The following is a 113,936-nucleotide window of genomic DNA, read 5'->3' as shown; positions in this document are numbered from 1 at the left end:
CAAAGGGGCCGAGGATCGCGTGCTCGCGCTGGCGCTCGACGTCACCGACCAGGCGCAGATCGAGGCCGCGGTGGCAGCGGCGATCGCGCGCTTCGGGGCGATCGACGTGCTCGTCAACAATGCCGGCTATGGGTACCAAGCGTCGATCGAGGAGGGCGTCGAGGCCGAGATCCGCGCGCAGTTCGACACCAACGTGTTCGGCCTGTTCGCACTGACCCGCGCCGTGCTGCCGGGGATGCGCGAACGCCGCGCGGGGCACGTGCTCAACCTCAGCTCGGTCGCGGGCTTCGTCGGTTTTCCGGGATCGGGCTATTATGCCGCGAGCAAGCATGCCGTCGAAGGCTTCAGCGACGCGCTGCGCGCCGAGGGAGCGCCGATCGGGATCAAGGTGACCTGCATCGAGCCCGGGCCGTTCCGCACCGACTGGGCCGGGCGCTCGCTCAAGCAGACCCCGGTGGCGATCGACGCCTATGCCGCGACGGCGGGCAAGCGGCTCGACGGCACCGCAGCGGTGAGCGGGACGCAGGCGGGGGATCCGGTGCGCGCCGCCAAGGCGATGATCGCGCTGACCGAGCAGGCCGAGCCGCCGCGCCACCTCGTGCTCGGCCGGTTCGGGATCGATGCGGTCACCAAGCAACTGCGCGACACGCTCGCCGAGGTCGAGGCATGGCGCGAGACGAGCCTGGCGACCGACTTTCCGGGGTGAGGGGCTAGCAAGCGCCACTCCCAAGCGTCTCCCCGGCCTTCGCCGTGGAAGCGGTCATTTGTTTCAGTTGCACTCGCTACGGCGTGGCTCAGGCCGGCTGCGTCTCGAGCGCCGGGTAATCGGTATAGCCCTTCGCGCCGCCGCCATAGAGCGTGTCCTGGTCGATCGTGTTGAGCGGAGCGTGCGCCTTGAAACGCGCGACCAGATCGGGATTGGCGATGAACGGCTGGCCGAACGCGACCAGATCGGCGGTAGCGTCCTCGACCGCGCGGGTGGCGAGCTCGTACGTGTAGCCGTTATTCGCCATATAGGTGTTGGCGAAGCGGCGGCGCAGCGACGCGTAATCGAACGGCGCGGCATCGCGCGGGCCGCCGGTCGCGCCTTCGATGACATGGAGATAGACCAGGTCGAGCGCGCTCAGCGCGTCGACGATATGGTCGAACAGCGGCTGCGGGTTGCTGTCCGAAATGCCGTTGGCGGGCGACACCGGCGAGATGCGGATGCCGGTGCGCTCGGCGCCGACTTCGGCGACGACCGCCTTGGTCACCTCGAGCATCAGCCGCGCGCGATTCTCGATGCTGCCGCCATACGCATCGGTGCGGATGTTGGCGCCGTCCTTGGCGAACTGGTCGAGCAGATAGCCGTTGGCGCCGTGCACCTCGACCCCGTCGAACCCCGCGCGGATCGCATTGGCGGCACCCCGGCGGAAATCCTCGATAATCGCGGCAATCTCGTCGAGCTCGAGCGCGCGCGGCACCGAGGTGTCGACGAAGCTGCCGCCGACGAAGGTCTTGGTCTCGGCGCGGATCGCCGAGGGTGCGACAGGCGCGCCGCCGCCGGCCTGGAGATCGACATGCGACACGCGGCCGACATGCCACAGCTGGAGGAAGATCTTGCCGCCGGCGGCATGGACGCGATCGGTCACCGTGCGCCAGCCTGCCACCTGCGCATCGGTGTAGATGCCGGGCGTGTCCTGATAGCCCTGGCCCTGCTGCGAAACCTGCGTCGCCTCGGCGATCAGCAGGCCGGCGGTGGCGCGCTGCGCATAATATTCGGCCGCGAACGGCCCCGGCACGAAGCCGGCGGCGGCGCGGTTGCGGGTGAGCGGCGCCATCACGATGCGATTGGCGAGCGGGATCGATCCCAGCGTGTAGCTGTCGAACAGGGTGGCCATGGGAAAACTTTCTGTCGGATGAAACGGGGGGATCAGGCGGCGGCGATTTCGCGCAGCGCTCGCTCGAACAGTTCGGGCGGCTGTCCGCCCGAGATGAGGTGGCGGTCGTTGATCACGATCGCCGGGACCGAGTTGATGCCGCGCGACTGCCAGAGCTGCTCGGCGGCGCGAACCTCGCGCGCATAGTCGTCGCTCGCCAGGATCGCGCTGGCACGTGCCGGGTCGAGCCCGACCGTCCCGGCGATCGCGACGAGGGTGGGATGGTCCGACGGATCCTGCTGGTGGGTGAAATAGGCATCGAACAAAGCGTGCTTGAGCGCCGCCTGCTTGCCCTCGAGCTCGGCCCAGTGGAGCAGGCGGTGCGCGTCGAACGTGTTGTAGATGCGGCTGGCGTCGGTCATCGCCATCGTGAAGCCGAGATCGGCCGCGCGCTCGCGGATCGTCGCGCGGTTGGCGGCGGACTGTTCGGGCGTCGCGCCATATTTCTCGGCGATATGCTCGACGATATTCTGCCCGTCGGCGCCCATCCGCGGGTTGAGCTCGAACGGCTGGAAGGTGATCTCGGCGTCGACCACGTCGCGCGTCCGCTCGAGCGCTTCCTCGAGCCCGCGCAGCCCGATGATGCACCACGGGCAGGACACGTCGGAAACGAAATCGATCTTCATCGGCTGCTTGGTCGGCTGGGACATGCGGCACCATCTGCGGTTGGAGGAGAAGCAGACCGCGATGTGGGGGCTTGGCGCCATAAAAACAGATGCGGAGACATCTTGTCATCAATTAAATTGCGCACAATATAAAGCGTCCAACCCAGTCTCAGTCAGGAGATCCTCATGAGCACGCTCTACAGCACCAAGGTTACCGCCGTCGGCGGGCGCAGCGGCACGATCCGCAGCGACGACGGCCTGCTCGACCTGCAGCTCGCCATGCCGACCGCGCTCGGTGGCAAGGGCGGTGCGACCAACCCCGAGCAGCTGTTCGCCGCGGGCTATGCCGCCTGCTTCGAGAATGCCGTTATCCATGTCGGCCGCAGCAAACCGCAGAAGGTCAAGGATGACGACATCCTCGTCGTCGCCGAGGTCGGCCTGTCGCCCAATGCAGCCGGCGGCTTCGTTCTCTCGGTCGCGCTCGACGTGACGATCACCGGGCTCGACCAGGCCGCGGCCGAGGCGCTCGTCGCCGAAGCGCATGCGGTGTGCCCCTATTCGAACGCGGTAAAGGGCAATATCGACGTCAAGATCAGCGTCACCACCAAGTGAGCGGACAGGAGGCGGCGATGCGCGACGATGACGATTTTCTGCGGCTAGATCTGCAGGTCTGCTTCCCGCTCTACGCCGCCTCCAACCTGTTCGGTCGGCTCTATCGCCCGGTGCTCGCGCAGCTCGGGCTCACCTATCCGCAATATCTGGTGATGCTCGTTCTGTGGGAGCAGGCGCCGCAAAGCGTCGGCGCGCTCGGCGAGCGGCTGCATCTCGACAGCGGGACGCTGACGCCGCTGCTCAAGCGGATGGAGGCGGCCGGGCTTGTCACGCGCCAGCGCGACGCCGCCGACGAACGCCGCGTGCTGGTCGGCGTGACCGAACGCGGCGCCGCGTTGCGCGATACGGCACGCGACGTGCCGCGCACGCTGGCGAGCGGGCTAGCGCTTTCGCCCGACGAGCTCGCCGATCTGCGCGCGACGGTGCAGCATCTCGTCGGCGTGCTCGCCGCGGCCGAGGCCGACGTCACGCCAGGCTGACTTGCGCGCTCGGGCTCGCGGTTCCAAGGCGGCACCATGCGCACCACCTCCTCGACCGCAACCGTCCGGCTCTACTATCTCGACGAGAGCGACCCGGTCGCGCAGACGCTCTTCTATGGTCCGCTGTCCGAGGCGATGCTGATCGCCCAGCAGCAGTCCGACGAGGTCCAGGCCGGCCTGTGGTTCGCGACCGACAACGACGTCGTGCCGTTCCTCGACCTCGACGAGCAGTAAGCGGCAGGGGGGTTACTCCGCCGGCCCCAGCGCCGGATGTGCGACGACGCGTCCCGGCAGCGCCGCATCGCCCGGGCGATAGGTCAGCAACCGCCGCCCCATCCGCGGGCCGATCCAGCGCTCGATCCCCATCGCCAGGCTGAAGCTCGCCGGCACGATCACCAGCGTCAGCACGGTCGACAACAGCAAGCCGCCGATCACCGTGATCCCCATCGGCGCGCGCCACGATCCGTCGCCGCTCAGCGACAGCGCGGTCGGTATCATCCCGGCGACCATCGCCACCGTCGTCATCACGATCGGCTGCGCGCGCTTGTGCCCGGCATCGAGGATCGCCGCGATCGGCTCGACGCCCTTGGCGATTTCCTCGAGCGCGAAGTCGATCAGCAGGATCGAATTCTTGGCGACGATGCCGAGCAGCATCAGCATCCCGATCAGCACCGGCATCGAGATCGGATTGCCGGTGATCAGCAAGGCGATCAGCCCGCCGAGCGGCGCGAGCATCAGCGACCCGAGATTGACGAACGGCGCGAGGAAGCGGCGGTACAGCAGCACCAGCACCGCGAACACCAACAGGATGCCGGCCACCACCGCGGCGACGAAATTATTGATCATCTCGGTCTCGAACTTCTGCTGGCCGAGCGTCAGCTTGGCAACGCCGAGCGGCAGCGCCTTCATGACCGGCAGCGCGTCGATCTGGTCCATCGCGGTGCTGCTGACCACGCCCGGCGCGCGATCGGCGCCGACGGTGATCTGCCGCTGCTGCGCGACGCGCTCGATCTTGGTCGGGCCGGCGCCGAAGCTGATGTCGGCGACCAGGCTGAGCGGCACCGAGCCACCGCTCGCGGTGCGGATCGGAAGGTTGCGGATCGTCGACAGGCGCGTCCGCGCATTTTCGTCGAGCGCGACGCGGATCGGCACCTGGCGGTCGCTCAGCGAGAATTTCGCGCTGTTCTGGTCGATGTCCCCGAGCGTGGCGACGCGGATCGCGTTCGACAGCGCTGCCGTCGTCACGCCCATGCTTGCGGCGAGATCCATGCGCGGCTTGATCACGATCTCGGGACGCTGCAGGTCGCCGACGATGCGCGGCGCGGTCACGGTCGATAGGTGCGACATCTGCTCGGCCAGCGTGATCGCGGTCCGGCGTAGCAGCTCGGGGTCCGATCCGGCGAGCGTGATCGACAGATCGCGCCCGCTGTTGCCGCCATTGCTCGAGCGGAACGAGACGCGCGCATCGGCGATCTGCGCGAGTTGCGGTGCCAGCGCGCGCTGGAATTCGCTGCTCGTCTGCGTCTTGTGGTGCTTGAAGATCGCGGTGACGCGGCCACTGCCGACTGCCGCACGCTGATAGGTCGTCTCGACATCGGGCTGCCGCTTGAGCAGCGCAGCGACCTGATTCACCACGGCCTCGGTCTGCGCGAGCGTCGTACCCGGCACCATTTCGATCGTCGCGCGCGCCGAATCCTCGTCCTGATCGGGCTGGAACGTCATCGGCAGCGCGCCGGCGCACAGCACGGTCAGCGCGAGCGCACCCATCCCGCCGACCACCGCCGACCAGCGGTGCAGCAGCGTCCAGCGCAGCACCGCCATATAGACGTTCATGATCGGCCCTTCGCCGTGCGAGCGATGCCCCTCGGCCTTGAGGAAATAGGCCGCGATCATCGGCGTGATGAGGCGCGCGACGGCGAGGCTCATCAGCACCGCGACGACGACGGTCAGGCCGAAATTCTTGAAGAACTGCCCCGAAATGCCCGGCATCAGCCCGACCGGCAGGAACACCGCGACGATCGCCATAGTGGTGGCAAGCACCGCGAGGCCAATCTCGTCGGCGGCGTCGATCGAGGCCTGATAGGCCGATTTGCCCATCCGCATGTGCCGCACGATATTCTCGATCTCGACGATCGCATCGTCGACCAGCACGCCCGCGACGAGGCTCAGCGCCAGCAGGCTGATGCCATTGAGCGTGAAGCCCATCAGGTCCATAAACCAGAAGGTCGGGATCGCCGAGAGCGGGATGGCGAGCGCCGAGATGACGGTCGAGCGCCAGTCGCGCAGGAAGATGAAGACGACGACGACCGCGAGCACGGCGCCCTCGATCATCGTGTCGATCGCCGAATGATATTGCAGCTCGGTATATTTGACCTGGTTGAAGATCTGCTGGAAATGCACCTTGGGATTGCGCTTCTCGAGCGCGGCGAGCTTGGCCTCGGCACCGTGGAAAACGCTGACGTCCGAGCCACCCTTGGCACGCTGGAAATCGAAGCTCAGCACCTGGCGGCCGTCGAGCGCCGAAGCGGTGCGCTGTTCGGCGTAGAGATCGCGGATCTGCGCGATGTCGGCGAGCTTGACGGTTCGCCCGGTGCCGAGCGAGATCTGCGTCTGGCCGAGATCGTAAGCGGTGTGGGCGTTGCCGAGCACGCGGACCGCCTGCTCCGAGCCCGCAATCTGCGCTCGGCCGCCGGCGGCGTTGAGATTGACCTGGCGCAGCTGCTGGTTGACCTCGCTCGCGGTGATGCCCTGCGCCTGCAGCTTGAGCGGGTCGAGGATCACGCGGATCTCGCGATTGACCCCGCCGTTGCGATCGACGTTCGCCATACCGGGGACCGACAGCAGTTCCTTCGCGACGGTATTGTCGATGTACCAGCTGAGCTCCTCCATCGTCATGTCGGTGCCGATCGCGGCATAGCTCGCCAGATCGTTGCCGGTGGTGTCAGCGCGCGAGATTTGCGGCTCGAGGATGCCGTCGGGCAGGTCGCTGCGCACTTGCTGGACCGCGCTGCGCACGTCTTCCACCGCGCGGTCGATCGGCGTGCCGATGGCGAGCTGGATGACGGTAGTCGACTGTCCCTCGGAGACGGTCGAGTTGATCTCGTCGATCCCGGCGAGGCTGCGCACCGCGGATTCGATCTTGAGCGTGACCTGATTCTCCAGCTCGCTCGGTGCGGCGCCGGGTTGGCTGACCGAAACGATGACGACCGGGAAGTCGATGTCGGGATTGTCGTTGACCTGCATCCGCGCGAAGCTGACCATTCCCGCGACGGTGAGCATCACGAACAGGACGAGCGGGGGGATCGGGTTGCGGATCGCCCAGGCCGAGATGTTGCGAAAGCTCACGCGCGCACCAGCGTCGCGCTGCGGCCCGACGGCCGGTTCCCAGACAGTAAGACGCGGGGCATTGCACCTCTTTCGACAGCTTCTCGCTATCTGGTGCTATAGTGCACTATGTCGGTAACACATAGCGAATTTTTCGAATAGGACGGCGGTGGACCCGCGTGGCTTCACGATATGGGCAGAATCGCCTCAGCGGCGTTTGGTCGAGACTTCGGTACCGAACAGGCGATCCCAGAAGATCGCGGTGATCGCGAAATTGCCTTCCTCCTGGGCATAATGGTGCCGGATATGGTGGCGCCGCAGGCGCCCCAGCACGCCGTGGCGCATCGGGAACTGGTGGCAGGCGTAGTGGATGCTGTCATACGTCACGTAGCCGATCCCGAAGCCGATGAAGATCACCGACCCGGCATCGCCGGCGACGAGGCAGAGGATCGCCCACACCATGCTCGAGATGCCGATGCTGACGACCGGCGGCATGATGTTGCGCATCGCATCGTTGGGCTGCGCATGGTGGTTGCCGTGCGTCAGGAAGACGAAGGCGCGGCCCAGATCCGACGTCAGCTTCATGTGGAACAGGAACCGGTGCATGCCATATTCGAAGAGCGACCAAATCAGCAGGCCGATCATCACCAGCCCAACCGACGCGACGAAACTCGCCACGCCCCAGCTCGCATACACCGCGAGCGCGAGCATGACCGACCAGGTCACCACGAAGGCGATCGGCGAAACCATCGTCGTACGTTCAAGAAAGTCGTTACGGAACAACCGGATACGCTCTTCGGGAACTTTGCCTTTCGTCACTGGCGCTGTCTCTCTTCGCGGATCAATGGCAGGCATAAAATCCTAGGATTAGGGCCGCTCGGTTCATTTTTTTACTGCGGCGCAGCATAACTCGTACACCGGGCACCGATCGTGATCAATTCGCAATAGCGTATTTCACCGCAATAACGAGGGATTTTGGCGAAATCCCCGATACCTGTGGCGATAGCTCGTTCCACGTTAATCAATGATGAGTGTCTGCCGCAGAACGCCGTTCGCTGCCAGCGGCACGCCACTCAATTCGAGACCGGCGCGCGAAATGCGCTCTGCGCCCGATGCCAAATCCGTCACCTTGTGAAGACGATATGGGCGCTTTCGATCCAAAGCTCACGACGTCGGCCAGAGTTTTCGCAGACCGGCGAAGCGCGCTGCCCGAGCCGCCTCGGCCGCCGCGTGGGCCGCTTCCAGAGCGGCGAGCGCTGCCGCGACGCTGTCGCGCTCGGCCCGCAGCGCGGTGACCTGATCGTCTGAGGCCGTGCGCGCCGCCTCCGATTCCGCCAGGCTGGCGGCGATCGCGGTACGATCCGTCTGCAAGGCCGTGAGCGCCTCGTCGGCTGCGGCACGGGCCGACTCCGTGCTCGACAACAGCTCCGCGATCCGCACCCGCTCCGCCTCGAGTCCGACGCCACGACCCTCGGCGTCGGCCAGATTGGCGGCGATGCCATCGCATTCCATCCGTAGCGCGGCGAACGCTGCATCGACCGTCGTACGCGCGGTTGCCGCTTCGTCGAGGGCAGCCGCCAGCCGGTCGCGCTCGGTTTCGAGGCGGGCGATGTAGTCCACCGCCGCCGTATGGCCGGCCTGTGTTTCAGTCAGGCGAGTCGCCAGACCGTCATAGTCGGCCTGCAGCGCGGCGAATCCCGCCTCGGCCGCCTCACGCGCGGCCTGCGCTTCCGACAGGCTGAGGGCGAGGCGGTCCCGGTCGGCGGTCAGCGCGTCCACCGTATCTTGCGCTGCGGTCACCATCGCCCGTGTCGCGTTCAGATCGGCGGCGATTCCGTCGCGCTCGTTGGTCAGGGTGACGACGGCCTGTTCTGCGGCGTCGCGCCCCGCCTGAATTTCCGCGAGACTGGCCGCGAGATGGTCGCGCTCGGCCGCGATCGCGGCTACGATCTCGTCAGCGGTTTCCCGCGCCGACACGGTCTGGGCCAGGCTGTCGGCTGTTCGCGCAAGCTCTTCCTTGGACAAAGCGAGATCGTTCGCGATGTCGTCGCGTGCTCCATTAAGCGTGGCAATCTCCGCTTCTGACGCCACGACAGTCGCCGCGAGCGTGTCGCGCTCGGCTGTCAGCGCAGCGATCCTGCCCTCTGCCGCCGTTTTCAAAGAGATCGTTTCCGCAAGCGCGGCGGCGAGCCCGTCGCGCTCGGCTTCGGCGGCCGCGTTGGCTGCCTCCGCTGCTTCTCGCTCTGTCCGCATCTGCGCAAGCGCAGCATCGGCGTGATCGCGCTCAACTTTCAGCGCGGCAAACGCCCCGTCCGCTGCGGAGCAGGACGCCTCGGCTCCCGCAAGCCGCGCCTCGAGGGCGTCGCGCTCGCGTTCGAGCGCGACGGCCCAATCGCGTGCCGCGTCGTGGTCGGCTTGCTTTCGGCGAAGCGCGTCAGCGAGCCGGTAGCGTTCGGCTTCGAGGGATGCGACCGCCTGTTCGGCGACGTTTCGGGTTTCCCCCATATCGGCGAGGGCTGCCGCAAGACGGTGACGCTCGAGCTCGTGCGCAGCGGCGTCAGCCGTTGCCGACGCTGCTTCGGCCGCGCCCCGAGCGGCCTGCGCTTCGGCGAGGGCAGCCGCGAGATGATCACGCTCGCCCTGCAATGCGACGACCATATTATGCGCCGCAGCGTGGGCCGCCGCCGTCTCGGCCAGAGTGGCAGCAAGTGTGTCGCGTTCGCTTGCGACCTCGCCGCGCGCGATCTCCGCCGCGCGCCGTGCCGAGTCGATCTCGGCGACACTCCCCGAGATGCCATCGCGCTCGCCTTCAATCGCCTTCAGCGCGGTTTCCGTTGCCGCGCTGGCGAGCGACTGGTCGTCGATCTTTTGCTGTAGCGCGGTGGACGATCGTTCGTACCACGAGATCGAGTTCCGCATCAGCGTATCGTGCAGATCCCACTGCGCGAGCGTATCGTCCTTGAGCTTGAAGGCAAAAGCCGCAGATCGCTCGGTCGGGCAGGTCGATGCGATAATCTTGACGAATTGCTCGATGGTGTCGACGAACTGCTTCCGGTCGCGAACGAGGAGGATCGAAGCATCGAAAGATGGCGTGGCGTCGGAAAGGTCGATGGGCGCGAACACCAGTTTCGACAGCTCGCCTTCCATCGCATAGCGCTGCTCCGGGTCGGTCGCCACGGCACTGGTGTCGACGACAAGATCCGCTGATTCAACGCCTTGAGCATACAGATAGATATGCATCAGGATGAACAGCAAGAATGTCTGTTCGTCCTTTGGCGAGGCACTGCTGCCCGAAAAGACGTCCCGAAGACCACCGAGAAAGGCATCGTGCCCGAACGACACCGCGGTCCGCGATATCGTCTCCAAGAAAAACGCATTGCCCCGCAGGAACTGCCCCGAATAAGACGACCATTGATCGAATATATTGCGGTGCAGCAAGATATTCTTCACCGGCATGAAGCGTTTGATGGCGGCCATCCGCCCGACGCTGCGGGTGCAACTTAGCAATGGGATCTGACGACTGCGATAGGCGTGATCAACCAGTGTGGTAAGATACGCCTGTTCCTCGAGGGACAACATCCCGTTCAGTCCGCCGTCCGGGATAAAGCGCTCGAGCGCCATGCTGGCGTCAAACCCCACGACCCCGCCGCCGCGCTTCAGCAGAGGCAAAAACTCCAGAAAGTAGGGCGCCTGAGCTGGGTGATGCGACTCCCAGGTCGAATAATTTGAAGCATTTATCGCATTGCCCTCAAGACCGGCCAAAATATCATTGAAGATTTCGTAATATGCCAGGACGTTGGGAAGCCCGCGAAATTTTGACCAGAGCCAGGTGCTCGACGTTCGAAAACTCGAATGTAGAAATATCGGTGTTGGAAGTGAACCCCTGTCGCCACCGGCCAAAACCCAAGATGGCGCCGATTCGAGAAGCGCGTTCGCTGGTCGAGATTCCACTAAGGTCGCGTTGCGCGTCTTGCGCCTCTCCGGGAGACCTGCTTTTGCGCTGGCATGGGGCGACTTTGAAACCAATTTGGATAACCTTGTCTGCTCATACATGGCGAGATATCTTGCGACGGACGTCTCCAGTAGTGGACTATACTACCGCAGACGGGCGTAGCTTACATCGGCGTATCTGCCGGGACCATACGCCAATAGGAAAAAGCGCTCGCGGCTCAAAAGGTTGCGTCCATTCTATCGACAAACGTGCGCGGGCTTCGTCGACCGGCCCTTGGGGCACCGCGGCGCGCCGCGCGGTACAATTGACTTGCCAAATCCGTTTGGGTCGGGCGAAGGCGAGACGTGGCAATTGCCGGCCTTTCGCTCCTCGATGTCAGAGACTCTCGCATGAAAAAATTGGTTGCCTTCGACCTTGATGGAACGCTCGCCGAGAGCAAGCAGCCGCTGCAGGCGGCTATGCAGCAGGCGTTGACCGACCTGCTCGGCGTCGCGCATGTCGCGGTGATCTCGGGCGGCGACTGGCCGCAGTTCGAAAAGCAGGTCGCCTCGCGGCTGCCAGACTCTGCCGATCGCAGCAAATTGTGGCTGATGCCGACCACCGGCACCAAGCTCTACACCTTCAAGGACGGCGCCTGGTCGCCGGTCTTTGCCGAGCTGTTCGACGATGCCACCAAGGCCAAGATCCTGACCGAATTCGATGCCGCGCTGGTCGCGACGGGCTTCGTTCCCGAGCAGACCTGGGGCGAGCGGATCGAGGATCGCGGCAGCCAGATCACCTTCTCGGCACTTGGCCAGCAGGCGCCGCTCGATGCCAAGGAGCATTGGGATCCGGATTTCGCCAAGCGCAAGATCATCCAGGCTGAGCTGCGCACGCGGCTGCCCGGCCTGTCGATCAACATGGGCGGCGCGACCTCGATCGACATCACCCGCGAAGGCGTCGACAAGGCATACGGCCTCAAGAAGCTGCGCGACGCGAGCGGCATCGCGCTCGACGAGATGATGTTCATCGGCGACGCGATCTTCCCGGGCGGCAACGACTATCCGGCGAAGGAGCTCGGGCTCGACACGGTCCGCGTGCGCGACCCTAAGGAAACCGTCGCGGTGATCGAAGGCATCGTCGCCTGCCTTAAGTAAGCGGTCGATCAGACGCTGGCCCGCACGCCGGGCCGGCGTCGCCGCACGCGGCCAGGGCCTGCGCTAGATGTCCGATGCTGTGGCGGCATCCGGCCATACGCAGCCGAGCATCGCATGATGCAGTTCGGCCGGCGACAGATCGACGCGGCCCTTGCCGGGGATCGCGTTGCCGGCCCCGTCGAAGCGCAGCATCACATACGGCGTGTGTCGTGCGCCGCCCGGTTCGATGATGCCGGGAATGCTCGGCCGGTGATCGCCGAAGAAGATGAGCAAGGCGGGTCGCGCGTCAAGCGCCACGCGCTCGCACAGCGCGCTCAGCATCGCGTCGCTGCTTTGCAAATGACGCAAATAGGCGTCGAGACCGATCGCTGCCCCAGGCTCGCGATTCTTGTCCCAAGGCCCGTGATTCTCCATCGTCACCGCATAGAAGAATGCCGGGCCGGATGTTTCATCGACCAGAGCGGAGAGCGTGGCGCCAAGCGCCCGGTCGTTGACATAGCGTCCGCCATCGTCCGGTACCGGCGCGAAATCGTCCGCGCCGATCAGCCGATCGAACCCGATCGCCGGCATCAGGCGATCGCGGCCGTAGAATCGCAGGTCGTGCGGATGGACGAAGCTGCATCGATAGCCGGCGTGCTGGAGCTGCGCCGATACAGCGTAGGTCGTCTCGCTATGCGCAGTCAAAAACGGATCGTAGCGTCGGAAACCCAATGCCTCCTCGGTGCGACCGAACAGCACGCCATATTCGGTCCGCATCGTGTAGGCGCCGAAACCACTCACCTCGAGCTGGCCATATTGCCACGCGGCCGCGCGGGCGGCGTCCAACCCAGGAAGTGCGCGCGCCGGATCGCCCGTCAGCGCGACGGGATCGGCGAATGATTCGCACTGAACGGCAATGATCAGCTGCGGCGGCTCGGCGCCCGCGTGCGCTGCGCCGGGTGGCGGCTGGCGGGGCGAAAGGCGCACGGGGGGCGCCGTCTCGCGCCACCGCTGCCAGTATAGCAGCAGCGTTGCGATCAGGCCGTAGCGCAGCAAATCCTCCTCAAGCGCAGGGCGTTGCGCCAATCCCGCGAAAGCCTTGCCTCGCATCAGCAGGAGCACGCCACTCCCAGCCCCGAGCAGGAGCAGCAGGCCGAACAGGTGCGGCGCAGGGGCCGGCGTGAACAACGCCACCAGCGTCAGCGCGGCAACGGTCGCCGCGACCGCCGCCAGCCAGCGTTGCTGCAGCGGGATCGCGGTAAAATAGAATCGCGGATGGCGCACCACGGCGAGCAGCAGCGCCAGATCCGAGAAGATCAGCGGCTCGCCGAGCATCGGAAATTTCGCGTTGGAAGCGACCACGAGCAGGGCCAGCAGCGCGAAAGCCAACAATGCCGACACGGGCGCGTTGCCCGATCCGGCGAGCGCGAGCCCGAAGACCGCGGTCATCGTCAACAGGTGGAGCACCAGCCCAGGCAGTCGGCGGTAGCGCGCGGGATGCGGCCGGACACCCGCGTCAAGCAGCACCGACGCGACCAGCATGATGATAAAGGAAATCACATCTTCCGCCACAAATGCGCGCCTCGCAATTGGCGCGTCGCCAGTCTCGAATCGAACCTTGCCTGCCGAAATGCTGGAAGGAGAAGCGGTTGCCCCTATAGCGTCGGCGGCGCTGGCTGTCACGATCGGGGGCGGGCATTCGCCTTGGAATAGTCGGAACCACGCCCTATGAGCGCAACCTTGGTGAATATGGTTCGCGGGGCAGGACCATGATTGGGTAACGATAAGGACGAGCAGATGCCCGAACATTTGGCTGACAGGCCAGTCCTCATGCCGCAGGTAGCGGCGCCGGGCGCGCCGCCAGCCCTCGAACAGCGCAACATTCTGCTACTCCAGGGGCTGATGGGGCCGCTGTTCCGCAAGGTCGGCCAGGCGCTCCGGCGCGATGGCTATTGCGTGCACAAGGTGAATTTCAACGGCGGCGACCGGTTTTTCTGGCGTCTGCCGAACGGCATCGACTATCGTGGGACTCCGGCGCAATGGCCGGACGCGCTGAAGCGGATCATCGCCGATCGGGGAATTACCGACGTCGTCCTGTTCGGCGATTGTCGGCCGATGCATATCGCCGCGATCTCCATCTGCCGCGACCTGCACATCCCCGTCCATGTGTTCGAGGAGGGATACATCCGGCCTGACTGGGTGACGCTCGAACTGGGCGGAGTGAACGGCCATTCGACGCTGCCCCGCGATGGGGCTTGGTACCGCGCCGAGGCGGCGACGTTGCCGCCGGTCCCCGAAAATCATCCGCTTCCCGCGTCGTTTCGACGCCGTGCGACCGAAGGCGTACTCTACAATTTCGCCGACGTGTTGACCCGGTGGCACTATCCATTCTGGGAAAATCACCGTCCGTGGCACCCGATCGTCGAAGGGATCGGCTGGATGCGCAAATTGATGCGACGCAAGGAAGCGCGCGCCCGCGCGGACGCGACGATTGCCGCGCTGGCGGAGCAAGCGGCGCCGTACGTGGTCTTTCCGCTTCAGCTCGATTCGGATGCGCAAATCCGGTTCCATTCGTCGTTCGCCGGCATTGCTGACGCACTGCTGATGGTGATCTCGTCGTTTGCGCGGCACGCGCCAAAGACCATGCGTCTGGTCGTCAAGGAGCATCCGCTCGACAACGGCGTGCGGGACTGGCGCAACGAAACCGCGATCGTGGCCGCGTTGCACGGCGTTTCCGAGCGTGTCGACTATCTCGAAATGGGCGATATCGTCCCGCTCGCGCAACGGTCCGCTGGGATGGTGACGATCAACAGCACGAGCGGAACGCTGGCGGTGGCACTCGACGTGCCGGTCATCGCATTGGGTCAGGCCGTGTACGATATCGAGGGCATAACCTTCCAGGGCCGCCTCGATGACTTCTGGTGCGCTCCGGTAAAGCCCGATCCCGAGACGTTCGCGGCGTTTCGGCGTGTCCTGATCGATCGATGCCTCGTGCCGGGCGGTTTCTTCTCGGACGAAGCGCTCGACAAGGTGATCATGGGCGTGGTCGCACGGCTCGAGGCGGCCAGTCCGCTCAAGGTGGCGGCTACTGCCGCTAAGCCACCGGTCTTGCCCGCTAAAGAAGGCGCGACGCCGAAAGCGATCGGGCCGGACCCCTCGCGGTAACGAAGCACGCCGGCGGCAGGGCGCATACGGCGGGGTCGCATCCTGCCGGAGCCCAAATTTGCACTGTACCCCCACAAAAACCCTGCTAATGGCCGACGGGCACTTGTGAGCAACGAAGAGGCATCCAGCTGCGTGCCGGCACGCTCTTTATCGCGGCGCGTATTGTCTGGGGGGCGTGCGTCCCAGACCTGCTCTGAAGCAATCACCATTTGAGAGGCGATTAATGAAAACTGTTGTGATAACAGGGATTTCGGGCCAGGACGGCGCGTATCTCGCGCAGTTGCTGCTCGCCAAGAACTATCGGGTTTACGGTACGTATCGTCGCACGAGCTCGGTCAATTTCTGGCGCATCGAAGAACTTGGCATTCTCAACGATCCGAATCTGCATCTCGTCGAGCACGACCTGACCGATCTCTCCTCGTCGATCCGCCTCCTGCAGACGTCCGAGGCGACCGAGGTCTATAACCTCGCGGCGCAGAGCTTCGTCGGGGTGTCGTTCGACCAGCCCGCGACGACCGCGGAGATCACCGGCATCGGCGCGCTCAACATGCTCGAGGCGATTCGCTGCGTGAACCCGAAGATCCGCTTCTACCAGGCGAGCACGTCGGAGATGTTCGGCAAGGTGCAGGCCGTGCCGCAGAAGGAAGATACGCCCTTCTGGCCGCGCAGCCCGTACGGCGTCGCCAAGCTCTATGCCCACTGGATCACGATCAACTATCGCGAGAGCTACGGCATTTTCGGCAGCAGCGGCATCCTGTTCAACCATGAGAGCCCGCTGCGCGGTCGCGAGTTCGTCACGCGCAAGATCACCGACACCGTCGCCAAGATCAAGCTCGGCAAGGCCGAGGTGCTCGAGCTCGGCAACATGGACGCCAAGCGCGACTGGGGCTTCGCCAAGGAATATGTCGAAGGCATGTATGCGATGCTGCAGGCCGACGAGCCCGATACGTTCGTGCTCGCGACCAATCGCACCGAGACCGTCCGTGATTTCGTGCGGATGGCGTTCAAGGCGGCGGACATCGATCTCGAGTTCCGTGGTGCCGACGATCACGAGACGGCAGTTGATGTCGCGACCGGCAAGGAACTCGTCCGCGTCAATCCGCGCTTCCATCGTCCGGCCGAAGTCGATCTGCTGATCGGTGATGCGAGCAAGGCCGAGCGGGTTCTCGGCTGGAAGCCCAAGACGACGCTCGAAGAACTCTGCCGCCTGATGGTGGCGGCGGATCTGCGTCGCAATCAGCAAGGCGTGTCCTTTTGAGCATGGAGCAGGCGACTGGTCGCGCTGCCTTCGTGCTGCGGCCGACCCGTTTGGCGGCACCATCTGAGGGGCTCGACGTCCGGGGCCTGCGTCTGTGACCAGAACGCTCGTTACCGGCGTCAATGGCTTCACCGGGCGCTACATGGCGAAGCGCCTGAGTGACGCCGGACACGAGGTCCATGGCCTGGCCCGGGAGGCCGCGCGGGTAGGGCAGGACGCGATCGGCGTCCTGCATTCCGGCGATTTGCTCGATCAGGACGGTATATCGGCGCTCATCGCCGAGGTCCGTCCCGACTATATCGTGCATCTCGCTGGGATAGCGTTCGTTGCGCACGGCGACCTGGGCGAGATGTACCGAACCAACATCTTGGGCACGCGAGCGCTCCTCGAGGCCAGCGCGACCGCTTCGACTCCGCCACGCGCGGTACTCGTAGCGAGCAGCGCCAACGTGTACGGCAATGCCAGCGCGGGTACGCTGACCGAGGCCACGCCGATCCGGCCAGCCAACGACTATGCCATCACAAAGGCTGCGGTCGAGAATCTGGCGGCTATCTATGCGTCGCGCCTGCCGGTGATCGTCGCACGACCGTTCAATTATACCGGTGTCGGACAGAGCGACGCGTTCCTGATCCCGAAGATCGTCAGCTACATCAAGCAGAAGGCGCCGGTGATCGAGCTTGGCAACCTCGACGTGGCGCGCGACTTTTCGGACGTTCGTGCGGTCGTGGACGCCTATCTGCGGTTGATCGAGGCGCCGGAAGCCGTCGGCGGGACTTTCAACGTCTGCTCGGGCGAGGCAGCATCGCTGCGCGAAGTCGTTGCGCTGGCATGCCGGATTGCCGGGCACGAGATTGACGTGCGCGTAAACCCCGCGTTCGTCCGCGCCAATGAGGTAAAGCTGCTACAGGGATCGCGCGCGGCGCTCGAGCGCGTCATCGGCCCCTTGGCGATGCCGCCACTCGAAGACACCCTGCGATGGATGATCGAGTCATAGGCATGCGCGTCGGGATTACGGTCGATTCGCTCTCCACGAATCTCACGGGAATTGGCCGCTATACCTGGGAGCTGTGCCAAGGCTTGGCCCAGAACCGCGCGATCGACGACCTTTCCTATTTCCTCGTCGACCATTGGCGTTCCGATCCCGCCGCCCTGCTGACCGGGCAGACGCGGCGGCGGTCGCGCTTGCCCAAGGCAATTCGGCGCTGGCGGACACGGGCCGGCTTCGACCGGCGTTTGATCCACGGGACGAATTACTTCCTGCCGCGCCAGGCCGAGACGGGTGTCGTTACCGTTCACGATCTGTCGATCTACCTCCATCCCGAAACGCATCCGATCGAACGGATCCGTGATTTCGAGAAGCAGTTCGCGAGCTCGCTCGACCGGGCGCTCCACGTCATCACCGATTCCGAGGCGACCCGCCGTGACCTGATCTCGCATCTGTCTTACCCCGCCGAAAAGGTCACCACGGTGCACCTCGGCGTGTCGGACCGTTTTCGGCCCGAGGAACGGGCGACGCTCGCGCCGCGCCTGTCCCGGCTCCTCGGCGGGCCGATCGGCGACTATATTCTGTCGGTTGCGACGTTCGAGCCGCGCAAGCGGATCGAAGCGGCGATCGTCGCCCATGCACGCTTTTGTGACCGGACGGGGCGGGATGTCCCGCTGGTCCTGGTTGGAGCAAAGGGCTGGGGGAATGCCAGCCTACACGCGTTGATCGAGGGCGAGCAGCGCAAGGGGCGGCTGATCATGCTCGGCTTCGTGCCGGAGGAAGAACTGCCCACGCTCTATGCGGGCGCGCGGCTCTTCCTGTACCCGTCGGTCTATGAAGGTTTCGGGCTTCCGCCGATCGAGGCGATGGCGTGCGGCGTTCCGACGATCGTATCGGATCGCTCCTGCCTCCCCGAAGTTACCCGCGGCGCGGCGATGATGATCGATCCCGACGATATCGATGCCCTCAGCCTGGCGATCGAACGGGGTTTGGATGATGACATCTGGCGCAAGGGCGCTATATGGGCCGGCCTGAACGTCGCGGCCCACTATAGCTGGAGCCGATGTATTGAGAAAACGGTCGATATCTACCGTGCATGCAGCGACAGGGTCGGTTAAAGGAACGTGATGACGACTTCTCGGCTGGGCCAGTTTTCCGGTATGTTCGGCAGAGCAGCGGCAGCGTGTGCCGTTGTACTCCCCTTGTCGGCATGTGCGATCATGTCGGCGGCTGGGCCGTCATCCCGCGCGGTAAACCGCGCCGACGGCGCTGTGATGACCAACAACGCGTCGATCAAGATCATCGATGTTTCGGACGCGGTGGCGCGTCGGGTCATTGCCAGCCAGCACGACCGGCTCTTTTCGGAATCGCTGGGTGACGGCTATGCCGCCGGGTCCATTATCGGACGCGGCGACGTGCTGGACATCGCAATCTGGGAGGCGCCTCCCGCGGCGCTCTTCGGCGCTGCCGGGGGGGATGCACGCCTCGTCTCGTCCAGCTCGACGGCGCGCGGCACGACGCTGCCCGAACAGATGGTCAGCAGCGACGGGCGTATCAACATTCCCTTCGTCGGGTCCGTCGTGGCAGCGGGACGAACCGCCTCGCAGATTGAACGCGAGATTGCCAATCGGCTCTCCGGCAAGGCGCATTTGCCGCAGGTCATCGTTCGCATGGTGCGTAATGCCAGTTCGAACGTCACGGTCGTCGGCGATGTGACCTCGAGCGCGCGGGTCCCGGTGACCGCGAAGGGCGAGCGGTTGCTCGACGTCCTGGCGGCCGTCGGAGGGGTACGCCAGCCGATCGGCAAGATGACGATCCAGATCACCCGCGGGCAGCGCATCGCATCGATGCCGCTTGCCTCGGTCATCCGCGACCCACGTCAGAATATCCGGCTGCAGCCCGACGATGTCGTCACCGCCTTGTTCCAGCCTTTCAGCTTCACGGCGCTGGGCGCCACCGGGCGCAACGAAGAGCTGGCGTTCGAGGGGACGGGGGTCACGCTCATCCAGGCGCTGGGTCGCGTTTCCGGCATTCAGGACCAGCGTGCCGACGTGAAGGGCGTGTTCCTGTTCCGGTTCGAGGATCCGGCGACGCTCGATCCGGCCTTGCGGGAAGGGGCGCAGCTGACCCCCGACGGCAAGGTCGCGGTGATCTATCGTGTCAATCTCAAGGATCCCGCGACCTTCTTCGTCGCGCAGAGCTTTCCGATTCGCGACAAGGACGTGCTCTACGTGTCGAACGCGCCGTTGGCCGATATCCAGAAATTCGTCAGCGTCATTTCGTCGACGGTGTTTCCGATCGCAACGCTTTCCACCGCAGTCCCCTGATCTCGTTGATGTCTCTCCTGGGCTAGGATATCTGCCAAGCCTATCATGCGTGCCCGATGACACCCTTTGGCGCGGGCGATCCAGGGGGGCGGGGGCTTTGCAGTTGCAAAACTGGCGCCTCGTGCGCAATTGACTATAAAACCGATCGTATCTCGATCGACACGGAATGCTGAACACTATGCAAAACACGATGTTTGAGCGAATTGCAAAAATCGATCGGGTTTTGCTATTTAGCGTAGTAATTCCTACGATTATTTCGATTTTTTACTTCTTTTTCCTCGCATCCGATGTTTACATTTCGGAGTCCAGGTTCGTTGTGCGGAGTCCGGACAAGCCCGCAACTTCTGGATTGGGCGTGCTTCTGAAGTCGACCGGGTTCACCAATGGCGGGGATGAGGTCTACGCGGCGGAAAGCTTCATTCAGTCGCGCGATGCGCTGGTCGCTCTCAACAAGGGTGACGCTTTCCGGAAGGCCTATGGCGATTCGCATATCTCCTTCATCGATCGCTTCAACGGCAACGGGTTCAACAATAGCTTCGAGGCCCTGTACCGATTTTACAAGGGCAAGGTCGCGATCGACCATGAAAGCGCCGCATCGATCACGACGCTGACGGTTCGCGCTTTTTCCGCGCAGGAAGCCTACCGCGTCAATTCGCAGCTCCTCGGGATGGCCGAAACGACCGTCAACCATTTGAACGAGCGCGGCCGGCAGGACCTGATCCACTTCGCTTCGGTGGAAGTCGACGAAGCCAAGGACAAGGCCCGCGCAGCCGCGCTTGCGCTTTCGGCGTTTCGCAACCGCGAAGGTGTCGTCGATCCCGAGAAGCAGGCGACCGCACAGCTGCAGATGGTTTCCAAACTCCAGGACGAGATCATCGCGGCGCGTTCGGAACTGCTCCAGCTCCGCTCCTATACGCCGCAAAATCCGCAGATCGAAGTGCTCGCGACGCGACTGCAGGGTCTCGAGCGCGAGATGCAGAATCAGGTGTCGATGGTCGCGGGCGGTCGCAAGTCGCTGTCGTCGACCGCGGCACAGTATCAGCGCCTGGCCCTCGAGAGCCAGTTCTCGGACAAGCAATTGGCGGCGGCGATGGCCTCGCTGCAGGATGCGTCGAACGAGGCGCGGCGCAAGCAAGCCTATCTCGAACGGATCGTCGAGCCGAGCCTGCCGGACGAAGCGCTTGAGCCGCGCCGGATCCGGGGAGTCCTGTCGACGCTGCTGCTCGGCTTGGTCGCGTGGGGAATCATGACCATGCTGCTTGCCGGTGTCCAAGAGCATAAGAATTAAGACGATGGCTACGAGCAGTTCCCTGCAGACTTTGTCATCGTCGTTCGCGATACAAAGGCGGGTCGTGTGGGCGTTGCTCCTGCGCGAGATGCTGACGCGCTATGGGCGGCATAACATCGGCTTCTTGTGGCTCTTCGTCGAACCGATGTTGTTCACGCTGGGTGTTACGGCATTGTGGACCTTGACCAAGTCGGTTCACGGCGTTGGTCTGCCGATTATCGCCTTCGCGCTGACCGGCTATTCGAGCGTGCTGTTGTGGCGCAACATGCCGGCGCGATCGATCGGAGCGATAAAGCCTAACCTTTCGCTGATGTATCACCGGCAGGTGAAGGTCATGGACGTGCTATTCGCGCGTCTGCTGCTCGAGGCGGCCGGCGCCACGATTTCCTTCGTGGTCCTGTCTGTTATCTTCATATCGGTCGGCTGGCTCAATCCGCCCGAGGATGTGCTTCAGGTGATCGGCGGTTGGGTCGTGCTCGCGTGGTTCGGCATGGCCAGCGCCTTGCTCCTGACCGCCTGGGCCGAGCAGTCCGAATTGGTCGAGAAGCTCTGGCATCCGGCTTCCTATCTGCTTTTCCCGCTTTCCGGGGCAGCTTTCCTGGTCGATATTCTGCCTGTCGAGGCGCAGAAGATCGTTCTCTATCTGCCGATGGTGAACTGTACCGAATATATTCGAGACGGGTTTTTCGGAACCAAGTTCCACGCGCATTATGACATGGCCTATGCGATGATCGTCTGTGCGGTCTTCACTCTGCTTGCGCTTGCCCAGTTGCGAAAAGTCAGCCGCGAAGTGATCCCGGAATGATCGCGCTCACGAACGTCGACAAATTCTATCATACGCGGCGGGGGCCGCGGCAGATCCTGAATGACGTCAACCTGTCGATCGCGCCGGGGGAACGGATTGGGATCCTTGGTAGGAACGGCGCCGGCAAGTCGACATTGATCCGGATCATCAGCGGTGCCGAACAGCCTTCGTCCGGGGTCGTCACGCGGGAGATGAGTGCGTCTTGGCCGCTCGCCTATACCGGCGCGTTCCAGTCTGCCCTTACCGGTATCGACAATATCCGGTTCATCTGCCGGATCTACGGTGTCGAAGTCGAGGAGCGCATCGCGTTCATCCAGCAGTTCTCCGATCTCGGGGACTATCTTTTCGAGCCGATCAATACCTATTCCGCGGGTATGCGTGCTCGTCTGGCTTTTGCCGTTTCGATGAGCATCGAATTCGATTGTTTCCTAATCGACGAGGTGATCTCGGTTGGCGATTCGCGTTTCCACGAAAAATGCCGGATTGAGCTGTTTGAGAAGCGGGCCGATCGGGCGCTCGTGATTGTCTCCCACGATGCAAATTACATCATGCAGCATTGTACCAGGGCTGCGGTCCTTGTTCGGGGGCAGCTGCACAATTTTGAAAATACCGCCGAAGCCTTCGAATTCTATACCGACTCCCTGCACGCGGTCTGAGCGGACGCGCGCACGCGTGGAGAGGAACGTCGCGACACGAGCGGAACGTAGCCCAAAAGGCACAGCGAGCATGTTTTGGCGGTTAGTTCAGTTGCTGTTGCCAATCCTCTCGCCCAGCTGGTTGGAGCGCCATCGGGTGAGGCGCGCACGGGCGAGCAAGGCGGTCGAGCCCCTTAAGGTCGACGGAATTCCACGGCTCCTGGTCGACGTCACGATGATCGCGCGCAATGACGTCCATACGGGGATCCAGCGGGTCGTTCGCTCGGTCATGCGTCAAATGACGCTCGAACCGCGCGGCTGGATCATAACACCGGTCCGCTATACGGCGGGACGCTATCGCCATACCGCATGGCCGCTCGTGGATACGGAAGAAGGCCTGGCGATGTCACCACGCAGCGGTGACGTGTTCTTGGGGCTGGATCTGTCGTTCGACGCGATCCGCCGCCAGCGCGGTCCTTTCATGCGCTATCGCCGCGCCGGCATGCGTTTCTGGTTCGTCGTGTATGACTTATTGCCAATCCAGGCGCCGCGATATTTCTCGGCAAAGGTCGCCGTGCGGTTTCGCTGGTGGCTGACAGCAACGGCAATGCTCGCCGATGGTTATCTGTGCATTTCCCCACACGTGGCGGAGGAGGTCGGGAGCATGTTGTCCCGTCGGTACCGGGTTCGAGACGGCGTCGCGGTATGCGTCCTTCCGATGGGCATCGACCTTCTGTCCGACACGGCGCGTGTCGCGACTGGCGCGGTGCCGTTGCAGGAGGTCGATACGTTCGTCCTGGCCGTTGGCACAATCGAACCTCGCAAGGGGTATGATGTGCTGATCGATGCGTTTGAACGCCTCTGGGAAAACGGCTCTGACCTCACGCTGGTTATCGTCGGAGGCGCCGGCTGGAAAACCGATACGCTGCAACGGCGGATCCGGCAAAATAAGGAATATGGCGCCCGGCTTCGCTGGCTGACCACGGTGGACGATCAGGCGTTGCTGGACCTTTACGATCGTGCCCGTGCGCTGGTGGCGACGTCTTACGGGGAAGGGTTCGGCCTTCCTGTGCTGGAAGCTCTTGCACGCTCGTGCCCGGTGCTGGCGCGCGACATACCCGCCTTCCGTGTCCATGCTTCTTTGGGAGTGCGGCTATTTGCAGCGAACGCGAATGGCGATGAAATCGCCCGGGCGATCTCCGCTATTGTGCAAGACAGCGAAAATATCTGGCGGCTGGGAACGCCCACCGCGCTTCCAACTTGGCGCGACACGTCAGAGGCTTTGCAGCGCTCAATCCCGCGGGAATGAGCGATTGATCGCCCAGTTCTGGTGTGTGGGTCGCGCTCGCCGTCGCGCTCGCCTTCGCCGGGCGTCGCGTCCAATCGGCGTTGTCAGCCCGCACGAGGGACGGAAGTGCGGCTGGCCAAGCCAGATGCCCGCTGTCAGTGCTGTGCAGAGCAGCATACAAAACCAGTGGGTCGGGACCATACGGAGAGGAAATGCCATGTTCCGAATTTTCGGATTGACCATGATAGCGGGTCTGACGCTGACTACGGGCTGCTACGCCACTCCTGCCAATCCCGCGACCGACGGAGTGGTGAGCAATGGCGCCGATCCGTCGGGTATTGCCGATTCCTCTCGTGCCTTCAACGACGCCCTTAGCAAATCCCCATCGATTTACGTGCCGTGCGGAACGTATCGTCTGAATTTGAAAATCGTCTCGAAGACCAATGTCTCGTTGCGTGGGGCGGGATCCTGCACGATCTTCAAGCCAGTCAATCCGAAAGTGCCAGTCCTGTCGATCGAGCGGACGAACTTTTCGGAATTCAGGAGTTTTTCTGTCATAGGCGCGCGCGATAGCGGTTCGAGCGGCATCGTAATAACGTCGTCGGGCAACGCGATATTTTCAAATATCTTAATTACCGGCTTCAGCGTCGCTGGGTTCAAGTGCACGGGCGGGACGGGATCGAGTGGCGTCAAAGTCACGGAAAGCTATGTTTTGGAGAATGGCGAAGCGGGCATCTGGTATGACGATTGCCAAGACTTTTTTATCAGAGAGAATAATATCGGGAAAAATAAGGGTATCGGCCTGCTTTTGAATAAATCCAGCGCCGGTCAGATAGAGAGTAATTTTATATGGGAGAATGGCGTCGCGATCTCGGCCTCAGCCATCTTCTACGATTGGTTCTCGAGAAATCGCCTTACGCAAAGCGCGAGGGAAGCATTTATCTGCGATGACTGCGGATACATCAATATCTCAAACAATCAAAGCTATCAAAACTCGTCATCCGAGAAAGGAAAGTTCGAGGATTGGAAGTTTCGCTATGCCCGCAACGTGATAATATCAGAAAACATGTTGTATGACTGGACTGGTACCCCGCACGTGAGCCACGGTATTACCGTCGATCAAAAGTCCTCAAAAATATTGCTGTCGAATAACATTTTCGAGAACCAGTCGGCATCGCCTGTCCGTATTGAGCCCGGTGCCAAGGACATATCACAAAGATAGCGCAAGCAACGCGAAAAGTGACCTCCGCCACGTGCTAGTGGCGACCTTCGGAGCCCAGCTTTCGTTGTCATCCTTGCCATTCGTGTCGCGCCGCATCGCTTCCGGCGACAAATCGGGTTTGTGAATGGCAGACAGTCGGCCTGCAGGCAGCGCGTGGCGGTCCCGTCCCGACGCCTATTTTGGGGATCAATCCGGCTGATTGCGCAAAGCAATCGTCCTGCCGCAGCGTTTGGAACGTGCACGGTGCTCCCTGAATCCGAGAAAGCACATGGTTTGGTGACGATTTTTTCAGTTCATGATCGTTCTTTTTGATCGAGATCAAAGTGGTCGCCTAATTGCGTCCAAGCAGGTCCGAAATCGGGCTAAGCGAACGCGGGTAAGCCTTGCCGGAATTGGCAGTGTTGCGTTAAGGGCGATCTACATCGTGGCAATCTTACGACGCGGCCCTTGTTGATTTTGGCGAATCGTCGTTGCCCTGATCGCGTGTCAGGCGCGTCGGTAAGCGAGGGTTCACGTGCCGAGGCTTCTGGAGGAAGAGCGAGTGAAAAGTGTGCTCGGATTGAGGGGCGGCGGTCGGAGCTTGGCGCTTATAGGGTTCTCTAGCTAGCGCGTCTGAGCGGACGGCGGTGACCATGCTCAAGGTCATGTCCCTTCGCGGATCGCCTCTTCGTGCGCACTTTCAGACACGACTTTGACGCAGGCTTGGCGCAGTTACAATGCACGGATGTGCGGCATGGCCCGGTGTGGCGGACGGGGAAATTGGTAAAAATGAACGATATCAATCACGTAAATCAATTGTTGATGCTAAATGGCGCCTCTTTCGTAGAGCAAGCGTATCGGCAGTTCCTGAAGAGATCGCCCGATCGCGGCGGTCGTGAGCATTTTCTTGCCCGATTGCGGAACGGCGACAGCAAGGAAATGATCGTTCACGCGATCGCAAGTTCGCCCGAAGCCCGCACGATGCGGTCGACGCTGGATGGCATGAGCGAATTCAATGAGCGTTTCGAGCGGAGCAAGAAGGCTGCGAAATCCTCCCCCGGCGCTGAGCAAATCGGCCGTTCGCTAAACCGGATGGAATTCGGTTTCGGGCAATCGCAAGACAAGATCCTCGAGCGTCTCGGGGCCATCGAGGCTACACTCGAAGACCTGCAGCGTGCTGCGGTCAACACCATCATTGTCGCATCATCCGGGCCCGCAACGGCGACATCCGATAGGCCGGAAGCCAAGGTTTCGATCAAGCGTGGGGTCGCTCTGGCCGACTTCAAAGCGCCTGCGGATTTCATTCTGGATCTTCAGGGCAAGATCCGCAACTCCGCTGAAGCCAGCGCCTTTGCATCCAGCGCGCAATAAATCCGAAAAAGGTAAGATCTCAATGCTGCTATCCACAGGTTTTTCGGGCCGAATCATCCAGTTGACTGATGCGCTCGATCGGTTTGACGCTGTGTCGAACCAGGTTGTGGCGCTCGACCGTATCCTCAAAGATGGCGGCTTCGATAGCCTTATTACAGCGCGATTTGCGCACCCCGACCGCGAGCATATGCGTGTTTCACGCGATCTTGTGTCGATCAGCGATAAGGACGTTCTTATCGTTCATTACTATGGTTATAGTGACGGCCTTGAAGCGTGGCTGGCAGACCAATATTGCACAAAAGTTATAATATATCATAATATAACCCCGCATACATTTTTCGATGTTTCAAATAGCGCTCATGAATTTTGCGAAAAAGGGCGTTCGCAGCTCGAAAGTATCCTGCCGAGTTTCCATTATTACTGGGGAGATAGCCAGTATAATATCGACGAACTCGTCACACTTGGTGCCGAACCGGCCAAAACCGCGGTCATTCCGATTGTCGTCGATCCCTTCACGGTCGATGTCGGCTCGATCGTCCGGCGCTCGGGTCAGTGGGTGTTTGTGGGTCGTGTCGCGCCAAACAAGGGCATTGTCGAGCTTGTCAATATGTTTGCCGATGTCCACCGCAATGCCCCGGATGCGGCGCAGAAGCTGGTCATCGTCGGATCCTATGATCCCACCGATCACTATGGCAAGATGGTCGCCGCTGCCGTTGAGCGTAGCGGCCTCGGCGCAAGGATTCAGATCACTGGCAAGATTACCGACGAAGAGCGCAATGAAGTACTGTTGTCGTCGAGCATCTATATTTCGCTGAGCGAACACGAAGGGTTCGGTGTTCCGCTCGTGGAGGCGTGCTATTTCGACCTGCCGACGGTGGCGTTGGATCATGCGGCAGCGGCCGAGACGTTGGGCGGTCACGGTATATCTCATGGCATCCAAGCTGCTAAGGCTCAGGTCTTGCTCCTCAGCGAGGACGTGGTCGCGCAGCAGCGCTTGCTTGCCATGCAGAAAGATAATGCGCGCCGCTTCTTGTCGGGCGCCGTCGGTTCCGCGTTGGCGCAGGCGCTCGGTAAAGTCCTGCCGAAAAAGAACCAGTTTCAGACGGTCTCGGTGGTCATTTGCACATATAACCGGTGCGATCATCTCGAGCGGTGTCTTGAGTATCTGACCTATCAGGCTCGAGAGGACTTCGAAGTCATCGTCGTCAACGGTCCTTCGACCGATCGAACCAACGCTGTTCTCGATCAATATAAAGATCGCATCAAGCTTGCCACCAATCCCGAACGGAACCTTTCGAAGTCGCGTAATATCGGTATAGACTTGGCGGCGGGTGATATCGTCGCCTTCATCGATGATGACGCGCTGCCATTCGATGACTGGGTCGACCAGATCCTCGCTGCCTATAATGAGCGGCCGCTGACAATCGCGGGTCTTGGCGGGCCCGCATATTATGCAGGCACCTTCTGGTTCCAGGCAGAGGACAATGGAATCGATGCCGATTGCCAAGTGAAAGTTAATATCAGTAGCAGCGAGATCGGCAAGGATGGTTGGTGTCGCTACAATACCGGGACCAATGCAACCTTTACACGTAGGCATCTACTCGAGGTTAGCGGTTTCGACGAGCAATACGACTACTTCCTTGATGAAGCCGAGCTGTGCTTCCGGATCCAAAAAAATAACTTCTTGATGGCTTACGTTCCCGAGATTTATGTCAGGCATGAGTTTGCGCAGAGCCATAATCGCGACGGCAAGTTCAAGTATAACTGGTTCACGATCTGCAAGAATACCGCATATTTCATCGCGGTGCATAGCGGTCGCTCCGGCCGTGATTTGCGAGATTTCATCGACCGCCGGATGCAGGACGAGCGCATCAAGCCGCTCAACGATGCGGTCTTGGAAGGAAAGCTGGAGTCTGCGGAGCGGGATCGTCATGTCGATGCGATCCTGAAGGGCGTAGAGCAGGGGCTTATCGATGCTCGGTCCGCGCCGCGGACGAGAGATATTGCAGACCGGCCTGGCACGTTCCTGCCGTATGAGGTTCGTCGTGATCGGTGCGCCGTTGGACGTGACATAAAGCCGCTTCACATTTGCATTGTCTCGCGGGAGGCGCCGCCGTTCGCGGGATCCGGCGGTGTCGGGACGCTCTATTATCACCTTGCGAGCGAGCTGTTGCTGATGGGGCATCACGTGTCGTTGCTGGTGCCCAGCGGTGAAGACTATGTCCACAGGCAGGGACGTTTGTCGGTCTATTTCACGACACCACTAGCGTTCCAGTTGCCAGAGATGGACAGCGGGTTCGGTGGGAATGTCGAGTGGTCGTTGACTGCGCTCGCCAAGCTGGCGTTGATTCAGAAAGAGCGGCCGGTCGATGTCGTGGATGGGGCGCTCTGGGACACCGAGACACTGAGTTTCGCGCTGCTCGATCCCGCCAGCCGCCCGCCATTGGTGGTGCGTCTGGTGACTCCGTACGCCGTCTCTGCGGATCACAACCGGTGGAACCCCTCGGCGGATCAGCTTGCCTTGTTCATGGAGGCCGAAAGGTCGCTCATTCGCAACGCCGATGCGGTCATTCCGATCAGCCATATGATCGAGGACACGCTGATCAGCAAATATGGCCTTGAGCGCGACGGTCGCTGGTCGGTCGGACACTGTGGTATTGCGCATTGGCCCGCTTTTGACGTGAACGAGGGCTATGGAGAATTTCCAGAGCTCGCAATGCTCGACCAGGATCTGTTGCCTGACAGCAAGCTGGTGGTCTTTGTTGGGCGGCTCGAACGCCGCAAGGGGATCGACCTGATCTATCAAGCCGCTCGCCAGATTCTGGAGGCCGATCCGAAGGCGATACTGGTCCTTGCCGGTCGCGACCCGGAAGGGTGGGGTGACCGCTTTCGGCAAGACCTCGACGGCCCGCTCGCGAGGAGGTTTGTTGCGCTCGGCGAAGTCTCCAATGCGATCCGCGAGAAGTTGCTTGCGCATGCCTATTGTGTGCTGTTCCCGTCGCGCTACGAATCGTTCGGGCTTGTGCCGTTGGAGGCGTTCGTGCACGGTACGCCTGTCATCGCAAGCCGGTCGGGCGCTATTCCCGAAGTGGTGATCGACGGCAAATCCGGGATTCTGTTTGAGGTTGATCAGGCGGATGGCCTTGCCGACGCAACTGTCAGGCTTTTGCACGATGAGGGGTTGCGCGCCGAAATGGCGTCTCATGCGCGGCAGCGCGTAAAGGTCTTGAGTGCCCGGAACAGTGCGCTGCATTCGATCGACGTCTATTCGCGTTTGTTGGATCGCAGGCGTCCCTAGGTCGCCAAGTGGGGATTTCAGGACCGGATCGCTCGGCGGTTCGGTCCGGGGTGTGTTGGTGGAGTGGTGTCTTGGCTCCCGCCTTCTGATCCTTTCACGTTGCTAAGAATAATGGATAGGGGCGTAATGTGAGCCGTAACATAGTGGTAACGAGCAACTGCCAAACGGGTGGCTTGGCAGCCGCGCTGCAGGTCATTTTCCCGCGTGATTCGATCCGTCCGATGCCGATCAACCTCTTCGACCGAGGCGGCGAATTCGAAAGCAACATGAATGTGGTCCGCGGTGCAGATATCTGGGTGACCTCGGCGGCGCCCGAACTGCTCGAGTTCGGTCCCGACGGTCCGCAGGTTGTCCGTACGCCGACGATCAATTTCGAGGCGTTTCATCCCGATATTGGCTACGTTCTGCCGGCCGCTCAAAAAGCACCGATCGAGCCGCATTACAATTCACTGATCGCGGTATGGGCCTATGTAAATGGCCTGGACGTGAAAGACGCTGCGAAGCTTTTCAACCACAACGCATTTCGCGACCTGGGCTATTTGTCGGCATGGGAGCATCAAGCAGAGCAACTGCAAAGTGATTTCGTCGCCGCTGGCGTCGATTTTTCGCGCTTCTTCCTGTTCGCAAAGCGACAGGGTGCCTTCATGTATTCGGTCAATCATCCGACCGCTGACGTTCTGGTCTTTCTCGCGAAGCAATTATCGCTCAAGATGGGCGAAAGCGAAGCGATTTTCGATCGAGACATAAAAATTCCCGATGGGTTGGCCAGCCTTATATGGCCGATATATCCGGACATCGCGCAATATTACAGCCTGCAAGGATCCTATTGCTGGAAGCTGTCGGATGGGCACTATCTGACCGATCTGCCTTCGTATCTCGAATGGGCGTACGGCAACATGGAACAACACCGCTTGGAAAAGAATTTGATTGTGTTGCGGCGCCCGATCGCTGAGCTTGATCAGGTTTTGTTCAACAATTTTAAGATGGCAGCATGACAAATCCTTACCGTGGTCTCGAAGACTATCGCTTTTGGTCGAAGGCAATGTCGGCCCCGCAGCCCGGTCGCGTGGATCCTGTAACGCGTGGCGGCGAAATCGCCGCGACGGATAAGGTCGCGACGATGGGGAGCTGTTTTGCGCAGCACATCGCGCGCCGCATCAGCGATTCCGGCTTGAATTATTTCGTGCCCGAAGCCGCCCCTGCCGACATGGCGCCCGATGTTGCCGCGTCTTTGAATTTCGGCGTGTTTTCGGCGCGCTACGGCAACATCTACACGGTTCGCCAAGCTCGTCAGTTGTTTGATCGTGCGTTCGGCACGTTCACGCCGCAAGACGATGTGTGGACAGCGCGCGGGGATGCAGGCGGCTATGTCGACGCGTTTCGTCCCCAGATCCAGTCGACACCCTTCTCGAGCGTCGAGGAGGTCCGTGTCGCCGCGACCGAGCATCTTGCCCACGTGCGACGGATCTTTCTCGAAAGCGATTGGCTGGTTTTCACGCTCGGGTTGACCGAAGGCTGGGAGTCGAAGGTAGACGGCGCCGTCTATCCCTTGGCGCCGGGTGTGGGGGGCGGCGCGTTTGACACCGAAAAATATGCCTTCCATAACTTTACGGCGGCGGAGGTGACGCAAGATCTCAAGGAATTTATCGAACGTGTGCATTCGGTAAACCCCAAGTTGAAGATCATTCTGACGGTTTCGCCCGTTCCGCTCATCGCTACCTACGAACAGCGCCACGTTTGGGTATCAACCACCTTCAGCAAGGCGGCGCTTCGCGTGGCGGCTGATGAGGCTGAGCGTTGCTATGATTTCGTGCGTTACTTCCCGTCATACGAAGTGATCACTTCACCCGCTGCTGGCGGACGATATTATGCCGACGATCTCCGCGAGGTCAGGCCTGTTGGGGTGCAGCATGTCATGCGGCTCTTCAGCGAGCACTTCTTCCCGAAGAGCGAAGATCTGCCGCCGCCAGAGGCGAGCGGCTCGCGGGTCGACCTATTGTCCAGCCGGGATATCGTTTGCGACGAAGAGGCGATCGAACAGTCGCTGAAAGCGAGCGGTTTTTAGGCAGGAAGCGATCCTGTGTAACCGTGTCCTGCCGTTTCCCTTGCGAACCCGAGGTCGCAAGCGAGGCGCGGGGTTCTGGCCGGGATTGCTTCAGGCTTCGTTGTTTCATGACGGTGCATCAGGCTCACGAGTGAAATGCGGAAAACCGTCGTATAAGATGTCCTTCGACTTCAAGTGTTTCGATCTAGAACGGATAATTCAATGAGTGTTCCCAGCGTAGGCAATTCGGCAGCGAGAAGTGCGTCCGATATCAATTGGTTCCATTCGTTCGAACTCCCGGACGGGAGCTTGATCGACGGGATCAAGCCGTTGGATATCCAGCGGGCGGAAGCTGACATCTATTTTTCCGGCGGCGTCGAGGGCAAGACAGTGCTCGATATCGGCGCGTGGGATGGCTTCTTTTCGTACGAAGCCGAGCGGCGCGGAGCCAAGCGCGTTCTCGCGACCGATCACTTCTGCTGGTCGGGCGTGGGCTGGGGCACGCGGGATGGCTTCGACTTTATGCACGACACCCTCAATTCTCGTGTCGATAGCCTCGATGTCGATCTGCCGGATTTGGATCCGACCGTGCTCGGTCAATTCGACGTCGTGCTTTTTCTTGGTGTCCTGTACCACGTCAAGGATCCGTACAGCAGCCTCGAAGCCGCGGCGCGGATGTCCTCCGACCATCTGGTGATCGAAACGGTGACGGCACTTGCACAAGAGCCGTTGCCGGCCATGCGCCTGTATCGGCCTGGCGAGTTGGGCGATGATCCGACGAACTTCTGGGCGCCGAATATTCCTGCCATCGAAGTCATGTTGAACAGCTTCGGATATTCGAAGGTCGAAGCGGTGCCGTCTCCGGTTTCACCTGAGCACCCGCTGCGGCGGGCCGGGGGATTGGGTTCGCTGAAGCGTGCCCGCCCGGGTGCGGCGCATAGAACAATCATCCACGCGCGGCGGTAGGGTCGGGGTATTTCGTCCTGAATGTCTCGGATCGGGGGCCGCAATCTTTCGCTCAGCCGCCCTCGTCCGCCATCCTTCCACTACGATCGGGAGCCGCCGAACTGGACTCGGTGCGTGGCGGCTCCCATCGCTCTGCTGTAGACTGGTCGTGCGCGGTCGCTCAGCGGTAGTGTTTCCTGTCGCGCCGTGTGCCAGTGCTGAAGGCGGCCGCTCAGGCTGACCTCGGCCGGACGGCCGGCGCGCTTGCCGCCGCCGAACTCGACCTCCTGTACCTCCTTACGGCGTAGCGTCTGCGACGCGCACCGGATCCTGCCTGCAATCGATCTAACCGTCGCCCTTCGCGATGGCTGATCCCGCCCATGATCGAGCGCCAGCGGTCCCACTCGCTCGTGGCGCCCGGGTGCAAACCTGCTCGCGGTCTCGCTCGTCATGTCTCCAGTTCTCGGGAAGTGGAGTCTTCGACAAACCCGGGCGGATCACTGCATCGCCAGCCGCCTGTAGTGCTTGCCGCCGTCCCTGCAGGCTATCTCCGCGGACAGTCGGAGCGGCGTTGCAGTAACGCACCAATTTTGATACCAAAAGCCCACTAGGGCCGTGTAATCAAAGGCGAAAGCCTGCCTAGTCGCGCTTTGAACATGATTGTCACTTCAATCTAACAGAATTGCGTCTAAGGAGCGTTTGCATGCAAGATGATAGCCTTGTCGCGCACTATGAAAACACCTTCGGGTCGCAGGAAGGCGAGTTATACGCACCGCTGGCGGGGTTTGACCTTGCTGCTCATAATCGTCGGATGGAAATCCTAGCCGGCATAGACCTTCCAGACCTGACCGAAGCAACTGTGATGGATTATGGCGTTGGCTCCTGGGGCTTCGCTTGTATTTTTGATAGACTGAAGCAATGCGCTCACCCAATTGGTGTTGATATATCGCGGTCCGCTATCGAGCGCAGCATAAAGGTAAGCCGTAACGATCCATTGTTGGCTGGTAAAACGGTTACATATTTGACTTCGCAAGGATATAATATCGACTTGCCGAATAATTCGTGTGACGTTATATTTTGCGGAGAATGTATAGAACACGTCGAGGATACCGACGGATTTCTATCTGAATTCCATCGAATATTGAAGCCTGGTGGAACCGCGATCTTCACCACGCCAAATGCCTCGCCCTATGTGTACCGTCAGCTTGGCCTTAAGTGGTGCGCCGGGTTTGAGCATGTCGCGCTAATGGATTATGACGAATTCGTGTTCTGGCTCGGAAAATATTTCGAAGTCGAAAGGGTTTTCGGATTTAACCAGACGATCTTGCCGGGAGTTGATACGGGCATTGCCGACGCCGTGAGACAGAAATGGGCGACGTCGGCGCTGGACGATCCTCGCAACGCGACGAGCCTGATTGCCAAGGTCCGCAAGCCCTTCAACGGGCGAGAATGGCCCAAACGCGAGATCGCCACCGTCGGCCTTGCCGATATGAAGGTTTTTGGTACGAGTGAAATCGTGCCACTCGTGAGTGGCATTGAAGGGTTGAAGATCGAGCCGGGGTCGAGCATCGAGATCCCTGTTCCTGCCGGATACACGCATTGCAACCTCATCATGTGGAGCCATGATTGGAGCGGGATTTGCGAAATTGTATCTGGAACAAGCACTGAGATCGTGGACTTGTACGGTCACGTGGGGGGATGTGCGCGAGTGCGGGTGTCCACGGAATCGGGCGGCAAGGTCGAGATCAGGCCAACGCTCCAAAAAAATCCGATGAGCTCCAGTACAGAGGCAATCGTCTACCGGGCGGTGTTCTCGCGCGCGAAATTGCGGCGTTAAGTCTGAAAAGCATCGGTGCGCTCGCCGTCCGCGAAATGGGGCAGGCGAAACAAGAAGCGTCCTCAGATCGCAGGATCGGGCCCGTCAGCGACGGTGCCCGTGCAGCGCAGTACTTGCCCTAGCGTCGGCAACGAGCGTTTGACCAGTCGTGGCTCGATCGGTCCCGCTTCGGTTTCGCGGGCGAATGCCCAAATCTGCTCAAGCGTTGACCCTCAAAAGCTGGTGTCGCGAGGCCGGCAGCACGATCTGATGCTACATCTTTACCACCGCATCGATTGCCAGCAGCCGCTCCAGCAGCGGCTCCAACTGGTCGAGTGGCCAGCTGTTCGGCCCGTCGGACAGCGCCTGGTCAGGATCGGGGTGCGTCTCGAGGAACAGCCCCGCCACGCCCGCCGCCACGGCCGCGCGTGCGAGGACCGGCACGAACTCGCGCTGGCCGCCCGAGCGGTCGCCCTGGCCGCCGGGGAGTTGCACCGAATGCGTCGCGTCGAACACCACCGGGCAGCCGGTCTGCTGCAGGATCGGCAGGCTGCGCATGTCGGAGACGAGGTTGTTGTAGCCAAAGCTCGCACCGCGTTCGCACACCATGATCGTATCGTCCGGCACACCCGCTTTGGCGGCGGCAGCGCGTGCCTTGGCGACGACGTGCGTCATGTCGCCCGGCGCCATGAATTGCGCCTTCTTGATGTTGACCGGCTTGCCGCAGGCGGCGACGGCCGCGATGAAATCGGTCTGCCGGGCGAGAAAGGCGGGGGTCTGCAGCACGTCGACGACCTCCGCCACCATCGTCACCTGGCTCTCGGTATGGACGTCGGTCAGCACCGGAAGGCCGGTCTCGGCACGCACCTTTTCAAGGATTCTCAGGCCCTCTTCCGCGCCCGGGCCGCGGAACGACGTGCCCGAGCTGCGGTTGGCCTTGTCGAACGAGCTCTTGTAGATCAGCAACACCCCGAGCCGGTCGGCAATCGCGCGCAGCCGCGTCGCGATCGCCAGCGCCTGGTGCTCGCTTTCGATCACGCAGGGGCCGGCGATGAAGAAAATCTGCTGGTCAGGACCGACCGTTTTTCCGCACAGCTGCATGAACGCGCTCTCTTCTGGTTAATGGCCCCCTATGGCTTTTTGCATGGGGGAAAGCGTATAAGCGACCTGCGCTCGCAAAGCGCTCGAAGTCAACGGGGTACCGATCATGGTATCCATCGCGGCCCGAGGGGCTCGGCCGAAGGAAACACTATGAAAGCGACCGCGCTCAGCAGCTCGCAACATCCCGGTCTCCTGTCCGCGCTGCGCACCACGCGAATCGAGATGGCGGCGCTGCAGGCGCTTGCGCAGGCGCTCACCGAGGTCCCTTTGCGCGACCGATTCCTCGAAGCGGTCGATACGATCGGCGCAAATTCAGGGCGACTCGTCGTAACCGGCATGGGCAAGAGCGGCATCGTCGCGCGCAAGATCGCGGCCACGATGCGCTCGACCGGCACGCCTTCGCTCTTCCTCCATCCGAGCGAGGCGAGCCACGGCGATCTCGGCATGATCGGCAGCGAGGACATCGTGTTCGCGCTGAGCTGGTCGGGGGAAACCACAGAGCTCGGCGACATCATCGCCTATTGCCGGCGGTTCGGCATCCGCCTGATCGTCGCGACATCGCGCCCGGAGAGCACGGCCGGGAAAGCGGCCGATATTTGCCTCACTCTGCCGCAAGTGCGCGAGGCCTGCCCCAACGAGCTCGCCCCGACGTCTTCGACGACGGTGCAGGCCGTGCTCGGCGATGCGCTGGCAGTCGCGCTGATCGAACGGCGCGGCTTTACGCGATCGGATTTCCTCGCCTTCCATCCCGGCGGCCGACTCGGCGCGCGTCTCGCCACCGCGACCCAGCTGATGGCGAAAGGCGACGATATTCCCGTCGTCAAAGTCGGCGCGAGCCTGATCGAGGCGACCATCGAGATGAGCCGCAAGCGGTGCGGCTGCACCGCGGTGGTCGACGAGGAGGGGCGTCTGCAAGGCGTGTTCACCGATGGCGATTTGCGGCGCGCGGTCAGCGGCGATCACATGCGCGCCGACATTCGCGATCACATGACGTCAAAGCCGATCACGATCAGCCCCGAAACCCTTGCGTCGGACGCGCTGCGCATCCTCAACGAGAAAGCCGTGTCTGTGCTGTTCGTGGTCAGCGGCGAAAAGCTCGTCGGGCTGATCCACCTGCACGACATCCTGCGGGCGGGCGTTGCCTGACGCACCGTCGCCGGACGTTGTCGAGATGACCGATCGGCCCGATCTCATCGTCATCCCGGCGCGCTTCGGGTCGACGCGATTGCCGGGCAAGCCGCTGATCCCGATTGCCGGAGAAACGCTGTTGTCGCGCGTCGTCGCTGTCGCGCGCGAAGGCGCCAAGCGCGCCGGAAACACCGATGTCGTGGTTGCGACCGACGATCCGCGAATCCTCGATCATGCGCGCGCGCTGGGCTGCGATGCGGTGCTGACCGAACCGACAATCACTTCGGGGTCGGGCCGTGCCTGGGCGGCGGCGCGTGACCGGGCGCCGGCGATCGTCGTCAACCTGCAGGGCGACGCGCCGTTCGTCGATCCCGCGATGATCGCCGCGCTGATCGACGCGCTGCGTGAATCGCGCAGCGCGGTGGCGACTCCGGTGGTGCAGCTCGACTGGGACGCGCTCGATGCGATGCGCGCGCACAAGGTGGGGTCGCCGTTCAGCGGGACGACCTGCGTGCGCGCGGCCGATGGGCGGGCGCTGTGGTTTTCCAAGACGGTGCTGCCGGCGATGCGCGACGAGGCGCGGTTGCGCGCGGCCGCGCCGCTCTCGCCGGTGTGTCGTCATATCGGCCTCTATGCCTATCGCTTCGACGCGCTGCGCACGTTCGAGGCGACCCCGCCGACGCCGTACGAACAGCTCGAAGGGCTCGAGCAATTGCGCTTCCTCGAATCGGGGGTCGAGATCCGGACGGTCGAGGTTGCGCCGCCGCGCCACGCCATGTCGGGGATCGATACGCCGGCGGATGTCGCGATGGCCGAGCAATTGATCGCGCGCTTCGGCGAACCACGGTTCGCATGGCGCTGAGCGTCACCATCGTCCGGCACGGCGACACGTTCGACGCCGGGGTCGCGCCGCGCCGGATCGGTGCGCGCACCGATCTGCCGCTGGTCGCGAGCGGGCGCGCGCAGGCGGCGTCGCTCGGCGCGGCGTTTGCGGGGCGCGGGCAGGGGTTCGATCGCGCGCTGACCGCGCCGCTCTCGCGCAGCCGCGAGACGCTCGCTCTCATCCTTGCCGCGCAGCCAGCTTCGCCGCCGATCGAGACCGCCGATTGGCTGAGTGAAATCGACCATGGTCCCGACGAGGATCAGGACGAAGCCACGGTGGTCGCGCGGATCGGCGAAGCGGCGATTGCGGCGTGGGATCATCATGCCACTGCACCCGACGGCTGGACGGTCGATGCCGCGCGGCGCTGCGCCAGCTGGCGGACGCTGTGGGAGACGGGGGCCGGCGATATCGTGCTCGTTACCAGCAATGGCGCGGCGCGGTTCGCCTTGCTGTCGGACCCGGCGCTGTACGCACAGGCTGCGGCTTTGCCGACGCTCAAGCTGCGGACAGGGGCTTATGGGACGATCGTGCGGGAGCAGGGTCGGCTGCGCCTGGTCGACTGGAACCGCCGGCCGTGATGTAGGACCCGTTGGAACGGGCGCTTGCATCGTAAGGGGGTTTGCTCGAAAGCCACGCCATGCGCCATTCTCTGCTTCGTTTTCCGGTATTTCCGGGCGCCGCGCCGCACGTCGCGTCCGCTTCGCCCGGTGCCGGCGGGCGCGCGAGCGGGGCGGGGACGATCGCCCCGGACGCGATCGAACCGCTGTTTGCCGCGATTCGCGCCGCGCGCGTGGGCGGGGCGTTCTGGGCGCCGCCGGGCGTGCTCGGCAGCGCCACCAGGATCGTTCGGGCACGGACGATCGACGATCTCGACGGCGCAGGTTCGGCGGGTGCCGACGACACGCTGTGGCTGCTGCCGGCGCGACTGGCGCGGCGCGGCGATGTGCGCCGACGGCTCGGCGCGGCGCGGATCGGAGCAGATGCGGTCGATCCGTGGTCGCTGCTCGATGGCCGTGCCGAGCTGGTCGCGCACGGGGATGACGAGTGGGTCGCGATCGCGGTGATCGCCGGTTGCCCGGTCCGGCTGCTGTCGGCCGGCCGCTTCGGCACACCGGGCGACGATCGCGCCGCGCTCGCAGCGCGCGTGGCGCGGGATCTGGAGGAGGCGTCCGACCCCGACCCGTTCACCGGGGAGGCGGTCGACCCTGCGGCGCTCGTCGCCTGGCTCGGCGACCTGCGGCGCAGCTTCGCGGCGAACCAGGGGATCGTCGCGGCCTGCGGCTTCAGCTGGTGGAAGCGCGCCGAGATCGCCCGCTTCCTTTCGACCCCGCGCCACGCGCTGCGCTTCTTCTGGTCCGAGCGCCGGGCGATTGCCTATGCCGCGCGGGTCGGCGGGGCCATCGCGGTGTGGCCCTCGCGCGTCTCGGCGGGGTTGGCGGCGGCTGCGGCGGCGCGCGGAGTCGCGCTGGTCCGTGTCGAGGACGGCTTCGTCCGCTCGGTCGGGCTCGGCAGCAATCTCGTGCCACCGTCGTCGATCACGATCGACCGGCTCGGCATCCATTACGACCCGACGCGCCCGAGCGACCTCGAGCGGCTGCTCGCCGAGGGCGTGTTCGCGGACGACCTGCTGGTCCGCGCCGAACGGCTGCGTGCGACGATCCTTTCGGCGGGTATCAGCAAATATGGCGGCGATGCCGTCCATGTCTTTCCCGAACGCGTCGCGGGCAAGCGGCTCGTGCTGGTCGCGGGGCAGGTCGAGGACGACCAGTCGGTGCTGCTCGGCGGCGGCGGGCTGACGAGCAATCTCGAAGTGCTGCGCCGCGCCCGGCTGCTCGAGCCCGACGCCGAAATCTGGTTCCGCCCGCATCCCGACGTCGATGCCGGGCATCGCCGCGGCGTGGTGCGCGATGCCGACGCGCTGCAGCATGCCGACCGGATCGTCCGCGGTGGCACGATGGCGCGCTTGCTCGATCTGGTCGATGCGGTCCATGTGCTGACCTCGCTCACCGGGTTCGAGGCGCTGCTGCGCGGGCGTGCGGTGACCTGCCACGGCGTGCCTTTCTATGCCGGGTGGGGGCTGACGCGCGACCTGATGGCGGTCCCCGAGCGCCGCCACCGGCGGCTGGCGCTGGCGGAACTGGTTGCCGCGGTATTGATTGTCTATCCACGCTATCTGGATCCGCTGACGGGGTTGCCGTGCCCGCCCGAGGTGCTGATCGCGCGCATGGCCGCCGGCAATGCTAGAAACCGGTTGGCCTGGGTGACGAAGTTGAAGCAGGTGCAGGGACGAATGACGATGGGTTGGTCATGACGGCGGGCGAGGTCATTCTCGACGTCTCCCGCCTGCTTTCGCGCGCGCGGCATCAGACTCCATCCGGCGTCGACCGGGTTGAAATGGCCTATGCGCGCGGCCTCGTCGCGCGGTTGGGCGAGCGGCTGGCATTTGCCGCGGTGCATCCCTTCGGCGGCTACGGGCGGCTGTCGTTCGCGCGCACGATGGCGTTTCTCGACGTGACCGAGGCACGTTGGGCGAGTGTCGACGGCAAGGGGGCGCCGCGCCCGCTGTCCGAAGTGGTGCCGACGCTGCTGCGGCTATTGCCGACGGCGCCGCGCCCCCGCGCCAACAGCATCTATGTGCAATCCTCGCCGCACCATCTGACGAAGCCTGCCTTGGTCGGGCGGATTCTCAAGCGCGAGCAAGCGCGCTTCCTGTGCTTCGTGCACGACCTGATCCCGATCGAATATCCCGAATATGCCCGCCCCGACGGCGCCCGACTGCACCAGCGGAGGGTGGAGACGATCACGCGCTTCGCCGACAGCGTGATCGTCAATTCGGTCTCGACCGCACAGTCGCTACGTCCGTGGCTGGTCGCCGCGGGGCGGTCGGTCGATGTTCGCGTCGCTTTGCTCGGCACCGAGGACATCGCGACGAGCCCCCCGGCGCATGCGCTACAGCCCACGACGGAGCGGCCCTATTTCCTGTGTCTCGGCACGATCGAGCCGCGTAAAAATCACCTGCTGCTGCTCAACCTGTGGCGCGCGATGGCGCATCGCATGGACCCGGCCGACATTCCCCGGTTGGTGATCGTCGGTCGGCGCGGCTGGGAGAATGAGCAGGTCGTCGACATGCTCGAGCGCTGCCCCGGGCTCGAGGGGCATGTCGAGGAACTCAACGGCTGCTCGGACGAGCGGATGCATGCGCTCCTGCGCGGCGCGCGGGCACTGCTGCTGCCGTCGTTCGCCGAAGGATATGGCATGCCCGTCGCCGAAGCGTTGTCGGTCGGGACGCCGGTCATCTGCAGCGATTTGCCGGCGTTGCACGAAGCCGGCGGTGCCGCGCCTGATTTCCTCGATCCCCTCGATGGCGTGGGGTGGGAGTCGTGCATCCTCGATCACGCCCGCGCGGGCTCGATGTACCAGGCGCAGCTCGAGCGGATGCGCGAATGGCATCCCCCGACGTGGCACGATCACATCACGATCCTGTGCGACGCGATCTCGGCGCTTCAGCGGTAAGAGTCGCGGGATTTTGTCCCCGGCGCTTACAGTGACGGGTGGCGGCTCAAGCGGGCAAAAACCGCTGCCACGAAGCATTTGCGCCAACATATTTCGAGAAGGACGTCAGGGCCGACATGGGTGGCCTCTAAAAACGCTGGTGACCCCTACGAGAATCGAACTCGTGCTTACGCCGTGAGAGGGCGTCGTCCTAACCGCTAGACGAAGGGGCCGCTTGCGCGAGGGAGGGCCTTACGCACCGGGCGGGCGGGCGTCAAGCCGATGTCGACGGCGAAGACACGGAACTTGCCACAGCAACGAACGTTTTCGTTTCAGTTGCGGTTCGAATTCTCCACCCGCAAGGAAAAAAGGGTTTCCCGATGCTTTGGACTATCGTCGTCGTCTTGCTCGTTCTCTGGGCACTCGGGTTTGCCATCCATATCGGTGGCGGGTTGATCCATCTGCTGCTCGTCATCGCGCTGATCGTCGTCGTCGTGCGCCTGCTGCAGGGCCGCAGCGCACTTTGACCCCGGGCGGCGCGGGGCGGCTCAGGCCGCCGCGCGCCGTCGTTCGGCCATTTCCTCGTTGAGCATTTCGGCCAGCAGGAAAGCGAGCTCGAGCGATTGACCCGCATTCAACCGTGGGTCGCAATGCGTATGATAGCGGTCCGCCAAGGACTGCTCGGTCACATCGACCAGTCCACCGGTGCATTCCGTTACATTCTGCCCCGTCATCTCGGCATGGATGCCGCCCGCGATCGAGCCCTCGGCGCGGTGCACCGCGAAGAAGCCGCGCACTTCGGCGAGGATCCGGTCGAACGGCCGCGTCTTGTAGCCGTTCGCCGCCTTTACGACGTTGCCGTGCATCGGGTCGCAGCTCCACACCACCGGATGCCCCTCGCGCAGCACAGCGCGCACCAGCTTGGGCAGGCCGGCCTCGATCTTGTCGTGACCGTAGCGCGTGATCAGCGTCATGCGGCCGGGGACGCGGTTGGGATTGAGCGTGTCGAGCAGCCGTAGCAGCGCGTCGGGCTCGAGGCTCGGGCCGCACTTCATCCCGATCGGGTTGCCGATGCCGCGCAGATATTCGACATGTGCCGAGCCCTCGAAACGCGTGCGGTCGCCGATCCACAGGAGGTGCGCCGACGTGTCGTACCAGTCGCCGGTCAGCGAATCCTGCCGCGTCAGCGCCTGCTCGTAGCGCAGGAGCAACGCCTCGTGGCTTGTATAGAATTGCGTTTGCGCGAGCTGCGGCACCGTCTCGGGGCTGATCCCGCACGCTTCCATGAAGTCGAGCGCTTCGCCGATCCGGTCGGCGACGTGGCTGTATTTCTCGGCCCACGGGCTGCGGCCCATATAATCGTGCGTCCAGCGATGAACCTGGTGGAGGTTCGCATAGCCGCCCGTCGCGAAGGCGCGCAGCAGGTTGAGCGTCGCCGCCGACTGCGAGTACGCGCGGATCATCCGCTGCGGGTCGTTCTGCCGGCCCTCGGGCGTGAAATCGATGTCGTTGACGATATCGCCGCGATAGGCGGGGAGCGTCACATCGCCGATCGTCTCGGTGTCGGCCGAGCGCGGCTTGGCGAATTGCCCCGCCATGCGGCCGAGCTTCACCGTCGGCAGCTTCGAGGCGAACGTCAGGACCACCGCCATCTGCAGGATGACGCGGAAGGTGTCGCGGATGTTGTTCGCGCTGTGCTCGGCGAACGATTCTGCGCAGTCGCCGCCTTGCAGCAGGAACGCCTTGCCCTCGGCAACACGGGCGAGATCGGCGGTGAGGTTGCGCGCTTCCCCAGCGAAGACGAGCGGCGGGAAGGAGGCGAGCTGGTCGGTCGCGGCGTCGAGCGCGGCGGCGTCGGGATAGGTCGGCATCTGTCGACCGTCGGCGCGCGTCCAGCTATCGGGGGCCCAGCTGCTCATGTCATTCTCCGTGCGAATCTGTACGTACCAATCGGCGTGGCTGGCGATGGCGTTGGCGGCGATCTGATTGACGACCGGGCCGCTGGCGCGCTTGCCATCCTCTTCCCAGCCCTGGACGGTCGAGCCCGGCGCGCCATACCACGCCCCAAACGCAGCGCGGGTAAGGCTGCGCTCTTCGCGGAAGCGTTTGATCTTGAGGCCGGCCATCGTCGTCATGCGATGAATGTTACCCAGTCGGGGTAAAGCAGGCAAGGGCGATTTTCCCTGACGGGGTAAATCGCCTCGCGCGAGAGGCACAGCAGGGCCGCAGCAAAACCCGCGCTGGATTTACGACCGCTTTGGGACTATTGTTTCGAGACCGTTTCGAAGGGGGTCGTTATGCGCCGTCTGATCGTAATCGCGTCCGCAGCTGCGGTGTTGACGGCAAGTTCCGTCCTGGCGCAACGCAAGCCCTCCCCGAAAAGCCCCAGACCCGCAGCGAGCCAGACCGTCACCGGGCCCAAGGCGCGCTATGCGATGGATGTCGGGACGACAACGGGCATCGGCGGGATGAGCGGCATGGCCGGCGGCGGCGGCCGGCCGAACCTCGGCGAGATGATGGCGGGAATGAGCGGGCGCCGCGGCGGCGACCAGCATGAACTTCGTCTGCGCCTTGGATCGACCATTGCCGCGACGGGCGTGGCGCAGGGCGATCATTATTTCCTCCCGCAAGCGGCGATGGGCGCGTCGGTCCCGCTGCTCGCGCCGCAGCGGACCGGCGGGCGTGAGGATGTGCCCGATAACTTCCAGCGACCCAAGGGACGGTTGCTGATCTTCTGGGGATGCGGCGCGCATGCGCGGCCGGGCCAGCCGGTCGTGATCGATTTCGCGAAGCTCGCGGCGGGACAGATGCCGCCCGATCTGTTCAGCGCGCGCGTTCCGGTCGATCGCGGGCCGACGCTCGCCAACAGCCGCAGCTATGCCGAATGGCCCAACCCGCGGTCGGGCCGCCAGCCGCAGGGCGGGTCACTGCTCGGCGATCACCGGATCCAATCGACCTTCGCGCCGTCGATCGCGTTCAACCTGCAGCAGGATTATCTGCAGGGGCTCCACGTCCGCACCGGGGGCGGCCCCGATGGCGCGGTCCAGCTGTCGTGGAACGGAGTGCCGATGGCGACGGGCTATTACGCGTGGATGATGGGGGCAAAGGATGCCGGGCGGCGCGGCAACACTGATACCGGCGACATCGTCTGGTGGTCGTCCTCGACCAGCCGCGAATTCGGCGGTGCGCTGTGGGACTGGATCAGCCCGGCCAAGGCGCAGCGGCTCGTGTCGGACGGTACGTTGCTCGCGCCGACGCAGACCAATTGCGCGGTGCCCGCCGAAGTGAAGCAGGCGGCGGGCGAGATGATGTTCGGCACGCTGATCGGCTATGGGCCCGAATCGACCTTCGTCTATCCCGAACGGCCCGCGACCGGACCGTGGAACCAGGAATGGAGCGCGCGCGTGCGCTTCCGCACCTCGGCCACCTTCTTCCCCGGCATGCCCGAGATGGACGACGAATCGGGCGGTGAGCGGTCGGCCGGCGACCGATCGAGCAGCGGCCGCCCGAAGAAACGCTGCCGGCCGAGCTTGCTTGGCGCGGTCACCGGGCTTGGCGGATGTTGAGACACGTCCCATCAGTAATGGCGGAGCGTTCGGCGTTTGGATGACTGGCCGGGTGAACCTTGGCTGCATCATGTGTTCAGCGAGGGCGCATCGCGTGATTGCTAGACGATGGCGATCGGCCTCTTGCCGACGAGGAGTTCGCGCATGTTTCGTAAATTGATTCTTCCGGCGTCGCTCGGCCTGACGGCCCTGCTGGCGATCATCCCCGGCGCGGCCTCGGCACAGCGCTATGGCGGCTGGAACGGCCACGCCCAGTATCAGGACGGCTTTCGCGACCGCGGCGATCGTCGCTACGGCGACTATGGCTACCAGCGCGGAGGCTATGCCCGCCAGCGCTGGATCCAGCAGCGTCGCTGGCAGGAGCAGGCCCGCCGCCGCCACTGGCAGCGTGAGCGCTTCGAGCATGGTGGCTGGGGCCGCGGTCGCGATTGGCGCAACGACGGCTATTGATCGGCGGGACGGCGCCCGAATGGATCGGGCGCCGTCACGGCCTCAATAGCCGGCGTCGAGATCGACTACATTCTCCATCGGCGTACCCGCCAGGAACGCGTCGAGATTGCGCAGGAAGAGCGCAGCGGCCCGCTGGAACATCTTGGTCTGGCTGCGGCCCGACAGATGCATCGAATGGATCGTGTTGGGCGCCGACCATAAAGGATGATCGGCGGGCAACGGCTCGGGCGTGACGGTGTCGAGATAGGCGCCGGCGATCGTTTTTGCGGTGAGCGCGGCGATCAGTGCCGCCTGGTCGACCATCTCGCCGCGCGCGATGTTGATCAGCCAGGCGCTGGGCTTCATCGCGGCGAGCTCGTCTGTACCGATCATCGCCTTGGTCGTGTCGGTCGAGGGGGCGGCGAGGATCACCCAGTCGTACTCGCCGAGCCGGGCTTTCCACGCGTCGGGGGTAAGCGTGCCGTCGCGCCCCGAACGGGTGACGCCGGTGACCTCGACGCCGAACGCCCTGAGGCGCTCGGCGACCAGCGTGCCGATGGCGCCATAGCCGACGATCAGCGCACGGCTTTCGAACAGTTCGATCCGGCCCGGTGCCGAATCGGGCCATTCGCGGTCGTCTGCCATCCGCACGACGCGGTCGAAGCGCTTCGCCGCGGCAAGCATCCCGAGCACGGTATATTCGGCGACCGCGATCGCGTTGATCCCGGTGCCGTTGGTGACGATCGTCCCGCGCCGCGCCAGTTCGGGCAAGTCGAGCGAATCGAGCCCGGCGATCGCGGTGAACAGCCATTTGAGCGACGTACCCGCGGCGACGGCTTCCTCGGTAAGCCCGTGCGGATAGAGATCGACCCAGCCGATATCGGCATCGGCCATCGCCGCGGTCGCCTCTTCGCGCGTCATGACCCAATTGATGTCGAGCCCGGCGGGGAGCTTGGGCTCGAGCAGCGCGCGGGCGAGGGCGGGGAGGACGACTTTCATGGCGAGGCTCCTGTTGCGAATTCCGTCACGGTTCGACCGAACCTCTCATCCCCGTTTGGGCTGAGCCTGTCGAAGCCCTGTCCTTACTGGCCACGGTTGCAAGAAAGGCAGTGCTTCGACAAGCTCAGCACGAACGGGATCGGGAGAGCGCGTCCCGATCCTCTATAGCGCCAGCTTCCAGTCCCAGCCGAGCGGATCGCCGTCCATCACTTCGACCCCGGCCGCGGCTAACGCATCGCGAATCGCATCCGATGCCGCGAAATCCTTCGCCGCACGCGCATCCTTGCGTGCCGCGAGTTGCGCATCGATCGCGGATTCGTCGAGCGTCGCATCGACCGGGCGCAACCGCAGCGCCGCACGCTTGAGCGGAACGAGCTCAAGCCCGAGTACCGCATCGAAATCCTCGAGCGCGCGCAGCCGCGTCGCGGGCGACAGGCGCTTGTCGGCGAGCATTTCGTCGAGCGCGATCAGGGCGCGCGGCGTGTTGAGATCGTCGCTCACCGCGGCGTCGAGCTGCGCGAGATACGGCTCGGGATTGCCCTTGAGAACGTAATCGTCGCGGGCACGCAAGGCGTCGCGCGCGATCACCAGCCGCTTGAGTCGCGTGAAGGCGGCGGCGAGATTCTCCCAGGTGAACTCGAGCTCGCTGCGATACTGCGCCTGCAGGCACATCAGGCGATAGGCGAGCGGGTGGACGCCGGCGTCGACCAGCGTCTGCAGCCGCAGGAAGTCGCCCGTCGACTTCGACATCTTCGCGCCACGGTCCACCAGGAAATTGTTGTGCATCCAGATCCGCGCACCACTGTCGTCGCAGCCGCAGAACGACTGGTTCTGCGCGATCTCGTTGGGATGGTGGATCTCGCGGTGGTCGATCCCGCCGGTGTGGATGTCGAAGGGATGGCCAAGATGCTGGCGGCTCATCACCGAGCATTCGAGATGCCAGCCCGGCGCGCCCGGCCCCCACGGCGACTCCCATTCCATCTGGCGCTGCTCGCCCGGCGGCGAGCGCCGCCAGATCGCGAAGTCCTGCGGATGGCGCTTGCCCGAGACAGGGTCGATCCGGCTTTCGCCCTCATCCGACACCGCACGCGCGAGGCTGCCGTAATTCGGCACGCGCGTCGTGTCGAAGTACAGCCCGCCGTCGATCAGGTAGCAGTCCTTCTCGATTGCCTGAGCAAAGGCGATCATCTGCGGGATGTGCTCGGTCGCGACGGTCCATTCGGCGGGCGGATCGATGTTGAGTCGTGCGACGTCGTCCTTGAACGCCTGCGTGTAGTGCGCCGCGATCTCCCAGATCGACTTGGCCTCAGCCGCGGCGGCCTTCTCCATCTTGTCGTCGCCGGCATCGGCATCCGAGGTCAGATGGCCGACGTCGGTGATGTTGATGACGTGCTTGGTCGGATAGCCCTTCCAGCGCAGCACGCGCCCGAGCGTGTCGGCGAACAGGAAGGCGCGCATGTTGCCGATATGCTGGTAATTATAGACCGTCGGCCCGCAAGTGTAGACCCGCACCTGCGCCGGATCGATCGGGACGAACGGCGTCAGGCTGCGCGTGAGGCTGTTATAGAGCGTAAGCGGGGTTGCATTCATACCGCTCGCTTACAGACCGGGCGAGCCCAAAGTCACGTAAAAGGTGACGGATCGCTTGAAACTTGGACCCCTCCCGTGTAGGGCGCCCACCTTGCGACGCGGGCCGTAGGTTTGCGGCGGCGCTTTTCTATCGATTCGGAGCTGTTCGGTTTTATGCAAATCATCGTACGCGACAACAATGTCGACCAGGCGCTGCGCGCGCTCAAGAAGAAGCTGCAGCGCGAGGGCGTCTATCGCGAGATGAAACTGCGCCGGCATTACGAAAAGCCGAGCGAGAAGCGTGCGCGCGAGCGTGCCGCTGCCGTGCGTCGTGCACGCAAGCTCGAGCGCAAGCGCATGGAGCGTGACGGCGCACGGTAAGACCGTGTCGGGGCTGGCTCGTATGCCTGCCTGTGCCTGTTATTTCTAATACTTCCTGACCCCCGCCCGGGAGCCACCATGTCGATCACCGCAGTCCCGCTGAAGCCCGTGAAGCGGGGCATTCTGGTGTATGTGTGGATCGGCGTCGCCGTCGCAGTGTTGGCGGCGATCGTGCTGGCGTTCCAGACACCGGTCGACCCCGCAGCGCGCTTCCTGGCGCGCAACGCGCGCGCGGCCGGGATCGTGACGACGCCGTCGGGTCTGCAATATCAGGTGCTCAAGCCCGGCACCGGCGCAGCACCGACCGACGACGACGTCGCGTTGGTCAATTATGAGGGCCGGTTGCTCGACGGCACCGTCTTCGACAAGTCGCAGCAACCCACGCCGATGCCGATCGCGGGCGTCGTGCCGGGGTTTAGCGAAGCGCTCAAGCTGATGCCCAAGGGTGCCAAGTATCGGATCTGGCTGAAGCCCGCTCTGGCGTATGGCGACAAGTCGCCTCCTGGCATCCCGGCTAATTCGACGCTCGTGTTCGATGTCGAGATGCTCGAATTCATCCCGATGGCGACCTACCGCCAGATCCAGCAGCAACAGCAGATGATGATGCAGCAGGGTGGCGGTGCCGGCGGCATGCCGCCGGGCGCGGCGCCCGGTGCCGCCCCGGGTGCCGACGGTCCGCCGACCGGTCGCTGAGATGCGCGTGCTGGGGGCCGTTCCATCCTGTATGCTCGCGGTGTGCGCGACGCTTCTGCTGACCGCCGCCCCGGCGCAGGCCGTCCAGCGCAAGCCCGCGCACCGACCAGCCGCCAAGGCTGCGGTGCAACCGGCCGGTACCGATGCCTATCTTGCCGCAAACGCGCGCCAGCGCGGCGTCGTCCAGACCGCTTCGGGTCTGCAATATCGCGTTCTCGCCGCCGGCGCCGGCACTGCCAAGCCGGGTAACGACGATGTCGCGTTGGTCAATTATGTGGGCAAGCTGACCAACGGCACGACGTTCGACCAGAGCGCACAGCCGACGCCCATGCCGGTCGCAGGCGTCGTGCCCGGTTTCAGCGAGGCGCTGAAGGCGATGCCCAAGGGCGCCAAGTATCGCGTCTGGATCAAGCCGAGTCTGGGCTATGGCGATGTTGCCTCGGGTCCAATCCCGGCCGGCTCGGTCCTGGTGTTCGACATCGAATTGCTCGATTTCATCTCGGCCGCGCAGTTCCAGCAGCTGCAGCAGCAGGCGCGCCCGGCCAATTGAATCTCGTTTGCAGGGTGCGTTGCAACCTCTGCTATCTTCCTTCGTCTTCCTGCAAATAGTCGCCTCGTCGTCAAAACCACCGAGATTGAAGGACAGTCATGCCGATCAAGCCTCTTCGCAAAGCCGTCTTTCCCGTTGGTGGCCTTGGAACGCGCTTCTTGCCGGCGACCAAGGCGATGCCGAAGGAAATGCTGCCGATCGTCGATCGGCCGTTGATCCAATATGCCGTCGACGAAGCGATCGAGGCGGGGATCGAGCAGATGATCTTCGTCACCGGGCGCGGCAAGTCGGCAATCGAGGACCATTTCGACATCGCCTATGAGCTCGAGGCAACGATGACCGGGCGCGGCAAATCGCTTTCTGTCCTCGACCAGACGCGTCTCGCGCCAGGCGCGGTGGCTTATGTTCGCCAGCAGGAGCCGATCGGATTGGGCCACGCCGTCTGGTGTGCGCGCGACATCGTTGGCGACGAGCCCTTTGCGGTCTTGCTCGCGGACGACTTCATGCTCGGCACACCGGGCTGCCTCAAGCAGATGGTTGACGCCTACATGCAGGTTGGCGGCAACATGATCTGCGCGCAGGAAGTCCCCGAGGACCAGACGCACATGTACGGCGTGATCACGCCGGGCGCGCGCAACGGCCCGCTGACCGAGGTCAAAGGGCTGGTCGAGAAGCCCGCCAAGGGAACCGCACCGTCGAACCTGTCGGTGATCGGGCGCTACATCCTCCAGCCCGAGGTGATGCGCGTGCTCGAGACTCAGGGCAAGGGCGCGGGCGGCGAGATCCAGTTGACCGACGCGATGGCGCGGATGATCGGCGACCAGCCGTTCCACGGGCTGACCTTCGACGGCACGCGCTACGATTGCGGCGACAAGGCCGGTTACGTCACCGCCAACCTTGCCGTCGCGATCGGGCGCGAGGACATCGGGGCGACGGTGCGGGCGTTTACGGTCGACCTGCTGCGCTGAGGCGGCGGGGTGGGCGCTTCGCGATCCGGTTCGGTATCGTAGAAGCGCCTTCCGGCGCATTGCTGGCCAGTAACGATCAGGCGCTGTTCAAAGCGCGATGTAGTCCCGATACCAGTCGACAAAGCGCGGGACTCCCACGTCGATGCTCGTCGTCGGTGCATAGCCGAGGTCGCGCTGGATCGCGCTGATGTCGGCGAAGGTGTCGGGCATGTCGCCGGGCTGCATCGGCTGGTTGACGCGGATCGCTGGCGTGCCGCACGCCGCTTCGATCAGCGTGATCAGCCGGTCGAGCTGCTCGGAGCGGTGGTTGCCGATATTGTAGACCCGGTGCGGCGCGTTGCTGCCGCCAGCCTTGCGGCTGCCATCGTCCGCCGGCGGATGATCGAGGCACGCGACGACCCCCGCGACGATGTCGTCGATGTAGGTGAAGTCGCGGCGCATGTCGCCGTGGTTGAAGACCTGGATCGGACGGCCCTCGAGGATCGCGCTGGTGAACAGCCACATCGCCATGTCGGGCCGCCCCCACGGGCCGTAGACCGTGAAGAAGCGCAAGCCGGTTTGCGGCAGGCGATAGAGATGCGCGTAGGTCTCGCTCATCAGCTCGTCGGCGCGCTTGGTCGCGGCGTAGAGCGAGAGCGGGCGATCGGCGCGGTCGTCGACCTTGAATGGCACCGTCGCATCGCCGCCATAGACTGACGAGGAGGAGGCATAGACGAGATTGTCGACGCGGCGCTGCCGGCCGAGCTCGAGCAGGTTGAGATGCCCGGCGATGTTCGAATGGATGTAGGCGCGCGGATTGTCGATCGAGTAGCGCACCCCGGCCTGTGCGCCGAGATGGACGATCCGGCCGATCTCGGTCGTGCCGAGCGCGGCATCGAGCGCTGCATGATCCGCGAAGTCGACGCGGTGCATCGTGAAGCGCCCGTCGGCCTCGGCCATGATCGCGGCGAGGCGGGCTTCCTTGAGCGCGACCGGATAATAATCGTTGAACGAATCGACCCCGATCACCGTCTCGCCGCGCGCGAGCAGCGTTCGCGCGACATGCATGCCGATGAAACCGGCGGCGCCGGTGACGAGGATGGGGCCGGCGGTCGTCATGCTGCGCTGTCTATCGGCGCTCAGCTCGCCAAGCGCAACGGCGCGGTGCGCGGGACGGCGCGCGGCTGATCGGGCCAGATCCCGCGCGTGTCGTAGACGATCTTGTCGGCGCGCTCGTCGACCGGCACCGATTTGAACATGTCATGGTCGACCAGCACGATCATGATGCCGCACGTCTCGATCGCGGTGTCGATGTCGGTCAGCGTCGCGCCGGTGCCGTCGAACGCCGATGGCAGCGTCGCGGTATAGGGTTCGACCACGCGCAGCCGGTCGCCGAAGCGCGCCGCCAGCGCGAGCGCGACCTTGAGCGCGGGCGATTCGCGGAAATCGTCGATGTTCGCCTTGAAGGCGAGGCCGAGGCACGCGACCAGCTGGCCCGGATTAGCCGCGACGATCGCCTCGGCGCGGTCGACGACATAGTCGATCTTGGCGTCGTTCACTTCGCGCGCGGTGCGGATCAAGGGCGTGTTGGCGGGGTCGGCATGGACCAGGAACCACGGGTCGACCGCGATGCAATGCCCGCCGACGCCGGGGCCGGGCGAGAGGATGTTGACGCGCGGATGGCGGTTAGCGAGGCGGATCACCTCCCACACGTCGACGTCCATCGTGTCGGCGACGCGGCTGAGCTCGTTGGCAAAGGCGATGTTGACGTCGCGAAACGCATTTTCGGTCAGCTTGGTCATCTCGGCCGCGCGCGCGGTGGTGGTGACGCACGCGCCGCGCACGAAGCGGCGGTAGAATTGCAGCGCCTTGCGCGCACAGCGCGGCGTGATCCCGCCGATCACGCGATCATTGTCGATCAGCTCGACCAGGATCCGGCCCGGCAACACGCGCTCGGGGCAGTAGGCGATCGCGATGTCGGGGCTCTCGCCGCTGGTGCCGGGCACCTTGAGGTCGGGCCGCAGCTGCGCGAGCAGGTCGCGCACCTTCTCGGTCGTGCCGACCGGCGAGGTCGATTCGAGGATGACGACGTCGCCGGCCTTGATCACCGTCGCGATGGTCGTGGCGGCGCGCAGCACATAGCCGATGTTGGGCGCGTGATCGGCGTCGAACGGCGTCGGCACGGCGATGACGAACACTTCGGCCGGCTCGATCTGGGTCGAAGCGCGCAAATTGCCGCGCGCGACGACGCCCGAGACGAGACCGTCGAGATCGACTTCCTCGATGTGCACCTTGCCCGAATTGACCGTCTCGACGACATGTTCGGACACGTCGAGGCCGAGCACCGAGGCGCCGGTCCGCGCGATCACCGCTGCAGTCGGCAGGCCGATATAGCCCAGGCCGACGACGACGACCTTGAGTTCCGTGTCTGATATCATCGTGTCGGTCCCGTTTGCTTGCGGGGTTGGTGTGCCGGGCGAGGATGAAGATTTCGCAAAAGGGCTCATGCCACCCTAGCGGCGGATTGCCCATTCGCCGATGATCGTCGCGATCCGCGCGCTGGCATGGCCGTCGCCGAACGGATTGTGCGCGCGCGCCATCGCGGCATAAGCGGCGGGGTCGTCGAGCAGCGCAGCGACCTCGGCGACGATGCGGTCGGGATCGGTGCCGACGAGCTTGGCGGTGCCGGCCTCGACGCCCTCGGGCCGCTCGGTCGTCTCGCGCATCACCAGCACCGGCTTGGCGAGCGCGGGCGCTTCCTCCTGCACACCGCCCGAATCGGTCAGCGCGAGGTGGCACAGGTCGAGTGCGCGGATGAAGTGCGGGTAATCGAGCGGGTCGATCCGCGCGACGTTGGGCCGCTCGCCGAGCACGCGCTCCATCGCCGCGACGACATTGGGGTTGGGGTGCATCGGGAACAGGATCGCGACGTCGTCGCGCTCGGCGATGCGGGCGAGCGCGTGGGCGATATTATCCATCCCGCCTCCGAAATTCTCGCGGCGATGCGTGGTGACGAGGATGATGCGCTTGCCCGCGAAGCGCGCGGCGATGGCGTCGAGCCCACTGGCGAGCGTCGGATCAGCAGCGAGCCGTGCGCGTGTTGCGTGCAGCGCATCGATCACGGTGTTGCCGGTGACGTGGATCGTCTCGGGCGCGATATTCTCGCGGCGCAGCGCGCTCGCGGCCGTCTCGGTCGGCGCGAAATGCTGGTCGGCGATCGGCGCGACGATCCGGCGGTTCACCTCCTCGGGCCAGGGATGGTAGATGTCGCCCGAGCGCAGCCCGGCCTCGACATGGCTGACGGGAACCTTGCGATAATAGGCCGCGAGCGCGCCGACCATCGCGGTCGCGGTGTCGCCCTGGACGATCACGCGATCGGGCTTTTCGGCATCCATCACGTCGCCGAGCCCGACCAGCAGGCGCGCGGTCAGGCGGTCGAGCGACTGGCCGGGTTCCATCAGGTCGAGATCGATGTCGGGCGTCACCCCGGCGATCGCGAGCACCTGGTCGAGCAGACCGCGATGTTGCGCGGTGACGCAGGTGCGGACGGTGATCCCGGCAGTCTGCTGGAGCGCGGCGATGACCGGAAAGAGTTTGATCGCTTCGGGGCGGGTGCCGAAGATCAAGAGGACGCGGGCTGGTGTCATGCAGCGGTCGTAGCGCGGTTGCGTTGCGAGCGCGTTAACCGCACCCGGCGCAGCCCGGATCTTTCGGCAGCGCGATCGTGCGGAAGCGGAAGGCGAGCGCGTCGACCAGCAGCAGCTTGCCCGCGCTGTCATCGCCGAAGCCGACGATCGCGCGCATCGTCTCAAGCGCGGCGAGGCTCCCCATCACCCCGGTCATCGCGCCGAGCACGCCCTGGTCGGCGCAGCTGTCGCCGGCCTGGTCGACCGCGCCGCCGACGAAGCAGCGGTAGCAGGGCTTGTCGGCTTCCCATCCGCGGAAGGTGGCGAGCTGCCCCTCGAACTGCCCGACCGCCGAGGAGACGAGCGGGATGCGCAACGCGTGCGCGGCATCGGCCACCGCGAGCCGCGTCGCGAAACTGTCGGTCCCGTCGAGCACCACATCGACTCCGCCGAGGAGCGATGCGGCGGTGGCGGGGGTCAGCCGGGTGGCGTGCAGCGCGAGCGTGACGTGTGGGGTCAGCCGCGCAACCGCGCGCGCCGCTGCGGCGACCTTCGACGTGCCGAGATCGGCGTCGCCGAACAGCGTCTGTCTCTGGAGATTGGAGAGGTCGACGCGATCGTCGTCGATCAGCACCAGCCGGCCGACACCGGCGGCGGCGAGATATTGGATCGCGGGGCTGCCGATCCCGCCCGCGCCGACGATCGCGACGCTGGCGCCGCGCAGCCGCGCCTGGCCGGCGCCGCCGACCTCGCGCAGCACGATGTGACGGGCGTAGCGCTCGAGTTCGGCGTCGGACAGCGTCATCCGCGCCAATCGAAGACGATCGTCGCGCGATACCAGGTGTCGCCGGTGGTCGTGCGGACCGCGAGATTGCTGCGCGCAAAGCCAGCGACGAGCCCGGCGGCATATTGCTCGACGGTCGGGCAGGCGATCGCGTGCGGCACCGTGCGGCGCACCACGCCGTCGCTCGCGACCAGCGCCGCGACGTCGACCCGGACGACATAATGGCCGTCGGCGGGCTTGGCGACCGCACAGCGGTTGGCGGTGACCTCGTCGGCGACGAAAGTGGTGAGTTGCTGCGTCAACCGTGGCGGGGTGACATAGGGCAAGGGCGCAAGCGTCGCCCAATCGACCGGGACCGCCGGAAGCTCGGCAGCCTGGAGCAGAAGAAAAGCAATCATCGTCCCGTCGACCCGAAACCCCCGGTTCCGCGGATGGTATCGTCGAGGCTGGCGACCTCGTCCAGCAGCGCGCGTTGAACCGGGGCCGGAACGAGTTGGGCGATCCGGTCGCCGCGCGCGATCTCGAAGGGCGCGTCGCCGAGGTTGGCGAGGATCACCTTCACCTCGCCGCGATAGTCGCTGTCGATCGTACCGGGGGTGTTGAGGCAGGTCACGCCATGTTTCAGCGCGAGCCCAGAGCGCGGGCGCACCTGCACCTCATAGCCTGCCGGGATGGCGATCGCGAAACCCGTCGCGACCGCGGCACGCGCGCCGGGGGCGAGCGTGAGGGCTTCGGCGGCGACGACATCCATCCCCGCGGCGCCGTCTGTCGCGTAAGCCGGCAGGGGCAGCGCTTCGCCATGCGGAAGGCGCTTGAGGGCGATCGTGATCGGTTTGGTCATGGGCGGCTCATAGCAAGACGGGCGCCGCCTGTCGAAGGCGGGCCGGGTGAAAGCGCAACCGGCGGGAACCGTGCGGTCGCTCGTCGGTTGAGAACATACCAGCAACATGCGAGATGTACCATGGCCGATCCCGTTCACAATCCCAAACTCGACGAGCATCCCGATTCGACCACCGAGAAGGATCCCGCGCAGTGGGTTTCGGGCGGCGACCCGATGACCGGCGCGCAGGCCTCCTATCTCACCACGCTCAGCGAAGAGGCGCATGTCGAGGCGCCCCCCGCCGATCTCAGCAAGGCCGAAGCCTCGCAGCGGATCGACGAGTTGAAGGGCAAGCTCGACCTGTAAGGGGGTCACGCGCCAGCGACGCTAGCGCGGACTACTTTACCCCCGTTCGTGCTGAGCTTGTCGAAGCACTGCCCTTATCGCGCGCGGCGAGTGCGCGGCGGGGGCGCTTCGACAAGCTCAGGGCGACCGGTAGGGAACCCCCAAAGGGTATCACCGCTCGAGCGAACGCCCGTTTCGCCCGGCCAGCTCGACAATATAATGCCACGCCACGCGCCCCGACCGCGCACCGCGCCGTGTCGCCCAGCCGACCGCGTCGCCAGCATCGAACGGCAGATCGTACGCCGCGGCATAGCCGGCAACGATCGCGAGATAGCCATCCTGGTCGACGACATGGAAACCCAGGCTCAATCCGAAGCGGTCGGCGAGCGCGAGGGCGTCGTCGGCGGCGTCGCGCGGATTAACCATCGTCGGCTGGTCGATCATTTCGCGCGGGACGAGGTGGCGGCGGTTGGAGGTCACGACCAGCCGCGCATTGGCCGGGCGCGCTTCGGCGCCACCATCGAGCATCGAGCGCAGCGCCCGCCCGTCGGCGGCGGCATCGAAGCCGAGATCGTCGAGAAACAGCAGGAAGGCGCGTGGCACGTCGGCGATTGCCGCGAACAGCGCCGGCAGCGTGTCGAGCTGCGCCGTCACGATCTCGACCAAGGCGAGCGCGCCGCCCTCGGCCCGCACCGCGCCGGTCACCGCCTTGACCAGCGCCGACTTGCCTGTCCCGCGCGCGCCCCACAGCAGTACGTCGTGCGCCGCGGCCTTGGCGGCGAGGTGGCGCGCATTGTCGAGCATCGCGCGGCGCTGCGCGTCGATGCCGTGGAGGCGCTCGAGCGGCAACGGCCGGAAATCGCGCACCGGCTCGAGCACCGCGCCGCGCCAGACATAGGCAGGGTGCGTGAGCGGATCGGCATTGGCGGGCGGCGGCGGCGCGAGCCGCTCGAGCGCGGCGGCGATACGGTCGAGCGGGTCGGTCATGTCCGCCCCCTTAAGCCCCACGCCGCCGCCCCGCCAGAGCTCAGCGCTGTGCGTCGAGCAGCCCGCGGCGATATTCGCCCTGCCGCTCGAACATCCAACCGGGATATTCCGCCGGCAGCGCGCTCGCATCGCCGAGCGTCTCGAGCTCGGCGTCCGACAGCGTCACCTCGGTCGCGGCGAGATTGTCGGTCAGCTGGTCGGGCCGCTTGGCGCCGACGATCACGCTCGACACGACGCGCTGGTGGAGCAGCCAGGCGAGCGCGATCTGCGCGACCGACACGCCCTTCGCCGCGGCGATCGGGCGCATCAGGTCGATCACACCGTAACCGCGATCCTTGTCGAGCGGCGGGAAGTCGAACTGCGCGCGGCGGCCGTCGGCCTTGCTCTCGTCGGCACGATCATATTTGCCCGACAGGAAGCCGCCGGCGAGCGGGCTCCACACCATCAGGCCGACCTCTTCGGAGGCGAGCATCGGCACGATCTCGCGCTCGAGATCGCGGCTGGCGAGCGTGTAATAGGCCTGCAGCGAGGCGAAGCGGTGCAGCCCGAGCCGCTCCGACGTGCCGAGCGCCTTGACGATCTGCCACGCCGCCCAGTTCGACACGCCGACATAGCGGACGTGGCCGTGCTGGACGAGCGTATCGAGCGCGCGCAGCGTTTCCTCGATCGGAGTGGCGGGGTCGAAGCCGTGGATCTGGTAGAGATCGATATGGTCGAGCTGGAGCCGCTTGAGGCTCGCCTTGCACGCGTCGATCAGGCGATAGCGCGAGGCACCGCGGCCGTTGGGGCCGTCATGCGTCTGGCCGAACGCCTTGGTCGCGACGACGATCTCCTCGCGCTTGAGCCCGAGGTTGCGGATCGCCTGGCCGGTGATTTCCTCCGAGCGACCGTCCGAATAGACGTCGGCGGTGTCGAAGAAGTTGATCCCGCCGTCCACAGCGACGCGGACCAGCGCGTCGGCCTCGTCCTGCCCGAGCCGGCCGATCTTGCCCCACATGTCGTCCTCGCCGCCGCCGAAGGTCATCGTGCCGAGGCACAATTCGGAGACGAACAGGCCGGTACGGCCAAGCTTGTTGTAACGCATGGAAAATCCTCTCGGGGGCGGCGGCCGGTGCAGGTGCGCCGGGCGGTCGCGGGATGAAAGCGCGAGGCCGCAAATAGGTCCGCGCCGATCAGCGCGCCATGGATTTCCGCACCGGAATGGCGTTGAGCGCGCAGAAGGCGGCGGCGGCCCCGGCCATGATCGTGGCGACCCAGCCGATGGGGCCGAACACGCCGCCCCATGCGCGCAGCGACAGCACGAAGTCGAGCGCCAGGCATGTCCAGGCCAGGCCGCGCAGCAGCCGCGCGCGCCCCTTCGGGCAAGGGCGCCGCAGCCGCTTGCCATGATGCTGATCGGTCGCAAAGGCGAACAGCGTGAAGGCAAGTGTCGCGACGAGGAAGCAGGCCGCGCTCATTCGGCCGGGACCAGCCGGCGTGTCCGGCGCTGCGCCGGGCGGTGCCGCCATACCGAGCGTGCCGCCCAGGCATAGCCGAGCCCAAGGCCGAGCAGCGTGAGATCGACCCCCGCCAGCGTCCAGTCGCCCGCTGCGATCGTCGCGGGGAGGCCCTTGCCGGTCGCGAGCATGTCGAACAGCGGCAAGGCGAGCAGCAGGGCGGCGGTCAGCGCCAGTTGCTCGACCCAGGCGGGGCGCGTCGCGCGGGTGAAGGCGTGGAGCAGCAGCGCGCCCCACAGCAGGAACATCGCGTTGACCTCGGCATCGGCGCGCGCCGGCATGGCGAGCGGCAGCAGACGGTTGGCCCACAAGAAGCCGACCATCGCCGCGGGGAAGCCCGCGACGAAGCCGATGTTCAGGCGCTCGACCAGCCGGAAACCGAAATAGGGGTGCGCGGGATCGGGCAGTTTCTCGCGGCGCTTGACGATCCACAGCACCAGCCCGCTTGCGACCATCACCGATCCGCCGATGCCGCACAGGAAATAGACCCAGCGGATCGTCGCGTCGGCAGAGCGGCCGGAGTGAAGGCCGATCATCGCCCCGGCGGTCACCGCGGCGGCACCGGGGCGCGGCGAGGCCCAGAGCAGGCGCCCGGTCACGCCGTCATAAGCGAGCTTCGGCGTGAAGTTGGACAGCCCCGCGCGCGGCGCCTGCGACAGCGTGACGCGCGCCGAGGCGTCGCCCGGCGCGGTCACCGATACCACATCAACCGGCGCGCCGAGCCGCCGCTCGCCATCGCGCAGCAGCGTCGCGAGATCGACCAGCGGCGCCGCGCGGCCGGCGCGCTCGACCGGCGGCGCCTGCGGATAGACGAAGCCGGCAAAGCTGTTGGGGTCGGTATAGTTGGCGATCGCCGCCCACGGCATCAGCAGCGTCATCAGCGTGACGAGCCCGGTATAGGTGATCATCAGGTGGAAGGGCAGGCCGAGCACCGCGACCGCGGCATGCCCGTCGAGCCACGAACGCTGGCCTTTGCGACCACGGAAGGTGAAGAAATCGCGGAAGATCTTCTTGTGCGTCACGATCCCGCTGAGGATCGCGACGAGCATGACCATCGCGCAGATCCCGACGATCCAGCGCGACACGTAATAGGGCACATAATGGAGGTCGAAGTGGAAGCGGTAGAAGAAGTCGCCGCCGCGGGTCGCGCGCGCGACGACTTTGTCGCCGTTGGCGTCGATCAGCGCGCTGGTCTCACCGGGCTTGGGCGGCGCGTCGGCGCCCGGCACCCAGAAGACGCTCCCGCTCGCCGAGCGCGTGCTCGGCACGGTGATGAACCAGCTTGCGGCATTCGGCGCCTCACGTTGCAGGAGCGCCTGTGCGCCGCGCAGGACGCGCGCGGGGCTTTCGATCCGCGGCAGTTCGGGCTGCGCCCAGCGGTTGATCGCCTCGCGCCAATAGGCTGCCGTGCCGGTGACGAAGACGATGAACAGCACCCAGCCGACGAGCAGCCCCGACCAGGTGTGGAGCGTCGCCTGGCTCTGGCGGAAACCGCGGCTCACGCGCGGCCCGTCAGCGCGATCGACCCGAAGGCGATCGCCGCGGCGATGCCGCCTGCGAGCAGCGTCGTCCACGCCGCGCGCCCGCCGCTGCGCGCGGCGAACGCCCACATCGCGGTGAAGGCGCACAAGGCAAAGGCAACGAGTGTCGCGGTGAAGGTCGCTTCAGCCGGTCCGCCCGGGATAATCCGCGCGAGCGCCATCGCCCATAGGCTCGCCACGGCATAGCCGCCGGGAATCGCCACGACGATCCGCAGTGTCGTGTCGGCGCGGCGGCGCCAGCGGCGGTCCCGGATCATGCGTTCCGTCCTCGGCGCTCAGAAGCGATAGGCGATCGTGCCCTGCACGGTGCGGCGGTTGCCGTACCAGCACCAGGCATAATCGAGATAGCAGGTCGTGACATACTTCTTGTCGAACAGGTTCTGCGCGTTGACGCCGAGCGACACGCCGGCGAAGCGCGGCGCGACCGTGCCGAGATCGAAACGCAGCAGCGCGTCGACCAGCGTGAAGCCCGGCGTGCTCTGGCGCGTCGCGATCGGCGTGAACGACGCGTCGTAGAGGGTGCCGGCATAGATGCTGTCGACATGGCGCACCGCGCCGCCGATCGCGAAGCCCTGCCACTTGCCGTCGCGCGGCGCCCATTCGAGATTGCCCGACACCCCGCCGCGCCCGACGCCGAGGATCCCCGCGCCGATATTGGCGGGGTTGCTATCGGCGATCGTTCGCACCTTTTGGCGGCTGTAGGCGATCTTGGCGTTGAAGCCGTACGGGAGCGGCGCCCTCGCCTCGACCTCGACCCCGGTCGAGCGGACCTTGCCGCTTTGCGTCGAGACGTTGGTCACCGGGTTGGTGGTGATCAGGTTGGTCTGGTCGATCTGGAACCACGCGCCGGTGACGAGGATCTGCGTGCCGGGCACGGTGTATTTCGCGCCGGCCTCGATCTGCTTGCCCTCAGAGGGCTTGGCGACGGTGATCAAGCCGCCGGGTTGCGTCAGCGTGCCGTTGGGCTCGAACGAGGTCGAGTAGCTGACATAGGGCGCAAGTCCGAACGGCAGCGTATAGAGCGCACCGGCGCGATAGGTGAACTTTTGCGAGTCCTGCGACGCGGTGTTCGGTCCGGTGCGGACCGACGCCCAATCCTGGCGTCCGCTGAGCAGCACGCGCAATGCGCCGAGCGAGAGTTCGTCCTGCGCATAGACGCCTGCCTGGTTCGAGCGCGGCTTGTTGTCGGTCACGCCGAAATTGCCGGGCACCTGCGCAGGGCTCTGCGGCACGACCATCGTGCCATACACCGGGGCATAGCCGTTGAGCGGGGTCGCCGAGCCGAAGGCGTTGATCGAGCGGGCGTTGCCGGTCTGGTAATCGACGCCGAACAGCACGTCATGCTTCACCGCGCCCGTGGCGAAACGACCGTGGACCTGATTGTCGAACACCCACGAATCGCTGCGCTCGCGCGTTGCGTAGGAGGCGCGGTTGTAGAGCGCGGAAGTGGGGTTGGTGGCGGCATCGACCAGCGGTCCCGCGGCATAGACGATCCCGAGCCGCGAGGTGCCATGCTGGTAGCGGCCCGAGGCGCGGATGTTCCAATCGGGGTTGATCTGGTGCGTCAGGATGTAGGTGCCGGCGACCTGCTCGCGCGCGAAATAATTGCCGGGCTCGCCAAAATCGGTCGACGTCGGCAGCTTGCCGTTGGGATTGGCGAGGAGGGTGCCCGAGGCCGGGAACACACCGTAGCTGCCATTCTGCGGGTCGTTCGAATAGGCGCCGAGCAGCGTCAGCTTGGTCGCGTGATCGAGAGTGAAGGTCAGCGCGCCCGAGACGGTCTGGCGTTCGCGTGCGCTGAAAGTCTGTTGTGTATGCGCGCCGTTGACGCTGCCGTTGATGCGCCACAGCACCGAATCGCCGATCTTGCCGCCGAGATCGGCATCGGCACGGTACAGGTCGTAGGTACCGTAGGTTCCCGACACCGCGCCGTAGAGCGGCTTGTCGAGCGGGAGCTTGCTCGACAGCGCGACGAGCCCGCCCGGGCCCGACTGGCCGTAGAGCACCGATGCGGGGCCCTTGATCACTTCGATCCGGTCTAGCCGCGAGACGTCGACCTGCGGTTCTAGATAGCTTGCCCCGCCGATCAGCTTGAGCCCGTCGAGGAATTGCGGCGCATCGAACCCGCGCAGCTTGAACTGGTCATAGACTTCGGCGCTCGATCCGCGCTGCTCGGTGGTGACGCCGGCGACGAAGCGCAGCGCCTGGTTGAGGTTCGACAGGCCGAGACCCGCGATGTCGTCCGCACTGATCACGCTGATCGACTGTGGGGTTTCGGCAAGGGGAGCCGAGTTTTTGGTACCAGCGGTCGCCTCGCTGCGCGGACGCGCGCCGGTGACGACGATCGAATTGTCCTCGTTCGCCTCATCCTCCGCCATCGCCGGCGCGGCATAGGCGGCAGAGCTCAGCAGCAGCGCGGAGATGACAAAACGCTTCATTCGTAGGTCCCTTTGATATCTTGGGGGCCTAGTGGCGTATTTGCGAACGCTTATCAATAGCGTTATCATTAGCTGTGCGGTGGCGCTTCAGACAGTCTCGCTTGCTTCGGAAATCGCCGCATAGATCGCGGTCAGGCTGTCCTCGTCGATGCAGTAAGGCGGCATGACATAGACGGTGTTGCCAAGCGGGCGGAGCAACAGGTCGCGATCCTTGAAGAAGGCGAGCAGGCGCGGGCCGAGGCCGTCGAGATAGGTGCCGGTCGCGCTCGCCAGTTCGAATGCTGCGATCGTCCCGCAGACGCGGGCGTTGTGGATCGTCGGCTGCTGGCTCAACCGCGCGGCCCAGGCGGCCTGCCGCCGCGACAGGTCGGCGACGCGATCGAGCACCGGCTCGGTGCTCCAGATTTCGAGGTTGGCGTTGGCGGCGGCGCAGGCGATCGGGTTGGCGGTGTAGCTCGACGAGTGGAAGAACATCCGCGAGCGGTCGGACGAATAGTGCGCGTCGAAGATCTCCGCCGTCGCCATCGTCACCGCGAGCGGGACGGCGCCTCCGGTCAGGCCCTTCGACAGGCACAATATGTCGGGCACGACGCCCGCCTGCTCGCACGCCAGCAGCGTGCCGGTGCGGCCCCACGCGGTCATCACCTCGTCGGCGATGAACAGCACGTCGTGACGCGCGCAGATCGCGCGCATCTCGGCGAGGACGTGCGGGGAATAGAAGAGCATCCCGCCCGCGCCGAGCACGAGCGGTTCAACGATGAACGCGGCGGGGTTTGCGCGGCAGGCGTGCTCTAGCGCGTCGAGCGTCGCCTGTTCGGCACCAGCGGCGGGGTAGGGGATCGTGCCGACGTCGAACAGCAGCGGCGCATAGGCCTGGTTGTAGACCCCGCGCGCGCCGACCGACATCGCGCCGATCGTATCGCCATGATAGCTATGCTCGAGCACAAGGATGCGGCTGCGCGGCGCGCCGCGATTCGCCCAGAAGCCGAGCGCCATCTTCAGCGCCACCTCGACCGCGGTTGAGCCGGAGTCCGAGAAAAAGACGTGCTCGAGCGCTGGCGGCATGATCTCCACCAGCCCTTGCGCGAGCGTCTCGGCGGGTTCGTGCGTCCAGCCGGCGAAGATGATCTGGTCCATCTTGCTCGCCTGATCGGCGATCGCCGCCATGATCGAGGGGTGGCAATGGCCGTGTGTCGTCACCCACCACGACGAGATCGCATCGATGATCCGGCGACCGTCGTCGGTGTAGAGAAACGCCCCCTCCGTGCGCGTGACGCGCGGGATCGACTCGCCGAGCCCGTGCTGGGTGAAGGGGTGCCAGACGGGCGAGCTCATCGGAAATCCTCGATCGAGAAATGCGCGGCGAAGGCGGCGGCGAGGCTCGCGCGGTCGAGCATCGGCAGGATCGGCAGGCGGCCGAGCCGGCGCACGCCGCCGATCCGCGCGATCGTCGCCTCGCTATCCTCGATCGGTTCGCCGATGAAGGCGATGCCGTGGATCGGCACGCCGCGCGACCGCAGCGCCTCGATCGAAAGCAAGCTGTGGTTGATCGTGCCGAGCTCCGTGCGCGCGACGAGCACCACCGGATCGCCCCAGCGTGCGAAGATGTCGGCGTAGAGCGTCGTGTCGTTGACCGGCACGAGCACGCCGCCCGCCCCCTCGATCACCATCGCGCCGTCATGCGGTGGCGGATCGAGCGCCTCGGCATCGATCGTCACGCCGTCGATCTGCGCGGCCAGGTGCGGCGAGCAGGGTGTGACGAGCCGATACGCCTCGGGCAGGATGTGGCGCGCGGGCAGGCCGCTCAGCGCCGCGACGCGCGCGGCGTCGCTGCCGCCGTCGAGCCCGGCCTGCACCGGCTTCCAATAGGCCGCGCCGAGCGCACCCGCGAGCGCGGCGGCGAACACCGTCTTGCCGATGTCGGTGTCGGTGCCGGTGACGACGATGCGGGCGATCATGACAGGGTTTCCAGGCAGATGGCGAGACGGTCGATATCGGCGATATCGACGTTGAGCGTGATCGAGATGCGCAGCCGCGAGCTTCCCGGCGGCACCGTCGGCGGGCGGATGCCGCGCACGTCGAAGCCTGCCGCCTGCAGGCCCGCGGCGAGCGCCATCGTCGCTTCCGCGTCGCCGACGATCAGCGGGAGGATCTGCGATCCTGTCACCGTCGCCCCGAGCGGCGCGAGCACCGCGCCAGCATGCGCGATCAGCGTATCGAGGCGCGTGCGCCGCTCGGGCTCGTCGGCGAGGATGTGCAGCCCCGCGCGCACCGCGCTCGCCATCAGCGGGGAGGGGGCGGTCGAGAAGATGAAGCCGCGCCCGCGATTGATCAGGAAGTCGCGCACGATCGCTGGCCCGCACACCAGCGCGCCCTCGCAACCCAGCGCCTTGCCGCATGTGCGCATCGTGACGACGTCATCGCGACCGTCGAGCGCGGCGGCCAGACCGCGCCCGTCGGGGCCGAACACGCCGGTCGCGTGCGCCTCGTCGATCAGCAGCATCCCGCCGCGGCGTTCGGCGATGGCCGCGAGATCGGCGAGCGGGGCGCGGTCGCCGTCCATGCTGTAGAGGCTTTCGACCGCGATCCACGGCGTCCCCGTGCCGCCGGCGCGGCGCCACGCGGCGATCGCATCGTCGAACGCCTGCGCGTCGTTATGCGCGACGCTCTGCGCCGGGGCCCGCGCGAGCCGCATCCCGTCATGCGCGCTGGCGTGGATCAGCGCGTCATGCACGATCAGGTCGCCGGTCTGCGGCAGCGTCGCGAACAGCGCCGCGTTCGCTGCAAAGCCGCTCGAGAAATAGAGCGCCGCCTCGCTCCCGAAGAAAGCGGCGGCTTCTGCCTCGAGCGCCTCATGCTCGGGATCGTTGCCGCGCAGCAGCCGCGACCCCCCCGATCCGATCGGCACGCCGCGCGCCAGCGCCGCCGCCACCGCCGCGCGCAGCCGCGGCGACGCGGCGAGGCCGAGATAGTCGTTCGAGGCGAAGTCGCGCCCGGCGCGCGGCGTCAGTGTGCGGCGGCGGTGGGAGAGCGCGAGCGCGTCGAGGTCGTGGGCATGGCGGTCGAGAACGGTCATCGCGGCCCCCTACCGCGATCGCACGCGCGGCGCGACCTTTGGTGCAAGGGAAGAGCAGGGCTTCGACAAGCTCAGCCCGAACGGATTTGGGGGATCAGTCTCAGACGAAAAAGGCCCTAGCGCTGCAGGCTCGCCGCGATCCGCTCGGCCAGCCGCGCGGCGACGGCGTCCTTGCTCAGCAGCTCCCAGCTTTCGACACCGGCGGCGGTGACGATGTGCACCGTGTTGGCGGTACCCCCCATCACGTCGCCCGAGACGTCGTTGGCGACGATCCAGTCGACCTGCTTGCGCACCAGCTTGGCGGTGGCGTGCTCGATCACGCGCTCGGTCTCGGCGGCGAAACCGATCAGCAAGCGCGGCCGGCGCGGGTTGCGCGCGAGTCCGGCGAGGATGTCGGGATTCTCGACCAGCCGCAGCACCGGCGGTCCGTCCACGCCCTTCTTGATCTTCTGCCCCGCGCCCTCGACGCGCCAGTCGGCGACCGCAGCGACGAGGACCGCCGCATCGGCGGGGAGCGCGGCCTCGACCGCCGCCGCCATTTCGCGCGCGGTCTCGACGTCGATCCGCGTCACGCCGGCAGGGGTGGGCAGCGTGACCGGGCCGGCGATCAGCGTCACGCGCGCGCCCAGTGCGGCGAGCGCGCCCGCGATCGCGAAGCCCTGCTTGCCCGACGAGCGATTGGCGAGATAGCGCACCGGGTCGATCGGCTCGTGCGTCGGGCCCGCGTTGACGAGCATGTGCAGTCCGGCAAGCGACATCAGCGCGCCAGCGCCGCCTGGATCGCCGCGAGGATCGCCGCCGGCTCGGGCAGGCGGCCGGGGCCATATTCGCCGCACGCCATCGTGCCCTCGTCGGGTTCGAGCACGGTGACGCCGTCGCCGCGCAGCGTGGCGACGTTGCGGCGGGTCGCGGCATGCTGCCACATCCGCACGTTCATCGCCGGCGCGGCGAGCACCGCCTTGTCGGTCGCGAGCAGCAGCGTCGTCGCGAGATCGTCGGCGATACCCGCCGCCATCTTCGCCATCAGATCGGCGGTGGCGGGGGCGACGACGACGAGATCGGCCTCGCGGCTGAGCTGGATATGCCCCATCTCGGCCTCGTCCTTCAGATCCCACAGCGAGGTGTAGACCTGATTCTCGGACAAAGCGGCGAGCGTCATCGGCGTAACGAAATGCGCGCCGCCCGCGGTCAGCACGCATTTGACGCCGATCCCGGCCTTGCGGCACAGCCGGATCAGCTCGCACGCCTTGTACGCCGCGATGCCGCCGCCGACGATCAGCAGGATCTTCATGGCGTGATCCGCGTGACGGTGATCCGGCGCCGGTCGCGCGCGATCGCCACGAGATCGCGCAGCGCGTCGGGCACAAAGATCAGACCGATCAGGGACAGCGGCGCGACCATCAACCCCCAATAACTGGTATCGGCACGGCAGAACAGCGCGATCAGCAGCGCATAAGCGACGACCACCGCCAGCGCGCGCAGCGCCGTCGGATCGCGCCACGCGCTCCAGCCGAACAGGCCGAGCGCGGCGAACGGCGCGCCGAGCCACAGCGGCAGCGCGGCGAGCGCGGTGAGCAAGGCGGTCAGTTTGAAGAAGAAGCCGAAGCCGAGCAGCCCCGACCAGCCGAGCCCAACCGCATCGTCGGGCCGCGTCACCAGCGACCACGCGTAGGCATGCGCCAGCACCGCGACACCGAACGCGAGCAGCCCGATGCCCCAGCCGGCCGTCTCGCGCCGCTGGCCGCCATAAAGCGCGCACAGCGCCATGACGATCGCATAGAGCGCGGCAGTCTCGCGGATCAGCATCGCGCAGGTGGCGATCGCGACGGGCTCGATCCAGCGATCCCGGCGCCACAGGCCGAGCGACAGCGCGATCAGCAGACCAGCCCAGATTTCGTGAAACGCGACGAGATCGGGCCGCGCGAAGACGAGGCCGCCGCACGCCACCAGCAGCACCGCGATCAACCGCGGCGTCGGCCCGGCAAGCGCCGGCTGAAGCGTGCGATACCAGCTGTAGAGCACCCCCGCGGCGAGTGCATAGAGCAAGGCGAGCGTCACGAAGCGTGGCAGCGTCGCCTGCACCATCGTCAGCGTCGGCAGCCGCATCGTCACGAATGGCCGCAGCGGATAGCCCGAGCTGCGCTGCGCGGCGGCCGCCGCCGCATAGTAATTGCCGCCATGCCGCACCGCCTCGGTGATGCTGGTGTAGAGGCCAATGTCGGTCTGCTCGCGCGCGGCGTCGGCGGGGTCGTGCATCGCGGTCAGCGGCCCCGCGCTGACCAGCGCGGTCAGCGACAGCGCGAGCAGCAAGGCGAGCGCGGCGAGCACGCGGCGCGCCTGGTTGCGCGTGAGGGTCGCGAAACGCGACGGCGCGGCGAGCCAGAGCGGCGCGCGGCTCGGTCTCACCCCCACAGCATCCACCCGGCGCCGAGGCTGACGCCGGCGCTCAGCACCGCGACCAGCGCATAGCGCCAGCCGCCGCCGATCCGCACCACCTCGATCTCGCGCAGCGGCGGCTCGGGCGGGGCGCCGGGCGGGTTGGGATAGCGCCGCTCGATGTTGCGGATCAGCTCGGGCAGGCGCGCGAGCGTGCGGAAATCCTCGATCAGCCGGTCGGCGACCGCGGCCTCGGGGCCGAGCTCGGTGCGGATCCATTCGCGCACGAACGGCGCCGCTGCGTCCCACAGATTGATCTCGGGATCGAGGCTCGTCGCGACGCCCTCGACCATCACCATCGTCTTCTGCAGCAGCAGCAGATGCGGCTGCGTCTGCATGTCGAAATCGCGCGTGATGTTGAACAGCCCGTCGAGCATCATGCCGATCGACATGTCCTTGACCGACATGCCGCGCATCGGTTCACCGACCGCACGCAGCGCCGTCGCGAACTCGGCGACACTGTGATGCGGCGGGACATAGCCGGCCTCGAAATGGATTTCGGCGACGCGTTTATAGTTGCCGGTGATAAGCCCGTAGAGGATCTCGGCGAGCCAGACACGCGCGCGCCGGTCGATGCGACCCATGATGCCGAAGTCGATCGCCGCGATCTTGTTGCCGGGCAGCGCGAACAGGTTTCCCTGGTGCATGTCGGCGTGGAAGAAGCCTTCCGCGATCGCCTGGCGCAGGAAGGCGTGGACGAGCGTGTTGGCGAGCGTCTTGAGGTCATAGCCCGCGGCGACGAGCGCGGGACGGTTCGACAGCTTGATCCCGTCGATCCACTCGAGCGTCAGCACCTTGCCGCTGGTGCGCTGCCAGTCGATCTTGGGCACCAGAAAATCAGGCTCGGCGGTCATCGCGTCGGCGAGTTCGGAGGCCGAGGCGGCTTCGCGCCGCAGATCGAGCTCGCGTGCGGTCCAGCGCTTGAAGGTCTCGATGACGAGGCGCGGGCGCAGGCGGGCGAGCTCGCCGCCATAGCCCTCGACCTGCGCCGCGGCCCATTGATAGGTCTCGATCGCGCGGGCGAAATCCTCCTCGACGCCGGGGCGCAGCACCTTGATCGCGACGGTGCGGCCATCGGTGGTGACGCCGCGGTGGACCTGCGCGATCGACGCGGCGCCGACCGGCACGGGGTCGATCGAGGCGAACAGATCGGCCGGATCGCGCCCGAAGGCGCGCGTCATCGCCGCGTGGATCGTCTCGTAGGGAACGGGCGGGAGCGCGTCCTGGAGGCGCATCAGATCGTTCGAGGCGGCCTCCCCGACGATGTCGGGGCGCGTCGCGAGCGTCTGGCCGAGCTTGATCGCGGCGGGGCCGATCGCCTGGAGCGCATCGGCATAGCGCGGCACTTTCGGCACACGCGCGCCGATCCGGGCGATGCGGGCGAGGCGGCGGATCGGCAGCGGGGTGTTCTGATCGCGCTCGATGCCGCTGAGCGCGCCGTGGCGCGCGAGGATGCGGCCCCATTTGAGCAGGCGCCAGACGTGGGTTGCCGGGGCGGTCATTTTCTACTCCCCTCCCTGGAGGGGAGGGGTTGGGGGTGGGTTGGTATGAGGTGGGTGCTGCGTTCGACAACGGGCCGACCCACCCCCAGCCCCTCCCTTCCAGGGAGGGGAGGACGTGTGGTAATCCCCATCAAATCTTCCACCCGTGGTGGATCGCGACCAGCCCGCCGAGCATCGGTTCGACGCCCGTCTGCACGAAGCCCGCGTCGCGGATCATCCCTTCGAAGGTTGGCATGTCGGGGAAACGACGAATCGACTCGATCAGATAGCGATAGCTGTCCTCGTCCTGCGCGAGCAGCTTGCCGAGCTTGGGGACGAGCTTGTGCGAATAAGCGTCGTAGACGTCGGCGAATCCCGGCCACAGCGTTGTCGAGAATTCGAGGCAGAAGAACCGCCCGCCACGCCGCAGCACGCGGTTCGCTTCACGCAGCGCCTTGGGGATGTCGGTGACGTTCCGGATGCCGAAGGCGATCGTATAAGCATCGAAGAAGCGGTCGGGGAAGACCAGCGTTTCGGCGTTGGCTTCGCTCCAGACCAGCCCGTCGATGCCGCGCTTGGCGGCGCGGGTCATGCCGACTTCGAGCATCTCCGGGTTGATGTCGGCGACGGTCACGCTCGCGCCCGATTCGGCGAGGCGGAAGGCGATGTCGCCGGTGCCGCCGGCCATGTCGAGGATCTGCTCGCCGTCGCGCGGCTTCACGCGGCGCACGAAGCGGTCCTTCCACAGGCGGTGCATGCCGCCCGACATCGCATCGTTCATGATGTCGTAGCTGCGCGCGACGCTGGAAAAGACGCCGCCGACGCGGGCAGTCTTTTCGGTGGCGGGGATGTCTTCGTAGCCGAAGGAGACGGTGCCAGAGTTTGGATCGTTCATGCCGCACGCTCTAGCCGAGCAAAGCGGCAGCGCAAACCGCTGCGTTGCGGCTCCACCAAATAGCCACGGGCGTGGGCTGATGCGGCCTTCGCCGGGGAAGCGCTTGGTCAGGGTCGGCGCCGCGCCATCCGGGCATCGAAACTTGCGCCCGCACAGCAGAAGCGGGCAGGAGCGGGGGATGCCAGAACTTCCCGAAGTCGAGACTACCGTGCGGGGGCTCAGGCCCGTGCTCGAGCGCCAGCGCATCACGCTGGTGCAGACCCGCCGCGGCGATCTGCGGCGCCCGTTTCCCGAGGACCTCGGCCAGCGGCTGACCGGCGCCACCGTCACTGGCCTGTCGCGTCGCGCGAAATATGGGCTGATCGACACCGATCGCGGCGACACGATGATCTTCCATCTCGGCATGTCGGGGCGGTGGCGAGTCGATCCGTCCGAGCTGTTGCCACACGATCATCTGATTCTCGAAACCGCGACGCAGCGTCTCGCGCTCAACGATCCGAGGCGCTTCGGCTCGGTCGACTTGCTGCCGACCGATTCGCTCGCCGAGTTTCCCGCGTTCAAGGCGCTTGGCCCCGAACCGCTCGGGCCCGAGCTGACCGTCCCCTATCTCCACGCCAAACTTGCCGGGCGAATCGCCTCGATCAAGCTGATGCTGCTCGACCAGCGACTCGTTGCGGGACTGGGCAACATCTATGTCTGCGAAGCGCTGTTCGCCGCGCGGATCTCGCCCAAGCGCGCGGCCGGCAGCGTGTCGCGCGCCAAGCTGGCGCGACTCGTGCCGGCGATTCGCGATGTGCTGCTTGCGGCGATCGAGGCGGGCGGGTCTTCGTTACGCGACTATGCGCGGCCCGACGGCGAGCTCGGCTATTTCTCCAAGCAGTTCGCGGTCTATGGTCGCGAGGGCGAGCCGTGCAGCTGCGGCGGCACGGTCGAGCGCTATGCGGAAGGCGGTCGCTCGACTTTCTGGTGCCCGAAATGCCAGAAATGATTGACCGCCCCCCCCGTTCTGCGTAAGGCGCACGGCTTCCGGGGCCGGGAGCTTACTCCCGCCCTTTCTTATTTACAGATCAGAGGGCTTCATGGCGAACACGCCACAGGCGAAAAAGCGCATCCGTCGTAACGCCGCGCGGACCATCGTGAACGGCAACCGCACCGGTCGCATTCGCACCTTCGTCAAGAAGGCCGAGAATGCACTCGAAGCGGGCGACAAGGCTGCTGCAACCGCCGCGATGGCGATGGTTCAGCCTGAGCTGATGCGTGGCGTCGCCAAGGGCGTCCTGCACAAGAACACCGCGAGCCGCAAATTCTCGCGTCTGACCAAGCGCCTTTCCGCGCTGGCCTGACCCGAGCGGTCAATACTGGCTGAAACGCCCGTCGGATGCAGGTCCGGCGGGCTTTTTGTCGTCGTTCCGCGATGGCGCTGCGGGCGGGTCGCCTTGGTCCACCAGCGAAATCGCGGGCGACGCGAACGTTGCGCGAACGCGCGAATCAGTGCGGCGCAGCAAACGGCGGATTTACCGCGATTCGCACAAGCTTCATCAAACTGTCATGGCCAAAGCTGTTTGATTTCAGAGGCTTGTGAGAAATTTGACGCGAAACCTTCGCTCGATCCGAGTCAACCGGCATTATTTAGAAAATGTGACAGGTCGGCCTCTTGCTCGACTCGCTGCGATCTTCATAAATGACCCTCCGTCGCGCAGGCTTTTCCGTCTCGCGTCTCTATTCGAATGGCAAATGTCAGACGGACGTGATTCCGCCTGGGGGGAGCTTTGTCGTTAATTCAGCGGTGTGGCGCCTCGGCGCCGCGGCTCGCAAATGAAGGTTCTGGTGTGGTCTTGACGGTATACGGGGGGGCGATCGTACACGATGCCAGCTTCGGCGGCGGGCAGGACGATTCGGTCGCGCGCGCATGGCAGACGGTGCGGACGCACCTGCGCGAATCCGCCGGCGTGCGGTTGTTCGACCAGTGGCTCAAGCCGATCAGCTTGGTGCCCGGCCCCGATCGCGAGACGGTCAAGCTCGCGCTGCCGTCGGCGTTCATGACCAATTGGGTCCGCAACCATTATGGCGACCGCTTGCTCCAGGAATTCCGTGCGCTGCTGCCGAGCGTGCGCAGCGTGTCGATCGAGACCGGGGTCGGCGTAACGCCGGTGCCGGTGCTGACGGTCGAATCGCTCTCGGCGCCGGCCGCACCTGCCGAGCCGGTGGTGATCGCCGACCGCCCGACGCTCGACCCGCGCTTCACCTTCGACCGTTTCGTCGTCGACGCCTCGAACCGCGTCGCGTTCAACGCCGCCAAGGCGCTCGCCGAGCCCGGCGTGCCGCGCTTCAGCCCCTTGTTCCTCCACAGCGGCACGGGGCAGGGCAAGAGCCACCTGATGCACGCGATCGGCGCAGCCTATCTCGCTGCCGTCCCCGAGGCGCGCGTACTGCTGATGTCGGCCGAGCGCTTCATGTTCGATTTCGTCCAGGCGCTGCGCAATCGCGACACGCACAGCTTCAAGCTGCGGCTGCGCTCGGCCGATCTGCTGCTGGTCGATGATCTGCAGTTCATCGCCGGCAAGGATTCGACGCAGGAAGAATTCTTCCACACCATCAACGAGGTGATGGGCGCCGGCAAGCGGTTGGTGATCTCGGCCGACCGCTGCCCGCAGGGGCTCGACGGGGTCGAGGCGCGGATCATGTCGCGGCTGTCGTGCGGCCTCGTCGCCGACATCAAGAGCCCCGACCATGCGCTGCGCCGCGCGGTGCTCGAGCGCAAGCTGGTCGACATGCCCGGCGCGCGCGTGCCCGCCGACGTGCTCGACCTGCTCGCCGCGCGCATTACCGCGAGCATCCGCGACCTCGAGGGCGCGCTCAACCGCGTCGTCGCCTACGCCCAGCTCACCGGTGTCGAGGTCGACCTCGAATTCGCCGTGGCGACGCTCGGCGACGTCCTGCGCGGCGCCGAACGGCGCGTGACGATCGACGAGATCCAGAAGGCGGTCTCGGCGCATTTCGAATTGAAGCCGGTCGACCTGGTGTCGGCCCGCCGTGCGGTCGTCGTGGCCCGTCCGCGCCAGATCGCGATGTACCTCGCCAAGCGCCTGACGACGCGCTCGCTGCCCGAGATCGGCCGCAAGTTTGGCGGCCGCGACCATTCGACGGTGATCCACGCGGTCCGCCGCATCGAGGAACTGCGCGACACCGACCGCGACGTCGACACCGCGGTGCGCGTGCTGCTGCGCGAGCTCGAGGGATAGCGATTCGGCTGAATTTCCGGTATGGCGGGGTCCATAGCGGATACAGGCGACGCAGTTGGCGAAGTGGGGCGACGACTTCGCAGTCCGGTTGCCCAAGGAAATGGTCGAGGCGCTTGCGGTAGAGCTCGGCGAGGAGTTCGATGTTCGGGTTCAACTTGACGGCTCGCTTCGCATCGCGCGCAAGATGACGCCCGAAGAGGCGATCATAGGGCTGCGGAAGTTTCGCGGCATGATGCCCGCAGACGTCAAGTTCGACCGCGATGAGGCTAATGCCCGGTAGTTTTTTCGATAGCAACGTCGCGCTCTATCTCGCTGCCGGCACGTCGCCCAAAGCCGATCATGCAGAGGCGCTTCTGTCGAAGGGCGGCGTTATCGGCTTTTAGGTCCTTAACAAGATTGCCAATGTCGGGCCCCGCAAATTCGGGATGTCGATGGCGCAACTCGATTTTTTTCTAGCCGGTATACGTGGCGCGATGCGGACGATCCCAGTCTCGATCGAGATTCATGAATTGGCGCTGGAGGTTCGCGAACGGCACCGCTTTGCGTTTTACGACTGCGCGATCGTCGGCGCCGCATTTTACGCCGAGTGCGACACGCTGTGGTACGAGGACATGCACGACGGCCTCGTCATCGACGGCCGTCTCACGATCCGCAACCCGTTCGCCGCTTAGACCTGCAACCCCACCGCCGCTTGCGCCTTCGCCAGCGTCGGCGCGGCCAGAATCGCCGCGCGCGCCGCGCCATCGGCGAGCACCGCGCTCACCGCCGCACGATCGTCGAGCAACGCCGTCAGCCGCTCGCGGATCGGCGAGAGCGTCGCCACCGCCAGATCGGCGAGTGCCGGCTTGAACGCGCCGAAGCCCTGGCCGGCAAACTGCGCCAGCACCGCCTCGGGCGTGCTGCCTTCGAGGGCTGCATAGATCGTCACGAGGTTCTTCGCCTCGGGCCGCTCGGCAAGCCCCGCGACCTCGCCCGGCAACCCGTCGGCATCCGACTTGGCCTTGCGGATCTTGCTCGCGATCAGCTCGTCCGAATCGACCAGGTTGATCCGCGAGGCATCGCTCGGATCCGACTTCGACATCTTCCCGCTCGCATCGCGCAGGCTCATGATGCGTGGCGCGGCCTTCGAGATGAACGGCTCGGGCAGCGTGAAGGTCTCGCCATAGTCGCTGTTGAACTTGACCGCGATATCGCGCGCCAGTTCGAGATGCTGCTTCTGGTCCTCGCCGACCGGGACGTGCGTCGCCTGATAGAGCAGCACGTCGGCGGCCTGGAGCACAGGATAGGTGAAGAGCCCGACGCTCTGCGTCTCGCCCTTCTTGCCGGCCTTGTCCTTCCACTGCGTCATGCGGCTGAGCCAGCCCATCCGCGCGGTACCGCCGAGGATCCAGTTGAGCGCCGAATGCGCAGGGACGCGCGCCTGATTGAACAGGATCGAGCGCTGCGGATCGATCCCGCAGGCGAGCAGGGTCGCCGCCATCTCGGTGGTGTGCGCGTTGAGCTCGGCCGGGACGACCGGCTGCGAAAGCGCGTGCAGGTCGGCCAGGAAGAACAGGCATTCGTCGCCCGCCGCCATTGCGTTCTGCATGGCGACCCACTGCTTGATCGCGCCGAGATAGTTGCCGAGGTGGAGGTTGCCGGTGGGCTGGATGCCGGAGAGAACGCGCATGGCTTATTCCTGAACGGGTTTGGAGGTCGCGCCGCGCTTGCGCAGCAGCGCTTTGATGTCGGCGATGCGATACGCGCCGGTGAGGAAGCACGCCACGCCATAGACCGCGCTGCCCGCGCCGACCAGCACGCCGAGGGCGGCATAGCGCACGATCAACGGGCCGCCGAGATAGGGATCGAGCAAGCGCTCGGACGCGAAGATCGTCGCGCCCATCAGCAGCGCCGCCAGCAGCAGCCGCGGCAGCTTGCGACGCAGCGCGGCATCGGCGACGAAATGCCCGCGTCGCGCAAGCGTGCGATACAGCATCGCGACATTGACGGTCGAGGCGAGCGCGGTCGCGAGCGGCGGGCCGACATGCCCGATCAGCGGGATCAGGACGAGATTGCCGATGATGTTCACCGCAATCGACATCATCGCATAGCGCACCGGCGTGCGCGTATCGCCGCGGGCGTAATAGCCCGGCGTCAGCACCTTGACGAGCACGTAGGAGGGCAGGCCGATCGAGAAGGCGCTGAGCGCCCAGCCGCAGCGCCGCGCGTCCATCGCGTCGAACTTGCCATATTCGAACAGCCCGCGGACGATCGGCTCGGCGGCGATCAGGAACGCGACCGTCGCCGGCAGCGTGAGAAACAAAGCGAGCTCGATCCCGCGATTCTGGGTCTCCATTGCCGCTGTGTCCTGCCCGGTCGACAGCAGGCGCGAGATCGTCGGCAGCAGGATCGTCCCGAGCCCGATGCCGATCAGCCCGAGCGGGAGCTGGTTCAGCCGGTCGGCATAATAAATGTAGGTGATCGACCCCGACGCCAGCAGGCTGCCGGCGAGCGAGGTCGAGATCAGCAGGTTGATCTGTGACGCGCCCGCGCCCGCCGCGGCGGGGACGATCAGCCGCAGCATCTCGCGCACGTCGGCATCGAGGCGGGGCATGCGCAGTCGCATGTCGACCCCGGCGCGGCGGCAGGCGAGGATCAGCCACGCCAATTGCAGCACGCCGCCGACGGTGACCGAGATCGCCTGGACGCGCGCGGTCTCATATTCGTCGGCGCCGTGGAACAGCCACAGCCCGCCGATCATCGCGAGGTTGAGCAGGATCGGTGCGGCGGCGTTGACCCAGAATTTGTCGAGCGAGTTGAGGATCCCGCCCAGCAGCGAGGCGAGCGAGATCAGCGCGAGATAGGGCAGGGTGATGCGCGACAGCGTCACCGCGAAGGCGAATTGCTCGTGCGTCGGGTGCTGCCGCGCGAAGCCGCCCGACAGCAGATAGGTGATCGGCCAGGCGGCAAGCAGCATTGCAACTGTGAAGACGATCAGCACCGGCAGCAGCACGGCGAGCGCGCGCTCGGCAAAGGCGTAGCCCGCGGGCAGCCCGTCGGGCCCAGAGGCCTTCTTGTTGAACAAGGGGATGAAGGCGGCCGAGAAGGCCCCTTCCGCGAACAAGGCGCGGAACATGTTGGGCAAGCGGAAGGCGACGCCGTTGAACGCGTCCGAAGCGAAGCCCGCGCCGACATAGCGCGCGGCAAGCGAATCGCGCAGCAAGGCGAGGATGCGGCTGACGAGCGTCAGGCCGCCGACCGAGCCGAGGGATTTGACGAGGTTCATTGCGCCATCAGCCCGATACCCATTTCGTCACCCCGGACTTGTTCCGGGGTCCACCGGGCCGCGCGCCGATCGGCGGCAAATGTGCGGCGCGGTGGACCCCGGGACAAGCCCGGGGTGACGCAGCTAGGCTTACGCCGTGCCGAACGCGCCCGACGCTTCGCCGGCTTCCTGCTGCTGCAGGAACACCGCGGTGAAGTCGATCGGCTCGAGCATCAGCGGCGGGAAGCCGCCGTCGCGCACGGCATCGGCGAGCACGCGGCGCGCGAACGGGAAGAGCAGCCGCGGCGCTTCGGCCAGCAGGAACGGCTGGAGATGCTCGAGCGGGAAGTTGCGCAGCCCGAAGAGGCCGGCATAGGACAGGTCGACCAGGAACGCGACGGTGCCCTCGGCCTCGGCCTTGACCTCTATCCGCAGGATGATCTCGTACACATCCTCGCCGACCTGTGCCGATGCGATGTTGAACTGCACGTCGATCGCGGGCGGGGTGGTGTTCTGGTAGATCGCCGGTGCGTTGGGATTCTCGAACGAGAAATCCTTCACATATTGCGAGATCATTCCCGCGGTCGGCGTCGTGTCGGCGCCATTTGCCATCGGCTCGCCACCAACCGTGGTGGTGATGAAGCCGTCATCCTGCTCGCTCATGGAACTCGTCCTTGCTTTGGCCGTATAGTCGCCACAGCCTTGTGGCATCGAAGGCGCGCGCCTAGCAGGGGGTGGGGCCGAGTTCAACATGGGGAGCCGCGCCGATGGACGGTCGCCTGTGATCACTGCGTTTGAAACATCGGCGTGTTACGCCTATGTAACCTTAGTATTGAAAGCCCCGGAGGCCGCGTGTTCCTGATTGTAATCCTCGCGATGGTCGCCGGCTTCCTGGCGTTGCGTCTCTACATGGTCCTCGGCAAGCGGACCGGGCACGAGCAGCCGCTGCCGAAGCCGGCTGAGGATCGCACGCCGCTGACCGTCGTGCAGCGCCCGACCGAGGCGCTCGGCGAGAGTCGCGAAACCGTCAGCCGGATGGTCGAGCCGAAGGCCGAAGCCGGCGTACGCGCGATCATCGCCGCCGACTCGTCATTCGACGTTACGCGCTTCCTCGACGGATCGAAGGCGGCTTACCGCATGATCCTCGAGGCCTTCTGGAAGGGCGACGAGGAAGAGCTCGGCTGGCTCGCCGAAGACGACGTGCGCGATGCCTTCACCACCGCGATCGCGGCGCGCAACAGCGCCGGCCACGTTCTCGACAATCGCCTCGTTTCGATCGAGCGGGCAATCATCGCCGATGCGACGCTCGAGGGTAAGCTCGCTCGGATCACCGTCCGCTTCGACGCCGACATCGCCGCAATCACGCGCGATGCCGACGGCGTCGTCATCGCCGGCTCGATGACCGATGCGGTCGAGACTCATGACGCGTGGACCTTCGCACGCACGCTGAAGAGCAGCGATCCGAACTGGAAGCTCGCCGACACTGACGAGGCGTGATGCCGATGTCGGGGGACGGAGCGGGTAGCTTCGCCGCGGCCACGGTGTTTCGCCGCGGCCGTTTGGTGGCGAGTGCCACGCTCGCGTTATTGCTGGCCGCTTGCGTTGGCGGCGGCCAGGTCGATCGACCCGGTCCGGTCCCCAATCGTCCGGTCCCCGCGCGCCGTCCCGTCGCCGCCACGCCGATCACGCCGCAAGCTGCCGCGACCGTCCCGGGCGCGCCGACGGCGCGCAGCGCGGGCCTGGTGGCGGGGCCACCGCTCTACACCCTGCCGATCGACGATGCGCAGGCGGCGCGCGCGCTTGTCGCGTTCCGCGCGACCTGTCCGTCCCTGCAACGCCGCACCGACGCATCCGGCCTGACGCAGGGCGCCGACTGGCAGCCCGCCTGCACTGCAGCGGCGACGACCCCGCCCGGCGGCGCGCGCGCGTTTTTCGCGCAATATTTCGAAGCGGTGCAGGTCGGTGACGGCAAGGCATTCGCGACCGGCTATTACGAACCCGAAATCCGTGGATCGCGCGACCGGCAACGCGGCTATGACGTGCCGATCTACGCGCGGCCGAGCGACCTGATCGACGTCGATCTCGGCCTGTTCAGCGACACGCTCAAGGGCAAGAAGATCCGCGGTCGCGTGTCCGGCAAGAGCTTCATCCCGTATGACGACCGCACCGCGATCGAGGATGGCGCACTCGCCGGCCGTGCGCCGATCATCGCCTGGGCTGCCGATCCGGTCGAACTGTTCTTCCTCCAAGTCCAGGGATCGGGTCGACTGCGTCTGCCCGACGGGTCGGTGATGCGGATCGGCTATGACAGCCAGAACGGTCGCGACTATACCGGCATCGGCGCGCTGATGAAGAAGCGCGGCCTGCTCGCCCCCGGACAGAGCTCGATGCAGGGCATCGTCGGCTGGCTCCACGACCACCCCGACGAGGGCCGCGCGATCATGCGCGAGAACAAGAGCTACGTTTTCTTCCGCGAGCAGACCGGCCCGGCGCTCGGTGCGCTCGGCATCGGCGTGACCGGCGGCGTGAGTGCTGCGGCCGATCCGCATTTCGTCCCGCTCGGCGCGCCGGTGCTGCTGTCGATGGACCGCGCCGATGCAAGTCGGCTGTGGATCGCGCAGGATACCGGCGGCGCGATCAAGGGCGCCAATCGGATCGATACCTTCTGGGGCGCGGGCGCCGATGCAGAGGCAACTGCGGGCGGCATGGCGGCGCGCGGCACCGCGTTCCTGCTGCTTCCCGTTGGCACGCTGCAGCGCCTGGGTGCTGCGGCCGGGGGCTGAGCCGCCGATGGCGACGCGCTCGCTCAAGCCCGAGGAAGCGGCCTTGTGGGCGCGGGTGATGGCGGGTGTCCGCCCGTTGCGCGCACTGCCGGTCGCGCCACCCAAGCCTGTCCCCGCGTCGCGCGCGGCGCCCACCGCCCGGACGAAGCCTGCAGCGCCGCCGCTGGCGCCATCCGCCGCGCCCGCGACGCACGCGCGCGTCAAGACGTCCGCGGCGCTGATCCCCGCGCAGCGAAAGGCGCCGGCTGCACCGAAAGCGCCCGCGAACACGCTCGACGGAAGCTGGGACCGGCAGCTGGCGCGCGGCCTCGTCGCCGTCGACCGCACGATCGACCTGCACGGCCACACGCTGCATTCCGCCTATGACATGCTCGATGCCGCGCTCGGGGCGGCGATTCGCGCGGGCGACCGCACGATCTTGCTGGTCACCGGCAAGCCGCCGCGCCCGGCGAGCGACCGCCCGTTGCCGCCGGGCACGTTCCGCGGCGCGATTCGCGCCGCCACGGGCGACTGGCTCGCCGGATCGCGCCATGCGTCGGCGATCGCCGCGGTGCGCGCGGCGCATCCTCGCCACGGCGGCGCGGGCGCCCTTTACATCGTTCTCAAACGATCGCGCGGGTCGCAAAAGTCTTAACCTTTTGCTGGCACGTTTGCTTCGGGCCCGAGCATTGGCGCGGGGAGGGAGTGGCGCATAACTGCAATGAAGGAGGTCACGCTCAAGAGCCGTGCCATCGCTTTCGCGATGTGTGCCGGGGCGGTTGCCTTCATTCTGGCGCTCTCCGCCACGTCGGCGGGCGGCGTCGACGTCAGCAATGTCTCGCGTGCGCTGATCCCCGCGGTCGTCTGCGCGGTGTTGTGCTGGGCGTCAGCAGAGCGCAGCATCGCTGGCACCGCGAGCGCGATCGACGCGGCGATCGCCCGACTCGCTCGTGCTGCACAGGGTGATCTCGCCGGTGACATCCCGGCCGAAATCGGCGAAAACGTGCCACAGCTCGCATCCGCCATGCACAGTCTGTTCGAACAGTTGAACGCCAATCTCGACAGCGTGAGCCGGCTGGCGATGTTCGACGCGGTCACCGGGCTTGCGAATCGCACCAATTTCCGGCGCACCTGCGATCGCATGCTGGCCGATCTGCCCGCCGGTCGGCCGGGGGGCGGGGTGGGTGCGCTGTTCTTCGTCGATCTCGATCGCTTCAAGGCGGTCAATGATACGATGGGTCATGCCTGCGGCGACATATTGCTCGGCATGGTCGCCAATCGTCTGCGGGCAGTGGCGGATGGCGTCCCGCTTCGCAGTGACAACACGGCGCCGCTCATCGGGCGGCTGGCCGGCGACGAATTCACCCTCTTCTTTCCCGCGGTGCACGATCCCGCCGAGGCGGCGCGGATCGGTCGCAACCTGCTGTTCGCGCTCGCCGAACCGTTCGACCTCGCGGGCAACGCGGTGTCGATCGGTGCCTCGATCGGTATCGCGTTACGCCCGCAGCATGGCGACGCTCTGCCCGAACTGATGCGGGCGGCTGATGCTGCGATGTATTATGCCAAGGGTAATGGTCGCGGACGGGCCGAGCATTTCAGCGTGGAGCTCGCCGCGCGGATTGCCGAGCGGGCCACGCTCGAGAGCGACCTGCGCGAGGCGATCGAACGCGACGAGTTCACGCTGGTGTATCAGCCGCAGGTGACGACCAGCGACGAACGAATCGTCGCCGCCGAGGCCTTGCTGCGCTGGCGCCATCCGCGCGAGGGAATGCGGTTGCCGCTGACCTTCCTGCCCTGCGCCGAGGAAAGCGGCATGATCGTGGAGATTGGCGAGTGGGTCGTCCACACCGTGGCCGAGACGATCGCGCGCTGGGCGCGCAGCGGGATCGAACAGCGTCTCGCGGTCAACATCTCGCCGCGTCAGATCGACCACGCCAGCTTCTTCCGTCGGCTGCGCGAAACGATGGCCGTCGCCCGCGCGCCGGCGCGGCTGCTCGAGCTCGAGATTAGCGAGACGCTGGCGATGCAGTGCAGCGACGACGTGCTCGAGGCGGTCGCCTTGCTGCGCGGCGACGGCGCGACGATCGCGATCGACGATTTCGGCACCGGCTATTCCAACCTGCCGCGCTTGCGCGCGCTGCCGATCGATCGCATCAAGCTCGACCGCAGCCTGATCGAGCATATCGCCGACGATGCCAACGCGCGCACCATCGCGCAGGCGGTGATCGGGCTGATCCACGGGCTCGGGTGCGAAGCGGTCGGCGAAGGGGTCGAGACGCACGCGCAGGCCGAGATCCTGCGGGTGATCGGCTGCGACGTGATCCAGGGCTATGCGGTCGCCGCGCCGATGGACGAGCGCGACTTCATCGCTTGGAGCCAGAGCGAGGTGCGCTGGGCGGCAGTCGGCTGAACGGCTGCCCGTCGCGAAGGCCGCGCGCGGCGCCGCCGTCCGCTAGCCGCTGATGCGGAGCGCCTTGGCCGGCTGCCACAAGGTTTCCTGCGCGCGGTATTTCGCCAGGAAATCGGCGAACGCTGTCGGGCGACCGAACAGATAGCCCTGAAGCTTGTGGCAGCCCGCGAGGCGCAGCAGCATCGCCTGCTCCTCGGTTTCCACGCCCTCGGCGATGATCCGCATGTCGAGCCCGATGGCGAGGAAGATCGCACCCGCGATCAGCATCGATGCCTTGCTGTCGGCATGGAGCCCGACGACCAGCGACTTGTCGATCTTGATGTGGCAGAAGCCGTAGGACTGCAGATATTGGATGCTGGTGAAGCCGGTCCCGAAATCGTCGAGCGCGATCGACATGCCGAGCGCCTTGAACGCGTCGATCGCGCGCACCGCACGCTCGGGATTCGCCAGTAGATAGCCCTCGGTAATCTCGAATTGCAGCCGCTCCGGCGGGAAGCGTGTCTGTGCGAGGATACGGGCGACCTGCCGTTCGAACGCCGGATCGCGGAACTGCGCCGGCGAGACGTTGACGCTGAGCTTGAGATTGCCGAGCGGCAGCACGTCGCGGCAGCCGCGCTCGAGCACGAACAGGCCGAGCGGCTGAATCTGACCGGTCGCCTCGGCAATGTCGATGAAGTCGTCGGGCTCGAGCGCACCGGCCGGGCGGCGCGGCCAGCGGACCAACGCCTCGGTCGCGACGATCGCACCGCTTTGCGCCTCGACCACGGGCTGATAGAAGACTTCGAATTCGTCGTTGGCCAGCCCCTTGGCGATCTGGTCCTCGATCGCGAGGCGGTGGAGCCGCCCCTGGTCGAACGCGACGTCATAGGCCGCGATCTCGCCCTTGCCGCGCATCTTGACGGTATACATGGCGGTATCGGCGCGGCGCAGCAGCTCGTGCGCGCGCAGCGGCCCTTCGGCATTGCCGGCGATGCCGATGCTCGCGCTGACCTGCAGGATGTGGCGTTCGACCAATACCGGCAGGCAGATCTCGTCGTACAACCGTCGCGCCAGCGCATTCGCCTCGGCGGTCGCGCCATCGGTCTCAATCAGCACGGCGAATTCGTCGCCGCCGACGCGCGCCAGCATCGCGTAAAGCGGGCACGCCGCGCGCAGCCGTTCGCTCAGGCTGGCGATGAGCGCGTCGCCCGCCTGATGGCCGTGCGCGTCGTTAATCTCCTTGAAGCCGTCGAGATCGATGAACATCACCGCCAGGCAGTCGCGCGGCAGCGCCGGGCGGCTTTCGAGGCGATCGAGCCGGGCCAGCAACGCCCGCCGGTTCGGGAGACCGCTCAGCGCATCGGTCAGGGCAATGCGGGAATTTTCCTCGCTCAGCCGCTCGGCTTCGATCTGGCGGATGCGCAGGTCGCGCTGCGAGTTGATCAGTCCGGAGAAATCGAGGTTGTAGCGATGCGTGACGATGATCATGCCCCCGCCGACCAAAGCCAGCACGCACGCCTCGACCAGCATCCGCCCCTCGTCGACGAACGAAAAATAGATGCTGAACGCGAGCGTGCTCGTCACCGCGACGCGCATCGCCGCGGTGCGGATGCTCATCAGGCAGAAGACGCTGCTGACCTGGGTCAGCGCCAGGAAGAAGGTGACGTGGCCGCGCTCATAGGCGTCACCCAGTTCGTAGATCGACATGCACCACAGATCGAAGGCGATCGTCATGCCGAGCGCCAGGTTGCACGTCCGTCGGATCAGCCGGGCGATCTCCGCGTCGCCTAGCGTCTTCCGGCCATCCTGCCGCAACCACCATATGGCCCGGAGCGAGGCCATCGTGCACATCGCCGCGGGTATGACGAACGTTTTGATCAGCGCGTCGGCACGATAGAAGTCTATCATGAGAGCGACCGCGCTGCTCACCAGGATGAAATAGGATAGCGGCACCTGCTTGACAAAGGAACGGAACTGCGCGCGCGCCAGTTCGGCGTCTCGCGTGTCGACTTCGAACAGGGATGCTACGCCACGTAAGATCGTCTGGGTTCCTGTCGCTAGCGGATCGAGCGTTGCTGCTCCTCGCTGTGCGCAGTCGGCGCTAAAGGCCTCGTAAAAAACTCCCTATGTAGAAACACAGGGGCCGCGCTCAATCGCGCGATCGGCGCTTGGAGGCCGGCGCGAACGGATCGCGCGGGATCTGGCCGGCGCGGTCGCGTGCGCGCGGGCGGGGCGGCGCCGCTTTGAACAGCGCGACGCAGCGTCGCAGTTCGGCCACCGCGGCACCGCTTCCCGCCAGGTCGAGCGCCTCGACCGGCACATCGCCGCGCGAGATGTCGAGCGCGTTCGACCCCGCCAGATATTCGGGGAATTTGGCCTCGAAGCTCGTCACGAAGCCTTGCTTGCCGTCCGCCGCGATGCCGACGACCGGATGATCGACATACCCGCCGCTCGACAGCCGAAAACGCAGCTTCAAGGCCTGCCTTGGCTTGATCGACCAATTGTCGTTGAGCACCGACAGGCGGTTGCTGCCGTCGACGTCGAGCCCGAGCAGCAAGGTCGTCGCGCCTGTGCCGTCATAGGTCCGGGTCGCGAAGCAGCCGCTCTGGTCCTTGCTCGCCGCCACCGTCCAGTCGCCGAGCGTGTGCAACGCATAGTCCTGCGCGGCGGCGGGCGCGGCGGGGAGCAGACCGGCCGCCAGCGCGAGCGAGAGGTGCATCGATGTCCGCATGGGGCTCCTCATCGTCCCGACAAACCCGCCGCGCGCGGTTGCGCTCAGCTCTCGTCGCCCATCCGCAGCGCGGCGATGAACGCCTCCTGCGGGATCGACACCGAGCCATATTCGCGCATCTTGAGCTTGCCCTTCTTCTGCTTGTCGAGGAGCTTGCGCTTGCGGCTGGCGTCGCCGCCGTAGCATTTCGCGGTGACGTCCTTGCGCATCGCGCTGATCGTCTCGCGCGCGATCACCTTGCCGCCGATCGCCGCCTGGATCGGGATCTTGAACAGGTGGCGCGGGATGAGATCCTTCAACCGCTCGACCATGCCGCGCCCGCGCGTCTCGGCGGTGCCGCGGTGGACGATCATCGACAGCGCGTCGACCGGCTCCTCGTTGACGAGGATGCTCATCTTGACGAGGTCGCCCTCGCGCTTGCCGATCTGCGTGTAGTCGAAGCTGGCATAGCCCTTCGACAGCGACTTCAGCCGGTCGTAGAAATCGAACACGACTTCGTTGAGCGGCAGCTCGTAGGTCGCCTGCGCGCGGCCGCCGACATAGGTGAGATCCTTCTGGATCCCGCGCCGGTCCTGGCAGAGCTTCAGCACGCTGCCGAGATATTCGTCGGGGACGTAGATGACGGCCTGGATCCACGGCTCGGAAATGCTCAGGATCTTGTTGGGATCGGGCATGTCGGCGGGGTTGTGCAGCTCGATCGTCCCGCCGCCGTGCGTCAGCTCGATGTCATAGACCACCGACGGCGCGGTGGTGATGAGGTCGAGATCATATTCGCGCGTCAGGCGCTCCTGAATGATTTCGAGGTGGAGCAGGCCGAGGAACCCGCAGCGGAAGCCGAAGCCGAGTGCGGCGCTGGTTTCCATCTCGAACGAGAAGCTCGCGTCGTTGAGCCGCAGCTTGCTGATGCTCTCGCGCAGTTTCTCGAAATCGGCGGCGTCGACCGGGAAGAGGCCGCAGAACACCACCGGCTGGACTTCCTTGAAGCCCGGCAGCGCCTCGGTCGCGGGGCGTTTGGCGTCGGTGATCGTGTCGCCGACGCGGGTCTGCGCGACTTCCTTGATCTGCGCCGTGATGAAGCCGATTTCGCCCGGGCCGAGGTCGGTCAATTGCTCGATCTTGGGGCGGAAGCAGCCGACGCGGTCGACCAGGTGCAGCGTGCCGGCCTGCATGAACTTGATCTGCTGGCCCTTCTTGAGGACGCCAGCGACCACGCGCACGAGGATGACGACGCCGAGATACGGGTCGTACCAGCTGTCGACGAGCATCGCCTTCAACGGCGCATCGGCATCGCCCTTGGGCGGCGGGATGCGCGTGACGATCGCTTCCAAGACTTCGGCGATGCCGATCCCGGCCTTGGCGCTGGTCAACACGGCCTGGCTCGCGTCGAGGCCGATCACTTCCTCGATCTCGGCCTTGACCTTTTCGGGGTCGGCGGCCGGTAGGTCGATCTTGTTGATGACGGGGATGATCTCGTGATCATGCTCGATCGACTGATAGACGTTGGCGAGCGTCTGCGCCTCGACGCCCTGCGCGGCATCGACCACCAGCAGCGCGCCTTCGCACGCCGCAAGACTCCGGCTGACCTCGTAGGCGAAGTCGACATGGCCGGGCGTGTCCATCAGATTGAGGACGTAGTCGATGCCGTCCTTGGCGGTATAGCGCAGGCGCACCGTCTGCGCCTTGATGGTGATCCCGCGTTCCTTCTCGATGTCCATGTTGTCGAGCACCTGCTCGGACATTTCGCGGTCGGTGAGGCCGCCGGTCGCCTGGATCAGGCGGTCGGCGAGCGTCGACTTGCCATGATCGATATGCGCGATGATCGAGAAATTGCGGATGTTCTGAAGAGGGGTCACGAATTCGCCCGGATGAGTGCTGCGGAAGGGAAAGAGGGCCCATAGCATCGCATGTCGCCGGGCACAAAGCCCGTCGCTTAGCGCCGTATTCTGCCTATGCCGCCCGCGCGAATGGCTGTATTGGCGACGTAACGATGTTCAGCGGGGGCAGTATGGCGAAGTTTTCAACCGGAATGGCAATTGTCGCGGTGTTGGCGGGTGTGCCGATCGAGGCGGGGGCGCAGCGGCTGGCCAAGCCGTCGGGCACGCAGAAGCTGCAGGAAGCGACGATGAACGACGTGCCGCGCTGCGCGCGCAAGCACGGCACGATCTCGATCGTCGATGGCGACGATTCGCGCGGCTGGACGCAGTACAATCTGGCGCCGCCGCAGAAACTGCTCAAGGTGCTGGTCGCGCGCTCGGGCTGCTTCAACCTCGTCGATCGCGGAAGCGGGCTGCAGGCGGCGCAGCGCGAACGCGACATCGGCGGCGATCTCGGGCTGCAGCGCGGCGCCAATGTCGGGCAGGGGCAGATCAAGGCGGCCGATTACGTGCTGCAGGCCGAAGTGCAGGGCGCCAACAGCAATGCCAGCGGTAGCGGCGTCGCGGCGGGGATCGGCGGACTGCTCGGCGGCCCGATCGGTGGGCTCGTCGGCGGGGTGCGCAGCCGCAAGATGGAAGCCAATGTCGTGCTCTCGATCACCAACGTCCGCACGACCGAGACGCTCGCGACCGAGGACGGCTATGCCGCCAAGAACAGCCTGAGCTTCGGCGGCGGGGGCGGGGTGTTCGGCGGCGGCGTCGGCGGCGGTCTGGTCGGCGGCGGTTACGACAACACCGATATCGGGCGGATCGTGACGCTCGCCTTCATCCAGGCCTATTCCAAGCTCGTCACCGAGCTCGGCTACACCAACCCGGGCGACACCGGCACTGCCGAGGCGGCACCCGCCAAGACCTTCATGACGCAGGGTCCGGTTGCGATGCGCAGCCTTCCGAGCGCGACGGGCAAGGCCGTGCGGACGCTGCCGCCCGGCGCGATCGTCTATCCCACCGGCAAGAAGGACGGGATGTGGTGGGAGGTCGCCGACGAGAATGACAATGTCGGCTGGGTGCTCAACACCAAGCTCGCGCCGTCGCGGTAGGAGGGAAACGCTACCCCCCCCCCCGTTCGCCCTGAGCTTGTCAAAGGGCTGCCCTGCACACGCGAGCGGCGCGTTGAGGGAGGGGGGCTTCGACAGGCTCAGCCCGAAAGGTTTGGGGGAAAGCCCTTCTGCGTCACCCCCGGGTTCGTCCCGGGGGCCACCGCGCGGCGCATGCTTCGCTCGGCTTTTACACGGCACGGTGGAGCCCGGCACAAGGCCGGGGTGACGGTTGGGGGCGGCGTGCGGATCCGCCGATCGTGCTGGCGGTGCGCCAAGCGGCGGGGTAGGATGCGGCACTATCCCAGGAGACGATGCCATGAAGTTCGCTGTTCCGCTTATCGCCACTGCTACCGCCGCCCTCCTCGCCGCCGCGCCTGCCAGCGCCGCGCTGAAAGTCGGCGATGCCGCACCGAACTTCTCGACCGAGGCTGCCCTCGGCGGCAAGACGCATCCCTTCTCGCTGGCGGCGGCGCTCAAGAAGGGGCCCGTCGTGCTCTACTTCTTCCCCGCCGCCTTCACCTCGGGTTGCACCGCCGAGGCGCACGCCTTTGCCGAGGCGGCCGACGATTTCACCAAGCAGGGCGCGACGCTGATCGGCCTGACCGCGGGCAATGCCGAGCGGATCAAGGAATTCTCGTCGGTCGAATGCCGCGACAAGTTCCCGGTCGGTCTCGCCACGCCAGCGACGATCTCGGGCTATGACGTCGCGCTGCCGCAAAAGGCCGGCTGGACCAACCGCACCTCGTACGTGATCGGAAAGAACGGCAAGATCGCCTATGTCCTGTCCGAGATGGCGCCCGCCGGGCACATCACCGGCACGCTCGCCGCGGTGAAGGCGCTCAAGGCGAAGGGCTGATCTCGCCCTGTCCCGCCGCCTCGATCGCCGCCAGCGCGGCGGCGAGGCGCGCGGGGCCCTGGCCGCCGACGATCGCATAGCCGAGCCCACGCCGGTCGAGTTCGGCGCGCGACAGGTCGAAGAAGCGTTGGCGCGCGGCGGCGCTGCCGAACAGGCGCGTGCCGTCGTCGATCCACGGCAGATCGATATCGAGCAGCAGATACAGGTCGGCGGTGCCGTGCCACGCGTCAAACCACGGATCGCGCGCGCCGAAGAGCATGTCGGCCCACACCGCGGTCATCAACGGATCAGTATCGAGCAGCAGCGGATCGGCGCCCGTCGCCAGCGCCGCGCGCGTCTGCGCATCGTGCTGCTGCGCGATTTCGACCAGATCGGCCATGGTGAACGTGGTGCCATGCGTCTCGGCGAAGGTGCGGCCGTATTCGGGCACGAAGATCGTGTCGAAGTGCGCCGCGAGCTGCGGGATCAGCGTCGATTTGCCCGTGCTCTCGGGGCCGTGCAGGCAGATCGTGCTCATGCCGCGACCGCCGTCCGCCGCGCGACGCGGCGCCAGTCGATCAGCCCCCAGATCGCGAGCACCAGAAAGATCGAGTAGAGCAGCATCGTCAGTCGCAGTCCCTTCGCGGCATACAGCCCGACCGAGCCGATATCGACCGCGATCCACAGCCACCAGCTTTCGAGCTTGCGCCGCGACTGCAGGATCTGTGCGACGACGCTGACGATCGCGAGCGTCGCATCGAGCCAGGGGAAGGACGCATCGGTGAAGCGGAACATCGCATAGCCCCAGCCCGCGCTGCCCACCGCCGCCGCCGCCAGCCACAGGAGGCGCTCGCGGTCCGGCAGGGTGCCGACCGCGATTTCGCCGGTTTGGGCTTTGACGCGCGACCAGTTCCACCAGCCGTAGATTTGCAGGACGAAGAAGAACAGCTGCAGCAGCGCGTCGCTATAAAGCTTGGTATGGACGAAGATCACCGCATAGAGCGCGACCATCGCCAGCCCGAACACGTAGTTCCAGATGCTGCGCAGCACGACCAGCGTGACGTTGGCGAGCCCGAGCCCGAAGGCGATGATTTCGAGGGCGGTCATTGCCCCACCGCGTAGCAGCGCGATTGCGCCAGCGTCGAGCCTTGCGCGCGGCCATGATGATTTTCCGCTTGATAGTCCCGGGCCGCCGGTCTACGCGCTGCGCCCTGCAATGTGTCGGGGCGTGGCGCAGTCTGGTAGCGCACTGGTCTCGGGGTCCAGGGGTCGTAGGTTCGAATCCTATCGCCCCGACCATTGCAGCGATTGACGAGTCTTCCGTGAGCATCGCTCCGGGCCTCGCACTCCCGCTTCCCCGTTTGCAGTCCACCCCGATCGCGATCCGGGCCGGCCGGGTGCGTCTGCCGCCAGGGCCCGGCGGGTGAAGCGTTTGTCATCTTGGCGTAGGCATTGCGCCATGCCAAAGCTCCGAAGCGAACCTTTCAGATGTTGCCCGAGGACACCGATCGCATGAGCCGCGCGCCCGTTTTCTACGATGCCTCGGGCCGGCGGCGGCGCCGCTTCGCGATGGCGGTGATCGCGTTCGTGCTGCTCGTGGTGATGGCGGTGGTTGCGCTGGGTATCTCGATCGGCGCGGTGCCGCGCGCGCCGCTGCTGCCGGTCGAGGCCGAACATGCCGCGCTGACCAAATTGCCGCCACCGCACGAGCCGTTGCTGCGCCGCGCGCGCCACGGCCTCAGCGGCTATGCCCGCCTGCTCGGTGCGCCGGCACGCGGCGTCGGCGTCGACCAGCCGCTCGCGATCGCGTTCCACGTGCCGTGGGATCCCTCTTCGACCGCCTCGCTGCGCCGCCACATCGGCGAGCTCGACTGGCTGGTGCCGGGCTGGGTGTCGGTGACCGGCGCGAACCACCACATCACCGTGTTCCGCGACACGGCGGGGCGCGAGATCATCAACCGCGCCACCCCGCGCCCGCTGATCCTGCCGATGATCCAGAATGCGATCGACGGAAAATGGGATTCTGCGGGCATTGAAGCGCTGCTGCGCGATCCCAAGCTGCGCAAGAAATTCCTCGACACGCTCGAGCCGTGGCTCGCCGCCAACGGCGCGGGCGGCGCGTTCTTCGATTTCGAGGAACTCTCGCCCAAGGGGCAGCAGGATTTCCTCACCTTCCTGCGCGAGACCAAGGCGCGCTTCGCCAAGCGCAACTGGGTGATCGGCATCGCGGTGCCGGTCGGTGCCGCCGCGGACGAAGCGGGCGGCGAGGCCGGCTGGAACATCGGCGCCTTCGCCAAGGTGGTCGATCGCGTCGTGCTGATGGCGTATGACGAGCATGAGGTCAGCGGCGAGCCGGGCCCGATCGCGTCGCAAAACTGGTTCGAGCAATCGGTGTCGCGCGCAGTGAAGAATGTCCCGCGCGACAAGATCATCGTCGCGATCGGCAATTACGGCTACAATTGGCACGACGGCACCGGCGAACCGCTCGCCATCGACGAAGCGTGGGAAACCGCGCGCGAATCGAGCGCCATGCCGACCTTCGACCGGCAGAGCGGCAATACCGGTTTTGCCTATGACGAAGCCGGCACGCGCCATGTCGTGTGGATGCTCGACGCGGCGTCGGCCTATAACCAGATGCGCTGGCTGCAACGTGTCGGGCTGAGCGGCATCGGGCTGTGGCGCCTGGGATCGGAAGATCCCGGCCTGTGGTCGATCTTCGGGCGCGCGCATCGCACGCTGCCGCCGGCGCCGGTGATCGAGAACATTCCCGCCGGTACCGACGTCGACATCGACGGCAGCGGCGAGATCCTCAAGATCGCCGGCGTCCCCGTAAAGGGCGTGCGGCGCGTGCAATATGGCAAGGACGGCGCGATCGCCAATGTCGCGTTCCAGACGCTGCCGTCGCCTTATGTCGTCGCGCGCACCGGCTACAAGCCGGGGCTCGTCGCGCTGACCTTCGACGATGGCCCCGATCCGAACTGGACGCCGAAGATCCTCGACGTCCTCAAGCAGAAGAAGGTGCCCGGCACCTTCTTCGTGATCGGCGAGAACGTGCTGACGCAGCGCGCGCTGGTCAACCGCATGGTCGCCGAGGGGCATGAGATCGGCAGCCACACCTATACCCATCCCAATCTCGCCGGCGCGACGCAGGCCGAGACGACCTTCCAGCTCAACACCACGCAGCGGCTGTTCCAGGCGTTCACCGGCCATACGCTGCGGCTGTTCCGCGCACCCTATTTCGGCGACGCCGAGCCGAGCACCGCGGACGAAATCGACCCGGCGCTGATGGCGCAGGATCGCGGCTATATCTCGGTCGGCCTGCACGTCGATCCCGGCGACTGGAAGCGGCCGGGGGTGCAGCAGATCATCGATTCGACGATCGCCGAAGTGACCGATCCGAAGGGCGTATGCGAGGCGACCAACCCCGATCCGCAATGCAGCCGCAACATCGTATTGCTCCACGACGCCGGCGGTGACCGTTCCGAAACGGTCGCGGCGCTGCCCGTGATCATCGATCAGCTGCGCGCCAAGGGCTACACTTTCGTGCCGGTCTCGACGCTCGCCGGAATCCCGAAGGACGTCGCGATGCCGACGCTGTCGCCCGCGGATCGCGCCGCAGCGGAGACCGACCTGTTCATCTTCTCGGTGCTTGGCGGCGGCGTCGTCGCGCTCGGCTGGATCTTCTTCTTCGCGATCAGCATCGGCATCGCGCGCGCGATCATCCTGTCGGCGCTCGCGCTGCGCCAGGCGCGGCGCGAGGGCAAGAAGGTGTTCCCGGCGATCGACCCGGCGCGCTTCGTCACGGTGATGATCCCGGCGTTCAACGAGGAACTGGTGATCGAGCGCGCGGTGCGCGGTGTGCTCGCCTCGACCGACGTGCAGATCGAGGTGATCGTGATCGACGACGGATCGACCGACGACACCAGCGAAGTCGTCGCCTCGGCCTTCGCGCAGGATCCGCGCGTCAAACTGCTGACGCTCGAAAATGGCGGCAAGGCGAGGGCGCTCAACCAGGCGCTCGCGCTCGCCAAGGGCGAGATCGTGATCGCGCTCGATGCCGATACGCAGTTCGAGCCGACCACCATCGCGCGGCTCGCGCGCTGGTTCGAGGATCCCAAGATCGGCGCCGTCGCGGGCAACGCCAAGGTCGGCAATCGCGTCAACCTGCTCACCAAGTTCCAGGCGGTCGAATATATCACCGCGCAGAATCTCGAGCGACGCGCGCTCGCCAGCCTCGATGCGATGACGGTCGTGCCCGGCGCGGTCGGGGCTTGGCGGCTCGCGGCGATTCAGCAGGTCGGCGGCTATCCCGACGACACGCTGGCCGAGGATCAGGATCTGACGATCGCGATCCAGCGCGCGGGCTGGGCGGTGACCTATGATCAATATGCCGTCGCCTGGACCGAATCCCCCGAGACGATCAAGGGCCTCGCCAAGCAGCGTTTCCGCTGGGCGTTCGGCACGCTGCAATGCCTGTGGAAGCACGGCATCATCATGGCGACGGGCAAGCCGCGTGGCCTCGCTCGCGTCGGGCTGCCACAGGCGATCCTGTTCCAGATCGTCTTCGCTGCGATCTCGCCGATCATCGATCTCGCGCTGCTGGTCAGCTTCGTGATGACCTACATCGCGGTGCAGGCGCATGGCTGGGCGCAGACGCAGCACGACGTCGAGAAGATGCTGCTCTACTGGCTGGTGTTCACCGCGATCGACCTGCTGGCGGCGACCGTGGCGTTCGCGCTCGAGCGGCGCGAGCAGTGGCGTTTGCTGTGGCTGCTGATCCCGCAGCGCATCGGGTACCGCCAGATCATGTATTATGTCGTGCTCAAGGCGATCACGCAGGCGCTGCGCGGCCCCCGCGTCGGGTGGGGCAAGCTGGTGCGGACCGGGCGCGTGCAGGCGGGGTGAGGCCTGGCGGGGCAGGTTTCGCTATATGCGGGTCGATACAGCTGTCGTATGGACCCGCCATGCGACATTTCTTCCTGCTGCTTCTCCTGCTCACCGGCATCGCGCCTGCCGCCGCGCAGCCCCGCCCGCAGCGCCCGCTCGTCCTGGCGGCGGCGAGCCTGCAGGAATCGATGACCGCCGCCGGGCACGCCTGGGCGGCGCAGGGGCATCCCGAACCGATCGTGTCGTTCGCCGCGTCGTCGGCGCTCGCGCGGCAGATTGCGGCGGGGGCGCCGGCCGACCTGTTCGTGTCGGCGGACGAGGCGTGGATGGATGATCTGGCGACCAAGCGCCTGCTCGCGCCGGGCACCCGCGCCGACTTTCTCGGCAACCGGCTGGTGATCGTCGCGGCCAAGACCGACCGCACAGCCATCCCGCTCGCGCCGGCGGCACTGGCGCGGGTGCTCGGGCGCGGACCGCTGGCGATGGCCGATCCCGCCAGCGTGCCCGCAGGCCGTTATGGCAAGGCCGCGCTGGCGAAGCTCGGCGTCTGGTCGCAGGTCCAGCCGCACGCCGTCGCCGCCGAGAGCGTGCGCGCCGCGCTGGCGCTGGTCGAGCGCCGGGCCGCGCCGCTCGGCATCGTCTATGCGACCGACGCCCGCGCATCGTCGGCGGTGCGCATCGCGGGGGTCTTCCCGCCGCACAGCTATCCGCCGATCCGCTATCCGCTGGCGCGCCTCGCCGCCTCGACCAATCCCGAGGCGGAGGGCTTCCGCCGCTTCCTGCTGTCCCCGCGCGGGCGCGCGATCTTTGCGCGCTTCGGCTTCAGCGCGCGCTGAATGCTGAGCGCCGAAGAGTGGGGCATCGTCCTGCTGTCGCTCCAGGTCGGCGGGGTGGCGATGGCGGCGATGCTGCCGGTGGCGTTCGCGCTCGCCTGGCTGCTCGCGCGCGGGCGGTTTCCGGGGAAGATCTTGCTCGACGCGCTGGTGCATCTGCCGCTGGTAGTGCCGCCGGTGGTCACCGGCTGGGTGCTGCTGCTCGCCTTCGCGCCCAGCGGCGTCTTCGGCGCGCCGTTGCAGGCGTGGTTCGGCGTCTCGGTACTGTTCCGCTGGACCGGCGCGGCGATCGCGGCGGCGGTGATGGCGCTGCCGCTCACCGTCCGCGCGATCCGTCTGTCGATCGAGGCGGTCGACCAGCGGCTCGAGAGCGCCGCGCGCACGCTCGGCGCGGGGCGCTGGCGGGTGTTCTGGACGATCACGCTGCCGCTGAGCGTACCCGGCATCCTCGCCGGCACGGTGCTCGGCTTCGCGCGCTCGATCGGCGAGTTCGGCGCGACGATCACCTTCGTGTCGAACGTACCCGGCCAGACGCGGACGCTGCCGCTCGCGATCTACGGCGCGTTGCAGCAACCTGGGGGCGACGCGATGGCGTGGCGGCTCGCGGGCATCTCGATCGCGCTGTCGCTGGCGGCGCTGGTCGCATCCGAACTGCTCGCGCGGCGGCTGGGGGCGGGGCGGCATGACCTTTGACGTCGATATCCACGGGCGGATCGGCGAGACCGTCATCCGCTTCCGGATCGAGCCGGCGGACGGGCTGACCGTGCTGTTCGGCCCATCGGGAATCGGCAAGACGACGGTGCTGAACATGATCGCCGGGCTGATCGACCCGGCCGAGGGGCATATCCGGGTGGCCGGGGAGACGCTGTTCGATGCCACCGCCAGCGTCCCGCCCGAGCAGCGCCGCGCCGGCTATGTCTTCCAGGAGCCGCGGCTGTTCCCGCATCTGCGCGTGCGCGGCAATCTGCTGTACGGGGCGGGGAAGGGCGCCGAGATTGGCGACCGGCTCGATTTCCTCGGCATCGGCGGCCTGCTCGACCGCTGGCCGCGGACGCTGTCGGGCGGCGAGGCGCGTCGCGTGGCGATCGGGCGGGTGTTGCTCAGCGACCCGCGCTTCCTGCTGCTCGACGAACCGCTCTCCTCGCTCGACCGACCGCGGCGCGAGGAGGTGATGCAGGCGATCGAGCATATCCGCGACGTGCTGCGCCTGCCGATCCTGATGGTCACGCATGATCCGGAGGAGGCCGCGCGCCTCGGCACGCGCGTGATACGGATGGACTGACGGGGAGGCGCCGCCCGGGCGCCTCCCTATCGCCGCTCAGGCCTTCAACGCGGCGAGCAGCTGCTGTGCGGCGGCGGCCGACGAGGCCGGGTTCTGGCCGGTGATCAGCAGGCCGTCCTGGACGACGTGGACACCCCAATCGCCGGTCTTCTCATAGTGCCCGCCCAATGCGGCGAGCTCGTCCTCGACGAGGAAAGGGACGACCTTGGTCAGCCCGACCGCTTCCTCCTCGCTGTTGGTGAAGCCGGTCACGCGCTTGCCCTGCACCAGCGGAGTGCCGTCGGCGGCCTTCACGCGACGCAGCGCGCCCGGTGCATGGCAGACGAGCGCGACTGGCTTGTCGGCGGCGACGAACGCTTCGATCAGGCCGATTGACGCCGGGTCCTCGGCGAGATCCCACAGCGGGCCGTGGCCGCCCGGATAGAAGACGGTATCGAACGCCGCCTGGTCGACGCTATCGAGCCGCACGGTGCTCGCCAGCTGCGCGGTTGCCGCGGCATCCGCCTCGAAGCGGCGCGTGTCGTCGGTCTGGCTGTCGGCTGCAGCGCTCTTGGGGTCGAGCGGCGGCTGGCCGCCGGCGGGTGAGGCGAGCGTGATCTCGGCACCGGCGTCCTTGAACACATAATACGGCGCGGCGAGTTCCTCGAGCCAGAAACCGGTCTTCTCGCCCGTGTCGCCAAGCTGGTCGTGCGACGTGAGCACCATCAAAATCTTCATATCGGCTGCTTTCTGATTTGCGAAAATCGCGGCACGGTCACCGCGCTGCTGCCGGGCGGGTGTCGTCACCCGTGCCCGCACTGCCACGGCGTTTCCGTGCCCCACGGAAATGGGCGTGCGGCGGCGGCGCTGCAAGGGGCGGGGGGCACGCTTGCCAGCCCCAAAGAAAAAGCCGCCGCCCGGGTGTCCCCGGACGGCGGCTTTTCGTCAGTTCAAGCGCGAAGCCCGAACAAAGAGGATCACTCCTTGTTCAGATACTCGCCGGCGTCGGCATCGGTGCCGGTGCCGCTCGTCACGACCTCGCCCAGCGCATCGTCGCCGGTGCCGCCGGCATCGCGCGGCGAACGCGCGAGCTCGGCGTCATGCTCTTCCTTCGCCGAATTGGGGGCGATGATCGAGACTTCGGCCATGCGACGCTGCGAGACGCGCATCGCCGCATCGCGCGACGAAGCGGTGACGCGCAGGCGGTTCATGCCCGCACCGGTGCCCGCCGGGATCAGACGCCCCACGATCACGTTCTCCTTGAGACCGGTGAGGGTGTCCTTCTTGCCCTGCACCGAAGCCTCGGTGAGCACGCGCGTCGTTTCCTGGAACGATGCCGCCGAGATGAAGCTGCGGGTCTGCAGCGACGCCTTGGTGATGCCGAGCAGGACGGGCTTGCCCTGTGCCGGACGCTCCTTCTTGCCGATCTTCGAGTTGATGTCGTCCATCTCGTCGCGATCGACCTGCTCGCCGGCGAGCAAAGTGGTGTCGCCGCCGTCGGTGATCTCGACCTTCTGCAGCATCTGGCGAACGATCGTCTCGATGTGCTTGTCGTTGATCTTCACGCCCTGGAGACGATAGACCTCCTGGATTTCCGACACGAGATATTCGGCCAAGGGCTCGATGCCGAGCACTTCGAGAATGTCGTGCGGATCAGGCGAACCACCGATAAGGTTGTCGCCGCGCTTGACGTAATCGCCTTCCTGCACGTCGATGACCTTCGACTTGGGCACCAGATACTCGACGACCTCGCTGCCATCCTCGGGCTGAATGCCGATCTTGCGCTTGGCCTTATAGTCCTTGCCGAACACGACACGGCCCGAGACCTTTGCGATGATCGCATTCTCCTTCGGCTTGCGCGCTTCGAACAGCTCGGCAACACGCGGCAGACCACCGGTGATGTCGCGCGTCTTCGCGCTCTCGCGGCTGACACGCGCCAGGACGTCGCCGCCCTGAACCATCGCGCCATCCTCAACCGAGAGCGTTGCGCCCGCGACCAGCATGTAGCGGCCGGCTTCCTCGGCGCTTTCACCCGTGAGGGTCAGGCGCGGACGAAGATCCTCCTTCTTGCTGGCGATGCCGCGGTTCTCGGTCACGACCCGCTGCGAGATGCCGGTCGCTTCGTCGGCCTGCTCGGTGAGCGTCTTGCCCTCGATCAGATCGACATACTTCACGACGCCGCCATTCTCGGTGATCACCGGCATGGTGAACGGATCCCACTCGGCCAGACGATCGCCCTTCGACACGATGTGCCCGTCGTCGAAAAGCACGTAGGCGCCGTACGGGAGACGATGCACCGCGCGCTCGCGGCCATCCATGTCCATGATCGCGACTTCGCCCGAGCGCGACAGCACGACGCGACGGCCGCGCTGGTCGGTGATGGTGCGCAGGTCGCGATATTCCATCGTGCCGTCCGAGAGCGCCTCGAGGTTCGACTGCTCGTTGAGCTGTGCCGCACCACCGATGTGGAAGGTACGCATCGTCAGCTGCGTGCCCGGCTCACCGATCGACTGGGCGGCGATGACGCCGACCGCTTCACCGATGTTGACCGGGGTACCGCGGGCGAGATCGCGCCCGTAGCACTTGCCGCACACGCCGATCTTGGTTTCGCACACCAGCGGCGAGCGGATCTTGCACGATTGCGTGCCGATCGCCTCGATCTGCAGGATCATCGGCTCGTCGAGCAGCGTGCCCGAGGGGATGACGACCTCGCCGGTCTTGCTGTCGACGATGTCTTCCGCGGTCGTACGACCGAGGATGCGCTCGCCGAGCGACGCGATCGTCGAGCCGCCCTGGACGATCGCGCGCATTTCCAGCGCGCGGGTCGTGCCGCAGTCGAGCTCCATGATCACGCAGTCCTGCGACACGTCGACCAGACGACGCGTGAGGTAGCCGGAGTTCGCCGTCTTCAACGCCGTATCCGCCAGACCCTTACGGGCACCGTGGGTCGAGTTGAAGTATTCGAGGACGGTCAGGCCTTCCTTGAAGTTCGAGATGATCGGCGTCTCGATGATCTCGCCCGACGGCTTGGCCATCAGGCCGCGCATGCCGGCGAGCTGCTTGATCTGCGCCTGCGAACCACGGGCACCCGAGTGGGCCATCATGTAGATCGAGTTGATCGGCTTCTCGCGACCCTTGTTGGGGCCGTCCTCATAATGCTTAACCGCCTTGATCTCGTCCATCATGGCGTTCGCCACCTGGTCGCCGCAACGGCTCCATGCGTCGATCACCTTGTTGTACTTCTCCTGCTGCGTGATCAGGCCGTCCTGATATTGCTGCTCGAAGTCCTTCACCAGGCCCTTGGTCTCGTCGACCAGAGCGATCTTGGCATCCGGAATGATCATGTCGTCCATGCCGAACGAGATGCCGGCCTTGAACGCGTGCTTGAAGCCGAGGCTCATGATCGCGTCGGCGAACAGCACCGTGTCCTTCTGACCGGTGTGACGATAGACCTCGTCGATCACGTCGCCCACGTCCTTCTTGGTGAGGAGGCGGTTGACGGTATCGAACGGCACCTTCGACGACTGCGGCAGGCACTCGCCGAGCAGCATGCGACCAGGGGTGGTCTCATAGCGCTTGAGGTACTGGTTGCCCTTTTCATCGGTCTGCGGAACGCGGCTGATGATCTTGGTGTGCAAGGTGACAGCACCGGCTTCGAGCGCCTGATGGACTTCCGACATGTCGGAAATCATCATGCCCTGGCCCGGCTCATTCTCCTTGAGCATCGAGAGGTAATACAGACCCAGCACCATATCCTGCGACGGCACGATGATCGGCTTGCCGTTGGCGGGCGAGAGGATGTTGTTGGTCGACATCATCAGCACGCGCGCTTCGAGCTGCGCTTCGAGCGAGAGCGGCACGTGGACCGCCATCTGATCGCCATCGAAATCGGCGTTGAAGGCCGAGCAGACGAGCGGGTGCAGCTGGATCGCCTTGCCCTCGATCAGCACGGGCTCGAACGCCTGGATGCCGAGACGGTGAAGCGTCGGCGCGCGGTTGAGCATGACCGGATGCTCTCGGATCACCTCGTCCAGGATGTCCCAGACTTCCTTGCGCTCCTTCTCGACCCACTTCTTCGCCTGCTTGAGGGTCATCGAGAGACCCTTGGCATCGAGACGGGCGTAGATGAACGGCTTGAACAGCTCGAGCGCCATCTTCTTCGGCAGGCCGCACTGGTGCAGCTTGAGTTCTGGGCCGGTCACGATGACCGAACGACCCGAATAGTCGACGCGCTTGCCGAGAAGGTTCTGGCGGAAGCGGCCCTGCTTGCCCTTGAGCATGTCGGACAGCGACTTGAGCGGACGCTTGTTGGCGCCCGTGATCGTGCGGCCGCGGCGGCCGTTATCGAACAGCGCGTCGACGGCTTCCTGCAGCATGCGCTTTTCGTTGCGGACGATGATGTCCGGCGCGCGGAGCTCCATCAGGCGCTTGAGGCGGTTGTTGCGGTTGATCACGCGGCGATACAGATCGTTCAGATCCGAGGTCGCGAAGCGGCCACCGTCGAGCGGCACCAGCGGGCGCAGCTCTGGCGGGATGACCGGAACGACTTCGAGGATCATCCATTCCGGGCGGTTGCCCGAATCGATGAAGCTCTCGACGACCTTCAGGCGCTTGATGATCTTCTTGGGCTTGAGCTCGGACTTGGTGACCGCGAGCTCCTCAAGGAGCTCCTTGCGCTCGCCCTCGAGATCGAGGTCCTGCAGCATGATGCGCACGGCTTCTGCGCCGATGCCGGCCGAGAAGGCGTCTTCGCCATATTCGTCCTGCGCGTCGAGGAGCTCGTCCTCGGTCATCAGCTGATACTTTTCGAGCGGGGTGATGCCCGGCTCGATCACGATATACGCCTCGAAATACAGCACGCGCTCAAGCTGCTTGAGCTGCATGTCGAGCAGCAGGCCGATGCGCGACGGCAGCGACTTCAGGAACCAGATGTGCGCGACAGGTGCTGCCAGCTCGATATGGCCCATGCGCTCGCGGCGGACCTTCGAGACGGTGACTTCAACGCCGCACTTCTCGCAGACGATGCCCTTATACTTCATGCGCTTGTACTTGCCGCACAGGCACTCGTAATCCTTGATCGGACCGAAGATGCGCGCGCAGAACAGGCCGTCACGCTCGGGCTTGAACGTGCGATAGTTGATGGTTTCGGGCTTCTTGATCTCGCCGAACGACCAGCTGCGGATCTTGTCCGGGCTGGCGATGCCGATCTGGATCTGGTCGAAGGTCTCGGCCTTGACGACCGGGTTCGCGAAGTTTGTGAGTTCGTTCATATTCTAATTCCCTCTAGGGGTTAGACCTGTTCAGCTGCGAGCAGTGAGGCGACCATTCGATGATCTCGACAATGGCGGCCTCGGCACTCTCATTCCAAATCGTGATCTGATCGTCGTAGAGATCAATGGAATGAGGCTGATCGTCCTGCAAAGTGACGATCGCCTCACCCTCGACCGGAATCGTGTACGTGTCGCAGAGCACCTCGATAAAGAGGGTCAGCGGCTTCGTGCCACAATTCCGGATCGGTATTTTCACTCCGCCGCGATCGCGACGCCGTCGGTGTCGAACTGCTCGGTGGTGGTGAGCTCGATGTTCAGACCCAGCGAGCGCATTTCCTTGACGAGCACGTTGAAGCTCTCGGGAATGCCGGCCTCGAACGTGTCGTCACCCTTGACGATCGCCTCATAGACCTTGGTGCGCCCGACCACGTCGTCCGACTTCACCGTCAGCATTTCCTGCAAGGTGTACGCCGCGCCGTAGGCCTGGAGGGCCCAGACCTCCATCTCGCCGAAGCGCTGACCACCGAACTGCGCCTTACCACCCAGCGGCTGCTGCGTGACGAGCGAGTACGGCCCGATCGACCGGGCGTGGATCTTGTCGTCGACCAGATGGTGGAGCTTGAGCATGTAGATGATGCCCACCGTCACGCGCCGATCGAACATGTCGCCGGTGCGACCGTCGAACAGCTCCGACTGACCCGACGAGTGCAGACCCGCCAGCTCGAGCATGTCGGACACATCGGCTTCGCGGGCGCCGTCGAACACGGGGGTGCCCATCGGCACGCCGGTCCGCAGGTTCTGCGCGAGTTCGATGATCTGGCCCGCATCGCGTGCCTCGATGTCCGCGGCGTAATGCTCGCCGTAAACTTCGAGCAGCCGTGCCTTGACCGCGTCGGGCATGTCGCCCGCTGCGGGTTCGGGGTTGGCTTCGCGCCATTCCTCGAGCTGCGTGTAGATCTGCTGACCGAGGTTACGGGCAGCCCAGCCGAGATGCGTCTCGAAGATCTGACCGACGTTCATGCGCGACGGCACGCCGAGCGGGTTGAGCACGATGTCGACCGGCGTACCGTCGGCGAGGAACGGCATGTCCTCCGCCGGCAGGATCCGCGAGATCACGCCCTTGTTGCCGTGACGGCCGGCCATCTTGTCGCCCGGCTGCAGCTTGCGCTTCACCGCCACGAAGACCTTGACCATCTTGAGCACGCCCGGCGGCAGCTCGTCACCGCGCTCGAGCTTGTCGCGACGATCCTGGAACTTGTCCACGATCACCTTGACGGCGTCGTCATACTGCACCTTGACCGCTTCCAGATCGCTCTGGGTCTTGTCGTCGGCGACAGCGAACTTCCACCACTCGTGACGGTCGACCGAGTCGAGCACGTCCTGGTCGATGACCACGCCCTTCTTCGGGCCGTTCTTGGGAACGGCGGTCGCGGTCTGGCCGAGCAGCATTTCCTTGAGGCGCGACCAGGTCGCACGGTTTAGGATGGTGCGCTCGTCGTCCGAGTCCTTCTTCAGGCGCTCGATTTCCTCGCGCTCGATCGCCATCGCGCGCTCGTCCTTGTCGATGCCGTGGCGGTTGAACACCCGGACCTCGACGACGGTACCAGCGACGCCCGGCGGCAGGCGGAGCGAGGTATCGCGCACGTCCGACGCCTTCTCACCGAAGATGGCGCGGAGGAGCTTTTCCTCCGGCGTCATCGGGCTTTCGCCCTTCGGCGTGATCTTGCCCGCGAGAATATCGCCCGGCTCGACCTCTGCACCAATGTACACGATGCCTGCTTCGTCGAGGTTGCGGAGTGCTTCCTCGCCGACGTTGGGGATGTCGCGCGTGATGTCTTCCGGCCCGAGCTTGGTGTCGCGCGCCATCACTTCGAACTCTTCGATGTGGATCGACGTGAACACGTCGTCCTTCACGATGCGCTCGGAGATGAGGATCGAATCCTCATAGTTATACCCGTTCCACGGCATGAACGCGACGAGCGTGTTCCGGCCGAGCGCGAGCTCGCCAAACTCGGTCGACGGACCGTCGGCGAGGACGTCGCCGGCGGTGATCACATCGCCCACCTTCACCAGCGGACGCTGGTTGATGCAGGTGTTCTGGTTCGAGCGCTGGAACTTCATCAGCGTGTAGATGTCGACACCCGACTGGCCGGCATCGATCTCGCCGGTTGCGCGGATGACGATACGTGCCGCGTCGACCTGGTCGACCACGCCCGCACGCCGTGCGGAGATGGCAGCACCCGAATCGCGTGCGACGGTCTCTTCCATGCCGGTGCCGACGAACGGCGCCTCGGCCTGGACGAGCGGCACGGCCTGACGCTGCATGTTCGAGCCCATCAGTGCGCGGTTGGCGTCATCGTTTTCCAGGAACGGAATGAGCGATGCGGCGACCGAGACGAGCTGCTTGGGGCTGACGTCCATCAGCGTGATGTTGTTGGGGATCGCCATCAGGAATTCGCCCGCCTGACGCGACGACACCAGTTCCTCGACGAAGCCGTTCGACGAATCGAGCTCGGCGTTGGCCTGCGCAATCGTGTGCTTGGCCTCTTCCATCGCCGACAGATAGACGACGTCGTCGGTGACCTTGTGGTCGACGACCTTGCGGTATGGCGTCTCGATGAAGCCGTACTTGTTGACGCGGCTGAACGACGCCAGCGAGTTGATCAGACCGATGTTCGGGCCTTCCGGCGTCTCGATCGGGCAGATGCGGCCATAATGCGTCGGGTGAACGTCGCGGACTTCGAAGCCGGCGCGCTCACGCGTCAGACCACCCGGTCCAAGGGCCGACACGCGACGCTTGTGGGTGACTTCCGACAGCGGGTTGGTCTGATCCATGAACTGCGACAGCTGCGACGAGCCGAAGAATTCGCGGACCGCGGCAACCGCAGGCTTGGCGTTGATCAGGTCGTTCGGCATCACCGTCGACACGTCGACCGACGACATACGCTCCTTAACAGCGCGCTCCATGCGGAGCAGGCCGACGCGATACTGGTTCTCGAGCAGCTCGCCGACCGAACGGACACGACGGTTACCGAGGTTGTCGATATCGTCGATGTCGCCCTTGCCGTCCTTCAGGTCGACCAGCGTCTTGATGACCGCGAGGATGTCCTCGGTCCGCAGCGTGGTGACCGTGTCCTCGGCGTCGAGGTCGAGGCGCATGTTGAGCTTGACGCGACCGACGGCCGACAGGTCGTAGCGGTCGGGATCGAAGAACAGGCCGCTGAACAGCGACTCTGCGGTCTCGAGCGTTGGCGGCTCGCCGGGGCGCATGACGCGGTAGATGTCGGACAATGCCTGCTCGCGCTCTTCGGCCTTGTCGACCTTGAGCGTGTTGCGGATCCATGCGCCGGTCGCGATGTGATCGATGTCGAGCAGTTCGATCCGGTCGATCCCGGCCTGGTCGAGCAGTTCGAGATTCTCGGCCGAGACTTCGTCGCCGGCTTCGATGTAGATCTGGCCCGTGGTCTCGTTGATAAGATCATAGGCGCTGTAGCGGCCGAAGATTTCCTCGGTCGGGATCAGCAGATCGGTGAGACCGTCCTTGGCCGACTTGTTGGCAGCGCGCGGCGAGATCTTCTGGCCGTTGGGGAACACCACTTCGCCGGTCTTGGCGTCGATGATGTCGTACATCGGCTTTTGGCCACGCCAGTTCTCGGCCTGGAACGGGATGATCCAGCCACCCTGGCCGCGGACGAAGGTCACGCGGTTGTAGAACTGGTTGAGGATTTCCTCACCGGTCATGCCGAGCGCGTAGAGCAGCGCCGTCACCGGCAGCTTGCGCTTGCGATCGATGCGGACGTTGACGATGTCCTTCGCGTCGAACTCGAAATCGAGCCACGAACCGCGATACGGGATCACGCGGGCTGCGAAGAGATACTTGCCCGATGCGTGCGTCTTGCCGCGGTCATGGTCGAACAGCACGCCCGGCGAACGGTGCATCTGCGAGACGATGACACGCTCGGTGCCATTGATGATGAAGGTGCCGTTGCCCGTCATCAGGGGCATGTCGCCCATGTAGACGTCCTGCTCCTTGATATCGAGGACCGAGCGCGAATCGGTGTCGGCATCGACCTCGAACACGATCAGGCGCAGCGTGACGCGCATCGGCGCTGCATAGGTGATGCCGCGCTGGCGGCACTCGTCGGTGTCGAACTTGGGGGGCTCGAGCTCGTAATTGACGAAGTCGAGCTCGGCGGTGCCGGCGAAATCGCGGATCGGGAAAACGCTGCGCAGCGTCTTCTCGAGACCCGAGACATAGCCGATCGACGGATCGGAGCGGAGGAACTGTTCGTAGGATTCGCGCTGAACCTCGATCAGGTTCGGCATCTGCACCACTTCGTGGATGTTGCCGAACACCTTGCGGATCCGGCGCTTTGCCGTGCCGCTCTCGGCGCGCCGCGTGGGCGTGCTACCGTCGATTGCCTTGGTTGCCATGGAGTTTTCTGCCCTCAAGCCTGAAATTCGGCCCGGAATCCACCGGGCGGGCGTGCAAACCGGAAACGACAAAAAGCCGCGTGTTGTCCGCGCAGGCGGAAAACAGCAGCTTTCATGCGTCTCGAGAAACCTCAACCATCAATACGATCGATGCACTGCGCGACGGCACATCATTTCCCGAAGGTTGGGGTGGAGTGCGCGATATAGGTGAGGGGCGGGGGCGTGTCAACGCACTCGGCCGCGACCGGTTGCGCTGCGGCGAACCGCTTGGCGCAGCAATCCTTGGCAGGCGAGCTTTTATCGCTATGCCCGGGCGCGTGAAACCCTTGCATCGTCTATCCCTCCTCGTCGCCACCAGCCTGACGGCGTTAGGCACCCCGGCGCTTGCGCAGAACAGCGTGACTCCGCAGCCGCTTCCGGGGCTCGATTCGTTCAGCCTGCCGTCGAACCGGCCAACGCCGCGAAGCGTGCCGACGCCAGAGCCAACCACCAATCCGCGTCCGGTCGAGACCGCGACCCCCGAGCGCGTCGCGCCGCCGGCCGCCGTGCCGACCGTGCGCACGACGCCGGCCCCGCGGCCGAGCGCCACGCCCGCCCGCACCCCGCCGACGGCGCGCGCGACGCCGACGGCGGAGCGCACCCCGGCGCCGCGCGCCAGCGCCAGCGCGACGCCGGAGCCAGTCGCCCCGGCGGTCCGGGTCGTGGCGCCGACCGCCACGCCCGCGGCAACGCCGACGCCCGCGCCGACATCACCGCCGACGCCGCAGCCCAGTGCCGCTCGGTCGGAAGCGCCCGCACCGGCATCGACCGGAAGTGCCTGGCTGTGGCCGGCCGTCGGCGGGGCGCTGGCGCTGATCGTGGCGACCGGCCTCGGCCTGTGGTGGCGCCGACGTGCGGCGCCGGACACTGCGATCTTCGACGAGGATAGCGACGCTATGCCCGTCGCGCCCGGCGATGCGGAGCCGGAAACCGTGGTCTCCGACGCAAGCCCGGTGCCGGCCGTCGTTCGCCCGCCGGTGGCGGAGCCCGCCCCACCCGTCATGGGACCGGCCGCACGCGCCGCGATCACGCTCGAGCTGACCCCGAAGCGTGCGGGCACCAACTTGCTCAGTGGCGCGGTCGAGTATACGATCGTCCTGCGTAATACCGGCGAAGCGATGGCAACCGGCATCCGGCTCGACATTCGCTTGCTGAGCGTGGGGTCGCAGCAGGATGCGGTTATCGCCGCGCTGTTCGCCGCGCCGATCGCGCAGCCGAAGCCGGCCCCCTTCGATCTGCCGCCCGGCACGGCCGTCGAACTCGGCGGAATGGCGATGCATCCCAAGGACGCGCTCGACGTGATCGAGGCGGGCGGCAAGACGCTGTTCGTCCCCGTGCTGAGCATCAACGCGCTCTATGACTGGGCGGGCGGCAGCGGCCAGACCGCGCGCTCTTACGTCATCGGCATCGACCGCGGGGCAGGGGGCAAGCTCGCGCCGTTCCGCCTCGATACCGGCGCGCGGATGTACGATACGGTGAGCGCGATCGAATATACGGTGTCCGCCACGCGCTGAGGCTCTTTACGTTTATCGATAATCAGCATATCGATAAACGATAAGGAGATTGGCCGATGGGGGACGATCGTATTCTGACGTTTGCGCGCAGGATCCTGCGCGCGATGATGACCGTCAATCTGCTGGCGACCGCCATCTTCGTGATCGCGGCGCCGGCCTCGTTCGTGTTCGCCGATGTCCTTTCTGCGCATCTGCTCGCGAAATACGGGCCGAAGCTCGACGTCGCGGGCGGCCTGCTCGCGCTGCGCCTGCTGGTGGTGATGACGGTGCCGTGCGGTATCGCGATCCATGCCGTCTTCCGTAACCTGCTGCGCATCGTCGATACGGTGCGCGAGGGCGATCCCTTCACCGCCGTCAACGCGACGCGACTGCGCGCGATCGGCTGGGCGCTGCTGGCGATCCAGCTGTGCGATCTGCTGCTCGGCGGCTTCACCGCCTGGTTCGCGCTGCTGCACATCCAGTTCTCGACCTGGTCGCCGTCGTTCGGCGGGTGGATCGCGGTGCTGATGGCGTTCGTCCTGGCGCACGTCTTCCGACGCGGCGCGGAGATGCGCGACGATCTGGCGATGACGGTCTGATGCCGGTCGTCGTCACGCTCGACGCCATGCTCCACGAACGGCGGATGACGCTGACCGAGCTCGCCGCGGCGGTCGACATCAGCGTGGTCAACCTGTCGATCCTCAAGACCGGCAAGGCGCGCGCGATCCGTTTCTCGACGCTCGAGGCAATCTGCATCGTGCTCGACTGCCAGCCGGGGGATATTTTGCATTTCGAAGGGGGAGATGAAGCATGACATTCTGGAAAGCGTTGCGCGAGACCTACCGTGGCAGCATCGCCTTCATGGTCGCGTGTCCGCTGTTGACCTTGGTTCCCGTGCTGTTCGAGATCCTGCAGCATGTCGTCGAGGTGAAGATCGGCCTATATGCGAGTGTCGCTGCAGCCAAGGCGCTGGAACATGATCCGTGGCGGATGGGGTTCGGTCTGCTGAAAGTCGCCGCGCTGACGCTGCCGGGCTATTGGATCGTGCGCTTTCTTGCCTGGCGCGATCCGGCGCGCGCGGCACGGCTCGAGACGCCTGCCGTGCAACTGTTCGCGGTCGTGCTCGCGATGCAGTTGGTCTCCGCGGTGCTGCAGCTCTTCGTCTTTTCGCGCAACGGGTGGGTGCTGCTGGCCGCGTTCGTCGTGCTCCAGATCGTCTCGGTCGCGTTGCATCCGTGGTTCGTGGCCGCGGCACTCGGCAACCGCGCGATCGGGCCGCGGCGGTCGGTCGCGATCATGCCGCGCCAAATCCCGTGGAGCTTCGTCTTCATGATCGTGGCGATGCTGCCACTCATGATCCCGCATTATGTCTTCGGCGCGCTCGCGATCATCGGCCCCAAGCCGCTGCTGTGGCCCATCCTGCTCGTCGATTCGGTGCTGGTCGGGTGGTTGTCCGCGGTCATCGTCGCGAGTGGCTTCGTGGTTGCGACGCGGGCGGCGGCGAAGCAGTGTGTCGACCTTGGCGGTGTTGGTTCGAGCGCGGCCGATGCCGTGCGCTCGGGGGCGGTCGGGGCGGCGTTTCCCTAACGGCGCTTCCATTTGGAAGCCGTCATGCAAAAAGGGGCGACACCTTGCGGTGCCGCCCCTTTTCTGTGGCAAGCCGTCATGGGCGAAGCCCATGACGTCGGACGTGGGGCGAGCCCCACGCCGTCCGGCTTTGCGGGAGTGCGATTTAGCTTTCGCTAAATCGTCTCTCCCGCTGCAGCTTACTTGACTTCGACGGTCGCGCCGGCTGCTTCCAGCTGCGCCTTGATCTTGGCGGCTTCGTCCTTCGACACGCCTTCCTTGATCGCCTTCGGAGCCGACTCGACCAGCGTCTTGGCTTCGGTCAGGCCGAGCGCGGTGATCGCACGGACTTCCTTGATGACGTTGATCTTCTTGCCGCCGTCGCCGGTGAGGATGACGTCGAATTCGGTCTGCTCTTCAGCAGCCGGTGCAGCAGCGCCGCCGCCAGCAGCAGGAGCCGCTGCAACAGCAGCAGCGGCCGAGACGCCCCACTTCTCTTCGAGCAGCTTCGACAGGTCGGCTGCTTCGATGACGGTCAGGGCGGAAAGCTGGTCAACCAGCGCGTTCAGGTCTGCCATGTGTATTCTCCAGTAAAATCAGTTCGGGTTTGAAATCTCGAAGGCCTGAAACGATCAGGCGTCCGCCGTGTCCTTTTCCGCATAGGCGGCGAGCACGCGGGCGAGCTGTGCTGCTGGCGCCTGGGCGATCGTCGCGAGCTTGGTTGCAGGAGCAACCAGGAGGCCCACGATCTTCGCGCGCAGTTCATCCAGCGACGGCATCGTCGCGAGTGCCTTGACGCCTTCTACGTCGAGGACGGTCGCACCCATCGCACCACCAACGATTTCGAACTTGTCGTTCGTCTTCGCGAAATCAACGGCCACCTTGGCAGCCGCGACGGGGTCGATGGACGTGGCCAGACCGACCGGCCCGGTGAGCATGTCGCTCAACGTGACGTAGTCGGTGTCGGCCAGTGCGATCTTGGCAAGCTTGTTCTTCGAGACCTTATAGCTCGCCCCTGCGTCGCGCATTGCGTTACGCAGCTTGGTCGACTGAGCCACCGTCATGCCGAGGTTGCGGGTGACGACCACCACGCCGACTTCGGCAAAATTGTGGTTCAGCTCGGCGACGAGCTCGGTCTTTTGAGCGCGATCCATGCCATTCTCCACGTTTGGCCGTGACCTGTGAGGATCACGACCGGTTACAAACCGGGCGCTGTTGCGCCCGATCAGTCCAGCGATGGGGAATGGGAGCGTCGCCCCGTTTAATGGAGGGCGGCAAACCGGGCGCGGGCAAGCCGTGCGCGGTGAAATCCTGGTCCCCGTCTCGGCAGGAAATTAAGACCGGGCAAATCCCGATCACCTACTGTCTTGGACGGTCCCGCCGCGCCGAAGCCCGACGGGAGAGCGCGGCTTTTAGCCGACGGGGCGCGAAAGTCAACGGGTAGCGGGGATTCGACGCGGTGCGGTTCCCAGGCGCCTTCGCCACTTTTTGTGTCCGGCACACTGGCTTTTGGTGCGAAACTGCGAAACACTCCACCCCAAGGACCGCCGAGTCCACGCAGGAAGGATCGCAACTCGCTTGAAGCAGGGGACCGATTCCATGACTCACGACTCTCTCGCCGTACCGCTCGCCGAAGACGCGCAGGACGATCTCCTGTCGCGTGGCTTTGCCCGTCGTGATCTCGCCCGGATCGCGGCGGTGTTCGGCGCCGGTGCGCTCGCCGCATCGGTCGGCCGGCCGGCGTTCGCATCGGGCGGCGTGCCCGATCCCGCACCGAGCGCGAAGGTGCGCATCGGCGCCAACGAATGCTGGACAGGCCCGCTCGCGCCCGGGCAGCGCGCGGCGGCGGCGATGATCGCCAGCGGCAACCGCTATTCGCCGCACGACGAGCGCAGCGATTTCATCAAGGCGGTGATGTCGGTCGAGAGCGTGCCGTTCGATCATGTCGCGCCCTGGCCGGGCTCGAGCGATCCGCTGTGCCGCGCGGTCATCACTTTCTGTTCGCCGACCAAGGGGCTCGTCACCGCCGACCCGACCTTCGAGCTGGCCGGTCGCACCGCGGCGTGGCTCGGCGCGCCGGTCAACGCAGTGCCGCTGACCGCGGACTATACACACGACGTCAAGGCGATGCTCGCGGCCAACCCGGCGGCCGGCCTCTATTACATCTGCACGCCCAACAACCCGACCGGCACCGTCACGCCGCTCGCCGACATCGAATGGCTGATCGCCAACAAGCCGGCCGGATCGATGGTGCTGATCGACGAGGCCTACACGCATTTCGCCGGCGTGCCGGTCGCTTCGTATCTCGCGGTCAAGCATCCCGACGTGATCGTGATGCGCACCTTCTCCAAGCTGTTCGGCATGGCGGGGCTGCGGATGGGCTATGTCATCACCAACCCCGCAAACCTCACCAAGATGATGCGCTATGACGGCGGGATGCAGTCGGGCGCGTTGCCCGTCACCAGCCTGGCCTGCGCGACGGCAAGCCTGACCGCCGCGCCGCTAATCGTCGCGCGGCGCACCGAGATGCAGAACGCACGCGGGCTGACGCTCGATCATCTCAAGGCACGCGGCGTCAGCGTCAAGCCGACCGACGCCAACATGTTCATGATCGACTGGAAGACCCGTCAGGCCAAAGACATGCAGGTCGCGTTCCGCAAGCAGAGCGTCGAGATCGGGCGGTCGTGGCCGATCTGGCCGACGGTCAGCCGCGTCACCGTCGGATCGAGTGCGGAGATGAAGGCGTTTTGCACCGCGCTCGACAAGGTCATCGCTTGACCTGACGGGCGGCGAGCGATCCGTCCCGCGCGCATGGCGGGGCGGGTCAGCCGTCTTTTGCCTCGCTGACCGTCGCCGCCGGTTGCGGCACCAGCCGCGTGTACCAGCGCGGATTGCCGTTGGCGTCGCGCTCGATATCGGGGACGCCGACCGGGTCGCGGCCGGTCTCGATCCAGCCCGCGCCGGCGCAGCGATCGCAGATCGTGCGCTTGCACCGGAAACTCACGAGATCGATCTCGCTATTCCATTGGCCATGACCCGCGCACACCGGGCAGCGCGCGTCGAGCGAGCCGTTGCGCGGCTGCAGCGGCACGATGTCGAAGGCATGCGGCGCTTCGGGGCCGGAGCAAAGGACGATGTCGCTGGCGTGGGGCATGGCGTCTCTCGCAACGGCTGAACGGGGAATGCAAGGCTCAACGTCCTTCCGTCGGATCGGGTCCGCGGTGCGGCGCGGTGCAACCGTTCGCTACGCCGGTGAAACAATCGGTCCGGATCGGTGTTTATCCGCGTGATGAACAGTTCCATTCCCGCATTCCCTGCTCCGGGCGAGCATCCCGCGCGCCCACGGCGTCCGCTCGCGCTGCGCATCGCGCTCGGCGTGGTCGCGGTCGTGCTGCTGCTTCTGCTCGCGCTCGGTGCCTTTCCGGTCGGTCTGATGCGCGGCTTCGTCGCGAACCGCCTGTCGGCAGCGCTTCACACCCAGGTCGAGGTCGGCGCGGTGACGCGCGACAGCCTGTTCTCCTACACGCCGGTCGTCGCGCTGCGCGACGTGCGGATCGCGCAGCCGAACTGGGCGGGGCAGGGCGACTTCGTCCGCGTCGGGCGCGCCAGCGTGCGCGTGCCGGTCTTCGCCTTGCTGCTCGGGCGCTTCCGCCCCGACCGCGTTGCGATCGACGGCGCGCGAATCGCGCTGGTGCGCGACGCCACTGGCCGGGCGAACTGGCAGCCCGACGGTGCCAAGCCCAAACAAGGCGGTGACAGTCGCCCGAGCCTGTCCGACCTGACCGTCACCAACACGCAGATCGTGCTGCGCGACGCCAAGCGCAAACTGGTGATCGCCGGTCCGCTCTCGGTCGATGCGACGCGCGGGCTGCGGCTGTCGGCGACCGGCAGCTTCCGCGACACGCCGGCCAAGCTTGATTTCACCGGCGGGCGGATCAGCGGGATCGATCCGACCGCGCCCTATCCGTTCACCGCGACCATGGTATCGCCCGCGCTGCGCATGGCGGTGCGCGGGACGACCGACGGCGTGCTCGATACGCGCCACTTCACCGCGAAGATCAGCGCGCAGGCGCCGACGCTCAAGAATCTCGATTATATGATCGAGGCCGGGCTGTTCGGCACGCAGCCGATCGATCTCACCGGCACGATCCGCCATTCGGGGCGCGACTGGTATGTCGACCGGATCGTCGGTGGCGTCGGCCGCTCGCGGATCGACGGCAGCGCGACGATCCACAAATATGGCATCCGCACCGCGATCGACGCGCGCGTCCATGCCACGCAATTCGATTTCGACGATCTCGCCGACAGCCAGGGCCGCGCCGAATCGGCCGCCCGGCTCGCGCGGATCGGGCCGCGCGTGATTCCGCCGACGCGGATCGACCTGTCGAAATTGTGGAAGACCGACGGCACGATCCGCTTTTCGGCCGATCATCTGCTGTCGGACGGCGGCACGGTGTTCAAGAGCCTGTCGGGCACGCTCAACCTCGACAACCGCATGCTGACCGTCAGCAATGTCGTGGCAACGCTGCCGAGCGGGCGGATGACGGGCACGGTGCGCGTCGATCATCGCGCGGGTCTGCCCAAGCTGGCGATCGACGTGCGGCTGGCCGGGGTCACGCTCGAGCGGCTGATCGGCAAGCCCGACATGGTGTCGGGGCTGGTGCGCGGTCATATCGTGCTGCGCGGGCAGGGCGAGACGGTGCGCGACGCGCTGTCGCGCGCCAGCGGCAAGGCGGCGATCGTCGCGACGCAGGGCCAGATCCGGCGGATGGTCGCCGATGTGCTCGGGCAGAGCCTGAGCGGCGCGGTCGCGCATGCGATCGGCGGTCCGAGCGAGCAGGTGCCGCTGCGCTGCCTCGTCGCCGACTTCCATGCGAGCAATGGCGTGCTGGTGCCAAGCCCGCTCGAGATCGACACCGGGAGCTCGGTCGGCCGCGGCGCCGGGCGGATCGTGCTCGATGGCGAGCGGATCGACCTGACGCTGGCGGGGACGAGCAAGAGCCGCGCGCTGCTGCGCATCGCCGACCCGATTCGCATCGGCGGCACGCTGAGCAATCCGAGCATCGCGGTCGCGGGTCTCGGCACGCAGGACAAACCGAGCACCGGCGGCGTGCTCAAGGTGCTCGGCCGCTCGCTCGGCCAGGCCCTGGGGTTGACGAAGACCGACCCGTCGGCCGGCGGATCGACGCCGCGCACCTTCGATTGCGCATCGGCGGTCGCCAAGGCGCTGCGCTGAGCACAAAAAAAGGGCGGCCCGGAGAACCGGACCGCCCTTTCTTTTAGCAGACGCTTTTAGGCGTGCTGCAGGTTCACAGCCGACATCTTGCCGCGCTTGTCCTGCTCGAGCTCGTACTGGACGCGCTGGTCCTTATCGAGCGTCGCCATGCCGGCGCGCTCGACGGCCGTGATGTGCACGAATGCGTCTTCCCCGCCGCCTTCCGGCGCGATGAAGCCATAGCCCTTGTCTGCGTTGAAGAACTTTACGGTGCCGATGGTCATAACATGATCCTTCTTGGTGGGCCGACGCGAATATCACGCCGGCTGTTGCCGAAATCAGCAGTGAAAGAAGGAAGATGGAGCCGCAAAGCGCCCAAGACCGTCGATTTGCGAAAGTAGCCCGGTCGCTCTAGGCGCCTTTCCGCGAAATAGCAAATCACGGGTGCAGGGTGGGAAGGCCGGCCCTTCTTCTCCCTCTCCCCGCTCGCGGGGAGAGGGTCGGGGAGAGGGGCAGTGCTGCGTTACGGAGCGTGACGCTTGTTGAGACGGGGGGGGGGGGGGGGGGGGGGGGGGGGGGGGGGGGGGGGGGGGGGGGGGGGGGGGGGGGGGGGGGGGGGGGGGGGGGGGGGGGGGGGGGGGGGGCGGGGGGGGGGGGGGGGGGGGG

At 65.6% G+C, this 113,936-nt stretch carries 99 protein-coding genes, 2 tRNA genes and 1 pseudogene (1 of these 102 running past the window's edge); 56 read left to right on the top strand and 46 right to left on the bottom strand.

From position 1 onward, the window contains the following. A protein-coding gene (locus tag U1872_RS19595; protein ID WP_332794604.1) for an oxidoreductase crosses the window boundary here: on the top strand, positions 1 to 706 show its 3' portion. Its footprint begins 140 nt before the window's first position; only the last 706 of its 846 coding nucleotides appear in the window; its start codon lies off the left edge, out of view; the stop codon is at positions 704 to 706. 88 nt (positions 707 to 794) lie between these two features. Here the strand turns inward: U1872_RS19595 and U1872_RS19590 are convergent, their stop codons facing one another. Both U1872_RS19590 and U1872_RS19585 read right to left on the bottom strand, forming a co-directional pair. Further along, positions 795 to 1,880 (bottom strand): alkene reductase, encoded by a 1,086-nt coding sequence (locus tag U1872_RS19590; protein ID WP_332794603.1) that lies wholly within the window; start codon positions 1,878 to 1,880, stop codon positions 795 to 797. A gap of 32 nt (positions 1,881 to 1,912) precedes the next feature. Beyond that, positions 1,913 to 2,545, bottom strand: a complete 633-nt coding sequence (locus U1872_RS19585) for a DsbA family oxidoreductase (RefSeq protein WP_332794618.1) — start codon at positions 2,543 to 2,545, stop codon at positions 1,913 to 1,915. Between the two features lie 165 nt (positions 2,546 to 2,710). On the opposite strand from U1872_RS19585, the gene U1872_RS19580 reads away from it, so the two are divergent. The 3 genes from U1872_RS19580 to U1872_RS19570 are packed head-to-tail and all read left to right on the top strand — an operon-like array spanning position 2,711 to position 3,849. Further along, positions 2,711 to 3,136, top strand: coding sequence for an organic hydroperoxide resistance protein (locus tag U1872_RS19580; RefSeq protein WP_332794602.1), 426 nt, complete (start codon positions 2,711 to 2,713; stop codon positions 3,134 to 3,136). Positions 3,137 to 3,153: 17 nt separating this feature from the next. Further along, positions 3,154 to 3,615, top strand: coding sequence for a MarR family winged helix-turn-helix transcriptional regulator (locus tag U1872_RS19575; RefSeq protein ID WP_332794601.1), 462 nt, complete (start codon positions 3,154 to 3,156; stop codon positions 3,613 to 3,615). A gap of 36 nt (positions 3,616 to 3,651) precedes the next feature. Continuing rightward, entirely contained in the window at positions 3,652 to 3,849 is a 198-nt protein-coding gene (locus U1872_RS19570) for a hypothetical protein (protein WP_332794600.1), read from the top strand. A gap of 12 nt (positions 3,850 to 3,861) precedes the next feature. Here U1872_RS19570 and U1872_RS19565 read toward each other — a convergent pair whose 3' ends face one another. The 3 genes from U1872_RS19565 to U1872_RS19555 all read right to left on the bottom strand — a co-directional run bounded on the left by U1872_RS19565 (position 3,862) and on the right by U1872_RS19555 (position 10,992). After that, positions 3,862 to 6,960 carry an efflux RND transporter permease subunit gene (locus tag U1872_RS19565; protein ID WP_332794599.1) on the bottom strand — a complete coding sequence of 1,033 codons (3,099 nt, stop codon included), beginning with the start codon at positions 6,958 to 6,960 and terminating at the stop codon, positions 3,862 to 3,864. Positions 6,961 to 7,146: 186 nt separating this feature from the next. Beyond that, a complete protein-coding gene (locus tag U1872_RS19560) occupies positions 7,147 to 7,758 on the bottom strand; it encodes a sterol desaturase family protein (RefSeq protein WP_332794598.1) in 612 nt (203 codons plus the stop codon). 345 nt (positions 7,759 to 8,103) lie between these two features. Next, positions 8,104 to 10,992, bottom strand: coding sequence for a coiled-coil domain-containing protein (locus U1872_RS19555; RefSeq protein WP_332794597.1), 2,889 nt, complete (start codon positions 10,990 to 10,992; stop codon positions 8,104 to 8,106). Between the two features lie 288 nt (positions 10,993 to 11,280). Here U1872_RS19555 and U1872_RS19550 point away from each other — a divergent pair, with 288 nt between their 5' ends. Next, positions 11,281 to 12,027: an HAD-IIB family hydrolase gene (locus tag U1872_RS19550; RefSeq protein WP_332794596.1), complete on the top strand. Its 747-nt coding sequence runs from the start codon at positions 11,281 to 11,283 to the stop codon at positions 12,025 to 12,027. A 63-nt stretch (positions 12,028 to 12,090) separates the two neighbouring features. Here U1872_RS19550 and U1872_RS19545 read toward each other — a convergent pair whose 3' ends face one another. Beyond that, entirely contained in the window at positions 12,091 to 13,815 is a 1,725-nt protein-coding gene (locus U1872_RS19545; protein WP_332794595.1) for an LTA synthase family protein, read from the bottom strand. A gap of 93 nt (positions 13,816 to 13,908) precedes the next feature. Between U1872_RS19545 and U1872_RS19540 the strand changes: the two genes are divergently transcribed. From U1872_RS19540 to U1872_RS19465, 16 genes are all read left to right on the top strand, one after another. After that, positions 13,909 to 15,171: a capsule polysaccharide biogenesis protein gene (locus U1872_RS19540; RefSeq protein ID WP_443025419.1), complete on the top strand. Its 1,263-nt coding sequence runs from the start codon at positions 13,909 to 13,911 to the stop codon at positions 15,169 to 15,171. A gap of 223 nt (positions 15,172 to 15,394) precedes the next feature. After that, a complete protein-coding gene (gmd, locus tag U1872_RS19535; RefSeq protein WP_332794593.1) occupies positions 15,395 to 16,429 on the top strand; it encodes a GDP-mannose 4,6-dehydratase in 1,035 nt (344 codons plus the stop codon). Between the two features lie 94 nt (positions 16,430 to 16,523). Further along, positions 16,524 to 17,423, top strand: coding sequence for an NAD-dependent epimerase/dehydratase family protein (locus U1872_RS19530; RefSeq protein WP_332794592.1), 900 nt, complete (start codon positions 16,524 to 16,526; stop codon positions 17,421 to 17,423). Between the two features lie 2 nt (positions 17,424 to 17,425). Continuing rightward, positions 17,426 to 18,532, top strand: coding sequence for a glycosyltransferase family 4 protein (locus U1872_RS19525; protein ID WP_332794591.1), 1,107 nt, complete (start codon positions 17,426 to 17,428; stop codon positions 18,530 to 18,532). Between the two features lie 156 nt (positions 18,533 to 18,688). Beyond that, the gene (locus U1872_RS19520; RefSeq protein WP_332794590.1) at positions 18,689 to 19,741 is read left to right on the top strand and encodes a polysaccharide biosynthesis/export family protein; all 1,053 of its coding nucleotides are present in this window, start codon (positions 18,689 to 18,691) and stop codon (positions 19,739 to 19,741) included. A gap of 178 nt (positions 19,742 to 19,919) precedes the next feature. Continuing rightward, positions 19,920 to 21,029 (top strand): KpsE/RkpR family capsule polysaccharide export protein, encoded by a 1,110-nt coding sequence (locus tag U1872_RS19515; RefSeq protein WP_332794589.1) that lies wholly within the window; start codon positions 19,920 to 19,922, stop codon positions 21,027 to 21,029. A 4-nt stretch (positions 21,030 to 21,033) separates the two neighbouring features. Next, positions 21,034 to 21,834, top strand: a complete 801-nt coding sequence (locus U1872_RS19510) for an ABC transporter permease (RefSeq protein WP_332794588.1) — start codon at positions 21,034 to 21,036, stop codon at positions 21,832 to 21,834. Further along, positions 21,831 to 22,490, top strand: coding sequence for an ABC transporter ATP-binding protein (locus tag U1872_RS19505; RefSeq protein WP_332794587.1), 660 nt, complete (start codon positions 21,831 to 21,833; stop codon positions 22,488 to 22,490). The genes U1872_RS19510 and U1872_RS19505 overlap by 4 nt, the downstream gene beginning before the upstream one ends. Positions 22,491 to 22,560: 70 nt before the next feature. Next, positions 22,561 to 23,778 carry a glycosyltransferase family 4 protein gene (locus U1872_RS19500; protein WP_332794586.1) on the top strand — a complete coding sequence of 406 codons (1,218 nt, stop codon included), beginning with the start codon at positions 22,561 to 22,563 and terminating at the stop codon, positions 23,776 to 23,778. A gap of 196 nt (positions 23,779 to 23,974) precedes the next feature. Then, positions 23,975 to 24,979: a right-handed parallel beta-helix repeat-containing protein gene (locus U1872_RS19495; protein WP_332794585.1), complete on the top strand. Its 1,005-nt coding sequence runs from the start codon at positions 23,975 to 23,977 to the stop codon at positions 24,977 to 24,979. A 768-nt stretch (positions 24,980 to 25,747) separates the two neighbouring features. Then, positions 25,748 to 26,329, top strand: coding sequence for a DUF4214 domain-containing protein (locus U1872_RS19490; protein ID WP_332794584.1), 582 nt, complete (start codon positions 25,748 to 25,750; stop codon positions 26,327 to 26,329). Between the two features lie 22 nt (positions 26,330 to 26,351). After that, positions 26,352 to 29,627 carry a glycosyltransferase gene (locus tag U1872_RS19485; RefSeq protein ID WP_332794583.1) on the top strand — a complete coding sequence of 1,092 codons (3,276 nt, stop codon included), beginning with the start codon at positions 26,352 to 26,354 and terminating at the stop codon, positions 29,625 to 29,627. Positions 29,628 to 29,755: 128 nt separating this feature from the next. Beyond that, a complete protein-coding gene (locus U1872_RS19480) occupies positions 29,756 to 30,622 on the top strand; it encodes a WcbI family polysaccharide biosynthesis putative acetyltransferase (protein WP_332794582.1) in 867 nt (288 codons plus the stop codon). Further along, positions 30,619 to 31,692 (top strand): GSCFA domain-containing protein, encoded by a 1,074-nt coding sequence (locus U1872_RS19475; RefSeq protein WP_332794581.1) that lies wholly within the window; start codon positions 30,619 to 30,621, stop codon positions 31,690 to 31,692. Before U1872_RS19480 ends, U1872_RS19475 begins: the two co-directional genes overlap by 4 nt. A gap of 288 nt (positions 31,693 to 31,980) precedes the next feature. Further along, complete coding sequence (locus U1872_RS19470; RefSeq protein WP_332794580.1) at positions 31,981 to 32,637, top strand: class I SAM-dependent methyltransferase; 657 nt, start codon at positions 31,981 to 31,983, stop codon at positions 32,635 to 32,637. A gap of 682 nt (positions 32,638 to 33,319) precedes the next feature. Next, positions 33,320 to 34,453 carry a class I SAM-dependent methyltransferase gene (locus U1872_RS19465; protein WP_332794579.1) on the top strand — a complete coding sequence of 378 codons (1,134 nt, stop codon included), beginning with the start codon at positions 33,320 to 33,322 and terminating at the stop codon, positions 34,451 to 34,453. 252 nt (positions 34,454 to 34,705) lie between these two features. On the opposite strand, the gene kdsA is transcribed toward U1872_RS19465, so the two are convergent. Then, entirely contained in the window at positions 34,706 to 35,533 is an 828-nt protein-coding gene (gene kdsA / locus U1872_RS19460) for a 3-deoxy-8-phosphooctulonate synthase (RefSeq protein ID WP_332794578.1), read from the bottom strand. 150 nt (positions 35,534 to 35,683) lie between these two features. Between kdsA and U1872_RS19455 the strand changes: the two genes are divergently transcribed. From U1872_RS19455 to U1872_RS19435, 5 genes are read left to right on the top strand one after another with little or no spacing between them, the layout of a single operon-like run. Further along, a complete protein-coding gene (locus U1872_RS19455; RefSeq protein WP_332794577.1) occupies positions 35,684 to 36,679 on the top strand; it encodes a KpsF/GutQ family sugar-phosphate isomerase in 996 nt (331 codons plus the stop codon). A gap of 25 nt (positions 36,680 to 36,704) precedes the next feature. Beyond that, complete coding sequence (locus U1872_RS19450; protein ID WP_332794576.1) at positions 36,705 to 37,523, top strand: 3-deoxy-manno-octulosonate cytidylyltransferase family protein; 819 nt, start codon at positions 36,705 to 36,707, stop codon at positions 37,521 to 37,523. Next, positions 37,514 to 38,122: a histidine phosphatase family protein gene (locus U1872_RS19445; RefSeq protein WP_332794575.1), complete on the top strand. Its 609-nt coding sequence runs from the start codon at positions 37,514 to 37,516 to the stop codon at positions 38,120 to 38,122. The genes U1872_RS19450 and U1872_RS19445 overlap by 10 nt, the downstream gene beginning before the upstream one ends. A 59-nt stretch (positions 38,123 to 38,181) precedes the next feature. Further along, the gene (locus U1872_RS19440; RefSeq protein WP_332794574.1) at positions 38,182 to 39,855 is read left to right on the top strand and encodes a capsular polysaccharide export protein, LipB/KpsS family; all 1,674 of its coding nucleotides are present in this window, start codon (positions 38,182 to 38,184) and stop codon (positions 39,853 to 39,855) included. Further along, the gene (locus U1872_RS19435; protein ID WP_332794573.1) at positions 39,852 to 41,057 is read left to right on the top strand and encodes a glycosyltransferase family 4 protein; all 1,206 of its coding nucleotides are present in this window, start codon (positions 39,852 to 39,854) and stop codon (positions 41,055 to 41,057) included. The genes U1872_RS19440 and U1872_RS19435 overlap by 4 nt, the downstream gene beginning before the upstream one ends. Positions 41,058 to 41,194: 137 nt before the next feature. On the opposite strand, the gene U1872_RS19430 is transcribed toward U1872_RS19435, so the two are convergent. After that, positions 41,195 to 41,269, bottom strand: a tRNA-Glu gene (locus tag U1872_RS19430). Positions 41,270 to 41,416: 147 nt separating this feature from the next. Here U1872_RS19430 and U1872_RS19425 point away from each other — a divergent pair. Continuing rightward, positions 41,417 to 41,563, top strand: a complete 147-nt coding sequence (locus tag U1872_RS19425) for a lmo0937 family membrane protein (RefSeq protein WP_332794572.1) — start codon at positions 41,417 to 41,419, stop codon at positions 41,561 to 41,563. A gap of 21 nt (positions 41,564 to 41,584) precedes the next feature. Here the strand turns inward: U1872_RS19425 and U1872_RS19420 are convergent, their stop codons facing one another. Then, positions 41,585 to 42,955, bottom strand: coding sequence for a class II 3-deoxy-7-phosphoheptulonate synthase (locus U1872_RS19420; RefSeq protein ID WP_332794617.1), 1,371 nt, complete (start codon positions 42,953 to 42,955; stop codon positions 41,585 to 41,587). 378 nt (positions 42,956 to 43,333) lie between these two features. Between U1872_RS19420 and U1872_RS19415 the strand changes: the two genes are divergently transcribed. Both U1872_RS19415 and U1872_RS19410 read left to right on the top strand, forming a co-directional pair. Beyond that, a complete protein-coding gene (locus U1872_RS19415) occupies positions 43,334 to 44,602 on the top strand; it encodes a hypothetical protein (protein WP_332794571.1) in 1,269 nt (422 codons plus the stop codon). 144 nt (positions 44,603 to 44,746) lie between these two features. Continuing rightward, positions 44,747 to 45,052, top strand: coding sequence for a hypothetical protein (locus U1872_RS19410; RefSeq protein WP_332794570.1), 306 nt, complete (start codon positions 44,747 to 44,749; stop codon positions 45,050 to 45,052). Positions 45,053 to 45,094: 42 nt separating this feature from the next. On the opposite strand, the gene U1872_RS19405 is transcribed toward U1872_RS19410, so the two are convergent. Beyond that, the gene (locus U1872_RS19405; RefSeq protein ID WP_332794569.1) at positions 45,095 to 46,030 is read right to left on the bottom strand and encodes a D-2-hydroxyacid dehydrogenase; all 936 of its coding nucleotides are present in this window, start codon (positions 46,028 to 46,030) and stop codon (positions 45,095 to 45,097) included. Positions 46,031 to 46,192: 162 nt separating this feature from the next. Further along, positions 46,193 to 47,620, bottom strand: coding sequence for a cysteine--tRNA ligase (cysS, locus tag U1872_RS19400; protein WP_332794568.1), 1,428 nt, complete (start codon positions 47,618 to 47,620; stop codon positions 46,193 to 46,195). A 153-nt stretch (positions 47,621 to 47,773) separates the two neighbouring features. Here cysS and rpsU point away from each other — a divergent pair, with 153 nt between their 5' ends. The 4 genes from rpsU (at position 47,774) to galU (ending at position 50,191) form a co-directional block, all read left to right on the top strand. Next, on the top strand, positions 47,774 to 47,980 hold the full coding sequence (gene rpsU / locus U1872_RS19395) for a 30S ribosomal protein S21 (RefSeq protein ID WP_010162663.1): 207 nt from the start codon (positions 47,774 to 47,776) through the stop codon (positions 47,978 to 47,980). 78 nt (positions 47,981 to 48,058) lie between these two features. Then, entirely contained in the window at positions 48,059 to 48,673 is a 615-nt protein-coding gene (locus tag U1872_RS19390; protein WP_332794567.1) for an FKBP-type peptidyl-prolyl cis-trans isomerase, read from the top strand. 31 nt (positions 48,674 to 48,704) lie between these two features. Continuing rightward, positions 48,705 to 49,223, top strand: coding sequence for an FKBP-type peptidyl-prolyl cis-trans isomerase (locus tag U1872_RS19385; RefSeq protein ID WP_332794616.1), 519 nt, complete (start codon positions 48,705 to 48,707; stop codon positions 49,221 to 49,223). 98 nt (positions 49,224 to 49,321) lie between these two features. Continuing rightward, positions 49,322 to 50,191, top strand: coding sequence for a UTP--glucose-1-phosphate uridylyltransferase GalU (gene galU / locus U1872_RS19380; RefSeq protein ID WP_332794566.1), 870 nt, complete (start codon positions 49,322 to 49,324; stop codon positions 50,189 to 50,191). 87 nt (positions 50,192 to 50,278) lie between these two features. On the opposite strand, the gene U1872_RS19375 is transcribed toward galU, so the two are convergent. The 6 genes from U1872_RS19375 to dut form a co-directional block, all read right to left on the bottom strand. Beyond that, entirely contained in the window at positions 50,279 to 51,289 is a 1,011-nt protein-coding gene (locus U1872_RS19375) for an NAD-dependent epimerase/dehydratase family protein (RefSeq protein ID WP_332794565.1), read from the bottom strand. Positions 51,290 to 51,309: 20 nt separating this feature from the next. Then, positions 51,310 to 52,608, bottom strand: coding sequence for a UDP-N-acetyl-D-mannosamine dehydrogenase (gene wecC / locus U1872_RS19370; protein WP_332794564.1), 1,299 nt, complete (start codon positions 52,606 to 52,608; stop codon positions 51,310 to 51,312). A 75-nt stretch (positions 52,609 to 52,683) separates the two neighbouring features. Next, positions 52,684 to 53,817, bottom strand: coding sequence for a non-hydrolyzing UDP-N-acetylglucosamine 2-epimerase (gene wecB, locus U1872_RS19365; protein ID WP_332794563.1), 1,134 nt, complete (start codon positions 53,815 to 53,817; stop codon positions 52,684 to 52,686). Between the two features lie 34 nt (positions 53,818 to 53,851). Then, the gene (locus tag U1872_RS19360; protein ID WP_332794562.1) at positions 53,852 to 54,601 is read right to left on the bottom strand and encodes a HesA/MoeB/ThiF family protein; all 750 of its coding nucleotides are present in this window, start codon (positions 54,599 to 54,601) and stop codon (positions 53,852 to 53,854) included. Beyond that, complete coding sequence (locus U1872_RS19355) at positions 54,598 to 54,978, bottom strand: hypothetical protein (protein WP_332794561.1); 381 nt, start codon at positions 54,976 to 54,978, stop codon at positions 54,598 to 54,600. The genes U1872_RS19360 and U1872_RS19355 overlap by 4 nt, the downstream gene beginning before the upstream one ends. Then, complete coding sequence (gene dut / locus U1872_RS19350) at positions 54,975 to 55,421, bottom strand: dUTP diphosphatase (protein WP_332794560.1); 447 nt, start codon at positions 55,419 to 55,421, stop codon at positions 54,975 to 54,977. Before dut ends, U1872_RS19355 begins: the two co-directional genes overlap by 4 nt. 120 nt (positions 55,422 to 55,541) lie before the next feature. Here dut and U1872_RS19345 point away from each other — a divergent pair, with 120 nt between their 5' ends. Continuing rightward, a complete protein-coding gene (locus U1872_RS19345) occupies positions 55,542 to 55,766 on the top strand; it encodes a DUF3072 domain-containing protein (RefSeq protein WP_332794559.1) in 225 nt (74 codons plus the stop codon). Between the two features lie 150 nt (positions 55,767 to 55,916). Here U1872_RS19345 and U1872_RS19340 read toward each other — a convergent pair whose 3' ends face one another. The 13 genes and pseudogenes from U1872_RS19340 to U1872_RS19280 form a co-directional block, all read right to left on the bottom strand. Beyond that, positions 55,917 to 56,732 carry a DUF815 domain-containing protein gene (locus U1872_RS19340; protein ID WP_332794558.1) on the bottom strand — a complete coding sequence of 272 codons (816 nt, stop codon included), beginning with the start codon at positions 56,730 to 56,732 and terminating at the stop codon, positions 55,917 to 55,919. Positions 56,733 to 56,772: 40 nt separating this feature from the next. Continuing rightward, complete coding sequence (locus U1872_RS19335; RefSeq protein ID WP_332794557.1) at positions 56,773 to 57,816, bottom strand: aldo/keto reductase; 1,044 nt, start codon at positions 57,814 to 57,816, stop codon at positions 56,773 to 56,775. 88 nt (positions 57,817 to 57,904) lie between these two features. After that, positions 57,905 to 58,189, bottom strand: a complete 285-nt coding sequence (locus tag U1872_RS19330; RefSeq protein ID WP_332794556.1) for a DUF3325 domain-containing protein — start codon at positions 58,187 to 58,189, stop codon at positions 57,905 to 57,907. Further along, positions 58,186 to 59,730: a PepSY-associated TM helix domain-containing protein gene (locus tag U1872_RS19325; protein ID WP_332794555.1), complete on the bottom strand. Its 1,545-nt coding sequence runs from the start codon at positions 59,728 to 59,730 to the stop codon at positions 58,186 to 58,188. The genes U1872_RS19330 and U1872_RS19325 overlap by 4 nt, the downstream gene beginning before the upstream one ends. Further along, a complete protein-coding gene (locus tag U1872_RS19320; RefSeq protein WP_332794554.1) occupies positions 59,727 to 60,026 on the bottom strand; it encodes a hypothetical protein in 300 nt (99 codons plus the stop codon). The genes U1872_RS19325 and U1872_RS19320 overlap by 4 nt, the downstream gene beginning before the upstream one ends. 18 nt (positions 60,027 to 60,044) lie before the next feature. Further along, the gene (locus U1872_RS19315) at positions 60,045 to 62,207 is read right to left on the bottom strand and encodes a TonB-dependent siderophore receptor (RefSeq protein WP_332794553.1); all 2,163 of its coding nucleotides are present in this window, start codon (positions 62,205 to 62,207) and stop codon (positions 60,045 to 60,047) included. An 87-nt stretch (positions 62,208 to 62,294) separates the two neighbouring features. Beyond that, complete coding sequence (locus tag U1872_RS19310) at positions 62,295 to 63,542, bottom strand: adenosylmethionine--8-amino-7-oxononanoate transaminase (protein ID WP_332794552.1); 1,248 nt, start codon at positions 63,540 to 63,542, stop codon at positions 62,295 to 62,297. Further along, positions 63,539 to 64,165, bottom strand: a complete 627-nt coding sequence (bioD, locus tag U1872_RS19305; protein WP_332794551.1) for a dethiobiotin synthase — start codon at positions 64,163 to 64,165, stop codon at positions 63,539 to 63,541. Before bioD ends, U1872_RS19310 begins: the two co-directional genes overlap by 4 nt. Further along, positions 64,162 to 65,283, bottom strand: coding sequence for an 8-amino-7-oxononanoate synthase (locus tag U1872_RS19300; protein WP_332794550.1), 1,122 nt, complete (start codon positions 65,281 to 65,283; stop codon positions 64,162 to 64,164). Before U1872_RS19300 ends, bioD begins: the two co-directional genes overlap by 4 nt. Positions 65,284 to 65,399: 116 nt before the next feature. After that, positions 65,400 to 66,574: pseudogene (gene coaBC, locus U1872_RS19295) on the bottom strand (bifunctional phosphopantothenoylcysteine decarboxylase/phosphopantothenate--cysteine ligase CoaBC). Beyond that, positions 66,571 to 67,689, bottom strand: a complete 1,119-nt coding sequence (locus U1872_RS19290; protein ID WP_332794549.1) for a hypothetical protein — start codon at positions 67,687 to 67,689, stop codon at positions 66,571 to 66,573. Before U1872_RS19290 ends, coaBC begins: the two are co-directional and overlap by 4 nt. Next, complete coding sequence (ubiB, locus tag U1872_RS19285; RefSeq protein WP_332794548.1) at positions 67,686 to 69,221, bottom strand: 2-polyprenylphenol 6-hydroxylase; 1,536 nt, start codon at positions 69,219 to 69,221, stop codon at positions 67,686 to 67,688. The genes U1872_RS19290 and ubiB overlap by 4 nt, the downstream gene beginning before the upstream one ends. Before the next feature lie 130 nt (positions 69,222 to 69,351). Beyond that, entirely contained in the window at positions 69,352 to 70,095 is a 744-nt protein-coding gene (locus U1872_RS19280; RefSeq protein ID WP_332794547.1) for a class I SAM-dependent methyltransferase, read from the bottom strand. A gap of 178 nt (positions 70,096 to 70,273) precedes the next feature. On the opposite strand from U1872_RS19280, the gene mutM reads away from it, so the two are divergent. From mutM to U1872_RS19255, 5 genes are all read left to right on the top strand, one after another. Beyond that, positions 70,274 to 71,083, top strand: coding sequence for a bifunctional DNA-formamidopyrimidine glycosylase/DNA-(apurinic or apyrimidinic site) lyase (gene mutM / locus U1872_RS19275; protein WP_332794546.1), 810 nt, complete (start codon positions 70,274 to 70,276; stop codon positions 71,081 to 71,083). Between the two features lie 91 nt (positions 71,084 to 71,174). Beyond that, a complete protein-coding gene (gene rpsT / locus U1872_RS19270) occupies positions 71,175 to 71,438 on the top strand; it encodes a 30S ribosomal protein S20 (RefSeq protein ID WP_332794545.1) in 264 nt (87 codons plus the stop codon). 486 nt (positions 71,439 to 71,924) lie between these two features. Next, the gene (gene dnaA, locus U1872_RS19265; RefSeq protein ID WP_332794544.1) at positions 71,925 to 73,337 is read left to right on the top strand and encodes a chromosomal replication initiator protein DnaA; all 1,413 of its coding nucleotides are present in this window, start codon (positions 71,925 to 71,927) and stop codon (positions 73,335 to 73,337) included. A gap of 55 nt (positions 73,338 to 73,392) precedes the next feature. Further along, entirely contained in the window at positions 73,393 to 73,617 is a 225-nt protein-coding gene (locus U1872_RS19260; RefSeq protein ID WP_332794543.1) for an AbrB/MazE/SpoVT family DNA-binding domain-containing protein, read from the top strand. A gap of 193 nt (positions 73,618 to 73,810) precedes the next feature. Next, positions 73,811 to 74,008, top strand: coding sequence for a PIN domain-containing protein (locus U1872_RS19255; protein ID WP_332794542.1), 198 nt, complete (start codon positions 73,811 to 73,813; stop codon positions 74,006 to 74,008). Here the strand turns inward: U1872_RS19255 and trpS are convergent. From trpS to secB, 3 genes are all read right to left on the bottom strand, one after another. After that, entirely contained in the window at positions 74,005 to 75,006 is a 1,002-nt protein-coding gene (gene trpS / locus U1872_RS19250) for a tryptophan--tRNA ligase (RefSeq protein WP_332794541.1), read from the bottom strand. The genes U1872_RS19255 and trpS overlap by 4 nt on opposite strands. A gap of 3 nt (positions 75,007 to 75,009) precedes the next feature. Then, positions 75,010 to 76,602 (bottom strand): murein biosynthesis integral membrane protein MurJ, encoded by a 1,593-nt coding sequence (murJ, locus tag U1872_RS19245; RefSeq protein WP_332794540.1) that lies wholly within the window; start codon positions 76,600 to 76,602, stop codon positions 75,010 to 75,012. Positions 76,603 to 76,731: 129 nt separating this feature from the next. Next, positions 76,732 to 77,244 carry a protein-export chaperone SecB gene (secB, locus tag U1872_RS19240; RefSeq protein WP_332794539.1) on the bottom strand — a complete coding sequence of 171 codons (513 nt, stop codon included), beginning with the start codon at positions 77,242 to 77,244 and terminating at the stop codon, positions 76,732 to 76,734. 189 nt (positions 77,245 to 77,433) lie between these two features. Here secB and U1872_RS19235 point away from each other — a divergent pair, with 189 nt between their 5' ends. The 4 genes from U1872_RS19235 (at position 77,434) to U1872_RS19220 (ending at position 81,753) form a co-directional block, all read left to right on the top strand. Beyond that, a complete protein-coding gene (locus U1872_RS19235) occupies positions 77,434 to 78,078 on the top strand; it encodes a Tim44/TimA family putative adaptor protein (RefSeq protein ID WP_332794538.1) in 645 nt (214 codons plus the stop codon). Beyond that, entirely contained in the window at positions 78,078 to 79,364 is a 1,287-nt protein-coding gene (gene mltA / locus U1872_RS19230; protein WP_443025418.1) for a murein transglycosylase A, read from the top strand. Before U1872_RS19235 ends, mltA begins: the two co-directional genes overlap by 1 nt. A gap of 7 nt (positions 79,365 to 79,371) precedes the next feature. After that, entirely contained in the window at positions 79,372 to 79,998 is a 627-nt protein-coding gene (locus U1872_RS19225) for a Smr/MutS family protein (RefSeq protein ID WP_332794536.1), read from the top strand. Between the two features lie 66 nt (positions 79,999 to 80,064). After that, positions 80,065 to 81,753, top strand: coding sequence for a putative bifunctional diguanylate cyclase/phosphodiesterase (locus U1872_RS19220; RefSeq protein ID WP_332794535.1), 1,689 nt, complete (start codon positions 80,065 to 80,067; stop codon positions 81,751 to 81,753). A 42-nt stretch (positions 81,754 to 81,795) separates the two neighbouring features. On the opposite strand, the gene U1872_RS19215 is transcribed toward U1872_RS19220, so the two are convergent. The 3 genes from U1872_RS19215 to lepA all read right to left on the bottom strand — a co-directional run bounded on the left by U1872_RS19215 (position 81,796) and on the right by lepA (position 86,364). After that, positions 81,796 to 83,640 (bottom strand): putative bifunctional diguanylate cyclase/phosphodiesterase, encoded by a 1,845-nt coding sequence (locus U1872_RS19215; RefSeq protein WP_332794534.1) that lies wholly within the window; start codon positions 83,638 to 83,640, stop codon positions 81,796 to 81,798. A 241-nt stretch (positions 83,641 to 83,881) separates the two neighbouring features. After that, positions 83,882 to 84,463 (bottom strand): hypothetical protein, encoded by a 582-nt coding sequence (locus U1872_RS19210; RefSeq protein ID WP_332794533.1) that lies wholly within the window; start codon positions 84,461 to 84,463, stop codon positions 83,882 to 83,884. Between the two features lie 44 nt (positions 84,464 to 84,507). Then, complete coding sequence (gene lepA / locus U1872_RS19205; RefSeq protein WP_332794532.1) at positions 84,508 to 86,364, bottom strand: translation elongation factor 4; 1,857 nt, start codon at positions 86,362 to 86,364, stop codon at positions 84,508 to 84,510. A 104-nt stretch (positions 86,365 to 86,468) separates the two neighbouring features. Between lepA and U1872_RS19200 the strand changes: the two genes are divergently transcribed. Continuing rightward, complete coding sequence (locus U1872_RS19200) at positions 86,469 to 87,437, top strand: CsgG/HfaB family protein (RefSeq protein WP_332794531.1); 969 nt, start codon at positions 86,469 to 86,471, stop codon at positions 87,435 to 87,437. A 316-nt stretch (positions 87,438 to 87,753) separates the two neighbouring features. Further along, positions 87,754 to 88,293, top strand: a complete 540-nt coding sequence (locus U1872_RS19195) for a peroxiredoxin (RefSeq protein ID WP_332794530.1) — start codon at positions 87,754 to 87,756, stop codon at positions 88,291 to 88,293. On the opposite strand, the gene U1872_RS19190 is transcribed toward U1872_RS19195, so the two are convergent. Together U1872_RS19190 and pnuC are read right to left on the bottom strand one after the other, a co-directional pair. Then, positions 88,277 to 88,810, bottom strand: coding sequence for an AAA family ATPase (locus U1872_RS19190; protein ID WP_332794529.1), 534 nt, complete (start codon positions 88,808 to 88,810; stop codon positions 88,277 to 88,279). The two genes, U1872_RS19195 and U1872_RS19190, sit on opposite strands and share 17 nt — an antisense overlap. Beyond that, positions 88,807 to 89,379: a nicotinamide riboside transporter PnuC gene (pnuC, locus tag U1872_RS19185; protein ID WP_332794528.1), complete on the bottom strand. Its 573-nt coding sequence runs from the start codon at positions 89,377 to 89,379 to the stop codon at positions 88,807 to 88,809. Before pnuC ends, U1872_RS19190 begins: the two co-directional genes overlap by 4 nt. A 115-nt stretch (positions 89,380 to 89,494) precedes the next feature. Here pnuC and U1872_RS19180 point away from each other — a divergent pair. From U1872_RS19180 to U1872_RS19160, 5 genes are all read left to right on the top strand, one after another. After that, positions 89,495 to 89,571: transfer RNA gene (locus U1872_RS19180), tRNA-Pro, on the top strand. A gap of 213 nt (positions 89,572 to 89,784) precedes the next feature. Continuing rightward, positions 89,785 to 93,177 carry a polysaccharide deacetylase family protein gene (locus U1872_RS19175; RefSeq protein WP_332794527.1) on the top strand — a complete coding sequence of 1,131 codons (3,393 nt, stop codon included), beginning with the start codon at positions 89,785 to 89,787 and terminating at the stop codon, positions 93,175 to 93,177. Positions 93,178 to 93,236: 59 nt separating this feature from the next. Continuing rightward, positions 93,237 to 93,995 (top strand): molybdate ABC transporter substrate-binding protein, encoded by a 759-nt coding sequence (modA, locus tag U1872_RS19170; protein ID WP_332794526.1) that lies wholly within the window; start codon positions 93,237 to 93,239, stop codon positions 93,993 to 93,995. After that, entirely contained in the window at positions 93,996 to 94,685 is a 690-nt protein-coding gene (gene modB / locus U1872_RS19165; protein WP_332794525.1) for a molybdate ABC transporter permease subunit, read from the top strand. Then, positions 94,675 to 95,274 carry an ATP-binding cassette domain-containing protein gene (locus U1872_RS19160; protein WP_332794524.1) on the top strand — a complete coding sequence of 200 codons (600 nt, stop codon included), beginning with the start codon at positions 94,675 to 94,677 and terminating at the stop codon, positions 95,272 to 95,274. Before modB ends, U1872_RS19160 begins: the two co-directional genes overlap by 11 nt. Before the next feature lie 36 nt (positions 95,275 to 95,310). Here U1872_RS19160 and U1872_RS19155 read toward each other — a convergent pair whose 3' ends face one another. From U1872_RS19155 to rpoB, 4 genes are all read right to left on the bottom strand, one after another. Beyond that, on the bottom strand, positions 95,311 to 95,991 hold the full coding sequence (locus U1872_RS19155; protein WP_332794523.1) for a type 1 glutamine amidotransferase domain-containing protein: 681 nt from the start codon (positions 95,989 to 95,991) through the stop codon (positions 95,311 to 95,313). Between the two features lie 239 nt (positions 95,992 to 96,230). Further along, the gene (gene rpoC, locus U1872_RS19150) at positions 96,231 to 100,523 is read right to left on the bottom strand and encodes a DNA-directed RNA polymerase subunit beta' (RefSeq protein WP_332794522.1); all 4,293 of its coding nucleotides are present in this window, start codon (positions 100,521 to 100,523) and stop codon (positions 96,231 to 96,233) included. 13 nt (positions 100,524 to 100,536) lie between these two features. Beyond that, complete coding sequence (locus U1872_RS19145; protein ID WP_332794521.1) at positions 100,537 to 100,779, bottom strand: hypothetical protein; 243 nt, start codon at positions 100,777 to 100,779, stop codon at positions 100,537 to 100,539. After that, entirely contained in the window at positions 100,776 to 104,957 is a 4,182-nt protein-coding gene (rpoB, locus tag U1872_RS19140; protein ID WP_332794520.1) for a DNA-directed RNA polymerase subunit beta, read from the bottom strand. Before rpoB ends, U1872_RS19145 begins: the two co-directional genes overlap by 4 nt. A gap of 326 nt (positions 104,958 to 105,283) precedes the next feature. On the opposite strand from rpoB, the gene U1872_RS19135 reads away from it, so the two are divergent. From U1872_RS19135 to U1872_RS19120, 4 genes are read left to right on the top strand one after another with little or no spacing between them, the layout of a single operon-like run. Beyond that, the gene (locus U1872_RS19135) at positions 105,284 to 106,510 is read left to right on the top strand and encodes a hypothetical protein (RefSeq protein ID WP_332794519.1); all 1,227 of its coding nucleotides are present in this window, start codon (positions 105,284 to 105,286) and stop codon (positions 106,508 to 106,510) included. A gap of 56 nt (positions 106,511 to 106,566) precedes the next feature. Next, positions 106,567 to 107,088 carry a DUF2975 domain-containing protein gene (locus U1872_RS19130; protein ID WP_332794518.1) on the top strand — a complete coding sequence of 174 codons (522 nt, stop codon included), beginning with the start codon at positions 106,567 to 106,569 and terminating at the stop codon, positions 107,086 to 107,088. Further along, positions 107,088 to 107,303, top strand: a complete 216-nt coding sequence (locus U1872_RS19125; protein WP_332794517.1) for a helix-turn-helix domain-containing protein — start codon at positions 107,088 to 107,090, stop codon at positions 107,301 to 107,303. The genes U1872_RS19130 and U1872_RS19125 overlap by 1 nt, the downstream gene beginning before the upstream one ends. After that, on the top strand, positions 107,300 to 108,076 hold the full coding sequence (locus U1872_RS19120) for a hypothetical protein (protein ID WP_332794516.1): 777 nt from the start codon (positions 107,300 to 107,302) through the stop codon (positions 108,074 to 108,076). Before U1872_RS19125 ends, U1872_RS19120 begins: the two co-directional genes overlap by 4 nt. Positions 108,077 to 108,255: 179 nt before the next feature. Here the strand turns inward: U1872_RS19120 and rplL are convergent, their stop codons facing one another. Both rplL and rplJ read right to left on the bottom strand, forming a co-directional pair. Continuing rightward, on the bottom strand, positions 108,256 to 108,633 hold the full coding sequence (gene rplL / locus U1872_RS19115; RefSeq protein ID WP_010183774.1) for a 50S ribosomal protein L7/L12: 378 nt from the start codon (positions 108,631 to 108,633) through the stop codon (positions 108,256 to 108,258). A 54-nt stretch (positions 108,634 to 108,687) separates the two neighbouring features. After that, positions 108,688 to 109,209: a 50S ribosomal protein L10 gene (gene rplJ / locus U1872_RS19110; protein WP_332794515.1), complete on the bottom strand. Its 522-nt coding sequence runs from the start codon at positions 109,207 to 109,209 to the stop codon at positions 108,688 to 108,690. Positions 109,210 to 109,654: 445 nt separating this feature from the next. Here rplJ and U1872_RS19105 point away from each other — a divergent pair, with 445 nt between their 5' ends. Further along, positions 109,655 to 110,833, top strand: a complete 1,179-nt coding sequence (locus tag U1872_RS19105) for a pyridoxal phosphate-dependent aminotransferase (protein ID WP_332794514.1) — start codon at positions 109,655 to 109,657, stop codon at positions 110,831 to 110,833. A 46-nt stretch (positions 110,834 to 110,879) separates the two neighbouring features. Here U1872_RS19105 and U1872_RS19100 read toward each other — a convergent pair whose 3' ends face one another. Beyond that, positions 110,880 to 111,209, bottom strand: coding sequence for a hypothetical protein (locus U1872_RS19100; protein WP_332794513.1), 330 nt, complete (start codon positions 111,207 to 111,209; stop codon positions 110,880 to 110,882). Positions 111,210 to 111,344: 135 nt separating this feature from the next. On the opposite strand from U1872_RS19100, the gene U1872_RS19095 reads away from it, so the two are divergent. Then, positions 111,345 to 113,291, top strand: coding sequence for an AsmA family protein (locus U1872_RS19095; RefSeq protein ID WP_332794512.1), 1,947 nt, complete (start codon positions 111,345 to 111,347; stop codon positions 113,289 to 113,291). A gap of 56 nt (positions 113,292 to 113,347) precedes the next feature. Here U1872_RS19095 and U1872_RS19090 read toward each other — a convergent pair whose 3' ends face one another. Then, the gene (locus U1872_RS19090) at positions 113,348 to 113,554 is read right to left on the bottom strand and encodes a cold-shock protein (protein WP_133190054.1); all 207 of its coding nucleotides are present in this window, start codon (positions 113,552 to 113,554) and stop codon (positions 113,348 to 113,350) included. Between the last annotated feature and the right edge of the window lie 382 nt (positions 113,555 to 113,936).

Source organism: Parasphingomonas frigoris (genome assembly GCF_036663815.1).
Classification (GTDB): Bacteria; Pseudomonadota; Alphaproteobacteria; order Sphingomonadales; family Sphingomonadaceae; genus Sphingomonas.
The sequence above is the reverse complement of the archived record's forward strand: the minus strand, read 5'-3'. Positions and strand labels throughout refer to the sequence as shown.

Excerpts from the sequence above, each read along its gene's own strand:
- U1872_RS19195 (WP_332794530.1), top strand. The coding sequence starts at position 87,754 with ATGAAGTTCGCTGTTCCGCTTATCGCCACTGCTACCGCCGCCCTCCTC.
- U1872_RS19330 (WP_332794556.1), bottom strand. The coding sequence starts at position 58,189 with ATGAGCGCGGCCTGCTTCCTCGTCGCGACACTTGCCTTCACGCTGTTC.
- cysS (WP_332794568.1), bottom strand. The coding sequence starts at position 47,620 with ATGAATGCAACCCCGCTTACGCTCTATAACAGCCTCACGCGCAGCCTG.
- modA (WP_332794526.1), top strand. The coding sequence starts at position 93,237 with ATGCGACATTTCTTCCTGCTGCTTCTCCTGCTCACCGGCATCGCGCCT.
- lepA (WP_332794532.1), bottom strand. The coding sequence starts at position 86,364 with ATGCTATGGGCCCTCTTTCCCTTCCGCAGCACTCATCCGGGCGAATTC.
- U1872_RS19465 (WP_332794579.1), top strand. The coding sequence starts at position 33,320 with ATGCAAGATGATAGCCTTGTCGCGCACTATGAAAACACCTTCGGGTCG.
- U1872_RS19580 (WP_332794602.1), top strand. The coding sequence starts at position 2,711 with ATGAGCACGCTCTACAGCACCAAGGTTACCGCCGTCGGCGGGCGCAGC.
- mltA (WP_443025418.1), top strand. The coding sequence starts at position 78,078 with ATGCCGATGTCGGGGGACGGAGCGGGTAGCTTCGCCGCGGCCACGGTG.
- U1872_RS19215 (WP_332794534.1), bottom strand. The coding sequence starts at position 83,640 with ATGATAGACTTCTATCGTGCCGACGCGCTGATCAAAACGTTCGTCATA.
- U1872_RS19520 (WP_332794590.1), top strand. The coding sequence starts at position 18,689 with ATGACCAACAACGCGTCGATCAAGATCATCGATGTTTCGGACGCGGTG.
- U1872_RS19320 (WP_332794554.1), bottom strand. The coding sequence starts at position 60,026 with ATGATCCGGGACCGCCGCTGGCGCCGCCGCGCCGACACGACACTGCGG.
- U1872_RS19210 (WP_332794533.1), bottom strand. The coding sequence starts at position 84,463 with ATGCGGACATCGATGCACCTCTCGCTCGCGCTGGCGGCCGGTCTGCTC.
- secB (WP_332794539.1), bottom strand. The coding sequence starts at position 77,244 with ATGAGCGAGCAGGATGACGGCTTCATCACCACCACGGTTGGTGGCGAG.
- U1872_RS19345 (WP_332794559.1), top strand. The coding sequence starts at position 55,542 with ATGGCCGATCCCGTTCACAATCCCAAACTCGACGAGCATCCCGATTCG.
- ubiB (WP_332794548.1), bottom strand. The coding sequence starts at position 69,221 with ATGACCGCCCCGGCAACCCACGTCTGGCGCCTGCTCAAATGGGGCCGC.
- U1872_RS19105 (WP_332794514.1), top strand. The coding sequence starts at position 109,655 with ATGACTCACGACTCTCTCGCCGTACCGCTCGCCGAAGACGCGCAGGAC.
- mutM (WP_332794546.1), top strand. The coding sequence starts at position 70,274 with ATGCCAGAACTTCCCGAAGTCGAGACTACCGTGCGGGGGCTCAGGCCC.
- U1872_RS19555 (WP_332794597.1), bottom strand. The coding sequence starts at position 10,992 with ATGTATGAGCAGACAAGGTTATCCAAATTGGTTTCAAAGTCGCCCCAT.
- U1872_RS19220 (WP_332794535.1), top strand. The coding sequence starts at position 80,065 with ATGAAGGAGGTCACGCTCAAGAGCCGTGCCATCGCTTTCGCGATGTGT.
- U1872_RS19190 (WP_332794529.1), bottom strand. The coding sequence starts at position 88,810 with ATGAGCACGATCTGCCTGCACGGCCCCGAGAGCACGGGCAAATCGACG.
- rpoB (WP_332794520.1), bottom strand. The coding sequence starts at position 104,957 with ATGGCAACCAAGGCAATCGACGGTAGCACGCCCACGCGGCGCGCCGAG.
- U1872_RS19505 (WP_332794587.1), top strand. The coding sequence starts at position 21,831 with ATGATCGCGCTCACGAACGTCGACAAATTCTATCATACGCGGCGGGGG.
- U1872_RS19500 (WP_332794586.1), top strand. The coding sequence starts at position 22,561 with ATGTTTTGGCGGTTAGTTCAGTTGCTGTTGCCAATCCTCTCGCCCAGC.
- U1872_RS19155 (WP_332794523.1), bottom strand. The coding sequence starts at position 95,991 with ATGAAGATTTTGATGGTGCTCACGTCGCACGACCAGCTTGGCGACACG.
- U1872_RS19310 (WP_332794552.1), bottom strand. The coding sequence starts at position 63,542 with ATGAGCTCGCCCGTCTGGCACCCCTTCACCCAGCACGGGCTCGGCGAG.
- U1872_RS19420 (WP_332794617.1), bottom strand. The coding sequence starts at position 42,955 with ATGAGCAGCTGGGCCCCCGATAGCTGGACGCGCGCCGACGGTCGACAG.
- U1872_RS19495 (WP_332794585.1), top strand. The coding sequence starts at position 23,975 with ATGTTCCGAATTTTCGGATTGACCATGATAGCGGGTCTGACGCTGACT.
- U1872_RS19575 (WP_332794601.1), top strand. The coding sequence starts at position 3,154 with ATGCGCGACGATGACGATTTTCTGCGGCTAGATCTGCAGGTCTGCTTC.
- U1872_RS19475 (WP_332794581.1), top strand. The coding sequence starts at position 30,619 with ATGACAAATCCTTACCGTGGTCTCGAAGACTATCGCTTTTGGTCGAAG.
- U1872_RS19225 (WP_332794536.1), top strand. The coding sequence starts at position 79,372 with ATGGCGACGCGCTCGCTCAAGCCCGAGGAAGCGGCCTTGTGGGCGCGG.
- U1872_RS19340 (WP_332794558.1), bottom strand. The coding sequence starts at position 56,732 with ATGACCGACCCGCTCGACCGTATCGCCGCCGCGCTCGAGCGGCTCGCG.
- rplL (WP_010183774.1), bottom strand. The coding sequence starts at position 108,633 with ATGGCAGACCTGAACGCGCTGGTTGACCAGCTTTCCGCCCTGACCGTC.
- U1872_RS19440 (WP_332794574.1), top strand. The coding sequence starts at position 38,182 with ATGCGCCATTCTCTGCTTCGTTTTCCGGTATTTCCGGGCGCCGCGCCG.
- U1872_RS19570 (WP_332794600.1), top strand. The coding sequence starts at position 3,652 with ATGCGCACCACCTCCTCGACCGCAACCGTCCGGCTCTACTATCTCGAC.
- U1872_RS19090 (WP_133190054.1), bottom strand. The coding sequence starts at position 113,554 with ATGACCATCGGCACCGTAAAGTTCTTCAACGCAGACAAGGGCTATGGC.
- gmd (WP_332794593.1), top strand. The coding sequence starts at position 15,395 with ATGAAAACTGTTGTGATAACAGGGATTTCGGGCCAGGACGGCGCGTAT.
- U1872_RS19435 (WP_332794573.1), top strand. The coding sequence starts at position 39,852 with ATGACGGCGGGCGAGGTCATTCTCGACGTCTCCCGCCTGCTTTCGCGC.
- U1872_RS19375 (WP_332794565.1), bottom strand. The coding sequence starts at position 51,289 with ATGACGACCGCCGGCCCCATCCTCGTCACCGGCGCCGCCGGTTTCATC.
- U1872_RS19120 (WP_332794516.1), top strand. The coding sequence starts at position 107,300 with ATGACATTCTGGAAAGCGTTGCGCGAGACCTACCGTGGCAGCATCGCC.
- U1872_RS19490 (WP_332794584.1), top strand. The coding sequence starts at position 25,748 with ATGAACGATATCAATCACGTAAATCAATTGTTGATGCTAAATGGCGCC.
- U1872_RS19515 (WP_332794589.1), top strand. The coding sequence starts at position 19,920 with ATGCAAAACACGATGTTTGAGCGAATTGCAAAAATCGATCGGGTTTTG.
- U1872_RS19100 (WP_332794513.1), bottom strand. The coding sequence starts at position 111,209 with ATGCCCCACGCCAGCGACATCGTCCTTTGCTCCGGCCCCGAAGCGCCG.
- U1872_RS19355 (WP_332794561.1), bottom strand. The coding sequence starts at position 54,978 with ATGATTGCTTTTCTTCTGCTCCAGGCTGCCGAGCTTCCGGCGGTCCCG.
- U1872_RS19255 (WP_332794542.1), top strand. The coding sequence starts at position 73,811 with ATGCGGACGATCCCAGTCTCGATCGAGATTCATGAATTGGCGCTGGAG.
- rpsU (WP_010162663.1), top strand. The coding sequence starts at position 47,774 with ATGCAAATCATCGTACGCGACAACAATGTCGACCAGGCGCTGCGCGCG.
- U1872_RS19590 (WP_332794603.1), bottom strand. The coding sequence starts at position 1,880 with ATGGCCACCCTGTTCGACAGCTACACGCTGGGATCGATCCCGCTCGCC.
- kdsA (WP_332794578.1), bottom strand. The coding sequence starts at position 35,533 with ATGCAGCTGTGCGGAAAAACGGTCGGTCCTGACCAGCAGATTTTCTTC.
- U1872_RS19390 (WP_332794567.1), top strand. The coding sequence starts at position 48,059 with ATGTCGATCACCGCAGTCCCGCTGAAGCCCGTGAAGCGGGGCATTCTG.
- U1872_RS19405 (WP_332794569.1), bottom strand. The coding sequence starts at position 46,030 with ATGAAAGTCGTCCTCCCCGCCCTCGCCCGCGCGCTGCTCGAGCCCAAG.
- U1872_RS19425 (WP_332794572.1), top strand. The coding sequence starts at position 41,417 with ATGCTTTGGACTATCGTCGTCGTCTTGCTCGTTCTCTGGGCACTCGGG.
- dut (WP_332794560.1), bottom strand. The coding sequence starts at position 55,421 with ATGACCAAACCGATCACGATCGCCCTCAAGCGCCTTCCGCATGGCGAA.
- U1872_RS19585 (WP_332794618.1), bottom strand. The coding sequence starts at position 2,545 with ATGAAGATCGATTTCGTTTCCGACGTGTCCTGCCCGTGGTGCATCATC.
- U1872_RS19315 (WP_332794553.1), bottom strand. The coding sequence starts at position 62,207 with ATGAAGCGTTTTGTCATCTCCGCGCTGCTGCTGAGCTCTGCCGCCTAT.
- modB (WP_332794525.1), top strand. The coding sequence starts at position 93,996 with ATGCTGAGCGCCGAAGAGTGGGGCATCGTCCTGCTGTCGCTCCAGGTC.
- pnuC (WP_332794528.1), bottom strand. The coding sequence starts at position 89,379 with ATGACCGCCCTCGAAATCATCGCCTTCGGGCTCGGGCTCGCCAACGTC.
- U1872_RS19540 (WP_443025419.1), top strand. The coding sequence starts at position 13,909 with ATGGGGCCGCTGTTCCGCAAGGTCGGCCAGGCGCTCCGGCGCGATGGC.
- murJ (WP_332794540.1), bottom strand. The coding sequence starts at position 76,602 with ATGAACCTCGTCAAATCCCTCGGCTCGGTCGGCGGCCTGACGCTCGTC.
- U1872_RS19130 (WP_332794518.1), top strand. The coding sequence starts at position 106,567 with ATGGGGGACGATCGTATTCTGACGTTTGCGCGCAGGATCCTGCGCGCG.
- U1872_RS19160 (WP_332794524.1), top strand. The coding sequence starts at position 94,675 with ATGACCTTTGACGTCGATATCCACGGGCGGATCGGCGAGACCGTCATC.
- U1872_RS19095 (WP_332794512.1), top strand. The coding sequence starts at position 111,345 with ATGAACAGTTCCATTCCCGCATTCCCTGCTCCGGGCGAGCATCCCGCG.
- U1872_RS19125 (WP_332794517.1), top strand. The coding sequence starts at position 107,088 with ATGCCGGTCGTCGTCACGCTCGACGCCATGCTCCACGAACGGCGGATG.
- rpoC (WP_332794522.1), bottom strand. The coding sequence starts at position 100,523 with ATGAACGAACTCACAAACTTCGCGAACCCGGTCGTCAAGGCCGAGACC.
- trpS (WP_332794541.1), bottom strand. The coding sequence starts at position 75,006 with ATGCGCGTTCTCTCCGGCATCCAGCCCACCGGCAACCTCCACCTCGGC.
- U1872_RS19200 (WP_332794531.1), top strand. The coding sequence starts at position 86,469 with ATGGCGAAGTTTTCAACCGGAATGGCAATTGTCGCGGTGTTGGCGGGT.
- U1872_RS19545 (WP_332794595.1), bottom strand. The coding sequence starts at position 13,815 with ATGTTCGGGCATCTGCTCGTCCTTATCGTTACCCAATCATGGTCCTGC.
- wecB (WP_332794563.1), bottom strand. The coding sequence starts at position 53,817 with ATGACACCAGCCCGCGTCCTCTTGATCTTCGGCACCCGCCCCGAAGCG.
- U1872_RS19485 (WP_332794583.1), top strand. The coding sequence starts at position 26,352 with ATGCTGCTATCCACAGGTTTTTCGGGCCGAATCATCCAGTTGACTGAT.
- bioD (WP_332794551.1), bottom strand. The coding sequence starts at position 64,165 with ATGATCGCCCGCATCGTCGTCACCGGCACCGACACCGACATCGGCAAG.
- U1872_RS19450 (WP_332794576.1), top strand. The coding sequence starts at position 36,705 with ATGACCGATCGGCCCGATCTCATCGTCATCCCGGCGCGCTTCGGGTCG.
- U1872_RS19300 (WP_332794550.1), bottom strand. The coding sequence starts at position 65,283 with ATGACCGTTCTCGACCGCCATGCCCACGACCTCGACGCGCTCGCGCTC.
- U1872_RS19550 (WP_332794596.1), top strand. The coding sequence starts at position 11,281 with ATGAAAAAATTGGTTGCCTTCGACCTTGATGGAACGCTCGCCGAGAGC.
- U1872_RS19360 (WP_332794562.1), bottom strand. The coding sequence starts at position 54,601 with ATGACGCTGTCCGACGCCGAACTCGAGCGCTACGCCCGTCACATCGTG.
- U1872_RS19455 (WP_332794577.1), top strand. The coding sequence starts at position 35,684 with ATGAAAGCGACCGCGCTCAGCAGCTCGCAACATCCCGGTCTCCTGTCC.
- U1872_RS19335 (WP_332794557.1), bottom strand. The coding sequence starts at position 57,816 with ATGCGTTACAACAAGCTTGGCCGTACCGGCCTGTTCGTCTCCGAATTG.
- U1872_RS19385 (WP_332794616.1), top strand. The coding sequence starts at position 48,705 with ATGCTCGCGGTGTGCGCGACGCTTCTGCTGACCGCCGCCCCGGCGCAG.
- U1872_RS19415 (WP_332794571.1), top strand. The coding sequence starts at position 43,334 with ATGCGCCGTCTGATCGTAATCGCGTCCGCAGCTGCGGTGTTGACGGCA.
- U1872_RS19175 (WP_332794527.1), top strand. The coding sequence starts at position 89,785 with ATGAGCCGCGCGCCCGTTTTCTACGATGCCTCGGGCCGGCGGCGGCGC.
- galU (WP_332794566.1), top strand. The coding sequence starts at position 49,322 with ATGCCGATCAAGCCTCTTCGCAAAGCCGTCTTTCCCGTTGGTGGCCTT.
- rplJ (WP_332794515.1), bottom strand. The coding sequence starts at position 109,209 with ATGGATCGCGCTCAAAAGACCGAGCTCGTCGCCGAGCTGAACCACAAT.
- U1872_RS19510 (WP_332794588.1), top strand. The coding sequence starts at position 21,034 with ATGGCTACGAGCAGTTCCCTGCAGACTTTGTCATCGTCGTTCGCGATA.
- U1872_RS19445 (WP_332794575.1), top strand. The coding sequence starts at position 37,514 with ATGGCGCTGAGCGTCACCATCGTCCGGCACGGCGACACGTTCGACGCC.
- U1872_RS19525 (WP_332794591.1), top strand. The coding sequence starts at position 17,426 with ATGCGCGTCGGGATTACGGTCGATTCGCTCTCCACGAATCTCACGGGA.
- wecC (WP_332794564.1), bottom strand. The coding sequence starts at position 52,608 with ATGATATCAGACACGGAACTCAAGGTCGTCGTCGTCGGCCTGGGCTAT.
- rpsT (WP_332794545.1), top strand. The coding sequence starts at position 71,175 with ATGGCGAACACGCCACAGGCGAAAAAGCGCATCCGTCGTAACGCCGCG.
- U1872_RS19280 (WP_332794547.1), bottom strand. The coding sequence starts at position 70,095 with ATGAACGATCCAAACTCTGGCACCGTCTCCTTCGGCTACGAAGACATC.
- U1872_RS19410 (WP_332794570.1), top strand. The coding sequence starts at position 44,747 with ATGTTTCGTAAATTGATTCTTCCGGCGTCGCTCGGCCTGACGGCCCTG.